Annotated in this window: 100 protein-coding genes, 1 tRNA gene, 1 rRNA gene and 4 pseudogenes (1 of these 106 running past the window's edge); 84 read left to right on the forward strand and 22 right to left on the reverse strand. The window is 50.4% G+C overall.

Going from position 1 to position 115,343, the window contains the following annotated elements; all coding sequences use genetic code 11:
* The 3 genes from ACTHPM_RS15875 to gyrA all read right to left on the reverse strand — a co-directional run.
* Nucleotides 1–75 (reverse strand): 16S ribosomal RNA (locus ACTHPM_RS15875); the annotation flags it as partial.
* A gap of 420 nt (nucleotides 76–495) precedes the next feature.
* Nucleotides 496–1,599 (reverse strand): HD-GYP domain-containing protein, encoded by a 1,104-nt coding sequence (locus tag ACTHPM_RS15880; RefSeq protein WP_440396800.1) that lies wholly within the window; start codon nucleotides 1,597–1,599, stop codon nucleotides 496–498.
* A gap of 177 nt (nucleotides 1,600–1,776) precedes the next feature.
* Nucleotides 1,777–4,341 (reverse strand): DNA gyrase subunit A, encoded by a 2,565-nt coding sequence (gene gyrA, locus ACTHPM_RS15885; RefSeq protein ID WP_440396799.1) that lies wholly within the window; start codon nucleotides 4,339–4,341, stop codon nucleotides 1,777–1,779.
* 474 nt (nucleotides 4,342–4,815) lie between these two features.
* Between gyrA and ACTHPM_RS15890 the strand changes: the two genes are divergently transcribed.
* On the forward strand, nucleotides 4,816–5,655 hold the full coding sequence (locus ACTHPM_RS15890; protein WP_440396798.1) for a YheC/YheD family protein: 840 nt from the start codon (nucleotides 4,816–4,818) through the stop codon (nucleotides 5,653–5,655).
* Between the two features lie 59 nt (nucleotides 5,656–5,714).
* On the opposite strand, the gene gyrB is transcribed toward ACTHPM_RS15890, so the two are convergent.
* The 6 genes from gyrB to dnaA form a co-directional block, all read right to left on the reverse strand.
* Nucleotides 5,715–7,628: a DNA topoisomerase (ATP-hydrolyzing) subunit B gene (gene gyrB / locus ACTHPM_RS15895; protein ID WP_440396797.1), complete on the reverse strand. Its 1,914-nt coding sequence runs from the start codon at nucleotides 7,626–7,628 to the stop codon at nucleotides 5,715–5,717.
* A gap of 66 nt (nucleotides 7,629–7,694) precedes the next feature.
* Nucleotides 7,695–7,946: an extracellular matrix regulator RemB gene (remB, locus tag ACTHPM_RS15900; RefSeq protein WP_440396796.1), complete on the reverse strand. Its 252-nt coding sequence runs from the start codon at nucleotides 7,944–7,946 to the stop codon at nucleotides 7,695–7,697.
* Nucleotides 7,947–7,959: 13 nt separating this feature from the next.
* Nucleotides 7,960–9,072, reverse strand: a complete 1,113-nt coding sequence (recF, locus tag ACTHPM_RS15905) for a DNA replication/repair protein RecF (RefSeq protein WP_440396795.1) — start codon at nucleotides 9,070–9,072, stop codon at nucleotides 7,960–7,962.
* A 63-nt stretch (nucleotides 9,073–9,135) separates the two neighbouring features.
* A complete protein-coding gene (yaaA, locus tag ACTHPM_RS15910) occupies nucleotides 9,136–9,354 on the reverse strand; it encodes a S4 domain-containing protein YaaA (protein WP_440396794.1) in 219 nt (72 codons plus the stop codon).
* Between the two features lie 39 nt (nucleotides 9,355–9,393).
* Nucleotides 9,394–10,536, reverse strand: a complete 1,143-nt coding sequence (gene dnaN, locus ACTHPM_RS15915) for a DNA polymerase III subunit beta (protein ID WP_440396793.1) — start codon at nucleotides 10,534–10,536, stop codon at nucleotides 9,394–9,396.
* Nucleotides 10,537–10,738: 202 nt separating this feature from the next.
* Nucleotides 10,739–12,085 carry a chromosomal replication initiator protein DnaA gene (dnaA, locus tag ACTHPM_RS15920; protein ID WP_440396792.1) on the reverse strand — a complete coding sequence of 449 codons (1,347 nt, stop codon included), beginning with the start codon at nucleotides 12,083–12,085 and terminating at the stop codon, nucleotides 10,739–10,741.
* A gap of 755 nt (nucleotides 12,086–12,840) precedes the next feature.
* Here dnaA and rpmH point away from each other — a divergent pair.
* From rpmH to ACTHPM_RS15980, 12 genes are all read left to right on the forward strand, one after another.
* Nucleotides 12,841–12,975 carry a 50S ribosomal protein L34 gene (rpmH, locus tag ACTHPM_RS15925; RefSeq protein ID WP_039295761.1) on the forward strand — a complete coding sequence of 45 codons (135 nt, stop codon included), beginning with the start codon at nucleotides 12,841–12,843 and terminating at the stop codon, nucleotides 12,973–12,975.
* Between the two features lie 306 nt (nucleotides 12,976–13,281).
* Complete coding sequence (gene rnpA / locus ACTHPM_RS15930; RefSeq protein WP_440396791.1) at nucleotides 13,282–13,632, forward strand: ribonuclease P protein component; 351 nt, start codon at nucleotides 13,282–13,284, stop codon at nucleotides 13,630–13,632.
* Between the two features lie 73 nt (nucleotides 13,633–13,705).
* A complete protein-coding gene (locus tag ACTHPM_RS15935; RefSeq protein WP_440396790.1) occupies nucleotides 13,706–14,620 on the forward strand; it encodes a YidC/Oxa1 family membrane protein insertase in 915 nt (304 codons plus the stop codon).
* Complete coding sequence (gene jag / locus ACTHPM_RS15940; RefSeq protein WP_440396789.1) at nucleotides 14,617–15,327, forward strand: RNA-binding cell elongation regulator Jag/EloR; 711 nt, start codon at nucleotides 14,617–14,619, stop codon at nucleotides 15,325–15,327. Before ACTHPM_RS15935 ends, jag begins: the two co-directional genes overlap by 4 nt.
* 197 nt (nucleotides 15,328–15,524) lie before the next feature.
* The gene (gene mnmE / locus ACTHPM_RS15945; RefSeq protein WP_440396788.1) at nucleotides 15,525–16,901 is read left to right on the forward strand and encodes a tRNA uridine-5-carboxymethylaminomethyl(34) synthesis GTPase MnmE; all 1,377 of its coding nucleotides are present in this window, start codon (nucleotides 15,525–15,527) and stop codon (nucleotides 16,899–16,901) included.
* A 51-nt stretch (nucleotides 16,902–16,952) separates the two neighbouring features.
* Entirely contained in the window at nucleotides 16,953–18,839 is a 1,887-nt protein-coding gene (mnmG, locus tag ACTHPM_RS15950; RefSeq protein ID WP_440396787.1) for a tRNA uridine-5-carboxymethylaminomethyl(34) synthesis enzyme MnmG, read from the forward strand.
* Nucleotides 18,840–18,842: 3 nt separating this feature from the next.
* Nucleotides 18,843–19,562: a 16S rRNA (guanine(527)-N(7))-methyltransferase RsmG gene (gene rsmG / locus ACTHPM_RS15955; protein WP_440396786.1), complete on the forward strand. Its 720-nt coding sequence runs from the start codon at nucleotides 18,843–18,845 to the stop codon at nucleotides 19,560–19,562.
* A 625-nt stretch (nucleotides 19,563–20,187) separates the two neighbouring features.
* Nucleotides 20,188–21,003, forward strand: a complete 816-nt coding sequence (gene noc, locus ACTHPM_RS15960) for a nucleoid occlusion protein (protein WP_440396785.1) — start codon at nucleotides 20,188–20,190, stop codon at nucleotides 21,001–21,003.
* 364 nt (nucleotides 21,004–21,367) lie between these two features.
* Nucleotides 21,368–22,129, forward strand: coding sequence for a ParA family protein (locus ACTHPM_RS15965; RefSeq protein WP_440396784.1), 762 nt, complete (start codon nucleotides 21,368–21,370; stop codon nucleotides 22,127–22,129).
* Complete coding sequence (locus ACTHPM_RS15970) at nucleotides 22,122–22,961, forward strand: ParB/RepB/Spo0J family partition protein (RefSeq protein WP_440396783.1); 840 nt, start codon at nucleotides 22,122–22,124, stop codon at nucleotides 22,959–22,961. The genes ACTHPM_RS15965 and ACTHPM_RS15970 overlap by 8 nt, the downstream gene beginning before the upstream one ends.
* A 261-nt stretch (nucleotides 22,962–23,222) precedes the next feature.
* Nucleotides 23,223–24,395 carry an aminotransferase class V-fold PLP-dependent enzyme gene (locus tag ACTHPM_RS15975; RefSeq protein WP_440396782.1) on the forward strand — a complete coding sequence of 391 codons (1,173 nt, stop codon included), beginning with the start codon at nucleotides 23,223–23,225 and terminating at the stop codon, nucleotides 24,393–24,395.
* An 87-nt stretch (nucleotides 24,396–24,482) separates the two neighbouring features.
* Nucleotides 24,483–24,983 (forward strand): DUF4446 family protein, encoded by a 501-nt coding sequence (locus ACTHPM_RS15980; RefSeq protein WP_440396781.1) that lies wholly within the window; start codon nucleotides 24,483–24,485, stop codon nucleotides 24,981–24,983.
* On the opposite strand, the gene yyaC is transcribed toward ACTHPM_RS15980, so the two are convergent.
* The gene (yyaC, locus tag ACTHPM_RS15985; RefSeq protein WP_440396780.1) at nucleotides 24,958–25,566 is read right to left on the reverse strand and encodes a spore protease YyaC; all 609 of its coding nucleotides are present in this window, start codon (nucleotides 25,564–25,566) and stop codon (nucleotides 24,958–24,960) included. The genes ACTHPM_RS15980 and yyaC overlap by 26 nt on opposite strands.
* Nucleotides 25,567–25,676: 110 nt before the next feature.
* Here yyaC and ACTHPM_RS15990 point away from each other — a divergent pair, with 110 nt between their 5' ends.
* The 4 genes from ACTHPM_RS15990 (at nucleotide 25,677) to ACTHPM_RS16005 (ending at nucleotide 27,227) form a co-directional block, all read left to right on the forward strand.
* Entirely contained in the window at nucleotides 25,677–25,931 is a 255-nt protein-coding gene (locus ACTHPM_RS15990; RefSeq protein WP_440396779.1) for a DUF3343 domain-containing protein, read from the forward strand.
* Nucleotides 25,932–25,946: 15 nt separating this feature from the next.
* Entirely contained in the window at nucleotides 25,947–26,858 is a 912-nt protein-coding gene (locus tag ACTHPM_RS15995) for a mechanosensitive ion channel family protein (protein ID WP_440396825.1), read from the forward strand.
* 2 nt (nucleotides 26,859–26,860) lie between these two features.
* Nucleotides 26,861–27,079 (forward strand): DUF951 domain-containing protein, encoded by a 219-nt coding sequence (locus tag ACTHPM_RS16000; RefSeq protein ID WP_440396778.1) that lies wholly within the window; start codon nucleotides 26,861–26,863, stop codon nucleotides 27,077–27,079.
* A gap of 57 nt (nucleotides 27,080–27,136) precedes the next feature.
* Nucleotides 27,137–27,227 (forward strand) — tRNA-Ser (locus ACTHPM_RS16005).
* Nucleotides 27,228–27,635: 408 nt separating this feature from the next.
* Here the strand turns inward: ACTHPM_RS16005 and ACTHPM_RS16010 are convergent.
* The gene (locus tag ACTHPM_RS16010) at nucleotides 27,636–27,830 is read right to left on the reverse strand and encodes a YjzC family protein (RefSeq protein WP_440396777.1); all 195 of its coding nucleotides are present in this window, start codon (nucleotides 27,828–27,830) and stop codon (nucleotides 27,636–27,638) included.
* A gap of 274 nt (nucleotides 27,831–28,104) precedes the next feature.
* On the opposite strand from ACTHPM_RS16010, the gene rpsF reads away from it, so the two are divergent.
* The 34 genes from rpsF (at nucleotide 28,105) to ACTHPM_RS16180 (ending at nucleotide 76,286) form a co-directional block, all read left to right on the forward strand.
* Nucleotides 28,105–28,389: a 30S ribosomal protein S6 gene (gene rpsF, locus ACTHPM_RS16015; protein WP_127607269.1), complete on the forward strand. Its 285-nt coding sequence runs from the start codon at nucleotides 28,105–28,107 to the stop codon at nucleotides 28,387–28,389.
* A gap of 51 nt (nucleotides 28,390–28,440) precedes the next feature.
* A complete protein-coding gene (ssb, locus tag ACTHPM_RS16020; protein ID WP_440396776.1) occupies nucleotides 28,441–28,923 on the forward strand; it encodes a single-stranded DNA-binding protein in 483 nt (160 codons plus the stop codon).
* Nucleotides 28,924–28,944: 21 nt separating this feature from the next.
* On the forward strand, nucleotides 28,945–29,217 hold the full coding sequence (gene rpsR, locus ACTHPM_RS16025) for a 30S ribosomal protein S18 (RefSeq protein ID WP_076172485.1): 273 nt from the start codon (nucleotides 28,945–28,947) through the stop codon (nucleotides 29,215–29,217).
* 312 nt (nucleotides 29,218–29,529) lie between these two features.
* Nucleotides 29,530–31,365 (forward strand): sensor histidine kinase, encoded by a 1,836-nt coding sequence (locus ACTHPM_RS16030; RefSeq protein ID WP_440396775.1) that lies wholly within the window; start codon nucleotides 29,530–29,532, stop codon nucleotides 31,363–31,365.
* Nucleotides 31,358–32,878, forward strand: a complete 1,521-nt coding sequence (locus ACTHPM_RS16035; protein ID WP_440396774.1) for a response regulator — start codon at nucleotides 31,358–31,360, stop codon at nucleotides 32,876–32,878. Before ACTHPM_RS16030 ends, ACTHPM_RS16035 begins: the two co-directional genes overlap by 8 nt.
* A 339-nt stretch (nucleotides 32,879–33,217) precedes the next feature.
* Nucleotides 33,218–34,708 carry an ABC transporter substrate-binding protein gene (locus ACTHPM_RS16040; RefSeq protein ID WP_440396773.1) on the forward strand — a complete coding sequence of 497 codons (1,491 nt, stop codon included), beginning with the start codon at nucleotides 33,218–33,220 and terminating at the stop codon, nucleotides 34,706–34,708.
* 92 nt (nucleotides 34,709–34,800) lie between these two features.
* The gene (locus tag ACTHPM_RS16045; protein ID WP_440396772.1) at nucleotides 34,801–35,730 is read left to right on the forward strand and encodes an ABC transporter permease; all 930 of its coding nucleotides are present in this window, start codon (nucleotides 34,801–34,803) and stop codon (nucleotides 35,728–35,730) included.
* Nucleotides 35,731–35,755: 25 nt separating this feature from the next.
* On the forward strand, nucleotides 35,756–36,676 hold the full coding sequence (locus ACTHPM_RS16050; protein ID WP_440396771.1) for a carbohydrate ABC transporter permease: 921 nt from the start codon (nucleotides 35,756–35,758) through the stop codon (nucleotides 36,674–36,676).
* Nucleotides 36,677–36,716: 40 nt separating this feature from the next.
* Complete coding sequence (locus ACTHPM_RS16055; RefSeq protein WP_440396770.1) at nucleotides 36,717–39,020, forward strand: glycoside hydrolase family 3 N-terminal domain-containing protein; 2,304 nt, start codon at nucleotides 36,717–36,719, stop codon at nucleotides 39,018–39,020.
* The gene (locus ACTHPM_RS16060; RefSeq protein ID WP_440396769.1) at nucleotides 39,020–42,145 is read left to right on the forward strand and encodes an alpha-mannosidase; all 3,126 of its coding nucleotides are present in this window, start codon (nucleotides 39,020–39,022) and stop codon (nucleotides 42,143–42,145) included. The genes ACTHPM_RS16055 and ACTHPM_RS16060 overlap by 1 nt, the downstream gene beginning before the upstream one ends.
* Before the next feature lie 175 nt (nucleotides 42,146–42,320).
* Nucleotides 42,321–43,640: a glycoside hydrolase family 125 protein gene (locus ACTHPM_RS16065; RefSeq protein WP_440396768.1), complete on the forward strand. Its 1,320-nt coding sequence runs from the start codon at nucleotides 42,321–42,323 to the stop codon at nucleotides 43,638–43,640.
* Nucleotides 43,637–46,765: a beta-galactosidase gene (locus ACTHPM_RS16070; protein ID WP_440396767.1), complete on the forward strand. Its 3,129-nt coding sequence runs from the start codon at nucleotides 43,637–43,639 to the stop codon at nucleotides 46,763–46,765. Before ACTHPM_RS16065 ends, ACTHPM_RS16070 begins: the two co-directional genes overlap by 4 nt.
* A gap of 622 nt (nucleotides 46,766–47,387) precedes the next feature.
* Complete coding sequence (locus ACTHPM_RS16075; protein WP_440396766.1) at nucleotides 47,388–50,129, forward strand: alpha-mannosidase; 2,742 nt, start codon at nucleotides 47,388–47,390, stop codon at nucleotides 50,127–50,129.
* Between the two features lie 857 nt (nucleotides 50,130–50,986).
* The gene (locus ACTHPM_RS16080) at nucleotides 50,987–52,717 is read left to right on the forward strand and encodes a peptide-binding protein (RefSeq protein ID WP_440396765.1); all 1,731 of its coding nucleotides are present in this window, start codon (nucleotides 50,987–50,989) and stop codon (nucleotides 52,715–52,717) included.
* A 114-nt stretch (nucleotides 52,718–52,831) separates the two neighbouring features.
* Nucleotides 52,832–53,803 carry an ABC transporter permease gene (locus tag ACTHPM_RS16085; RefSeq protein ID WP_440396764.1) on the forward strand — a complete coding sequence of 324 codons (972 nt, stop codon included), beginning with the start codon at nucleotides 52,832–52,834 and terminating at the stop codon, nucleotides 53,801–53,803.
* A 14-nt stretch (nucleotides 53,804–53,817) separates the two neighbouring features.
* The gene (locus tag ACTHPM_RS16090; RefSeq protein WP_440396824.1) at nucleotides 53,818–54,789 is read left to right on the forward strand and encodes an ABC transporter permease; all 972 of its coding nucleotides are present in this window, start codon (nucleotides 53,818–53,820) and stop codon (nucleotides 54,787–54,789) included.
* Nucleotides 54,756–55,772, forward strand: coding sequence for an ABC transporter ATP-binding protein (locus ACTHPM_RS16095; protein ID WP_440396763.1), 1,017 nt, complete (start codon nucleotides 54,756–54,758; stop codon nucleotides 55,770–55,772). Before ACTHPM_RS16090 ends, ACTHPM_RS16095 begins: the two co-directional genes overlap by 34 nt.
* Nucleotides 55,765–56,775, forward strand: a complete 1,011-nt coding sequence (locus ACTHPM_RS16100; protein ID WP_440396762.1) for an ABC transporter ATP-binding protein — start codon at nucleotides 55,765–55,767, stop codon at nucleotides 56,773–56,775. Before ACTHPM_RS16095 ends, ACTHPM_RS16100 begins: the two co-directional genes overlap by 8 nt.
* A gap of 341 nt (nucleotides 56,776–57,116) precedes the next feature.
* A complete protein-coding gene (locus ACTHPM_RS16105) occupies nucleotides 57,117–58,703 on the forward strand; it encodes an MFS transporter (RefSeq protein ID WP_440396761.1) in 1,587 nt (528 codons plus the stop codon).
* A 310-nt stretch (nucleotides 58,704–59,013) separates the two neighbouring features.
* Nucleotides 59,014–60,051, forward strand: a complete 1,038-nt coding sequence (locus ACTHPM_RS16110) for an LCP family protein (RefSeq protein ID WP_440396760.1) — start codon at nucleotides 59,014–59,016, stop codon at nucleotides 60,049–60,051.
* 161 nt (nucleotides 60,052–60,212) lie between these two features.
* Nucleotides 60,213–60,647, forward strand: a complete 435-nt coding sequence (locus tag ACTHPM_RS16115) for a CBS domain-containing protein (protein ID WP_440396759.1) — start codon at nucleotides 60,213–60,215, stop codon at nucleotides 60,645–60,647.
* Nucleotides 60,648–60,899: 252 nt separating this feature from the next.
* Nucleotides 60,900–61,202: a MazG-like family protein gene (locus tag ACTHPM_RS16120; RefSeq protein WP_440396758.1), complete on the forward strand. Its 303-nt coding sequence runs from the start codon at nucleotides 60,900–60,902 to the stop codon at nucleotides 61,200–61,202.
* Nucleotides 61,203–61,213: 11 nt separating this feature from the next.
* The gene (locus ACTHPM_RS16125) at nucleotides 61,214–62,125 is read left to right on the forward strand and encodes a DUF2232 domain-containing protein (protein ID WP_440396823.1); all 912 of its coding nucleotides are present in this window, start codon (nucleotides 61,214–61,216) and stop codon (nucleotides 62,123–62,125) included.
* Between the two features lie 10 nt (nucleotides 62,126–62,135).
* Nucleotides 62,136–64,151 carry a DHH family phosphoesterase gene (locus tag ACTHPM_RS16130; protein ID WP_440396757.1) on the forward strand — a complete coding sequence of 672 codons (2,016 nt, stop codon included), beginning with the start codon at nucleotides 62,136–62,138 and terminating at the stop codon, nucleotides 64,149–64,151.
* The gene (gene rplI, locus ACTHPM_RS16135; protein ID WP_440396756.1) at nucleotides 64,148–64,591 is read left to right on the forward strand and encodes a 50S ribosomal protein L9; all 444 of its coding nucleotides are present in this window, start codon (nucleotides 64,148–64,150) and stop codon (nucleotides 64,589–64,591) included. Before ACTHPM_RS16130 ends, rplI begins: the two co-directional genes overlap by 4 nt.
* Nucleotide 64,592: 1 nt before the next feature.
* Nucleotides 64,593–65,954, forward strand: a complete 1,362-nt coding sequence (gene dnaB / locus ACTHPM_RS16140) for a replicative DNA helicase (protein WP_440396755.1) — start codon at nucleotides 64,593–64,595, stop codon at nucleotides 65,952–65,954.
* 272 nt (nucleotides 65,955–66,226) lie between these two features.
* Nucleotides 66,227–67,510 (forward strand): adenylosuccinate synthase, encoded by a 1,284-nt coding sequence (locus ACTHPM_RS16145; protein WP_440396754.1) that lies wholly within the window; start codon nucleotides 66,227–66,229, stop codon nucleotides 67,508–67,510.
* A gap of 390 nt (nucleotides 67,511–67,900) precedes the next feature.
* Nucleotides 67,901–68,659, forward strand: coding sequence for a hypothetical protein (locus ACTHPM_RS16150; protein ID WP_440396753.1), 759 nt, complete (start codon nucleotides 67,901–67,903; stop codon nucleotides 68,657–68,659).
* A gap of 294 nt (nucleotides 68,660–68,953) precedes the next feature.
* Nucleotides 68,954–70,501, forward strand: coding sequence for a peptidoglycan DD-metalloendopeptidase family protein (locus ACTHPM_RS16155; RefSeq protein ID WP_440396752.1), 1,548 nt, complete (start codon nucleotides 68,954–68,956; stop codon nucleotides 70,499–70,501).
* A 207-nt stretch (nucleotides 70,502–70,708) separates the two neighbouring features.
* Nucleotides 70,709–71,440, forward strand: coding sequence for a response regulator YycF (gene yycF, locus ACTHPM_RS16160; RefSeq protein ID WP_440396751.1), 732 nt, complete (start codon nucleotides 70,709–70,711; stop codon nucleotides 71,438–71,440).
* Nucleotides 71,441–71,515: 75 nt separating this feature from the next.
* Nucleotides 71,516–73,267, forward strand: coding sequence for a cell wall metabolism sensor histidine kinase WalK (gene walK / locus ACTHPM_RS16165; protein WP_440421626.1), 1,752 nt, complete (start codon nucleotides 71,516–71,518; stop codon nucleotides 73,265–73,267).
* Nucleotides 73,264–74,544, forward strand: coding sequence for a YycH family regulatory protein (locus ACTHPM_RS16170; protein ID WP_440396749.1), 1,281 nt, complete (start codon nucleotides 73,264–73,266; stop codon nucleotides 74,542–74,544). The genes walK and ACTHPM_RS16170 overlap by 4 nt, the downstream gene beginning before the upstream one ends.
* A gap of 132 nt (nucleotides 74,545–74,676) precedes the next feature.
* Entirely contained in the window at nucleotides 74,677–75,474 is a 798-nt protein-coding gene (gene yycI / locus ACTHPM_RS16175; protein WP_440396748.1) for a two-component system regulatory protein YycI, read from the forward strand.
* Between the two features lie 5 nt (nucleotides 75,475–75,479).
* Entirely contained in the window at nucleotides 75,480–76,286 is an 807-nt protein-coding gene (locus ACTHPM_RS16180; RefSeq protein WP_440396747.1) for an MBL fold metallo-hydrolase, read from the forward strand.
* Here ACTHPM_RS16180 and ACTHPM_RS16185 read toward each other — a convergent pair.
* Nucleotides 76,255–76,461 (reverse strand): hypothetical protein, encoded by a 207-nt coding sequence (locus tag ACTHPM_RS16185; RefSeq protein WP_440396746.1) that lies wholly within the window; start codon nucleotides 76,459–76,461, stop codon nucleotides 76,255–76,257. The genes ACTHPM_RS16180 and ACTHPM_RS16185 overlap by 32 nt on opposite strands.
* Nucleotides 76,462–77,119: 658 nt before the next feature.
* Between ACTHPM_RS16185 and ACTHPM_RS16190 the strand changes: the two genes are divergently transcribed.
* The 3 genes from ACTHPM_RS16190 (at nucleotide 77,120) to rlmH (ending at nucleotide 79,466) form a co-directional block, all read left to right on the forward strand.
* Entirely contained in the window at nucleotides 77,120–78,367 is a 1,248-nt protein-coding gene (locus ACTHPM_RS16190) for a S1C family serine protease (RefSeq protein ID WP_440396745.1), read from the forward strand.
* A gap of 119 nt (nucleotides 78,368–78,486) precedes the next feature.
* Entirely contained in the window at nucleotides 78,487–78,654 is a 168-nt protein-coding gene (locus ACTHPM_RS16195; RefSeq protein ID WP_160499818.1) for a CxxH/CxxC protein, read from the forward strand.
* A 332-nt stretch (nucleotides 78,655–78,986) separates the two neighbouring features.
* The gene (rlmH, locus tag ACTHPM_RS16200) at nucleotides 78,987–79,466 is read left to right on the forward strand and encodes a 23S rRNA (pseudouridine(1915)-N(3))-methyltransferase RlmH (RefSeq protein WP_440396744.1); all 480 of its coding nucleotides are present in this window, start codon (nucleotides 78,987–78,989) and stop codon (nucleotides 79,464–79,466) included.
* Here rlmH and ACTHPM_RS16205 read toward each other — a convergent pair.
* Both ACTHPM_RS16205 and ACTHPM_RS16210 read right to left on the reverse strand, forming a co-directional pair.
* Nucleotides 79,457–79,924 (reverse strand): GNAT family N-acetyltransferase, encoded by a 468-nt coding sequence (locus ACTHPM_RS16205; protein ID WP_440396743.1) that lies wholly within the window; start codon nucleotides 79,922–79,924, stop codon nucleotides 79,457–79,459. The two genes, rlmH and ACTHPM_RS16205, sit on opposite strands and share 10 nt — an antisense overlap.
* A complete protein-coding gene (locus ACTHPM_RS16210) occupies nucleotides 79,905–80,666 on the reverse strand; it encodes an MBL fold metallo-hydrolase (protein WP_440396742.1) in 762 nt (253 codons plus the stop codon). The genes ACTHPM_RS16205 and ACTHPM_RS16210 overlap by 20 nt, the downstream gene beginning before the upstream one ends.
* A gap of 119 nt (nucleotides 80,667–80,785) precedes the next feature.
* Here ACTHPM_RS16210 and ACTHPM_RS16215 point away from each other — a divergent pair, with 119 nt between their 5' ends.
* On the forward strand, nucleotides 80,786–81,214 hold the full coding sequence (locus ACTHPM_RS16215) for an Lrp/AsnC family transcriptional regulator (RefSeq protein WP_440396741.1): 429 nt from the start codon (nucleotides 80,786–80,788) through the stop codon (nucleotides 81,212–81,214).
* A gap of 588 nt (nucleotides 81,215–81,802) precedes the next feature.
* Nucleotides 81,803–82,172 (forward strand): annotated as a pseudogene (locus ACTHPM_RS16220) (helix-turn-helix transcriptional regulator); the annotation flags it as partial.
* Nucleotides 82,173–82,747: 575 nt separating this feature from the next.
* Here ACTHPM_RS16220 and ACTHPM_RS16225 read toward each other — a convergent pair.
* Nucleotides 82,748–85,315 carry a helix-turn-helix domain-containing protein gene (locus tag ACTHPM_RS16225; RefSeq protein ID WP_440396740.1) on the reverse strand — a complete coding sequence of 856 codons (2,568 nt, stop codon included), beginning with the start codon at nucleotides 85,313–85,315 and terminating at the stop codon, nucleotides 82,748–82,750.
* Nucleotides 85,316–85,540: 225 nt separating this feature from the next.
* Here ACTHPM_RS16225 and nadB point away from each other — a divergent pair, with 225 nt between their 5' ends.
* Together nadB and ACTHPM_RS16235 are read left to right on the forward strand one after the other, a co-directional pair.
* On the forward strand, nucleotides 85,541–87,151 hold the full coding sequence (gene nadB / locus ACTHPM_RS16230) for an L-aspartate oxidase (RefSeq protein ID WP_440396822.1): 1,611 nt from the start codon (nucleotides 85,541–85,543) through the stop codon (nucleotides 87,149–87,151).
* Between the two features lie 201 nt (nucleotides 87,152–87,352).
* Nucleotides 87,353–87,670 carry an NIPSNAP family protein gene (locus ACTHPM_RS16235; RefSeq protein WP_440421605.1) on the forward strand — a complete coding sequence of 106 codons (318 nt, stop codon included), beginning with the start codon at nucleotides 87,353–87,355 and terminating at the stop codon, nucleotides 87,668–87,670.
* Nucleotides 87,671–87,708: 38 nt separating this feature from the next.
* Here the strand turns inward: ACTHPM_RS16235 and ACTHPM_RS16240 are convergent.
* Nucleotides 87,709–88,151: pseudogene (locus tag ACTHPM_RS16240) on the reverse strand (helix-turn-helix transcriptional regulator); the annotation flags it as partial.
* Nucleotides 88,152–88,232: 81 nt separating this feature from the next.
* Here ACTHPM_RS16240 and ACTHPM_RS16245 point away from each other — a divergent pair.
* From ACTHPM_RS16245 to ACTHPM_RS16295, 11 genes and pseudogenes are all read left to right on the forward strand, one after another.
* A pseudogene (locus ACTHPM_RS16245) lies at nucleotides 88,233–88,338 on the forward strand (transcriptional regulator); the annotation flags it as partial.
* A gap of 111 nt (nucleotides 88,339–88,449) precedes the next feature.
* A pseudogene (locus ACTHPM_RS16250) lies at nucleotides 88,450–88,645 on the forward strand (hypothetical protein).
* Nucleotides 88,646–88,671: 26 nt separating this feature from the next.
* The gene (locus ACTHPM_RS16255; RefSeq protein WP_440396738.1) at nucleotides 88,672–89,139 is read left to right on the forward strand and encodes a phage tail protein; all 468 of its coding nucleotides are present in this window, start codon (nucleotides 88,672–88,674) and stop codon (nucleotides 89,137–89,139) included.
* 169 nt (nucleotides 89,140–89,308) lie between these two features.
* On the forward strand, nucleotides 89,309–89,725 hold the full coding sequence (locus tag ACTHPM_RS16260) for a DoxX family protein (protein WP_440396821.1): 417 nt from the start codon (nucleotides 89,309–89,311) through the stop codon (nucleotides 89,723–89,725).
* A 266-nt stretch (nucleotides 89,726–89,991) separates the two neighbouring features.
* Nucleotides 89,992–90,471 (forward strand): hypothetical protein, encoded by a 480-nt coding sequence (locus ACTHPM_RS16265; RefSeq protein ID WP_440396737.1) that lies wholly within the window; start codon nucleotides 89,992–89,994, stop codon nucleotides 90,469–90,471.
* Nucleotides 90,472–90,900: 429 nt separating this feature from the next.
* Nucleotides 90,901–91,182 (forward strand): ArsR/SmtB family transcription factor, encoded by a 282-nt coding sequence (locus ACTHPM_RS16270; RefSeq protein WP_113057782.1) that lies wholly within the window; start codon nucleotides 90,901–90,903, stop codon nucleotides 91,180–91,182.
* A 91-nt stretch (nucleotides 91,183–91,273) separates the two neighbouring features.
* Nucleotides 91,274–92,341 (forward strand): LLM class flavin-dependent oxidoreductase, encoded by a 1,068-nt coding sequence (locus ACTHPM_RS16275; protein ID WP_440396736.1) that lies wholly within the window; start codon nucleotides 91,274–91,276, stop codon nucleotides 92,339–92,341.
* Between the two features lie 127 nt (nucleotides 92,342–92,468).
* Complete coding sequence (locus ACTHPM_RS16280) at nucleotides 92,469–93,665, forward strand: MFS transporter (protein ID WP_440396735.1); 1,197 nt, start codon at nucleotides 92,469–92,471, stop codon at nucleotides 93,663–93,665.
* Nucleotides 93,666–94,158: 493 nt separating this feature from the next.
* Nucleotides 94,159–95,907 carry an ABC-F family ATP-binding cassette domain-containing protein gene (locus ACTHPM_RS16285; RefSeq protein WP_440396734.1) on the forward strand — a complete coding sequence of 583 codons (1,749 nt, stop codon included), beginning with the start codon at nucleotides 94,159–94,161 and terminating at the stop codon, nucleotides 95,905–95,907.
* A 246-nt stretch (nucleotides 95,908–96,153) separates the two neighbouring features.
* Entirely contained in the window at nucleotides 96,154–97,119 is a 966-nt protein-coding gene (locus ACTHPM_RS16290) for a helix-turn-helix transcriptional regulator (RefSeq protein ID WP_440396820.1), read from the forward strand.
* 106 nt (nucleotides 97,120–97,225) lie between these two features.
* Nucleotides 97,226–97,855, forward strand: a complete 630-nt coding sequence (locus tag ACTHPM_RS16295; RefSeq protein WP_440396733.1) for a type 1 glutamine amidotransferase family protein — start codon at nucleotides 97,226–97,228, stop codon at nucleotides 97,853–97,855.
* A gap of 212 nt (nucleotides 97,856–98,067) precedes the next feature.
* Here ACTHPM_RS16295 and ACTHPM_RS16300 read toward each other — a convergent pair whose 3' ends face one another.
* On the reverse strand, nucleotides 98,068–98,937 hold the full coding sequence (locus ACTHPM_RS16300) for a helix-turn-helix transcriptional regulator (protein WP_440396732.1): 870 nt from the start codon (nucleotides 98,935–98,937) through the stop codon (nucleotides 98,068–98,070).
* A gap of 76 nt (nucleotides 98,938–99,013) precedes the next feature.
* Between ACTHPM_RS16300 and ACTHPM_RS16305 the strand changes: the two genes are divergently transcribed.
* On the forward strand, nucleotides 99,014–99,715 hold the full coding sequence (locus ACTHPM_RS16305; RefSeq protein WP_440396731.1) for a DUF4386 domain-containing protein: 702 nt from the start codon (nucleotides 99,014–99,016) through the stop codon (nucleotides 99,713–99,715).
* 114 nt (nucleotides 99,716–99,829) lie between these two features.
* On the opposite strand, the gene ACTHPM_RS16310 is transcribed toward ACTHPM_RS16305, so the two are convergent.
* Nucleotides 99,830–100,498: a hypothetical protein gene (locus ACTHPM_RS16310; RefSeq protein ID WP_440396730.1), complete on the reverse strand. Its 669-nt coding sequence runs from the start codon at nucleotides 100,496–100,498 to the stop codon at nucleotides 99,830–99,832.
* 263 nt (nucleotides 100,499–100,761) lie between these two features.
* Between ACTHPM_RS16310 and ACTHPM_RS16315 the strand changes: the two genes are divergently transcribed.
* The 3 genes from ACTHPM_RS16315 to ACTHPM_RS16325 all read left to right on the forward strand — a co-directional run bounded on the left by ACTHPM_RS16315 (nucleotide 100,762) and on the right by ACTHPM_RS16325 (nucleotide 103,554).
* A complete protein-coding gene (locus ACTHPM_RS16315) occupies nucleotides 100,762–101,166 on the forward strand; it encodes a VOC family protein (RefSeq protein WP_440396729.1) in 405 nt (134 codons plus the stop codon).
* Nucleotides 101,167–101,610: 444 nt separating this feature from the next.
* Nucleotides 101,611–102,564: a DMT family transporter gene (locus tag ACTHPM_RS16320; protein ID WP_440396728.1), complete on the forward strand. Its 954-nt coding sequence runs from the start codon at nucleotides 101,611–101,613 to the stop codon at nucleotides 102,562–102,564.
* Nucleotides 102,565–102,657: 93 nt separating this feature from the next.
* The gene (locus ACTHPM_RS16325) at nucleotides 102,658–103,554 is read left to right on the forward strand and encodes a LysR family transcriptional regulator (RefSeq protein WP_440396727.1); all 897 of its coding nucleotides are present in this window, start codon (nucleotides 102,658–102,660) and stop codon (nucleotides 103,552–103,554) included.
* Nucleotides 103,555–103,703: 149 nt separating this feature from the next.
* Here ACTHPM_RS16325 and ACTHPM_RS16330 read toward each other — a convergent pair whose 3' ends face one another.
* Nucleotides 103,704–104,168 (reverse strand): MarR family winged helix-turn-helix transcriptional regulator, encoded by a 465-nt coding sequence (locus ACTHPM_RS16330; RefSeq protein ID WP_440396726.1) that lies wholly within the window; start codon nucleotides 104,166–104,168, stop codon nucleotides 103,704–103,706.
* Nucleotides 104,169–104,320: 152 nt separating this feature from the next.
* On the opposite strand from ACTHPM_RS16330, the gene ACTHPM_RS16335 reads away from it, so the two are divergent.
* Both ACTHPM_RS16335 and ACTHPM_RS16340 read left to right on the forward strand, forming a co-directional pair.
* Entirely contained in the window at nucleotides 104,321–105,373 is a 1,053-nt protein-coding gene (locus ACTHPM_RS16335) for a WD40/YVTN/BNR-like repeat-containing protein (protein WP_440396725.1), read from the forward strand.
* Nucleotides 105,374–105,375: 2 nt separating this feature from the next.
* Nucleotides 105,376–106,140, forward strand: coding sequence for an SDR family oxidoreductase (locus tag ACTHPM_RS16340; RefSeq protein WP_440396724.1), 765 nt, complete (start codon nucleotides 105,376–105,378; stop codon nucleotides 106,138–106,140).
* A 139-nt stretch (nucleotides 106,141–106,279) separates the two neighbouring features.
* Here the strand turns inward: ACTHPM_RS16340 and ACTHPM_RS16345 are convergent, their stop codons facing one another.
* A complete protein-coding gene (locus ACTHPM_RS16345) occupies nucleotides 106,280–106,756 on the reverse strand; it encodes a GyrI-like domain-containing protein (RefSeq protein WP_440396723.1) in 477 nt (158 codons plus the stop codon).
* A 26-nt stretch (nucleotides 106,757–106,782) separates the two neighbouring features.
* On the reverse strand, nucleotides 106,783–107,262 hold the full coding sequence (locus tag ACTHPM_RS16350) for a hypothetical protein (protein WP_440396722.1): 480 nt from the start codon (nucleotides 107,260–107,262) through the stop codon (nucleotides 106,783–106,785).
* Between the two features lie 115 nt (nucleotides 107,263–107,377).
* Here ACTHPM_RS16350 and ACTHPM_RS16355 point away from each other — a divergent pair, with 115 nt between their 5' ends.
* The 4 genes from ACTHPM_RS16355 (at nucleotide 107,378) to ACTHPM_RS16370 (ending at nucleotide 110,966) form a co-directional block, all read left to right on the forward strand.
* Nucleotides 107,378–108,346 carry a helix-turn-helix transcriptional regulator gene (locus ACTHPM_RS16355; protein ID WP_440396721.1) on the forward strand — a complete coding sequence of 323 codons (969 nt, stop codon included), beginning with the start codon at nucleotides 107,378–107,380 and terminating at the stop codon, nucleotides 108,344–108,346.
* Nucleotides 108,347–108,523: 177 nt separating this feature from the next.
* The gene (locus tag ACTHPM_RS16360) at nucleotides 108,524–108,928 is read left to right on the forward strand and encodes a VOC family protein (RefSeq protein ID WP_440396720.1); all 405 of its coding nucleotides are present in this window, start codon (nucleotides 108,524–108,526) and stop codon (nucleotides 108,926–108,928) included.
* Between the two features lie 231 nt (nucleotides 108,929–109,159).
* Complete coding sequence (locus tag ACTHPM_RS16365; protein WP_440396719.1) at nucleotides 109,160–110,326, forward strand: sensor histidine kinase; 1,167 nt, start codon at nucleotides 109,160–109,162, stop codon at nucleotides 110,324–110,326.
* The gene (locus ACTHPM_RS16370; RefSeq protein ID WP_440396718.1) at nucleotides 110,313–110,966 is read left to right on the forward strand and encodes a response regulator; all 654 of its coding nucleotides are present in this window, start codon (nucleotides 110,313–110,315) and stop codon (nucleotides 110,964–110,966) included. The genes ACTHPM_RS16365 and ACTHPM_RS16370 overlap by 14 nt, the downstream gene beginning before the upstream one ends.
* Nucleotides 110,967–111,103: 137 nt before the next feature.
* Here the strand turns inward: ACTHPM_RS16370 and ACTHPM_RS16375 are convergent, their stop codons facing one another.
* Nucleotides 111,104–111,475 (reverse strand): winged helix-turn-helix transcriptional regulator, encoded by a 372-nt coding sequence (locus ACTHPM_RS16375; RefSeq protein WP_440396717.1) that lies wholly within the window; start codon nucleotides 111,473–111,475, stop codon nucleotides 111,104–111,106.
* A 209-nt stretch (nucleotides 111,476–111,684) separates the two neighbouring features.
* Here ACTHPM_RS16375 and ACTHPM_RS16380 point away from each other — a divergent pair, with 209 nt between their 5' ends.
* From ACTHPM_RS16380 to ACTHPM_RS16400, 5 genes are all read left to right on the forward strand, one after another.
* Nucleotides 111,685–112,269, forward strand: coding sequence for an NAD(P)H oxidoreductase (locus ACTHPM_RS16380; RefSeq protein ID WP_440396716.1), 585 nt, complete (start codon nucleotides 111,685–111,687; stop codon nucleotides 112,267–112,269).
* A 142-nt stretch (nucleotides 112,270–112,411) separates the two neighbouring features.
* Nucleotides 112,412–112,987 carry a TetR/AcrR family transcriptional regulator gene (locus tag ACTHPM_RS16385; RefSeq protein ID WP_440396715.1) on the forward strand — a complete coding sequence of 192 codons (576 nt, stop codon included), beginning with the start codon at nucleotides 112,412–112,414 and terminating at the stop codon, nucleotides 112,985–112,987.
* A gap of 343 nt (nucleotides 112,988–113,330) precedes the next feature.
* Entirely contained in the window at nucleotides 113,331–114,182 is an 852-nt protein-coding gene (locus tag ACTHPM_RS16390; protein WP_440396714.1) for an SDR family NAD(P)-dependent oxidoreductase, read from the forward strand.
* A 13-nt stretch (nucleotides 114,183–114,195) separates the two neighbouring features.
* A complete protein-coding gene (locus tag ACTHPM_RS16395; RefSeq protein WP_440396713.1) occupies nucleotides 114,196–115,287 on the forward strand; it encodes an FAD-dependent monooxygenase in 1,092 nt (363 codons plus the stop codon).
* 45 nt (nucleotides 115,288–115,332) lie between these two features.
* On the forward strand, nucleotides 115,333–115,343 hold the beginning of the coding sequence (locus ACTHPM_RS16400; RefSeq protein ID WP_440396712.1) for a putative quinol monooxygenase. The gene runs 313 nt beyond the window's last position; the window shows 11 of its 324 coding nt (coding positions 1–11); it begins with the start codon at nucleotides 115,333–115,335; the stop codon falls past the right edge of the window.

The following is a 115,343-nucleotide window of genomic DNA, read 5'->3' on the forward strand; positions in this document are numbered from 1 at the left end:
TCAAGTCCGCTCGACTTGCATGTATTAGGCACGCCGCCAGCGTTCGTCCTGAGCCAGGATCAAACTCTCCAAGAAAGTTTGTAGCTCATTTTGAAACTGACGAGATGTTACATCTCATTGTTTTGCTCAATAATCCATTCAGACAGTTGTCATGAACCGGATTATCTCGCGGTCGGTTTCGTTACCGAAACCTGTATCTCACTCGTTGTTCAGTTTTCAAAGATCAAATTCTTTCGTTTTCGAAGCCGCTCAGTTAGCTCAGCAGCAACTTTCATAGTATATCATGTGTTTCGTTTTAATGCAAGCTTTTTTTTGAAGAAACATTTCAAAGCTGCATCTTATTAATTCATGCCCTCAAGGGGACAAGAAATAATATAACACAGCTTTGCTAACTAAGTCAACTATAAGTTTGAACTAAGTAGAAGCTACTTAGTTCGTCTGCACGTTTATGAATTCACTGAGACATAAGATATAGATACAGTTGATTTTTCATCATTATTTTGAAGATATCACTTCATCAATATATAGATGCCTTTTTTGAATCAGATTAACGATTTCCCCTCCCACCGAAACCATGGGACGCGTGGGGTTATTGCTGTCCGTAAAGACAATTTCACCAATCTGGTCATTGCTCAAGCGTACGACGGTTCCTTGATGGAACTCGGTCGACTTTTTGATAAAGATCTGAACCAACGCAGGATCGAGCTTCCCGAAAGCCTCTGTATGAATCTGCTCCAACACCAAATAGGGCGACTGCGACTTTCTATACAGCCTGTTGAGCGTCATGGCATGGAATATATCCGTGATACCGACGATTTTGGCATAAATATGAATTTTGCTGCCATCCAGCCGGAGCGGATAGCCGGATCCGTCCACCTTTTCATGGTGCTGCAGTGCGGCAAGCCTTACACCCTCATTGATGGCAGTTACGTTCTTAAGGATCTGGTAGCCATACGTCGTATGCCTGCGCATTTCTTCAAACTCCGCCGCTGTCAGCGGCTGCGGCTTGTACAAAATAGACGGGTCTACCTTGGCGTTACCGATATCGTGAAACAGTCCGGCAAAGGCTGCCTGCATCCAATCCTTTTGCTGAAGCCCGCTCCATTTGGAAAGAAGAAAGGAAGAAAGGGCAGTAAGTACGGCATTATGGTATACATAGTCGTACTCATTCATAGACCTTGGCACGAACGTCAAAGGATTGTAGTCCTTAATATGCGCTATCACAGCTTCCAACTGGTTGCGCAGCTCATATATGGGCAGCTCAGCTGCAATGACAGACTGATGCGCGCTCTTGACGAGCAAAATCAATTTGTCGTATTCCTCGTGAAGCGAAGAGACTTTGCCGGGTGGGGGCTGCTCTATGGAGGCTTGCTCCCTCAGCTGACTTTGGGGTAGGGATTTCTTAGGCTGTAGACCTTGTTTCGATTCTGCTTCTCCGGTATCTACTTCTACGTACTGCACCATAAAGGCTCGCAGAATATCCAGATCACGCGGGAGCAATACCGTTCCTTTGTGTAGAAGCAGTCCTCCCAGTGGAGTATGTACATCTTTGGATAGCTTTATTCCCGGTTTTAATTCCAAAATTGATATGCTGGCCATCACGATTACCTCGCTAACTTCCACCTATGAATAAATGGCAATATACACCATTATATTACGTATAGTAAGGCTGTACAATCCATAATCAAGCGCATATTGCTTATGTATTCAATCCTGTGTGAATAAAAAAGAGCCTGGCTCTGATTGTCTCAAAAGCCAAGCTCTATTCTTGTTGATCTATTCTTCGTTCGGAGCTTCTCCGTCACCATCTTCAGCCTCGCCAGTGCTCTCGGAAGCCTCTACAGGCTCTCCATCTACAGCAGAAGGGTTCATACCATTCTCTTCGAACTCGTCCCCTTCTTCACCTTCCTCAGGCTCCTCGCTCTTATCCGCACGGCATACCGTTGCAACGAAGTCGTCTTCACGGATATTAATAAGCTTCACACCCTGCGTATAGCGGCCCATTTGGGAGATGCCTTCGATGCTCGTACGGATCAAGGTTCCGCTGGAGGTAATGATCATCAGATCCTCATCCGGTTTAACAACCTTCAGACCGACAACCGTACCGTTCTTATCGGTAACGTTCATCGTTTTGATCCCTTTACCACCTCGGGTCTGGGAACGGTAATCGCTTAGAGGCGTACGCTTGCCATAACCTTTAGATGTTACGATCAGCGCATCGAGATCCTTCTCAACGACGTCCATGCCAATGACCTGATCGTTCGCGTCCAGCGAGATTCCTTTGACACCGGTCGCACTGCGGCCCATGGAGCGTACATCGTTCTCGGAGAATCGGATCGACATGCCCTGCGCCGTACCCATGATCATTTCCCGCTGTCCGTCGGTCAGTTTGACTTCGATCAGCGCATCGTCTTCGCGAAGGTTGATCGCAATCAGACCACCCTTGCGGATATTCACGTAATCCTCAAGTGGTGTCTTCTTCACGATCCCGCTCTGCGTAACGAAGAACAGGTACTTGTCGCTTTCAAACTCTTCCACCGGAATCACGGCATTAATCGTTTCTCCCTGCTCGATCTGAATCAGGTTAATGATGGCCGTACCTCTCGCGGTGCGGCTCAGCTCCGGAATTTCATAAGCCTTGAGCCGGTACACCTTGCCTCGGTCCGTAAAGAACATGAGGTAGTGGTGAGAGTTTGTAACGAAGAGATGCTCGACAAAGTCCTGATCCTTCGTGTCCATGCCTACAACACCGCGTCCGCCGCGTTTTTGGCTGCGGTACGTATTGGCAGGGAGTCGTTTGATGTAACCCGTATGCGTAATGGTGATGACCACTTCCTCGCGCGGAATGAGGTCTTCATCCAGGATGCTTTCTTCACCCACCGTAATTTCGGTACGGCGTTCATCGGCAAAGCGCTCTTTAATTTCGAGCAGCTCGTTGCTGATGATTTCGAGTACCAGATGCTCGTTGGCCAAAATTTCTTTGTATTCCGCTATTTTGACCATCAATTCCTGGTATTCGCTCTCGATCTTCTCGCGTTCCAGACCTGTCAGGCGCTGCAACCGCATTTCAAGAATCGCCTGGGTCTGCTCGTTGCTGAGCCCGAAGCGTTCAATCAAGCGCTCACGTGCAATATCGGTCGTCTGGGAGCCACGGATAATCGAAATGACTTCGTCCAAATGATCCAGGGCTACGCGCAATCCTTCGAGGATGTGTGCGCGTGCTTCCGCTTTTTTCAGATCGTATTCCGTACGCCGGCGAATGACTTCTACCTGATGCTCCAAATAATAGCGAAGCACGTCGCGCAGGCTCAGAACCTTAGGCTCATTTTTTACGATTGCCAGCATGTTGATGCCGAAAGTGGACTGCATTGCCGTATGCTTGTACAAATTGTTCAGCATGACGCTTGGATTCACGTCGCGGCGCAGCTCAATCACGATCCGCATGCCGTTGCGGTCCGATTCATCCCGCAAGTCGGTTATGCCGTCAATTCTTTTCTCGCGTACCAGCTCGGCAATCTTTTCAACCAAACGGGCTTTATTCACCTGATACGGAAGCTCGGTCACAATAATACGTGCCTTGCTGTTGTGCTCCTCTATTTCGGCCTTGGCCCGCATCGTCACGGAGCCGCGTCCGGTTTCATAGGCTTGACGGATTCCGGAACGGCCCAGAATATAGCCGCTCGTCGGGAAATCCGGTCCCTTAATGTAATCCATCAAATCCAGCGACGTCAGATCAGGATCTTTGATGAGAGCCAAGGCCCCATCAATGACCTCGCCCAAGTTATGCGGCGGTATATTCGTTGCCATCCCGACGGCAATACCCGATACGCCGTTCACCAACAGATTCGGGTAACGTGCAGGCAGCACAACCGGTTCCAATTCTTCGCCGTCATAGTTTTCGGTAAAATCAATCGTTTCTTTGTTAATGTCGCGCAGCATCTCCTGCGCAATCTTCGAAAGGCGCGCCTCGGTATAACGCATCGCAGCCGGAGCATCGCCGTCAACGGAACCAAAGTTTCCGTGGCCTTCGACCAGCATGTAACGCATCGAAAAATCCTGAGCCATCCGGACCATCGTCTCATAAGCAGGCACGTCACCATGCGGATGGTACTTACCGATGACCTCGCCGACGATTCTTGCCGATTTCTTAAACGGTTTATCCGGGGACAAGCCAAGCTCGGACATGGCATACAGCACACGACGGTGTACCGGCTTCAGACCATCCCGCACATCCGGCAACGCCCGGCTTACAATGATGCTCATCGCATAATCCATAAAGGATTCGCGCATCTCGGTGCCAATGTCCCGTTCCTTAATCTGGGGATTATTTTCTTCCGCCATGATGGACCTCCTCCATTTCACTTACCAACGCATCTATATTCAATCCAAACTGAGACTCTCAGAGCTGAAGACCCTTTAAGATCAGGCTGTTCAGTGCTTCATGCCATAAAAGTCTCAGTTCCATACAAGCATAAAACGGCATGCCGCAAACCACCGGTTGCCGGAGGAGAGCAGTACCGTTTGATGATACAAAATACGATAAATCCACTAATCTTTATTATATTACTTTCACAAAAAGAGCACAATTAAACGTTTGGCAGTTTTCCAGCCCATAACCGCCCAACTTCATCACCTATGGGGATTCGCCCTACCTTCTTCCATCTCTGCACATATACTAATAGGCAAAGGGAGCTGTTTTGAGGGCTCATCTTTTAAAATCACCGCATCTTTATATTATACCACTCATTTGCTCCCTTGTCCTATGTTTTACGCATTCCCCGGTTGACTCTACTTTCGCGGAAAGGATGAAATATATTGGCCATTCAGCGTGTTTCAAGCAAATGGGCTAAAACGAAGGTTTTGCTTCGTGACAGCCACATCACACGTTATGTTCCACTCACTCTAAAGTACTCCCGGAATGCCCTCGGCGAAATGTTGAATCAACACTCGCTTGTATATATTAAGCCCGATACCGGTACTTACGGCAATGGGGTCATGTGTGTCGAACGACTGCATGAACCGGAAAATATCCATTCCAACCATGACCAGGATGAATCCGCAGGGAACGTGGCGGAGCATTACCGGCTGAACTTTGTGACCAGCAGCGAGGAATTCTCCTCTCTCGATGATCTTCACAAAGCCATTCGCGCGCGCACGCATCAGAAGCTTTACCTGCTGCAGCAGGGGATCCCCAAGCTTAAATTTAGGGACCGCTCGTTTGATTTAAGGGTTCTGACGCAAAAGACCCCTTATGGCAGCTGGGAAACCACGGGCATCATCGGCCGCGTCGCCGCCAAAAACAAAATCATCACGAATTATCATAGCGGGGGCACGATCGGGATGCTGGATGATCTGCTTAAAGAGCATGCTTCCCCAGGCCAAATCAATGCTCTCGAAAGGGAGCTTTATGCCCTTGGCGTGGACACGGCGAAGCAGCTGCAGAAGGATTACCCGCGGCTGAAAGAAATCGGCCTGGACGTCGCGCTGGGCAGTGACCTGTATCCGTGGATTCTTGAAGTGAACACGCTGCCGGCCATCTTTCCATTCAAGAAATTTTTCAAGGACAAAAGTGTGTATCGCCGGATTGAGCGCTATGCCGTGGCTTATGGTCGCCTGTCAGCTCCCGCAAAAGGACGAAGCAAAACAAAGACCTGACCTTTCTTCCGAGAAAAAGAAAAAGGTGCCGTTAAAGGCACCTTCTTTGGTGTGGATCGCTAGATATCCAGGTTCTTTACATGCTTGGCATGCTCGTGGATGAAATCGCGTCGCGGTTCGACATTGTCACCCATGAGCGTGTCAAAAATCAAATCCGCCTGCATCGCATCCTCGATGGTCACCTGCAGCATGGTCCGGCTTTCCGGATCCATCGTGGTTTCCCACAGCTGTTCAGGGTTCATCTCGCCCAGACCTTTATAGCGCTGAATGTTATATTTCGCATTCTCCCCGAATTCGGCGATAATTTCATCACGTTCCTTCTCGGTTCCCGCGTAACGTATCGTTTTGTTACGTTCGATTTTGTACAGTGGCGGCTGGGCGATGTAGACATATCCCGCTTCAACCAACTGCCGCATATACCGGTAAAAGAACGTCAGCAGCAGGGTACGGATATGCGCCCCGTCGACGTCGGCGTCCGTCATGATAATAAGCTTATGGTAGCGAGCTTTGCTGATATCGAAGTCCTCGTCGCCAATTCCGGTACCCATCGCGGTTACCATGGCCCGGATCTCCAGGTTGGAAAGAATCCGATCCAGACGGGCCTTTTCCACGTTCAGGATTTTACCGCGGATCGGCAGAATCGCCTGGAAGTGACGATCGCGGCCTTGCTTGGCCGAGCCACCCGCCGAGTCCCCTTCGACGATGTACAGCTCACTGATCGATGCGTCCTTGGAAGAGCAGTCTGCCAGCTTACCCGGCAGGGCACTGATTTCAAGGGCGCTCTTGCGCCGGGTAAGCTCACGCGCTTTGCGCGCCGCTTCACGGGCACGGGATGCCTGCAGGGCCTTCTCCAGCACGCGTTTGGACACGGCCGGGTTCTCGCCCATGAATTCCTGCAGCTTCTCGGAAAAGAGGGATTCCACGATACCGCGCACTTCGCTGTTGCCGAGCTTGGTCTTCGTTTGTCCCTCGAACTGGGGCTCAGGGATTTTGACGGAGATGATCGCCGTCAGGCCCTCACGGACATCGTCCCCGGACAGGTTGGAATTGCTGTCTTTGATCATGCCGCTCTTGCGGGCATAATCGTTGATGATCCGGGTCAGCGCGCTCTTGAAGCCGGATTCGTGCGTACCGCCTTCATGCGTGTTGATGTTGTTCGCAAAGGAATAAATGTTCTCCGTATAGCTGTCGTTGTACTGCAGCGCGATTTCGACCTGAATCATGTCGCGCGAGCCTTCAACGTAAATCGGCTGCTCGTGGAGCGGTTCCTTTTTCTCGTTCAGGAACTTGACGTACTCAATGATGCCGCCCTCGTATTTGAAATAGTTGGAGGCTCCTGTCCGTTCGTCGGTGAGCGTCAGGGCGATGCCTTTGTTCAGGAACGCCAGCTCTCTGATCCGCGTCAGCAGCGTGTTGTAATCGTACACCGTTGTTTCGGTAAAGATTTCAGGGTCCGGCAGGAACGTTACGGTCGTGCCGTGGTCATCGGTATCACCGATGATTTTGATGTCATATTGAGGAACGCCGCGATGGTATTCCTGCTGATAGATATGCCCGTCACGTTTAACCTGAACAACCACTTTCGTAGACAAGGCGTTCACGACAGAGACACCCACGCCGTGCAGACCGCCGGATACCTTGTATCCGCCGCCGCCGAATTTACCGCCTGCATGCAGCACGGTCATAACGACTTCGAGCGTGGATTTCTTCAGCTTCGCATTTTCACCGACCGGAATCCCGCGTCCGTTATCGACAACCGTAATGCTGTTGTCCTTGTGGACGATGATCTCGATATGATCGCAAATGCCGGCCATCGCCTCGTCGATACTGTTGTCCACCACTTCCCATACCAAATGGTGAAGGCCTTTGGCGCTGGTGGATCCGATATACATACCAGGACGTTTCCGGACGGCTTCCAGACCCTCCAGAACCTGAATCTGACTCTCATCATATTGCGGTTGATTCATAGACATGCCTGTCACCTACTTCTATAAATTCGATATATGCTGTTACGTTGGTTTGAAAAACGTTTATATATGTCAAGCGTTAGCCACGAATACCTTTGCCCGTTTCTTGAGCGTGGAGGATGAAATCGGGGAATAGTAAACGGTGCTTTTCGTCACGACGATGGACTTGGCTTCCTCTTCGCCGATAAATTCCACGTTCTTTTGCTGACATGCGTGGCTGGCAAACTGTTTGGATATTTTCGAGGATTTCTCGATCGATATATCAAAAATAGCGACCAGTTCGGCGGAACGGATAATTTTCTCACCGCCCAGATGAATGTACATAATCCTAAACCTCCTAAGAGCCAACGTGCCCGTCATGGACCTGATAAATGTTGGCGTTCTTCAGCTTATCCACGCTCAGGCTCTCGATCCCTGTCGCTGTTATAAAAGTTTGCACTTTGCTCTGAAAGGTCTCGATCAGCTGCGTTTGGCGGTAAGGATCCAGCTCCGACAGAACATCGTCCAGCAGCAATACGGGATATTCCCCGATCTCTTCCCGGATCAACTCGATTTCCGCCAGCTTGAGAGACAGCGCTGTCGTGCGCTGCTGCCCCTGCGATCCGTACGTATGCACTTCCCTGCCGTTGATATAGAAGGCCAGATCATCACGATGAGGCCCGGCAAGTGTCATACCGCGCCGAAGCTCCTGATCTTTCAGTTGTGATAATTTTAACATAAATTGCTCAAAAAGATAAGCTTCATCTTCCCCGGCCTCTTCGCCAAACGACGGAAGATAGACAAGCTTCAGGTCCTCGCTGCCGTTCGTGATGCCGTGGTGGATGGTTTCCGCCCATTTTTGCAGCTTCACTATGAATTGTTTCCTCTTTTTGATGATTTTAACACCATGCTCCGCCAGCTGCTGGTCCCAGACCTCGAGCAGCCCCTGCTGCGGCTTGTCCTTGCCCCACTGCTGCTTGAGCAAATTGTTGCGCTGGTTGAGCACTTTCTGATACTGCTGAAGGTGGTAGAGATAGCCAGGCTGCACTTGGCCAATCTCCATGTCAAGAAAACGCCGGCGTATGCCAGGCGTTCCCTTCACAATCTCCAGATCCTCCGGCGCGAACATCACCACATTCAGCGACCCGATAAAATCACTCAATTTCCGCTGCTCTAAACCGTTGAGCTTGGCCTTCTTCCCCTGTGGAGACAAGCTTAGATCGAGTGTAAGCGGCCCATACTTCTTCTCGATCACCGCAGACAGATGCGCGCTTTTATCCTGAAAGGAAATCAGCTCACGGTCTCTTGAAGTCCGATGGCTTTTGGTTAGAGCCAGAACAAAGATGGCCTCCACCAGATTGGTTTTCCCCTGGGCGTTTTGTCCGATAATCAGATTAACATCTCCGAAGGAATCCAGCTGCAGCGACTCGTAGTTGCGGTAATGCTGCAGGCTGATGCTTTTTACAAACACTTTTCGTTTCCTCCTCATTTCCCGCCTATTGCCACATGTAGCCGCGGCTTCGTGAGGGGTGTATCAAGACTTTTGGGTAACGGTAAATTCGCCGATCGTCTCGACCTTCACCTGATCCCCGGCATAGAGCTTGCGTCCGCGGCGCTCCTCCGGCTCTCCGTTCACAAGCACCTGGCCTTCCTGCAGCAGCGCCTTCGCCATTCCGCCTGTGGATACGCAGTCCGCCAGTTTTAAAAATTGATCCAGCTTAATATATTCACTGTGGATAACTATTTCTTTCATCGGTAACACCCTTCCTGTGCATAAGTTCCGGAAGCTATATTAGTTCGTGGTCCGGTAAGGAAGAATGATGTACGAGCTTTGGCTGTCATCCATCGGTTTGAGGATAATCGGGCTCATCATGCCGGTAAAGGCGATCATCAGCTGCTCGCTTTCCACGATCTTCAGCACATCCAGCATATATTTGGAGTTAAAGGAGATGCGCAGCGGCTCCCCTTTGAAATCGATGACTTCGAGTTCTTCGCGTACCTTGCCGAGCTCGGACGAACTGGAGGAAATTTCGATACCGCCATTTTCCATCGTCTGCAGGCGCACGATATTCGTTTTTTCCTCACGGGACAGCAAATAAGCGCGATCAATCGATTCGCTTAATTTTTTTGTGTCCAAAATGAGTTCTGTTTTGTAGCTTGTCGGAATAATTCTAGAAGTATCCGGATAAATGCCGTCCAGAATGCGGGAATAGAACAAGACGCGGTCCAGTTTGAACAGCACTTGATTGTCTGCAACGACGATATCCACGAGCGCATTTTGGTCCGGTACGATTTTGCTCAGCTCGTTCAGCGTTTTGCCGGCAATGACGACATTGCTGAATTTAACCTCTTCCGAACCGTCCAAATGAGCGGAGCGGGTCGCCAGGCGATGACGGTCCGTGGCTGTGAACTTCAGATCATTATTATCGAGGTTCCAGAGCACTCCTGTCAAAATCGGTGTCGTTTCCTGGGTGGAAATGGCGAATACCGTTTGGCGAATCATGTTTTTCAGCAGCACGCCTGGAACGGAAATGGTCTGATTGTCTTCAATGTCGGGAAGAACCGGAAATTCCTCCGGATCAAGGCCAACCATTTGAATTTCGGTGGCGCCGGAAGAGATAAAGGTTTGAAACTGTTCTTTAACCTCCATCTGCACTTCCTGGGAAGGAAGCTTCTTGATGATTTCCACGAAAAATTTGGCCGGAAGCACGACGCTGCCAATTTGCTCCACCTGCACGATCGTTCGGTTGTCATCCTCAATCGGAATAAACGATTGAATGGAGATATCCGTATCGCTGGCTGTTAAAGTGACGCCCTGATGAGTCACATCCAGTTTAATACCTCCGAGGATCGGAATCGTGGTACGGCTGGATATCGCTTTGGATACATGCTGAATGGATTCGTTAAGGACATTTTTAAGAATGCTGATCTTCATCTTTTCACTCCTAGCAGGAATTTCGGGCTGATGGGCGAGTAGGCTTTGGAACTCGCTGCGTGCAGCTCTTATGTTATATATTTTTATATTTTAAATAATAGTAATAGCAGTAGGGGCACTGAATATGTGGATAAGCCCGTCAAGCGTAATAAAATGAAGCCTATCCACATGTGTATAGATTGTGCATAGGCTTTGAACTTGTTCAGGTCGGATTTTTGATTTTTTCTGTAATGTTATTGATCACCTTAAACAGATCCTGGTCGTTTTTCAGCGACTGGGATATTTTCTCGTGGGCATGGATCACGGTGGTGTGGTCCCGGCCTCCGAAGGCTTCCCCGATTTTGGGCAGGGAAAAGTCCGTCAGCTCGCGCGAAAGATACATGGCAATCTGCCGCGGGAAGGCGACGGCTTTCGTTCGTTTGCGTGCCTTAAAGTCCTCCAGCTTCAGATTGTAGTATTCCCCAACCTTCTGCTGAATGTCCGCAATGGTGATCATTTTCGGCCGGCTCGAAGGTATGATGTCCTTCAGGGCCTCGGCAGCCAAATGCGTGGTGACGTCCTGATTGGTCAGCGACGAATAGGCGACGACCCGGATCAGGGCCCCCTCGAGCTCACGGATGTTCGTATCGATCTGATTGGCGATATACATCATGGCTTCGTTCGGGATGTCTAGATTCTCGGCCTTCGCTTTTTTGCGTAAAATGGCGATCCGCGTTTCCAAATCCGGCGGCTGAATATCGGTGATAAGCCCCCATTCAAAGCGGGACCTCAGCCGGTCTTCAAGCGTCGGAATTTCCTTTGGCGGTCTATCACTGGAGATGATAATCTGCTTTTGTTCCTCGTGCAGCGCGTTAAATGTATGGAAAAATTCCTCCTGAGTCGATTCTTTCCCAGCAAGGAATTGAATGTCGTCAATCAGCAGTATATCCACGTTGCGATACTTGTTTCGGAAGCTTTCCGCCCGGTTGTCCCGGATGGAGTTAATGAATTCATTCGTGAATTTCTCGGAGGAAATGTACACGACGCGGCTTGCAGGATTGTGCTCCAGGATGTAGTGGCCAATGGCATGCATCAAGTGCGTCTTTCCCAGCCCAACCCCACCGTACAGGAACAAAGGGTTGTACGCTTTTGCCGGCGCCTCGGCGACGGCGAGCGATGCCGCATGGGCAAAGCGGTTCCCGGATCCAATAACGAACGTATCAAAGGTGTATTTGGGATTCAGCATATGGGTGAATGCTTCTTCTTGGGTCACCTGAGGCATTGGAGCGGGCTGCTGGGGAACGACTTCTGCAGGCTTGTTCTCTTCGATGACGAATTTCACGTCGACTTGTTTGCCAAGCACTTCAAAGATCGTCGAGCTGACGAGTTTGGTGTAGCGGCTTTCCAACCATTCAACAGCAAAAGTGGTAGGCGCGGAAATGATAATGGAGTGGTCACTCATTTGGATCGCTTTCGTTGCTTTAAACCAGGTGTCGAAGCTTGGCTTGCTGAGCTTGGTATGAATAATTGATAGGATTTGCTGCCATAGTTCGGAAGTATGGCTGTCCACAGACTGTCACTCCTTTAAATCTTCCAAATGCGGGCTTGCCTTCCGCCACTTGAGTGGAATTGTCGAAAAAAAATGAATGCTGCTGAATTTTATCCCCATTATCACGGGAGGAGAAAATAAAAAAAAGTGGACAAATTAAAATTGTTCACAAGTTTATCCACAGCTTGTTGATAATATTATAGGTGTAAACAGATATTCACAACCAAAAGTAATATAATCATAGCAAAAGAATCCCTTTTTATCAATGTGTGCGTCCATTTTATCCACAAATTCAATAAGTTGTGTATAAATGATATTCACAATACTATATATTGTTTATAAATTGTTTAAGTTTCGACAGCATTCCTAAAATTAGCAAATCAGTTGTGCACAGCTTGTGCCGGAAAATAGAAGCTTGCGACGGTTCTTGTGAACAAGTGGATAAGTGGGGTCTGTGGATTCGTGCGCTTCACATCCGCTGAAGCCTGTGGAAAACTTCCAACCTAACCCGGAAGGCAATCGCACGGCTGTGATATGTGGGATGTGGATGATTTTGAGGAAGCATCCGCTGTGAATTTTTATATATAGAAGAAGTGCGGGAACGGATAAAATGAGGGAGGGTATTCTTTTTATTTGCGATTTTGCCGTAAAAAGAGGAAAGGGATCAGTTGACTTTTGGGCGGTGGCATGGTTAAATGTAAAAAGGCATTTTCTGTGTAAATGAAAATGAAGTTAACCATAAAGGTTATGAGATCCTGTAAGGGGGTGTGCAATACATGAGACCGACATTTAGACCGAATGTGAGCAAACGCAAAAAGGTTCATGGTTTCCGGAAAAGAATGAGCACGAAAAACGGCCGTAAAGTGCTGGCAGCTCGTCGCCTGAAAGGCAGAAAAGTATTGAGTGCGTAAATTTCGTGCATGAAGACCACTGCGGTGGTCTTTTTTTCTTCAATTTTGCAGGAATGCGGCTCTTTTTTGATGATGAAGTTATAGATATGCCGGAAAATGACTAAAAAGAGGGAAGAGCGTACACGGACGCCAGGCGGTTTATGAAGACTGCGAGATGACGATACTGTTAACGTTCTTTCCTTATATTATATGAAGCAAAAAATTAACGCGTATTTTTATTGAGAATTGCTTGGAAATGAAGCATGTTGTTTTGTAATTAAATGACCGCTGGGATCCATTGGGCGGATGAGCAGGCAGGGGATACGGTTGCACAAAAGTTTACGTTTACGAAACCGAGCGGACTTCAGCCGCGTATATCGTCATGGGAAGTCTTTTGCGAACCATCAGTTTGTCGTGTACTGGTTCCGCAAAAAAGAGGTAGAGAAATTTCGCGTCGGGATATCCGTCAGCAAAAAGGTGGGCAACGCTGTAGTCCGCAATCGGATGCGACGGCTCGTCAAGGAAATTGTCCGTCATCATGAGGGTAAGCTGATCGAGCATGTGGATATGGTATTTATTGTGCGAAAAGGGGCGCTCGATATGCCGTATAAGGACCTGGAAAAGAGCGTGCTGCATGTGCTCCGCAAAGCGTCGCTGCTGCGGCCTCCGGGACGCTGATAGCTGGTTTCTTTGTCCAATTAATTATGTTATGATTTACGTTGAACGGAAGTGTTCAGAGAGGGGTTATGAAGTGTCGCTATTCAAGACGAGACGAGGCAGGAAAGGGATCCTGCTCATTGCTGTAATGCTGCTTGCGGTGATGGTATTATCGGCGTGCGGTTCAAATACAGTGCAATATACGACCGAAGATATGAGAACCAGCGGAAGCTTCTGGCAGAAAAATGTAGTTTATTATTTCTCACTTGCGCTGGATACCTTTGCTGATTGGTTTAATGGCGCTTACGGGTTCGCGGTTCTTCTGCTTGTGGTCATCGTGCGGACGATTATTTTACCGCTGTCCATCAAACAGGTACGCAGCTCCAGGGCGATGCAGGCGATTCAGCCTGAGCTTGCCAAAATCAAAGAAAAATACAAAGACAATCCGGAGAAGCAGCAGCAGGAAACGATGCGCTTATTCCAGGAGAATAAGGTTAATCCGATGGCGGGCTGTTTGCCGCTGATCGTTCAAATGCCTATCTTTATCGCTCTCTATAACTCGATAATTCACAATAAATATTTGTATGAACATTCATTCCTGTGGCTTCAGCTCGGTAAGCCGGACCACACTTTCATACTCCCGCTGCTGGCCGCAGCGACGACATTCCTGCAGTCCAGAATGATGATGAAAATGAACCCAAGCCCGCAGCAAGGGGCGATGCAGTTCATGATGCTGGTGTATCCGGTACTGATTTTCTTCATGTCGTACCAGTTCCCGTCCGCTTTGCCTCTGTATTGGTTCTTCAGTAACCTGTACACGATCATTCAGAACTATTTCTTGTACCGCAACCACAAGCCAGCTGCCAATGTAGCAGCCGTTTCTTCCGCCGGTGGAAACACTAAAGGCGGCAAAAACAACAGCCAAGGCGCGAAGAACAACAGCCAAGGAAACAAAGGCAATAAAGGCAATGCGGGAAAAGGCAAAAAGGAGGCCAAAAAATCTAAATGAGCAAAGTCGTCGCAACAGGAAAAACCGTTGAAGAAGCTGTAAGACAAGGGCTGGCCCAGCTCGGGGTAAGTCAGGACCGTGTCACGGTCAATATCGTATCACAGCCGTCAAAAGGATTCCTGGGACTGATCGGCGTCAAGGATGCGAAGGTGGAGCTAACGCTGCTGCCTGAGCCCGCGCCAAAGCCAGTCAAGACGGCATCAACATTGCCATTAGATCCACCGGCGGTGCAGCCGGAGGCCGACGAAGTGAAGATGGGTCAAGACCCTTACGAAGAGGCCGTGAGCTTCATTCGGGATGTGGGCAGAAGCATGGGACTGGAAGTTACGGTGGACGTGCAGCATGCCAAGGATGTAACGACGCTTCATATTTTTGGACCTGATTTGGGACTCGTGATCGGCAGAAGGGGACAAACCCTGGATGCCCTGCAATATTTGGCCAATATCGTGGCCAACCGTTACTCGGACAGCTATATTCGCATCGTGCTGGATGCCGAGAACTTCCGGGAACGGCGCAAGAAGACGCTGGAGGATTTAGCGGATCGCCTCGCGGGACGCGTCATCCGGTCGCATAAGGAAGTCGTCCTTGAGCCGATGTCTCCACAGGAGCGGAAGGTCATCCACTCCAAACTGCAGGATCACCCGCAGGTGAAGACGTACAGCAAAGGGGAAGAGCCGAACCGGCGTATCGTCATTACATTAAAGTAGATGAGATCGCTTGATCTCCTAGATAAGAAATGGTGTGCAATGACTTTACTCAGCTTTTGCAGCTGATGGAGTCATTGCTTTTTTCGTAATAAAGGGAGCTGTTTATTCAGCGTAAAGGTCTTTGGTTTACTGGAATCGGATAGGATGAAGGTAAGCGCCTTTCGTTGAAGGACAGTTAAAAAAAGAGGTGGAAGACATTGCTTAGCGATACGATTACAGCCATTTCGACGGCCGTGGGAGAGGCGGGCATCGCGGTTATCCGTGTAAGCGGCCCTGACTCCATCGCCGAAGTGGAGAACATATTCCGCAGCAAAACCAAGCTCACGGAGGCAGCAACGCATACCGTTCATTATGGGCATATTGTAGATCCGAACGGAGGAGAGAAGGTAGAAGAGGTTCTTGTTACCGTTATGCGCGCCCCACGCTCGTTCACGACGGAAGACGTCGTCGAGATCAGTACCCATGGCGGCGTGATTTCGGTGAAACGGGTGATGGATTTGCTGCTGCAGCAGGATATCCGTCTGGCGGAACCGGGGGAGTTCACCAAGCGTGCCTTTTTGAACGGACGGATTGACCTGTCTCAAGCGGAAGCGGTGATTGACTTGATCCGGTCCAAATCGGATCGTGCCTTCTCCGTGGCCTTGAAACAAGTGGAAGGAGCCTTGTCCGACCAAATCATGCAGCTGCGTCATATTTTGGTGGAGACGATGGCTCATATCGAGGTCAATATCGATTATCCCGAACATGACGTCGAGTCGCTCACTGCCGAGTTTATCAAGGAGAAGAGTACCGAAGTGATGGAGGGCATTGCAAAGCTGCTGAAAACGGCGGAGCAGGGAAAGATTTTGCGTGAAGGGATTACGACGGCCATCATTGGACGACCGAATGTCGGCAAATCGTCGCTGCTGAATGCCCTGGCCCATACGAACCGCGCCATTGTCACCGATATCCCGGGGACGACGAGGGATGTGATTGAGGAGTTCGTTACGATCAATAATATTCCGCTGAAGCTGCTGGATACCGCTGGCATACGCGAAACGATGGACGTTGTTGAGAAAATTGGCGTAGAGCGCTCCAAGCATGCCGTGACGGAGGCGGATCTCATCTTGCTCGTCTTGAACGCCAGCGAGCCGCTGCATGAAGACGAACTGGAATTAATGGAACAAATCCGCGGTAGACAATCGATTGTCATTATGAATAAAATGGACTTACCTCCGCAGCTCGATAGGGACATTTTATCGCGTTATTATGGGGACGACTTGATCGTGCCGATGTCCGTGAAGACTCAAGAGGGGGTCGATGCGCTTGAAACGGCCATTTCCCAGCTCTTTTTCAGCGGCAGCATTGAATCGGGGGATTTGACGTATGTCAGCAATGTGCGTCATATTGCTCTCCTGAAAAAGGCGAACAAATCGCTTCAGGATGCTTATGACGCTGCTGAGCAGTTCATTCCGATTGACATGATCCAGATTGATGTGCGCCTTGCTTGGGAACAGTTGGGAGAGATTATCGGAGATACGGCGTCGGATACGCTGCTGGATCAGATTTTCTCGCAGTTCTGTTTAGGTAAATAAGTTAGTGATGATATAGATGGATTGTTCAGAAATAATAAGGAGGTTTTATTCATGAGTTATGATGGCGGCAGCTATGATGTCATTGTCATCGGCGCGGGTCATGCCGGCTGTGAAGCTGCCTTGGCGGCAGCCCGCATGGGAAGCAGCACGCTGATGATCACGATTAATCTGGATATGGTTGCTTTTATGCCCTGCAATCCTTCGATCGGCGGACCGGCGAAAGGACATGTGGTTCGTGAAATTGATGCGCTTGGCGGGGAAATGGGACGGAACATTGATAAGACGTATATTCAAATGCGTATGCTGAACACAGGGAAGGGACCCGCCGTGCACGCACTGCGTGCGCAAGCGGACAAATTTTCGTATCAGCATACAATGAAGGAAACGATGGAGAAGGAATCGAATCTGACGATGCGTCAGGGGATGGTAGAAGAGCTGATCGTTGAGGATGGCGTCTGCGTTGGCGTGATTACGAAGACTGGTACGGCTTACCGTGCCAAGTCCATCGTCTTGACGACAGGGACTTACCTGCGCGGCAAGGTCATTATGGGCGAGATGACGTATGAGAGCGGACCGAACAATCAACAGCCTTCCATTAAGCTGGCTGAGAACCTGCGTGAGCTTGGCTTCGATTTGGTCCGGTTCAAAACAGGAACGCCTCCGCGCGTGCATAAATCAACGATTGATTTTTCGAAAACAGAAATCCAGCCGGGAGATGACAAGCCGAAGTTCTTTTCCTATGAAACGGAAGGCTCGGATAACGAGCAGCTTCCTTGCTGGTTGACGTACACATCGCTGGAGACCCATCAAATCATCAATGCCAACCTGCACCGGGCGCCGATGTTCTCGGGGATTATCGAAGGAACCGGACCACGCTATTGCCCTTCGATTGAAGATAAAATCGTCCGCTTTAGCGATAAGCCGAAGCATCAGATTTTCCTTGAACCCGAAGGCAAAAACACATCCGAATATTATGTGCAAGGTTTGTCCACCAGCATGCCGGAGGATGTTCAGCTGGCGATGCTGCGCTCCATTCCCGGCCTCGAAAAGGTAGAGATGATGCGGAATGGCTATGCGATTGAATATGATGCGGTCGTGCCGACGCAATTATGGCCATCCCTCGAAACGAAGATGATTCCGGGACTGTTCACAGCCGGACAAATCAATGGAACATCCGGTTATGAAGAGGCAGCAGGGCAAGGCATTATGGCCGGCATTAACGCAGCTCGCCGGGTGCAAGGCAAAGAACCTGTCGTACTGGACCGCTCGCAAGGCTACATCGGCGTCCTGATCGACGACCTCGTAACGAAAGGCACCAACGAGCCTTACCGTCTGCTGACGTCGCGTGCCGAGTATCGTCTGCTGCTTCGCCATGATAATGCCGATTTGCGCCTGACGTCGCTTGGCCATGAAATTGGACTGATATCTGAAGAACGGTATGCCAAATTCCTTGAGAAAAAGGCAAAGGTTGAGCAGGAGATTGAACGTCTGCAGGCTGCCAAGGTCGGACCCTCTCACGTGAATGAGATGCTGGAGCGCCTAGGCTCCGCGCCGATCCAGGATGGCAGCAATCTGCTGACCATTTTGCGCAGACCCGAAGTAAGCCATGACAATATTGAAGAGATCTCCCCGTCTCCTTTTGAACTGACCGAGGAAATGAAGGAGCAGGTTGAGATTCAAATTAAGTACGCAGGTTATATCGAGAAGCAGCTTATCCATGTAGAACGTTTGAAAAAGATGGATAAGAAGAAGATTCCGGAATCAATTGATTACAATGAAATTGAAGGAATCGCGATTGAGGCGCGGCAGAAGCTGTCCAGCATCCGTCCGATTTCCATCGGGCAGGCTTCCCGTATTTCCGGCGTTACGCCGGCTGACATTTCTATTCTGCTGGTTTATCTGGAGCATTATAACCGGGTAACCGCCGCAAGAGGTTAATGCATGGATCAAATACAAGAAGCTTTTGCGCAGCGTTTGCAAGAAAAAGGGATAGAAGTAAGCACATCCCAGTTAGAACAGTTTGAGACGTATTATCGCGAACTCGTGTCTTGGAATGAAAAGATGAATCTTACCGGCATTACGGATCGCGAGCAGGTATACACGAAGCATTTTTATGATTCCATTTCACTCGCTTTTTATGTGGATATGAACAAGATGCAGTCTATGGCTGATATTGGATCGGGAGCAGGTTTCCCTGGAATTCCACTCAAAATATGCTTTCCTCATCTTCAGCTGACGATCATTGATTCGCTCAACAAGCGGATTAACTTCCTTCAGCATATCGTGCAGGAAACCGGTCTGGATCGGGTTCAACTGCTGCACGGAAGAGCGGAAGATTGGGCGCGTAAGCAGGAACACCGGGATCATTACGACTTGGTAACGGCCAGGGCGGTAGCCAAGCTCGCCGTGCTGAATGAGTTCTGTCTGCCCTATGTGAAGGTAGGCGGGGTATTCGCGGCTATGAAGGGAAGCAGTCCGGAGGAAGAAGTGAAGGAAGCCTCACGCAGCTTGAAAGAGCTGAGAGGGAAGCTGGACCGGGTTGAGGAGTTTAAACTACCGGTTGAAGAATCCGCCCGGCATATTATTGTGATTCACAAATCGGCCCCAACACCAGCGAAGTACCCGCGTAAGGTGGGTACAGCCATTAAGATGCCGCTATAACACTTCTGGGTTGGAGAAGGGAAGGATTAACTTCCTGGTTTTATAGAAAGAGGAATGTTTCACGTGAAACATTCCTTTTTTATGTTTGAGTTTCTTTTTAAACGAAAGGAAACTTTATTTACAGCCTACTGCCTATCACCTCAATTTCAAAAAATCTTCACAATTAAATCAATATTTTCACGTAACCATTGGCTTGAAAACCGCATTGAATTGTTGTTATTCAGAACAGGACATATCGTCAAAAAATAAGTGCACGGCAGGAAAAAAAGGGGACTTTGGAGAATAGGATTATATGAAAAAAAGTGGTAGAATAGAGAGAGTTGCTATGACCCTATAAATGGACTGTAGATTCATACTATATCTCTTTGCTTTTATAGATATACTGTCCGTTCTATAGCTCGATTCATATCGTTTGTCGGTTCGGATTTACGTAACGGTTGACCGAAGCTCAGGGTGCTTGAAGTGACTGTCCCTGGGGATGATCACGGGGTAGACTCACAGCTTGAAAGCGGTCTATAGGCATAGGCTCAATTTACGGATTACGAAAGCTAGTTGATTGCTGTGTATGATGCTGACCAAGCGCTTAGCCAAAGTGCTATTACGAAATTAGGTGGTAATATACGGAATGAAAGAACAATTTTCTAAATTGTTTGGATTGACGGAGAAGAACAGCGGCGATGAAGTGAAACAAATTCCGGTGGGGGAGATCGTAAGCAGTCCTTATCAACCCCGCACGATTTTTGATGATGAGAAGATTGATGAGTTGTGTCAAACGATCAAAACTCATGGCGTCATTCAGCCGATTGTTGTACGTGTCCGCAATTCCAGATATGAGATCATTGCCGGTGAACGGCGTTGGCGTGCTGTAACGAAATTGGGGATGGATACCATCCCGGCCATTGTTCGCGAGTTCAATGACTCGCAGGCGGCTTCGATTGCATTGATTGAGAATCTGCAGCGGGAAGGGTTAACATCGATTGAGGAAGCGGTCGCTTACCAGAAGCTCATCGATCTTCACCAGTTGACCCAAGAAAGCCTTGCTCAGCGTCTTGGGAAGAGCCAATCGACGATCGCCAACAAAATCCGTCTGCTTCATCTTCCTGAAGATGTGAAAACAGCACTCATGGAGCGCAAAATCACAGAACGGCATGCTCGTGCATTGCTGTCGCTCGATACGGAAGAACTGCAGCTCAAGCTGCTGTCCGAGATCATCTCCAAAGAGCTCAACGTGAAGCAGACGGAAGCCCGGGTTGCTTACTATAAAGAAGCTTCAAAAATCAAAAAGTCCAAACGCATCTCTTTTACCAAGGATGTACGGTTGGCATTAAATACGATTCGTCAATCCATCGATATGGTATCGGATTCGGGACTGGCCATTAAAACGACAGAAAATGATCATGATGACCATTATGAAATCGTTATTCAAATCCCCAAGCGTTAATCATGAGTTGCGTTTGTTAGCGGCTGGACAGGCCGCTTTTTTTGGGCTGATGGATGTGGCAAAGGCTGCACTGCTTCCTCGAATCGTTATTGAGGGGGATAATCTGCATTTGTGGCATTATTGAGCCGTATATAAAGATGAGAAAATAGATGCTTGTGGTTCCAGGCTCAGGATTTCCTTTTGAAAGGAATAACACCCATGCAGGGCGAAGCCGTTTCAGCTTGTACCTGAAAAAGCGGATCCTTTAAGTTTCATGAATGGGATCGACAGGCCTTTTCAGGAGATATGCAGCCGAGTGTTTTGCTGTGTAACACAATCCCGTGACCTACAAGAAGAGTTTTCATACACAATGAGGTGAAATTGAGTGTCCAAAATCATTGCCATAGCAAATCAAAAAGGCGGGGTAGGCAAGACGACAACCTCCGTCAATCTCGGTGCAGGTTTGGCTTCGCTCGGTAAAAGAGTGCTGCTTGTTGATATTGACCCTCAAGGCAATACCACGAGTGGCGTGGGTGTGAATAAAGCCGATGTAGCCAACTGCATCTATGATGTCATCATTAATGAAGTTCATCCCAAGGAAGCCATTCTTGAAACTCAGGTCGAAGGACTGCATATTATTCCGGCTACGATTCAGCTGGCTGGTGCGGAAATTGAATTGGTTCCAACCATTTCACGGGAGCTTCGTTTAAAAAAATCTCTTCATCTCGTGAAGGCCAACTATGATTATATTCTGATCGATTGCCCGCCATCCTTGGGTATACTGACAATTAATTCTCTGACGGCCGCAGACTCTGTCATTATTCCAATTCAGTGCGAGTATTACGCGTTGGAAGGGCTCAGTCAGCTGTTGAACTCGGTTCGTCTAGTCCAGAAACATCTGAATACATCGCTTCAAATTGAGGGCGTACTGCTCACAATGTTGGATGCAAGAACCAATCTCGGAATCCAAGTCATCGAAGAAGTCAAAAAATACTTCCAGGAAAAAGTGTATCGTACGATCATTCCACGGAATGTTCGGTTAAGCGAAGCACCGTCCCATGGACAGTCCATCATGACCTATGATCCCCGTTCCAAAGGTGCGGAAGTGTATTTAGAGTTGGCAAAGGAAGTGATTTCTTATGAGTAAAAGACTGGGCAAAGGACTCGATGCTCTGATTCCTTCCCTTTCCATCAACGATGATGACAAAATTGTAGAGATTCCACTCAGCCAACTGCGTGCGAATCCATACCAGCCGCGGAAGGATTTTAACGAAGAATCGATTCAGGAATTGGCGGAATCCATTCGTCAGCATGGCGTCATTCAGCCCATCATTGTACGGAGCGTTCTGAAAGGGTTTGAAATTATTGCCGGCGAACGCCGCTACCGGGCTTCACAGTTCTGCGGCAAGGCGACGATCCCTGCCGTTGTTCGCAGCTTCAGCGACCAGCAGGTTATGGAGATTGCCTTGATCGAAAACCTGCAGCGTGAAAATTTGAATGCGATGGAGGTTGCCGTTGCGTATCAAGGTTTGATGGACCAGTACTCGTTGACCCAAGAAGAGCTGTCTATGAAGGTGGGGAAATCCAGATCTCATATCGCTAACTTCTTGAGACTGCTGTCGCTGCCGGAGGAAGTGAAGGATTATGTTTCACGTGGAACATTGTCCATGGGGCATGCGAGAGCTATTGTTGGTTTAAAGGATCCGGCACTCATCAAGCAGCTTGCTAAGCAGTGCGTGGCGAATGAGTGGAGCGTGCGGGACCTGGAGGAAGCCGTAAAGGGCTTAGACCGAAAGGCTGCGGATAAGAATAAAGTGAAAGTCAAAAAACGGGATCCTTATATCGATAATCTGGAGGAGTCCCTGCGGGAGCGTTTCAGAACAACGGTGAAAATCAAACAAACCAAAGATAAAGGCAAAATTGAATTAAACTATTACAGCAAACAGGATCTGGAGAGACTGTTGGAGCTTTTGCAGTAAGAGTGATCTTATGGTAATGCCATGGTGACATGTCCGGCTGTACCCCTGGATGGGGAATGGATATGTCATTCTCTTTTTCTGAGTACATTGTAATGAGGTGTAGGGAAGTACTTCGTGTGCATCCTGATGTAATCAAAGAGAAGTATGGTTGGACTTTAAACTGCTGTATCTGAGTTGTATACTGCGTTGGGTTAGTGGAAAGGATTATGTGCTTAATGCATGCGAATTTAAAGACAGCAACTTGAGAGGGAGGGCGAGGGAATGATAGAGGGACGACAGAGCCATCCGCTAATCTATATGGACCATGCAGCCACTTCCTGGCCCAAGCCCCCTGAAGTGATGCAGGCAATGCAGGATGCGTTGATGCATGCAGCTGCGAATCCGGGTCGCGGGAGCCATCGGATGGCGGTTGAAGCCAGCCGAGTGCTTTTTCAAACACGCAGGGCAATATCCCGGTTGTTTCAGGTTCATAATCCGAATGACGTGGTATTTACTCATAACACAACGAGCGCCCTGAATTTGGCAATTAAGGGTTTGCTGCGTGAAGGCGATCATGTCGTGGCAACCATGGTGGAACATAACTCCGTAAGAAGGCCGCTTGAGTATTTGAAAAGAACGCTAGGCATTCAAGTAGAGTACATTCCGGTGAATAGCCATGGAGAGCTGGATATGATGAAACTCGAAGCTGCAGTTGCAAGACGACCTAAACTTGTTGTGTGCAGCCACAGCTCGAACCTGCTTGGCAGCATTTTGCCTGTAGCTGAGATCGGGTATATGGCTCACAAGCATGGAGCCGTGTTTCTGGTAGATGCTGCACAAAGCGCGGGATGCATGGATATGGACGTTGCCGCTATGCAGGTCGATCTTCTCGCTTTTCCTGGACATAAAGGACTGCTTGGTCCTCAGGGCACCGGCGGATTATACATATCACCTTCCATTGAGCTGGAGCCTCTTGTTCATGGTGGGACAGGGAGCCAGTCGGAGGAGCTTGAGCAGCCTATGGTAAGACCCGACCGTTACGAGGCAGGGACGCCGAATACGATCGGGATTGCCGGGTTAAGGGCCGGAGTGGAGAAGGTTATGGAATGGTCAGTGCAGCAGATATACCAGCATGAATGGGGCCTTACACAGCATATAATGGAAGGTCTATCGGATGTGAGAGGTGTTCGCATTTTGGGTCCGGAAAAGGGAGCTCCGAGAACGGGCATCGTATCTTTCGTTTCCTCGGAGATGGATTCGAGTGAGATTGCTTTTCGGCTCGACAGGGAATACGGGATCGCGGTGCGAGCGGGCATGCACTGTACCCCGCTGGCACATGAAGCCGCCGATACGCTGGCAACGGGAGCAGTCCGGGCTAGTGTGGGAAGCAGCACGACGGTTGATGAGGCGGATCAATTGATTGAAGCCCTGCATGCCATCTGCGGCAGGGTGTAACGAACACATGAGTTTGAATAGTTGTCGTTGGTCAGCAGAATTGAGATAACCGGTTAGATCAAGAATGAGGAAAAGGAATGAACAGCAATGTCGGACTTGAATAGTTTAATCATGGAACAGCTGCAGTGGTTTATCGGCGGGGTAGTACTCCTCATATTGATCTTGCTCGTTATGGTGCTTACGCAGGGTGCGAAGCTCAGGAAAATACGTAAAAAATATGATTTGATGATGGCTGGAAGCGGCGTGGAAAATCTGGAGACGCTGCTGATCGATTTAAAAGTGCAAATGGACAGCATCGAGGATGAACAAGAAGTGCAGCGCAAAACGCTCGACGTACTTCTCTCCAAGCTGCAGCAGGTGAAGGGACAGGTGGGCATTAAACGCTATAATGCCTTTAGTGACCAAGGGAGCGATCTGAGCTTTTCTCTGGCCATTGTGGATGAAAAGAAAAATGGAGTTGTCATATCGGCTCTATACAGCCGTGACAGCTCCTATGTATATGCCAAGCCGCTGACGGCCGGCGAATCGACGTATGCATTGTCTCCGGAAGAAGTGGAGGCAATCAGTCTAGCCGTGCAACAAGGGTAGCGCGGGACTTCCATTCCTGAATGGCGGAATGGAGGCTGGACGCTATAATTTCAGATAAACGGACAACCAGACTTAACCGTGTGTTTTGTAATACAAAATATTCCATGAAGCCGCCGACATTAACGATACCTGTCAAATGGATATCGCCAACCGGCGGCAATTCTTTATGCACGCCTGCACCGGGCTTGAGAGGGCCGCTGGCCACCTGAATGCATCCCACGCTGGCTGACTGCCCCAGACACGCATCAATGCCGATGACGAACGGATTATCATATAGAGAATAGATGGAGGCGAGAGTCTCCTGCAGGTTGACGGCATGGACAGGCTCCTCCAGGGTCCCGAACAGGTGGAACCACGGGCTCTTATAGCGTGCCAATGCCGTACCTACCAACGGGCCCAGGCAGTCCCCAGTGGAACGGTCGGTGCCAATACATACGACAATAACCTGCTGCTTGTCTTCGGCCTGAGACAAATAAAACAATAAACGGTGAATGATGGCAGAATGGATTTCAGGGTCCGTATGTGGTATTTTTAAGCATGAAAGCTGCTGTTGCTGAGAAGGTTTTGGCAGCTGAGGAGTCATAGAATCTTCCTTTCAAATGCAATTGGTAGTATCTAGTATATGGACGGTTGCACCATTTTATACTTCCTTTGGACAAGCAATTTATTAGAGCGGAAGGCGGGCATGAAGTTATGGAAGCGTGGATGGTTATGGCCTTTGACTCGACGCAGCAGGCGCTTCGGGCGGAAATGCTGCTGGAGTATGCTGATATCGAAATTGATTTGTTTCCGACGCCCAAGACGATTACGGCCGGTTGTGCACTGTCGATCCAGTTTCCGGAGGAGAAGCTAGCATCCGTTCAACAAATCATCATTCAGGAACAGGTGGAAATCAGAGGGATCTTCTACAAAGACAATCATGATAGATATATAAGCATCGAGGGATAGGAGGCCGATAAGATGATGCATCCATACTTACTGGATGATCAGGGGAGCGTTGATGAGGCTGTGAAAGAAGCCGTGAAGTTCAGCGACAAGCTATGGGATTGGTTTACGGATGTGGATATGTGGACAAACGTTTTATTCTCGGGGATTCGAATTATTATCCTCTTTCTGGTTACCAGGGTCATCATCCGCATCGTATCCAAATTGATCGACCGTTCGCTGGTGCGCCAGGAGCAGAGCCGCATCAATCCACGCAGGTTTGCAACGGTTGCGGAGCTACTGAAGAACATAACCGCAGTAACCTGTAATTTTGTGATGGTGCTGCTGATCTTGTCCGAATTCAACTTCCACTTAGGCCCGCTGTTGGCAGGTGCGGGTGTGCTGGGACTTGCGATCGGGTTTGGCGCACAGAGTCTGGTTAAGGACGTCATCACCGGATTCTTCATTATTTTGGAGGATCAGTTTGCGGTAGGGGATGTCATTCAGACGGGGACCTATAAAGGAACGGTTGAGCTTATCGGACTCCGTTCCACGCGCATCGTCAATATGAATGGGGAAACTTATATTCTTCCGAACGGTATGATTACCAGCGTTACCAACTATTCGTTTTCGAATGCACTAGCCATGGTGGATCTGCCTGTTAAGAACGAAATGCCGCTGGAAGATACAGTCGGATTGATCAAACAGGCGCTGGCGGGTCTGCAGGAGCGAGATGGGAATGTAATTTCCGTACCGGATGTGCTCGGCATTCAGTCAATGAGTACAAGCGAGTATGTCATTCGCATTGTGGCCCAGTGCGTACCGAATAGAAGGTCTGATGTCGAACGGACCATTTTGGAGAACATCAAGCAGGCGATGGAATTTCAGGATATGCAGAAACAAGCGCTTGCCGAATTATCGGCAGCCGACGAGGATAAAGGGGGAGCGTAGTGATGGAGCGTAAAGTGTTTCAGCTAGGCGATGTCGTTCAAATGAAAAAAAATCACCCGTGCGGCAGCAATGAAATGGAAATTATCCGCATGGGGATGGATATCCGGATCAAGTGCGTCGGCTGCCAGCATAGTGTGCTGATCCCGCGCGCCAAGTTTGAAAAAAACATGAAAAAAGTACTTCGTTCCACATTGCCGGCCGATGAAGCGGGAGAAAAATAAATAGTTAGGCTTAGGCTTGTATATTTTGTAAAGTTGTGATATAATCAATTTTGCTGCGGAAAGGTACCCAAGAGGTCCAAGGGGGCTGACTCGAAATCAGTTAGGCGTCGCAAGGCGTGCGAGGGTTCGAATCCCTCTCTTTCCGCCACATTCCCTTTTTCATCAAATATACTTCATAGAATAACGTAACCAGACAAAACCTTTGGCCCGTCATCGCCAGAGGTTTTTTGCTGTTTGCAGCAGGTTATTGCCATGTACACAAACCAAAGAAGGACCCGAAGGTCCTTCTGTTTGGCAGACGGTACTTAAATGGATTTTGGAATTCGTTCTACAACTAACACGTCAATTGAAACATTGGATAAGCCGAGGAGCAATCCGGGATTGCTCCAGACAAAGTGTCTTTGGCACGTCCCTCCGCTTCTTTAATGTTATGCTGTTTCAGACTTCCAGTGATTTGTTACGCAGCTCAGGCCCAACGGAACCACACCTCTCTCGTAACCGTCTGATTGTATTATCTGCAGGCTGCGTCTTTTTATGCAAGGGTTACAGGAAAAAATTAATGGACGATCGCTTTGCTCTTCTTTTTCCACTTCCGGTTTTTATTCGTGGTCTTCGGAAAGGTCTCGCCCCGCTCCAGTGTGATCATCTGGGGATCCTGGATTTCGGTGTGAAAGCTTTTCTCGCCGACCTCCATATATACCCCCTGATTCGGCGCCTTGTCGCCCGGTTCGAATTCGGTTCTTTCACCCATCGTTCATCGGCCTCCTGTACAAAGTAGAATGGACTGCCCTTGTAGTGTTTACACATGACCTCGGATCGTATAAGGCAATCCTCTACCAATTAAAGGTCGGAGCTTCCTGAGGTAAACAGAACCGCGGGAGTAATCTGCCTGCATGGTTCTTCCTGCATATAATTACATCCTTGCATCTCCTATGACAATTTGTTATATTAATATGGTGCGAGTTTAGGCTCGCTCCTTGTTCCTGACTTGATCAGGGGCCGAAGTCCATAAGGAGGTGAAAGTTATGCGCAAATATGAAGTGATGTACATTATTCGTCCGGACATTGAACAAGAAGCTGTTCAAGCTGCAGTCGAAAAATTCCAAGGCATCATCTCCAACGGTGGAGAAATCACGAAGCATGAAGTGATGGGTAAACGCCGTCTTGCGTATGAGATCAAAAAATTCCGTGATGGCACTTTTGTTCTGGTAAACTTCAGTGCAACACCTGAAGTCGTTGCCGAGCTTGAGCGTATCATGAAAATTTCTGACGAAGTCATTCGTTATCTCATTACTCTTGACGTTGCTTAAGACCCAAGCTTTTGGCGTAAGTGATGAATTCGTTCGAAGGAGGGGATTAGATTGTTGAACCGTGTAATTCTGATTGGCCGTTTAACCAAGGATCCTGAGCTTCGCTATACTCCTGCCGGAGTTGCGGTAACGCAGTTCACGCTGGCTGTAGACAGACCGTTTACGTCGCAAGGCGGAGAGCGGGAAGCGGATTTCATTCCAGTGGTGACTTGGAGACAGCTTGCTGAGACCTGTGCAAATTACTTGCGCAAAGGCCGTTTAACGGCAGTTGAAGGTCGCATTCAGGTGCGAAATTACGAGAATAACGAAGGTAAACGTGTATACGTCACCGAAGTCATTGCCGATAATGTACGTTTCCTGGAGTCGAACCGCGATGGCGGCGGCAGCAGCGGTGGTCAAGCTCCGCGTGAAGAGTCCTCTTTCGGAGGCGGAAACCGCGGGAATAATAATTACTCCCGGAACAATTCCAATCAAGATCCTTTTTCCGATGACGGAAAACCGATAGATATTTCGGATGATGATTTGCCATTTTAATGAAGGAAAGGACTGAACAGCATGGCTTTTAAACAAAGAGAAGGCGGAGACAACGATAAAAGACCGGCTCGCCGCGGCGGCCGTAACAAACGTCGTAAAGTGTGCTTCTTCACTGTGAACAAAATTACTCACATTGACTATAAAGACACGGACCTGCTGAAGAAATTCATCAGCGAACGCGGTAAAATTTTGCCACGTCGTGTGACTGGCACGAGTGCAAAATACCAACGCATGCTGACGATTGCGATCAAACGCTCCCGTCAAATCGCGTTGCTGCCTTACACAACGGAATAGTCCGTTACGCGTACAAAACCAGCATTCTGGGTAACACCAGGATGCTGGTTTTTTGCTGTCTACTAGGTTTATCGTTCATAATACTGCCATTTGTATTGGGTGAAATGAAAGGGTTATCATTAATATTGTCTTCTTTTTACCGTTGGCAGGTTGGCGCAGACGATTGACTTACTTTTGCATGCAGCCTCGCTACCGTATGTACATTTCCCGGGCAATTCCGGCGGAAGCATAGGGAGGTGCAATGGAAGGGCATTTCATGACATGAGGCGGGGGTATGCTATAATGGGATTCGGTGAAAAGGAGGGGAGGATCATGGGACTGGGCAGAATATACCGGAATTATTTTAAAACCAACATGTTTATGCGCATTCTGCTGATCTTTATGATCATCGCCATTTTAACGATTGTGATACTCTCGTATCTCATGTTCTCATCCTTGTCTCGTTCCATTGTCACCAGAGAGCTGGATAACCAGAAAGATGCGATGGAAAGTGTCAGCCGTTATCTCGATCAGCGCTATCAGGCGGTAGAGAACATGGCAAGGGATATGTACCGGAATGAAATGCTGTTCTCGAATATATCTTTTCTGATGGAGCATCCTTATGATCAATATGTGCAGTACCGAATGGACCAGTTCTATAATGAATCGAATAATAACTCGACGGACCCGCTGCAGTATTTTCAGCATGTGATGGACGGGAACGCCGATATCCGCAATATTATGCTGTACAGCTCGGAACGCGAGTATCTGTCGGTGTTCAAGGCCGACAAGCAGTATAAACAACTGCTCACCGACCTCACCCATTCATATATACCGGATGTCATGGCGATGGATTATAAAGGCATATCCGCTCCGAATATCTGGATACGAAAGGCTATTGGCCAATGGGAGCCGGAGTTGTATGCCATTCGTGTTCCGATCAATAACCGTCAGCTCAAGAATGCAGGGCATTTTCTTGTCTACCTGGATTCCGATGCGATATCGGGTGCTTTGGCAAGCTACAAGAGCAGCTTCAAGGGGGATATTGCCGTGCTTTCAGCCGACGGTAAAGTATTGTATGACTCAGAAGGTAAGTATTACGGTAAAACGTATCCCTATATGGACGTGACCGATTCCTTGTATGAGGGCGGCACCGACCGCCCGGCACAAGTCGGCAGCCGTATGTACATTAACAAGCTGACGTCAGCGGACAATGGTTACGTCGTTATAGGCGCCGTACCCAAGAGCGACGTGGAGGCAAGCTACTCGGGCATCCGCAAAGCCATCATTTTGATCAGCGGGATTTGTATATTGTTCGCGATCTTCTTCCCCGTCATTTTCGTGATCAACTTTGCCAACCGGACCAATCGGATTATCAAGTTTACGCGCAGGGTGAAAAATGGGGATTTGGCGGCGCGGATCGATAATCCGGGTGAAGATGAGCTTGGTCAGATTTCCAAAAGCTTCAACGATATGCTGGATGATTTGAACTTATATATTGAACGGGTGTACAAAGCCGAGATCAAGCAGAAGCAGACGGAGCTTGTCGCCCTGCAGGCACGGATCAATCCCCATTTTCTGTACAATACGCTTGAGGTCATCCGGATGCGGGCCATTTCCCAAGGAGCGAGGGATGTGGGGGAGATGATTTACAGCTTGTCCGTGCTTTTCAAGAGCCTGGTTCAGAAAAAGAAATTGTATACGCTCAAAGACGAGCTGGAAGCCTGCCGTTTATACCTGGAGCTGTTTCGAATCCGCTATAAAGAGAAGTTCAACTATACGATTGATTCGGACCCGTCGCTCGGAAGCAAAACAGTCATGAGGCTGTCGCTTCAGCCCCTTATCGAAAATTATATCGTGCATGGCATTCAGACCAATCGCGATGATAATCATTTGGAGATCCGGATACAGGAAGAGGAGGATATGCTCATAGCCGTTATTACGGACAATGGGCGGGGAATCACGCCTGAGCGGCTGACCGAGATTCGGGAGGAGCTCGATAAGCCGGAGGAATCTGGAGAGATGTTTGGCTTGCGCAGTGTGCACAGCCGGTTGCAGTTTTTGTACGGTCTGGATTACGGGGTGAACATTGAAAGCCGGATCGGCGAAGGTACGGTAGTAACCGTACGTTATCCTAACCGGGAAGGAATGGATGCGGAAGATGTATAAAGTATTTATTGTGGATGATGAGCCATTCATTATTGAAGGGCTATACGATATTATGGATTGGACCGCACTGGGGCTAGAAATCGTCGGACATGCGGAGAACGGCCTTCAGGCGCTGGAAGCCATGGCGTTTACACCTGTGGACGTGCTGATTACGGATATCTCCATGCCGGTCATGGACGGACTCAGCCTGATCGGCGAAGCGCGTAAAAGGCAGCGCGACCTAAAGGTCATTATTTTAAGTGGATACAACGAATTCGACTATTTGAAGCAGGGCATGCGGCTGGGCATTGAGAATTATTTGCTGAAGCCTATCAACGTGGACGAGCTGGAGTCGACTCTTCGGAATACCGTGGACAAGCTGGATAGCACGAAGTCGAGCCGATTGTACAGCGCCTTCGATGTGCAGATTCTAAAAGATAATACGCTGTACCGCTGGATGAACAGACAAATCGCCCCTGCGGAATTCATGGAACGGGCAGATCTGCTCGGCGTGAGGCTGGACAGGCCGTATATGGTAGCAGCTGTTCTGCGGGCCACATCGGACGGGTCGGTGTTCGAGCTGGCGGATCACTTGCTGGAGGGCTACCCGGGCATGACCCGATTCCGTGATGTGGACGGGGATGCCGTACTGATTACCAGTATGGAAGACGGGCAATCGGAGAAAACCCGCCTGATGGAGGCGCTGGACAAGCTGGGACTGGCGTTGGAGGAACAAGGCACCGCGGTGCATATCGGCGTTGGAACGGTGGTCGGCAAGCCCGAGGAGGTTCCGGAAAGCTACAGGGAAGCCAAGCAGTCCCTGGAATATTTCATGGTGCTTCCGAATCGCCGATTAATCGATTATGCCGGTCTCGAGGAGATCGGGGGCGGGCCGAAGCGGCATGTCGCGATTGCGTGGGATGAATACGCGAAGCTGATTTTGGCCAAGGATGAAAAGGGGCTGATCGGCAGAATCCGCGGCGACTTTGAGCATATGCAGCAGTCGGAGCATATTCGGCCGGAAGATCTGCACAGTGCGGCATTCGAGCTGGTAATCCGGTTCAAGATGGAACTGGAACAGATCAAGCACTCGGACGAGTCGGGCATTTTCATGAACGGTCTGGACAAGGTCCGCGAAAGCGCTTCACTGGAAAGCTTGATCCGGGCGCTGCAAGAGGTGGCCAAAGCAACGGTTCAGTCGCTGCTGCAGGATATGAAAAATCCCGTCGTGAGCCAGGTGCTGGTTCATATTCATAACCACTACGCTGACGAGCTGTCACTGAAAACGCTGGGGGCGCAGTATCACATCCATCCGGTATACCTGGGACAGCTGTTCCATAAGGAAACCGGGGAGACCTTTGCCGAGTACATTAACAAGTTCCGTATTGAAAAGGCGAAGCAGCAGTTGAAAAACACGAATCTGAAGGTGCAGGAAATCGCCCGTAACGTCGGGTATTGGGAAACAGGATATTTTTATAAGCAATTCCGGAAGTATGTCGGGATCTCTCCGACGGACTACAAGGGGTTGGGATAGTCGATAAGAAGCCTCAGACGGGATAGGCCATAGTATGCAGAATGGCGCCCGTTTGAGGCTTTTTTGTGTCCATTTATAGGTAATAAGCACTTATGAAAATGAAAGAAAAACAAATAAAGTAAGCGCTGCCGAACCTAAATTACAGATATATCCATGAGGAAAACCTTTTCTTTAATTTGTACATGGATTTATTAAGTTTATCTTCTATTTGAAACGGCTTACATCCGTTAAGGTTAAGTTAGTTAAAGAAATGAGCCGGGAAGCATAGAGATAGATCTTCCGGTTTTGACACCAGGGTAGGAGACATCAATAACTGTACATCAAAAGGGAGGAATACACATGAGCAAGGGTAAGAAAAGAGTCTCGTTCGCACTGACCATGTTGACAGCCTTTGCGCTGGTTCTCAGCGCGTGCGGAGGAGGCAACAAGGATGCGGAAAGCAGCGGTTCCGGGTCTTCAGCAGGCTCCGAAAAACCGGTCAATCTGATTTGGTACACCATCGGCACACCGCAGAAAGACGTAGACAAGGTAATGGCCGAGGTCAGCAAATATACGACTGAAAAAATTAATGCAACCGTCTCGATGAAAATAATCGATTGGGGCGACTATACGCAGAAGATGCAGGTCAACGTAGCGTCAGGTGAACCGATGGATATCATGTTCACTTCCGCTGGCGGATTTGATTACGTACAGAATGCAAGAAAAGGCGCATTCATGGAATTGGACGACCTGCTTGATAAATACGGCAAGGGCATTAAAGATACGATCGATCCTGCCTTCTTGGAAGGTTCTAAGGTCGATGGACATAACTATGGCATTCCAGCCAACAAAGAGCTTCCACAGCAAGAGGTGTGGCGCTTCAACAAAAACCTGTTGGACAAGTATAAGCTGGACATCACCAAGGTGCGGTCCCTGGAGAGCCTTGAGCCGATCCTGAAAACGATTAAAGAGAAAGAACCGAACGTAACGGCATTCGCTTTGGATAAGAACTCTGTGCCTTATGTTCCTTACGACTACGTCATCCAGAACCTGCCGATGGCGGTGAAGCTGGACACAACCGATTACAAAATCGTCGATGTACTCGAAACGCCTGAAATGAAACAGGCTTTGACGACGATGCACAAATACTATAAAGCCGGTTATGTGGCACCTGAAGCCGCAACGACAGGCTCGACGAGTGACCTCATGACTTCGGGCAACTGGTTCATGGACCGCGCCCAAACGCAGCCGCTGGCCGACAACGCTTGGTCTGCAAGCTACGGATATCCGGTCGTATCAACGCCTGCAAGTGATGCCACCATCACGAACACTTCGGTTCAAGGCTCGATCATGGCGATCTCCGCTAACTCCGAGCATCCGGAAAAAGCTATGGAGTTCCTGAACCTGCTGAACACCGATCCGGTTCTTCGCAACATGATAGACGCCGGCATCGAGGGTGTGCATTACAAGAAGATTGACGATAAGCACATTGAGAACCTTCCGGATTCCAAGAACTACGATATGCCGTCTTACTCGCTCGGAAACAACATGCTGCTTTACCTGAACCCGAATGACCAAGACGACAAATGGGATCAATTCAAGAAGTTCAACGCAGCAGGCAAGAATTCTCCAATCTTGAGCTTCAACTTCGACAGCACGAAGGTAGCCACTGAAATGGCAGCCGTACAAAACGTGAAGGAACAATTCTGGGCATCCCTGATGACCGGTACTGTGGATCCAGAAGCGTATCTGCCAAAAGCAATTTCGGCATTCAAACAAGCGGGTCTCGACAAAGTCATCGCCGAAGCCCAAACACAGCTCGACGCCTGGAAAGCTGAAAACGTCAAGTAATTGAGAAAAAAATCGGGAAGGATCGGGCGGGTGGTTTAGCGTCCGGTCCTTTTTCACTGTATGACCAAATTCATATGTAGGAGGGAAACAGAATGGCCGCATTTTTCAAAAACCTCATCAAAAACAAAGTCATGCTGTTCATGGTACTGCCCGGTGCCATTTGGTTTTTCTTCTTTTCGTACCTGCCTCTGGTCGGTACCATCGTGGCGTTTAAGCAGTACCGGTTTAACCGGGGAGGCTTCTGGGCCAGTATCAGCAAGAGCGAATGGGTAGGCTGGGACAATTTCAAGTTCCTGTTCAGCACAAACGATGCGTTTACCATTACGCGCAACACGCTTCTATACAATCTGGCATTTATCTTTATCGGACTCATCCTGTCCGTCGCCTTGGCGATTTTGCTCTCTGAGCTTGTCGGCAAAGTGATGGCGAAGGTGTATCAAACCGGGATGTTCCTGCCTTACTTCTTGTCCTGGGTTATCGTCGGATACTTCGCATTCAGCTTCCTGAGCATGGACCGCGGGATGTTTAACCAAATCCTTGGATGGTTCGGCATGGAGCCGATTCAGTGGTATTCCGATCCAAAATACTGGCCGTATATCCTGATCTTCGTCAGTCTATGGAAATCGATCGGCTACAACAGCGTCGTGTATCTCGCTTCCATCATGGGTATCGACAAATCTCTGTATGAAGCGGCCATGATCGACGGCGCCAGCAAGTGGCAGCAAATCAAGAACATTACGATTCCGATGCTCTCGCCGATCATTATCATTATGACGCTGCTTGCGGTGGGCCGGATCTTCTATGCCGACTTTGGTCTGTTCTATCAGGTTCCGCGGGATTCGGGTACGCTGTACTCCGTTACAAACGTTATCGATACGTATGTATATCGCGGCTTGAAAACAACCGGGGAGATCGGCATGAGTACCGCTGCCGGCTTGTATCAATCGGTTGTCGGTTTTGTCCTCGTGATCATTTCCAACTTCGTCGTTCGCAAAATCGACAAGGACAGCGCATTATTCTAATTAAACTCGAAGGGAGTGTCAGGTTATGGCGGAGGTCATTCAAAGAAAAAAACGGGATTTTCATCATGTATCGCGCGGCTGGAATGCGGTTCTCCACGTGATTGCAGCGGCTTTTTCCTTCTTATGCGTATTTCCTTTTCTGTTCGTCGTCATTATTTCGTTAACCGACGAAAAAACGCTGGCGACGGACGGCTATCGTCTGATCCCGGCCAAGTGGAGCTTCGAAGCCTATAAATTCGTATTCCAGAGCGGTGACACACTGCTTCGTTCCTATGGCGTGACGATTCTTGTTACGATCGTAGGCACGCTCATCAGCTTGATTCTGATCTCGCTGTACTCCTATGCCATTTCGCGGAAAAGCTTCCGTTATCGTAGATTCTTCTCGGTGTTCGCGATTTTGACCATGCTGTTCAACGGCGGAATGATTCCGACGTACATGGTCGTGTCGCAGCTGCTCGGCTTGAAGGATTCCCTCTGGGCTCTCATTCTGCCGCTCGCAATGAATGCATTCTATATTATGATCTTACGTACGTTCTACAGTACCAGCGTGCCGGAGGCGATCATCGAATCGGGCCGGATCGACGGAGCGGGAGATTTCTATATTTTCCTCCGCATCGTGCTGCCGCTGTCGCTGCCAGGACTCGCAACCATCGGACTGTTCAGTACGCTCGGATACTGGAACGACTGGTTCAATGCACTGCTCTATATTGATAATCCGAATCTCGTACCGCTGCAATCGATGCTGATGCGAATCGAATCCAGCATTCAGTTCATTCAGCAAAACTCGGCGAACAGCTCGCTCAGCATGGCTGCGCTGCAGTCCATCCCGCAGGATACGTCTCGTATGGCGATGGTCGTGCTCGCTACGCTGCCCATTATTTTTGCTTATCCGTTCTTCCAACGCTATTTCGTACAAGGACTTACCGTAGGTGCTGTCAAAGAATAATAAACAACATCATTTTAAGATAGACGGGAGAGAGCTGTAGATGTTGGTTTACAAAGACAAAACGAGACCTGCTGCAGAGAGGGCCAAGCACTTACTGGATCTGATGACTTTGGAAGAAAAGGTAGGCCAGCTCGTGCAGCCGTTCGGCTGGCAAACCTATGAGCATAGAGATGGAAGGATTGCGTTAAAGGAATCTTTTATGGAGCAAGTCCAAAAAGGCGGCGTCGGATCCCTGTACGGGGTGCTGCGCGCCGACCCTTGGACCGGCGTGTCGCTGGAGAACGGCTTGTCCGCCAAGCAAGGGGCGGAGGCCGTCAACGAGATTCAGCGCTATGCCATCGAGAACTCCCGGCTCGGCATTCCGATCCTGATCGGAGAAGAATGCTCGCATGGGCACATGGCGATCGACGGCACGGTATTTCCGGTGCCGCTGCTCCTCGGCAGCACATGGAACGTCGACCTATACCGCGAGATGTGCCAGGCCGTTGCTGCGGAAACCAGGGCGCAGGGCGGGGCGGTCACGTACTCGCCGGTGCTCGACGTTGTGCGCGATCCCCGCTGGGGACGCACGGAGGAGTGCTTCGCAGAGGATCCATACTTGATCGGAGAGTTTGCAGCTGCTTCAGTCCAGGGTTTGCAGGGTGAAGCACTGGACGGCGAAGCCAGCGTAGCCGCGACATTGAAGCATTTTGTCGGGTATGGCAGCTCCGAAGGCGGACGAAATGCCGGCCCCGTGCATATGGGCTGGCGCGAGCTGCTGGAGGTGGATCTGTATCCATTCCGTAAAGCGGTGGAAGCCGGGGCTGCTTCGATCATGCCGGCTTATAACGAAATCGACGGGGTACCATGCACAGTGAACACCGAGCTGTTGGAGGACGTCCTCCGCGGGCAGTGGGGCTTCGACGGCATGGTCATTACCGACTGCGGTGCCATCGATATGCTGGCCGCCGGTCATGACGTGGCCGAAGACGGCATGGATGCAGCCGTTCAGGCCATCAAAGCGGGCATCGATATGGAGATGTCCGGCGAAATGTTCGGACGGTATTTACTGGAAGCCATCAATCAGGGTAAGCTGGGAATCGGAGTGCTCGACCAAGCGGTGCTGCGTGTGCTGACGCTGAAGTTCCGGCTGGGTCTGTTTGAACGGCTGTATGTCGACTCCGACCAAGCAGAGCGGGTCATCGGCAGCGCCGAGCATGTAAGGCTGGCCCGGAAGCTGGCCGAGGAAGGCATCGTACTGCTGAAGAATGAGCAGGGTGCGCTGCCGCTGGACATGCAAAAGGGCAGCATTGCGGTGATCGGACCGAATGCCGACCATGGGTATAACCAGCTGGGCGATTATACGTCGCCGCAGCCGGCGGATAAGGTAGCCACGGTGCTGAAGGGTATGGAGGCGAAGCTCGGAACTGACAGCGGACGCGTCCTGTATGCACCGGGATGCCGGATTAAAGGCGATTCCGTTGAAGGATTCGAAACGGCGCTGTCCTGTGCTGAGCAGGCAGATACCGTAGTAATGGTTATGGGGGGCTCAAGCGCCCGCGATTTCGGCGAGGGCACCATTGATCTGAAAACCGGAGCATCGAAGGTATCGGAGAGCTCCTGGAACGATATGGAGTGCGGCGAGGGCATCGACCGCATGACCCTTGGACTGGCCGGCGTGCAGCTGAAGCTGATCCAGGAGATTCACAAGCTGGGCAAAAAGCTCATCGTGGTGTACATCAACGGCCGTCCGATTGCCGAGCCATGGGTGGACGAGCACGCAGACGCCATCTTGGAGGCTTGGTATCCGGGCCAGGAAGGCGGACATGCGGTGGCCGACATCCTGTTCGGCGATGTGAACCCTTCGGGACGCCTGACCGTTTCCATTCCGAAGCATGTCGGTCAGCTGCCGGTATATTATAACGGCAAACGCTCTCGCGGCAAGCGTTATATGGAAGAAGACTCGAAGCCGCGTTATCCGTTCGGATACGGGCTCAGCTACACGACCTTCAGCTATAGTGAGTTTCAAATCAGCAAGGACTGCATAACGGCGGACGAGAAGGCCGTGGCTTCGGTGAATGTGACCAATACCGGCAACCGCGATGGTGCTGAAGTGGTACAGCTGTATATTTCAGATGCCGTCAGTTCCTTCAGCAGACCGTTGATGGAGCTTAAAGGATTTGTTAAGGTGGAGCTGAAAGCAGGCGAGACCCGGACGGTGCAGTTTGAGATCGGTCGCGAACAGTTGCAGTATATTGGCCGGGATTTGAAGACCGTCGTCGAACCGGGATTGTTCCGAATTCATATCGGCAGACACGTGAACGATACGCTGAGCAAGGATTTCATCGTACAGGAGGCTCAATGATGGAACGAATCAGACGTTTTATCAGAGAATTGTCGGACAACAGCTGGCTGGAGCAGACAGAGCTCCGCAGCTGGGATATTACCCGCTCTTATTACAAGCTCCCAGGCGAATATGAGAATACGGCTCCTTACCCGGAAGGGAAGGGGCTCGATTCTTTTCCAAGCACGCAAGGGACGACGTACTTTTTCAGAACGCGGTTGCAGATTCCGGAGGGCTGGCCCAAAGAGCCGTTCGGACTCATTTTCGAATCGGGCGGAGAAGGCCTGCTGCGTGTGAACGGAGCTTCCTATCAGGGCCTCGACCGCAATCATACCTATGTCACTATAGATCCTGCCATCGTGGGAGAGACGCCTGAACTGGAGATTGAACTGTTCGATCCCGTACCGGAGCCGGTCGATCCCCTCAACCGTCAGGCTGTCATCAACCCGCCGATTACTGCCGTGACGAGCCTTCTCGTACGGCCAAACCATGCGGTGCTGAGTCTGATGTATACGGCGACGGTCGTTCGCGACTCGATGGTGCTGCTGCCGCAGGAGGATTTTCGCAGAGTGCGCCTGATGGAGGCGCTTTACGCAGCGATGGACAAATTCGTGAACTTGAGTACCACGGAAATCCGCGACGGAGAGGCTGTAGCCGGTATTGAGGCTGAGCTGCATGCAGACGTAAGAAATGTCGGAGGCAACGCCGAAGGCATAGAGCATATGGTCGGGCAGTCGCATATCGACATCGCCTGGCTGTGGCCTGTCCGCGAGACGGTGCGCAAGGCAAGCCGCACATTCTCGACCGTAGACCGTCTGATGGAGGAATATCCGGAGTACCGGTATACGCAGAGTCAGCCGCAGCTATTCGCCTTTTTGAAGGAGAACGATCCAGAGCTGTTTGAACGGGTCAAAGCCCGGATTGCGGAAGGACGCTGGGAGCTGGTCGGCGGGATGTGGGTCGAACCGGATCTCAACCTGCCGAGCGGAGAGTCGCTGATTCGGCAGATGCTGTACGGACAGCGTTTCTACCAGGAGGAATTCGGCAAGACGTCGAATATTGAATGGCTGCCGGATACGTTCGGATACTGCGCATCACTGCCGCAGATTTTGAAGCACGGCAAAGTGGACTACTTCATGACGACCAAGCTCGGTTGGAACGACACCAACCTCTTCCCGCACGATCTGTTTCACTGGGTCGGAATCGACGGGACGCCAATCCTATCGTATCTGAATCACGGGGTAAACGAGCACACGTTGCCTAAAGATGTTCACGAGCACTGGCAGTCCTACCGGGAAAAGGCTCTGCATCCCGAGCAGATGCTCCTATATGGTCATGGTGATGGTGGCGGGGGTGTTACCCGCGAGATGCTGGAATACATCAATCGTTCACAGCTGATGGTCGGCCAGCCGGCCAGCCGCTATAGCACGGCCGCACAATTCTTTGAAGGCATTGAGCAGACGGCTTCCGCGCTTCCGACATGGCGCGGCGATCTCTATCTGGAGCTGCACCGCGGCACGTACACGACGCATGCCCGCAACAAACGCAGCAACCGCAAGGCGGAAGTGCTGTACCGGGAAGCGGAGCTGTGGAATACGCTGGCCCGGCAGGACATGGACGATGCACGGCGCATCGAAGTGACGAAGCAGCTGCATGACGGCTGGAAGCTGATTCTGCTGAATCAGTTCCATGACATCATTCCAGGATCGGCGATTACCGAAACGTATCAAACGTCGGAAAAGGAATACGAAGACATTTTTGCTCATGGGGAACACACGCTGGATGAGGCACTGCATACGATGGTGTCCGGGATTCATACTTCCGGTGCAGAGGGCATGCCTTACGTGGCCTTTAACAGTCTGGGCTGGAATCGGAGCGCGGTGGTTCATATTGACGTCGAACACGGCGAGGGTCATTCCATAGCCGCTTATGACGAGAACGGCACGCGGCTGGATACCGATCCCGAGGAGGGCGGCGTGTCCGTGCGGATCCCGGACGTTCCTGCGCTGGGGTACAAGACCGTATGGCTTAAGCCGGATTCCGCGGAAACAGCCGTAAGAGACGCATCTGGCTCTGCTGAAGCGCTTGGCGACACATGGGAGACAGCGCTTTATCTCATTCGGTTTAACGAGCGGGGCGAAATCACCAGCCTGCTGGATAAAGCGGCAGGACGCGAAATAGTGAAGCAAGGAGAACGGGCAAACCGTTTCCACTTCTTCCACGACCGTCCGACGCTCTGGGACGCTTGGGATATTGACACCCGTTACGAACAGCAGCCGGCAGGAGAGGCCGAGCTGATAGAGAAACGTCTGGTGCTGGCCGGGCGCACGAAGGACGTGCTCCGATTCCGCTGGAAAATCGGCCAATCGGAAATCGCGCAGGATATGATCCTGTATCACAACGACCCGCGCATCGACTTTAAAACGCATGTCAGCTGGAATGAAGCGCACAAGCTTCTGAAGGTAGGCTTCCCGGTGGATGTGGTGACGGAAAAGGCGACCTACGAAATTCCGTTCGGTTCCCTGGAGCGGGCCACTCACCGCAACACGAGCTGGGAGCAGGCGCAATACGAGGTCTGCGGACACCGCTTCGTGGACGTATCCGAGCATGGTTACGGCGTCAGCCTGCTGAATGATTGCAAATACGGTTACGACGTGCAGGGCAGCACGATCCGCTTGTCCCTGCTGCGTGCGCCGAAGTGGCCGGACGTAACGGCTGACCTCGGCGAGCATGACTTCACGTATTCTCTGCTGCCTCATCAAGGCAGCTGGAGAGATGCCCATACCGTGCGCCAAGCGGCGGAGCTGAACGTGGACATGCCTGTACGCCAGGCTGAGGGCGGGATGGAAGGCTCCCGGCCGGCTGCCGGGTCGCTGATCTCGCTGCAAAGCGGACATGTCGTGCTGGATACGGTGAAGCCGGCCGAGGACGGCAGCGGCGTTGTCCTGCGGCTCTATGAATCCTCCGGCGGACGGGAGCGGGTCCAGCTGACATGGCCGGCTGCGGTGGAAGCGGCTTACCTGTCCAACGCGCTCGAGGAACCGGTGGAGCAGCTGGAGACCGAGGAAGGACGGATGGAGCTGGCCTTCGCGCCTTACGAGATCCGTACGGTTCTGCTTAAGCTGGCCGAGTCCAGCTGCGAATAGAAACAGCGATCACAGCGTTCTTTTATGTACATGCCATAATATTAAATTAATCGTTGAATCTTAATTGCAACGCAAAAACGGTGAAATCCGCAGCCTAGTCGCTGCTTAGCCATATCAACGGAATATGCATGATTCCACCACCCTAACTACAAGTCATGTAAAGGAGCGTTTACTCTTGGAACAATTCAGACTTCCCAAAATACCGATGCCGACACTGGAGCTGCCTCAGGCGATCCAGGACGTGATGAAAGAAGCCGAGCAAAAGCTGGCCCATCGGCCAAAGCTGCTGCAGCTGTTCAAGAACTGCTTTCCGAATACGCTGGAAACGACGACAAAGCTGATGGATGACGGTACAACTTTCATTATTACGGGTGATATTCCGGCCTCCTGGCTGCGGGACTCCGTAGAACAAGTCGTTCATTACATTCCTTTTGCCAAAGAGGATAAGGATCTGCAGCGGATTATCGGCGGATTGATTAAGCGTCATGTCCACTACGTTCTGATTGATCCGTATGCGAATGCGTTCAATGAGTCGTCCAACGATTGGCATTGGAGCACGGCCGACGAAACGGATATGTCTCCTTGGGTATGGGAGCGCAAATTCGAGATCGATTCGCTTTGCTTCGTGATTCGTCTTGCGTACCTGTACTGGAAGGAAACCGAGCTGACGAACATTTTTGATGCCAATTTCAAAAAGGCCATGCGGTCCATTATCGATGTATTCAAAACGGAGCAGCGCCATTTCGAGCAGTCTCCGTACCGTTTTACGCGCAACAACGGCATTTTGACCGACTCCCTGCGCAATAACGGACTCGGCATGCCGGTCAACTACACGGGGATGATCTGGTCGGGATTCCGTTCAAGCGACGATGCATGCGATTTCCATTACAACATTCCGGGGAATATGTTCGCTGTCGTAACGCTCCGTCAAATGCAGGAGTTCGCTGAGTGGGTTTTCCGTGATACGGAGATGCTGGCCGAGCTCAAAGAGCTGGAGATCGAGGTTAACCACGGCATTCAGCTGTACGGCATTTACCGCCATCCGCAGTTCGGGCCGATTTATGCATACGAAACCGACGGCTTCGGGAATTACTGCCTGATGGACGACGCAGGCACGCCGGGTCTCATGTCAATTCCGTACCTCGGATATACGACCGCGGACGATCCGATTTACCAGAACACGAGACGCTTTGCGCTCAGCAAGGAGAATCCGTTCTACTTCGAGGGCAAGGCAGCCAAGGGCATCGGCAGCCCGCATACGCCGGAAGATTATATCTGGCACATGGCCTTGTCCATGCAGGGATTGACCGCCCAATCGGATGAAGAAAAGCTGGAGATGATCGCAATGCTTGAGGCCACCGATGCGGACACCGGCTTCATGCATGAAGGATTCCATGCCGACGATCCGGCGGTCTTCACGCGTAAATGGTTCGCCTGGTCGAACAGCCTGTTCTCCCAGCTCGTGTATAAGGCGATGAAGGGTGGATTGCTATGAGTCCAAATATCATCGTATTATGCGATCCGGCATTCCCGGCAGCGGGTTCGCTCCCGCAAGCAGGGGACTTTCAGGACGCCGAACTGTCGGTGGTTCGCGCCGAAGAGCTGGCCGAGGCGCTGCATGGCTTGAATAGCGGATGCTTCGTCAACCTGCACGCCCCTTATTTCCCGAAGTCTGCCTGGACCGACATATCAGCCTTTCTGCGCCGGGGAGGCAGTCTAATCAGCGCAGGTGGGGCACCGTTTAAAATTCCCGTCGTTCGCGAAGGGGAAGGATGGAGAGCGGAGACCGAGCAAACCGCATACCATCAGGAAATGTATATTCATGAGGCGCTGCGCGTGGATACCTCGAAGGTTGCCCGTCTGGCAGTTTCAGACCGTATTCCGCTCCTGGAGGGGCAGGAAGGGTTATTTGAGCAGGCCGATGCCTGGAACCTGGTGCCGCATACGACCAAAAGCAGCGATTTGCCGCAGCAGATGGGCTCTGCCGGCCCCATGAGCACGCAGATATATCCGCTGCTGAAAGGCATCACATCCGAGGGCCGGGAGATCGCGGCGCCCGTCGTGTTATGGGAGAATTCCCGCGTAACCTTCGCGGGCTCGCGCTGGATGTTCTTGTTCTATCCACTGACTGAACGGTTCTGGAACGGCGGTGGAGTGAAGCATCTGGTATCATGGGCGGGCTTCTGTGCCCGCGGCGTGACCGAGCTGTCGGTGAAGCCGAATTATGCCTCTTACGAGCTGGGAGAGCACGCGGTGCTGACACTGCAGACGCAGATTTTGCTGCGCGGGGAGCAACGCAGCGCGGCGCCTGAGCTGTGGAGCTTCGAGCTGGAAGTAAGCCATGAGGGCGGAAACGGCGAAACCTGGAACCACCGGTTCCAAGCCCAAGTGACGAAGGAACAGAATTTTGTCCGCATTCCGGTGCCGCTGGCCGTTCAGAGCGGCCTGTATCGCATCGTTTGCCGTGCGGAGGGGCCGGACGGAGAGGTCCGCATCCTGCGTCAGGGCTTCTGGGGCCGCGACGACCGCTTTTTGGCGGAAGGCACGCCGATTACGCGCAGCCGCGACTATTTCATCAAGGACGGACGTCCGCTGCCCGTCGTGGGCATGACGTACATGACCTCCGACGTGGCGCGCAAATTCCTATTCCTCCCGAACGTGGACGTATGGGAACGGGACATGGCGCAGATGGCGAAGGCGGGCATCAACTGGATCCGCACTGGCGTCTGGACCGCTTACCGGAATATCATGCAGATCGACGGTCATGCCTCGGAGGAAGTCCTGCGGGCGATCGATGCCTTCTTCCTGACGGCGAAACGCCATGGGCTGCAGGTGACCTTCACGTTCTTCTCCTTCACGCCGGAGACTTGGGAGGGTGTGAACCCTTACCTGGATCCGCAAAGCGTGGAGGCCCAGAAACGGTTTATCCGCAGCATCGTCAGCCGCCATACGGCAACAACGCATGTGGACTGGGATTTGATCAACGAACCGTCGATGTTCGATCCGCCGCGGATTTTCTCGGAAGGACCGCGTTCAGCCAGGGACCCGTTCGAGCACCAAGCATTCGTGCAGTGGCTGGAGCGCCGCCACGGTGATATCCGCAGCCTGCAGGAGGCGTGGAACATGACGCCGGACCAGCTGCCTGATTTCGCGTCGGCATCCATTCCGGAAGCGGAAGAGATCAACTTCGACGTGCAGGATATGCATAAAGCGAAAAAGGGAACAAGATGGCTTGATTACTGCCTGTTCTCCATGGATATGCACAACCGCTGGGCGGAACAGCTCGTCGGCACGATTAAGGAGCTGTGCCCGGATCATCTGGTCACGGTCGGGCAGGATGAGGCGCTTGGCGCGCAGCGTCCATCCCCGTTCTTCTATGAGCAGGCGGTGGACTATACTACCGTTCACTCGTGGTGGCTCAACGACTATCTGGTCTGGGACGGCATTTTTGCCAAAACGCCGGACAAGCCCAACCTGATCCAGGAGACCGGCATCATGTACGTAGAGACGCCGGACGGCCGCGCCAAGCGGTCGGAAGCCGAGCTGCGCAACATTCTGGAGCGGAAATACGCGTATGCCTTCTCCACCGGAGGAGCCGGCGCGGTCCACTGGATCTGGAATACGAACTTCTATATGGACAACGCGAACGAATCGCATATCGGTGCGCTTCGCGCCGACGGTACGGAGAAGCCGGAAGCGGACGTGTCCTATGACTTCGGACGCTTCATCGCCGCCACAAGAGACTTGTTCACGGATCGGGAACTTGAGGATATCGTCGCCGTCTTCCCGTATTCCAACGACTTCTCGAACCGCGCCCTGGCCTTCCAGTCGACGACGCGGCTGACGCGGCTGCTGGCGTACGACCTCAAGTTGCCGTTCCGCGCGGCATCGGAATACCATCTGGACGCCCTGCGCAAGCAGGCGCCGAAGCTGATCCTGCTGCCGAGCCCGCATAACATGGACAGCGGGGCGCTGGACGAGCTGCTGGAGTTCGTGAAGGACACGGGAACGACGCTGCTCGCCACCGGACCGCTCGGGCTTGACGCTTACTGGCGCAAGACGACGCGGCTGGATGCTATTCTCGGTGAACGCCGCCTCGGCAACGTGCGCCGGGAAGAAGTGCTCGGCGTAAACGGCCGCGCGCTGCCGGTATCCTTCAGCCATCGGCGTATTGCCGAAGTGGCCAAGGAGACCCCTGTAGCAGACACAGGAACGAGCGGTACGATGGACAAGATCCTAGATGTGCAATTGGGCAAAGGCCGGCTTATCTGGAGTCCGCTGCCGCTTGAGCTGAACGGCAGAGACGAGCCGATCCTGGAGCTGTATCGGTATGCAGCAGCCGAAGCTGGCATAGAGCAAGAGCTTCAGTGGCTTACCGGCGGGGAACTGCCTGGTGTATACGGCCGGAAGCTGAGCTTTAAGGACGGCAGCCTGTTCGTATTCGTTTCCGAATTCGGTCGGGACGCCGCTGTGAAGGTTCAGGACCCGCAGACCGGGAAGGCCTACAGCTTTACCCTGGAGAGCGATCGCAGTGTGCTGTTTGCGACGAACCGGGAAGGACATATCACAGCCGTCTATCGTCCGGAAGAGGTTGAAATTACGGCCGAACCGATCGAGTAAATCAGCTTTTCCTGCGGCAAGAAAACGGATGCCGGAGGGGCGCCATACGGCATCCTTCGCAGGATGAAGAGGTAATATGAGGAAGGTCCTATTGAGGCAACCCGATGGTCCTACGCTTATGCGATAAGATAATCATTGTCCTTCTACAGTGGACAAATGTTTTTGTGATTTACATGGCATGTGAGCGAGGAAGCGACGGGTCGCGGCAGGCATGATGCCCTGAGCGGTCTGCTTGCAAATCAAGCGATTGTCTTCGATTGACATTATTTTGGCAAAAACAGCTCCCGTGAGCCGCTTTTATCAGATCGCATCTCCACTATTTGGACTTGCCGGCGATTCTGGTGGCTATGACAGGGGGACGTGCGTTGAAAAAAAGACTTCCTATTATATATACGTTTTCTGCAGGCATTACCTTGCATGTAAAATTGTACGCGATGGATGGACATCAAAGGAAGGGTCACCGAATCGGTTTCCGATTCTTTGCATGACCGGTAACCGCATCGGGCAAAGAAAATAAACCCAGGATCCCGCCGGCCGTCCAGGCTCGGCCCGCCCTGGGTTTTATTCCACGAAAGACGACAGCATCATAACGAACGGCCCTAAGGAAAGGAGACTGGATTCCATGTCTACGCAACCGAAAAGAACCGCACATATCATTTCGCACACACATTGGGACAGAGAGTGGTATCTGCCATATGAAAAGCATCACATGCGTCTCATCCGCCTGATGGATGTGCTTATGGATACACTTGAAAACGATACGGAGTACAAAAGCTTTTATCTGGATGGACAGACCATTATTCTCGAGGACTATCTGCAGGTCCGTCCGCAGCAGAAGGAACGTTTGGAGAAATACATCCGTGAAGGGCGCATTTTCATCGGCCCATGGTACATCCTGCAGGATGCCTTCCTGACCAGCGGCGAGGCGAACATCCGCAATATGCAGATCGGGCACAAGGATGCCCGCCGTTATGGCCAGATTTCCAAAATCGGTTACTTCCCCGACACTTTCGGGCTGGTAGGCCAGACGCCGCAGCTCATGCGCCAATCCGGAATCGATAACGCCGTGTTCGGACGTGGGGTGAAGCCGACCGGCTTTAATAACACGGTAGCCGATTCCGATTATGAATCCTCGTTCTCCGAGCTGATCTGGGAAGGACCGGACGGCTCCCAGGTGCTGGGCATCCTGTTTGCCAACTGGTACAGCAACGGCAACGAGGTTCCGGTTGATCCCGAAGAAGCCAAGATATTCTGGGACAAGAAGCTCGCCGATGCCGAGAAGTATGCCTCCACGCCGGAGCTTCTGTACATGAACGGCTGCGACCACCAGCCGATTCAGACAGATCTGGCGCAGGCAATGGAGACGGCACGTTCCCTGTATCCGGATACGGAATTCGTGCATTCGAATTTCCCTAAGTACCTGGAAGCGGTAAGGGAAGCCAAGGAAGGCGAGCTGTCCGTTGTACGCGGCGAGCTGCGCAGCCAGCGTACCGACGGCTGGGGTACGCTCGTGAATACGGCTTCGGCTCGCGTATACCTGAAGCAGATGAACCAGCATGGCCAAGCGCTGCTTGAGAAAGTCGCTGAGCCGCTGGCTTCGTATGCCCGTCTCGCCGGTCAGGAATATCCGCATGACATGCTTACCTATGCCTGGAAAACCCTGATGCAGAATCATCCGCATGACAGCATTTGCGGCTGCAGCGTGGACGAAGTCCATCAGGAAATGGTTACGCGCTTTGCGAAAAGCCAGAATGTCGCCGAGTCTATCATCGAAGAGAGCAAGCAGGCGGTTGCAGACGCGGTGGATACATCCGTGTTCGCGCGTTATGGCGAGAATGCAGTACCATTCGTGGCGTTTAACACGACCGGATGGAAACGCAGCGGAACCGTGTCGGTTGATCTCGACATCGAGCGCGCCTATTTCCGTGACGGAGGAACGCTGGAAGAGATGAGCTCCCGGATGAAAGAGCTTGATCTCGGTCCGCGCGCCGTCGTGGATGCGGAGGGCCAGCCGGTGGCATTCACGCTGAAGGACCTGGGTCTGCGCTTCGGCTATGATCTGCCGGACGACAAGTTCCGTCAGCCGTTTATGGCTCGCGCGGTTCGCATTACGTTCGAAGCCAGCCGGATTCCTGCGCTTGGCCTTAAAGCTTATGCGCTCGTGGGAGGAGTGGCTGCTGAAGGCCTGTCCGTCCAGCAGGGCACGCTCGTCAAAGAAGGGCGCGTCATGGAAAATGACAACCTTCGGGTGGAGGCTGCTGCGAACGGCAGCATTTCGATCACTGACAAACGCACGGGCCGCGTATACAGCGACCTTTTGATCTACGAAGATACCGGGGATATCGGCAATGAGTACATGTACAAGCAGCCGGAGGGAGAAGAGGCGCTGACAACAAAGGATCTGACGGCCTCCATCCGCGTTGCAGAAGACACGGCTTTCCGTGCTGTCTTGGAAATTACCCATGACTGGGCCATCCCGGCCTCCGCGGACAAGCTGCTGGATCAGGAGCAGGTAGAGCTGATCTATTTCCCTGAGCGCAAGGCGCAGCGGGTCAAAGAGACCGTTCCGATGCAAATCCGCACACGGGTTACATTGGAGCGGGAAGGTCAGGGCGTCAAGATCGAATCCAGCTTCAACAATCAGGCGAAGGATCATCGCGTGCGCTTGCTCATGCCTACGGATCTCGATGCGTCCAATCACCATGTGGATTCCATGTTCGAAATTGCGACTCGTGACAACAATCCTGCCAAAGAATGGCAAAATCCTAGCAACGCGCAGCATCAACAGGCATTCGTGGATGTCAGCGGCGAAGGAGCCGGTTTGACCGTGGCGAACCTCGGCTTGAACGAATACGAAGTGCTTCAAGACGGGCGCAACACCATTGCCGTGACGCTGCTTCGCTCGGTGGGCGAGCTGGGCGACTGGGGACATTTCCTGACACCGGAGGCCCAGTGCATCGGAGAGCATACCGTCCACCTGGAGATCATCCCTCACAGCGGTGACGGCGTCGATGCAGGAGCCTACCAGGAGGCCTACCAGTTCCAGATTCCTTGGACGGTAACCCAGACGGGGCTGCATGCCGGAAACATTCCTGCAGAGCATACGGCGGTTGCCTGGGAAGCGAAGAATTTGGCTTTCTCTTCCTGGAAGGTGAGCGAGGAGTCCGGCGACGACATGCTGCGCTGGTACAACATGAAGCCGGAGTCCGGCGTGCTCAGTCTATCCGTGGATAACGGCTCTGTGTACAAAACGTCAATTCTCGAGGAACCGACGAAGGATCTGATCGTTCTGCACGATGGACGAGCCGAGCTTGCCGTAGGACCATGCGAGATCATAACGACGGGTATCAAGCAGCTTTCTTAATCAGCAATGGCTTTTTCGGAGGAGGGACGAGCAGCGTTCCTTCTCCGAATATTTTTCCTTAGAGGAGTTTCACCGAACTTGAGCGAATAAGAAATACAGATAGCGTAATTTTTTTCATTGACAGATGATTTTGTTTCCAGTAAATTTGAACGTATTATATTAAACCGTCATTTGTGTCAGATAACCTGACACAGAAAATAATAGTTTTACGATGTAAGCGGTTTACATTCTTGTGATCACTCCCGACTCACCATTTCTAGTTCAGGCATCCTCTGCTTTTAACATTAAAATTCGACATGAAATGGGCAGCCTTTTCTAAACAAACCCTTTGATGGCGCTAGTTTTGGATCATTAAAAAAATTTAATTCCAAGTGCCCAAAAAAAATATTGACGTGATATAAATTTACACGTATTATTTACATTAAATTTATGTAGGAAGTTTTAACCAGTCGGTTTATAGGAACTCTTGCTGAGTTCAATTGACCGATGGTCATTTAAAGCATTAATGCTTTATTGCGTTATTAGGTATATGTAAATTTGTCCGGTGTGTTCACAATTTCAGTCGTTTCTGATCAGGTCGATACCGGAAAATGCTTCTCCTAACATTTGGATATATTAATTTTTAATATATTGTTTCACCTGTTGCCGTCACCCTTGTTTTTGCATTTGCGGAATACAAGAGGGGGAATTGCTTCAAACGTAATTCGGGGGTCAGTAGAACGAATTCAACACAGGTGTAAGTCCCTAATAGCCAAGCGGTCCTGTACCGTTTGAACTATTAGCAAGGTCTTGGGATGCTCCATGCAGCTACTGCAGGTATCCATCATTTTTATTCTCAAAGGGGAGGAATATGGTAAATGGCAAGTAAGAAAAAATGGTTGTCGTTAATGGTATCATTGTCTGTTGTCAGTGCACTGTTTGTAGGCTGCGGCGATTCCAAAACTGCAGATGCTCCGAAAGACGAGCCTAAGAAAGAAGAACCAGCTGCGAGCGAGAAGCCGGCTGAAAACACTGGGGAGCCTAAACAAGGCGGAACTTTGACCGTTGGTACGTTCTCCGACATCGTAAACGTGAACCCGATCTTTGTACAAGATACGGCTTCCGGCGATGCTGAGCAATTCCTGTATGCCAAACTGTTCGATTATGACAAAGAGGGAAATGTCGTAGCTGAGCCATGGTCCTTGGCCGCTGAGCCTATGAAAATTTCCGAAGATGGTTTGACGTATGAAATCAAGCTGAAGGACAACCTGAAATGGAGCGACGGACAGCCAATTACAGCTGACGACGTGAAATTCACGCTTGAAACCATCATGAATCCGGAAACGGGTTCGCCAGCAATCTCCAACTTTGACAAGGTATCCAAAATCGAAGTTGTAGATCCTCAAAACCTGAAAATTACGATGAAGCAAGTATATGCTCCATTCAAATACAGCCTTGCTGCTGAAATTGCACCGCAGCATGTGCTCAAAGACATTAAAGTTACAGAAATGCAAAAAAATCCATACGGTACAGATCCAGCCAAAACCGTTACAAGCGGACCATGGAAATGGACAGAATGGAAACAAAAAGAATATTTGAAATTCGAAGCAAACGCGGATTACTGGGGTCCTAAACCAAACATTGCAACGGTTGTCTACAAAATCTATGCTGACCAAAACACTGAGGTTCAAGCACTGATCAAAGGCGACATCGACCTGGTAAGCGGCGTTCCTGTAACTCAGCTGGACGCAGTTAAGAAAAACGATTCCATCAATGTTGCATCCCTGCCAGGACCGCAATATGAATTCGTAGGTCTGAACCGCAAACCAGAAAACTTCAAGGACAAATTCGTTCCTTGGGAAGGCCAAAAAACAAGACAAGCGATGGCTCATGCCGTTAACCGTCAAGGTATGGTCGACAACGTTCTGAAGGGCGTTGGACAGCTGATGAACGCTCCGTTTATGCCTAACTCTTGGGCAGATCCTGGTGACGCGGCTGTAAACTACCAGTTCGATCCTGAAAAAGCGAAGCAACTGCTTGCTGAAGACGGATGGAAAGCCGGCAGCGACGGCATTCTGGTTAAAGACGGACACCGTTTCTCCTTCGAATTGCAATACAACTCCGGCAACAGCCGTCGTGAGCAAGTATCGCTCGTTATGCAGCAAAACTTCAAGGATGTTGGTATCGAAATGATTCCTAAAGCGATCGACTTCGCTGCATGGAACGAGCAGAACCTGACTCCTGGTAAATTTAACGCAATCCTGCTTGGCTGGTCCCTGAACAGCCCGGATCCGGACGGCGAATCTACATTCAGTTCCAAGTTCTATGCTCCTACGGGACAAAACATGGTCTTCTACAAAAACGATAAGCTCGACAAGTTGTGGGAAGAAGGAACGAAAGTCGTAGACCAAGAAAAACGTAAAGAAATTTACAAAGAAATCGCAACTGAAATTTCTACCGATCTTCCATACATCTTCTTGTACCAATACGGTACACCGCAAGCGCACAGCAAGAAAATCAAGTTCAAGGAAGAGGATGCACCAATCTCTAACTTGGCTTACGGAGAGTTCTTCCATGTAATCAACTGGTGGATGGACGACGCAAAATAATTCGTAAAAATAGGGCACAAACGGGTGCTGGAGGGGAAAGTTCTTCCCCTCCCCCTTTTTTGCGTTTTATCTAAATCGCGGTTTTGGTGTGTAAATTTGTTAGGAGGATCAATTATGACTGAATATCTCATCCGCCGCATACTGCAATCCATACTAGTGCTTTTTTTGATCTCGCTGGTAACTTTCGGATTGATTCATGCAGCTCCCGGCGGACCTACCCAAATGATGATATCACCCGGCATGTCTCCAGAGGCAGCTAAAATTCAGGCACACAATTTGGGTCTTGATAAGTCGATACCAGAGCAGTACTGGGTATGGATTAAAAACCTGATGACAGGCGATCTCGGCAAGACATTCAAAAACAATATACCTGTCGGGGATATTCTGTGGCCGACGATGAAAAACACCTTTGTCCTTATGGCCTTTTCCTGGGTACTCTCCATGGTAATAGCAATCCCTTGGGGGATTTATAACAGTACAAAGCCTTACGGTATTTCTGATCAAACGGCAAACTTTGTATCCTATATCGGATTTGCGATGCCGGCGTTTTGGTTTGGTATTATTTTGCAGCAGATATTTTCGTTACAGCTCAACTGGCTTCCGTTATCGGATATGTATGCCATGGATAAGCAAGGCAACTTTATCGATTTGTTGTACCATTTGATTCTGCCATGTTCCGTTCTCATATTGGCCAATCTGGCGGCTTATTCTAAGTATTCGCGTTCCAGCATGCTCGAAGTATTGGAACAGGATTATATTCGTACCGCGCGCGCGAAAGGTGTCCCTGAGCGCAAAGTAATTTTCCGACATGCACTGCGTAATGCCCTAATTCCGATAATTACAGTGTTGGGTATGGAATTGCCTGCTCTCGTCGTTGGTGCCGCATTAACTGAAAGTGTATTTAACTGGCCTGGCATGGGCCGTCTATTTGTTGACATGGCTAGAGCGAGAGAGTACTCCGTGTTGATGGCAATCGCCCTTGTAACCGCCGTCGTGGTGGTCCTGGGCAACCTGATCGCTGATATACTTTATAAACTGGTCGATCCACGTGTTCAGCTTGGACGTAAGGGAGGAAAATCCGCATGAGTGACATGAACGCAATGTCCGCGCCGAATGTGCAGCAGTCCGTTGAACCACAGGTGCCGGAGAACACTCCGCTTCCTCCGAGCGACAAACCACCGGGTCCATGGAAAACGGTGTGGACCAAATTCAGAAAAAACGGCTTTGCGATGACAGGCCTTGTCGTATTGTTTCTATTTATTCTGGTCGCTATTTTCGCGCCTTGGATAGCTCCATACAAGCCAGACAGGATTGATCTTATGATCGCCAACCTGGCTCCAGGAACGGATAACCATCTGTTGGGTACGGATGAAGTCGGGCGGGATATTTTCTCTCGCTTGGTTTACAGCAGTCGTATTTCCATGTTCATCGGTTTCTCCGTCGCAGCAATTACGGTCATCATCGGCTCCATTATCGGGGCGGTTTCCGGCTACTTCGGCGGATGGGTTGACGCCATTTTCATGCGCGTTGTCGATGTCATGAACTCCATTCCAACGCTATTCCTGAACATTCTCGTTATGGCTATTTTCGGTACAAAGATATCATATATGATCATGATCTTGGCATTTACCAGCTGGACCGGCGTCGCCCGCCTCGTACGGGGTAACTTCCTGCAGCTGCGCGAAATGCAGTATGTCGAAGCTGCCAAAGCGATTGGCGTTTCCAACGGGGGCATCATTTTCAGACATTTGATGAGAAATGCAAGCTTTCCGATCATCGTTAACGCTACCTTGATGGTAGGCGGCGCTATTTTGTCCGAGTCCGGCCTTTCCTACCTGGGTCTGGGCATTCAAGCTCCGGCAACAAGCTGGGGACTCATGCTGAGCAACTCGCAGGAGTTTATGCTGATCAATCCTATGCAGGCGGTTTATCCGGGTCTTTGTATCCTGATTGTCGTGCTTGCTGTTAACTTCATTGGCGACGGTATCCGTGATGCCCTCGATCCAAGACAGAAAAACCCGCGGAGGAGGTTAGCTAAATGGCGGAAAAACTTCTCGAAGTCCGAAATCTGACCACAGGCTTTTTAACGGAAAAGGGTTTTGTGAAAGCGACGGACCGTATCTCCATTAATATTGAAAAGGGGAAAACGCTATGCCTCGTCGGCGAGTCCGGCAGCGGTAAAAGCGTCACCTCTTTGTCCATTATGCGTTTGATCGATTATGCCGGCGGCGTCATCCTTGAAGGCAACATTAACTTTAAAGGACAGGACCTAGCGGCTAAGAAGCAAGAGGAACTGAAGGATATCCGCGGGAATAAAATCTCGATGATTTTCCAGGATCCGATGTCGGCTTTGAACCCGGTCTTCACGGTCGGGGAACAAATTGCCGAAAGCTTGCGTCTCCACCAAAACAAAAATAGTGACGAAGCCTGGAAGGAAGCCATCGATCTGCTTCGCATGGTCGGCATTCCTTCTCCAGAAATTCGTGCAAAACAGTACCCGAACCAATTGTCCGGCGGTATGTGTCAGCGCGTCGTCATCGCCATCGCCCTGGCTGCGAAGCCGGAGCTGCTGATTGCCGACGAGCCGACAACGGCGCTTGACGTAACGGTACAGGCACAAATCCTGGAACTGCTTCAGGACCTGAAAGAGCAACTCGGCACTTCCATTCTGCTGATTACCCATGATATGGGCGTCGCAGCAGAAATGGCGGACCATATTGCCGTTATGTATGCGGGAGCGATCGTGGAGCAAGGAACGGTGGAAGAAATATTCACGAATCCATCCCACCCGTATACGGTAGGACTTTTGCAATCCATCCCTGGCTTTGAAGGGGAGCGCGGCGGGGAATTGTACACCATAAAAGGCACGATTCCGGCGCTGGGCAATCTGCCGCAGGGCTGCCGCTTTAACCCGCGCTGCCCGCACGTGATGGACAAATGCCGCCAAGTGGAGCCGGGAGACATTCAAATCGGCAGTGAGCATTTTACGAAATGCTGGCTGTATGAGGATAAAGACAAAGCAGCAGCCGGGAAAGGGGAACGCATCCATGGCTAAGAATTTGGTTGAAGTCAATAACGTTAAGAAGTATTTCCCTATCCATAAAGGCCTCTTGAACCGTGTTGTCGGCAACGTTAAAGCCGTCGATGATGTATCCCTCTCCATTCGTGAAGGGGAAACCTTTGGCTTGGTAGGAGAATCCGGCTGCGGCAAATCGACGCTCGGACGCGTCATTTTGCGTTTGCAAAGCGCGACGGATGGTTCGGTTGTCATTAACGGACGTGACGTTCACAGCCTGAGCAATCGAGAGCTGAACAAAATGCGCGAGGAAATGCAGATCATTTTCCAGGATCCGTTCGGATCGCTTAACCCGCGTTTTCTCGTTAAGGACGTCATCGGAGAGCCGCTGAAGATTCATACGAAAATGTCCGGCAAAGAAATCGATGACCGCGTCGTGGAATTGATGAAGCTTGTGGGTCTCGACCCGACACGCCGCAATCGTTACCCGCATGAATTCTCCGGCGGTCAGCGCCAACGGATCGGGATAGCACGCGCCATCGCTTTGAAGCCGAAATTCATCGTAGCGGACGAAGCCGTATCGGCCCTTGACGTGTCGGTACAGTCGCAGGTTATCAATCTGCTCATGAAGCTTCAGAAGGAAATGGGACTTACCTTCCTGTTCATCGCCCACGGTCTGAATGTGGTACGTCACATTTCCGACCGCGTCGGCGTCATGTACCTCGGTAAAATGGTCGAAGTTGGTGAAACGGAAGCCCTGTACGCCAGCCCACTTCATCCGTACACGGCGGCGCTGCTTTCGGCTATTCCGAAGCCGTCTCCAACCAAAAAGCGGAACCGCATTGTTCTGCAGGGGGATGTGCCGTCACCGGCGAATCCGCCGTCAGGCTGTCGCTTCCATACCCGTTGTCCTTTTGCTCAAGCAAAATGCAGCCAAGTGGAACCGAAGCTGGAAGAAATTCTGCCAGGGCGCCAGGTTGCCTGCCACTTCCCGATCGGCGTGGAAGGCGGCTCGGATCTGAGCAAGCTGCAGACGACATAATGAACACAGGCCGGATTGGGGTCCGCCTGAGCGTAGTTTAAATACGAATTGCCATCAACAGCCTTGTGCCAGAGTTTCTGGTCACAGGGCTGTTTTTGTTAAGCGTCGGATTTTTCTTTTATAAATAGTCAGGCGTGAATAATCATGTGATTGACTGTGGGTCAGAACAGGTATATATTCTAACTGAAAAAAGAGTTCAAAGGCGATATTATAGGCCCCTCCGTTTAGACAACGGGCTGAAACGAACATAATGAACGGAGCAGCTCATATGGCTGAAGAGAACAGGATAAGGTTACGAAGTTCATTCATACTCTTTATTTACATAAGGGAGGGACGATTCCATGCAAAAAAAGCTGCAGGTTTCGCTGATTATTTTTGCGATCGGCGTGTTCATGGCCGCACTGGATAACGGCATCATTACTTCGTCGCTGACGACGCTGATCTATTCCTTTGGCGTCAGTCCGACATGGGGCGCTTGGACGATTACGCTGTATACCCTCGGACTTGCGGTCAGTGTCCCGATCGCCGGCAAGATGTCAGACCGGTATGGGCGGAAGCGGCTGTTTATTATTGAAGTCAGCTTATTCGGTATCGGCTCGCTGCTGGTCGCATTAAGCCCGAACTTCACCTTTTTTCTGATCGCACGGCTGATTCAAGCGCTTGGGGGCGGCGGCATTTTCATTATTGCTAGTTCTTATGTTCTGGCAACATTCCCGCGAGAGCGTCATGGACGCTCGCTGGGAATGCTGGGCGGCATGAATGGCATTGCCTCGGTGCTGGGCCCGAATATTGGTTCTTTTATTCTAGGGGCCACAGGGAATTGGCACTGGCTGTTTCTCATCAATGTGCCGATAGCCATTTTGTTGTTAATCTTCGGCATTCGTTTCATCAATGAAGAGCAGGAGCATAACCGCGCGAAAATGGACTGGAGCGGTATTTCCGTTCTGATTCTGGGCGTGCTCGGCTTGATGTACAGTTTCACCAATTTGGACGGAGTCAACATAGCCGACAGCTTGCTGTCCTGGAAGTTCTACGTATTCTTCTTGGCGGCGATCCTGCTTCTGGTCATCTTTTATTTTATGGAGAGACGGCTGGAGCATTCCGATACCGAGCCTGTCGTGCCTGTTCATCTGCTGCATCAATCGACGTTTCGCTGGGCGCTGCTGATCGCGTTCTTCTCCGGAGCCATCCTGGCATCCGTGATCTTCCTGCCGGGCTTCGTGGAGCAGTATCTGAACGTCAGCAGCACGGTGGCCGGCTACTGGTTCACACCAGTGGCGCTGGCTGCAGGAATCGGGGCGGCCGGGGGCGGGTTCCTGGTCGATAAGAAGGGGCCGACGTGGACGATCGCTCTCGCGAGCAGCCTGGGGATCATCGGCTTTCTGTTATTTGCGGTCTGGGTGCAAAGCATCTGGCAGATGATCATCGCTGGCGTATTCGTGGGCATCGGCTTCGGCTCCATGCTCGGCGCGCCCGTCAATGTCCTTGTGACAGAGGAGGCCGGCGAGAAGAATAAAGGGATTGCGGTTGCGACCAGCTCGCTTGCCAGGCAGATGGCGATGGCGATCGCGCCAACGATTTTTGCAGGCTTCCTCGCCCGTTCCTTCATGAACATCGGCAGCCATATCCAGCAGGGATTCGCGGCCAGCGGTATTCAGGTGCCAGCGGATGCCATGCAGAAATTCGTCCCGCAAGGAGGGGCGGCAGAAGGCAGTGATTTCCACAGTATATTGGAAGCTTTCCGCGGCATTCCGGATGAAGGAGTGCGCGGCATACTGCTCCATGCCCTGCATGTAACGGTCAAACAGGGTTATAACGGTCTCTTCTGGTCTGCACTTGCATTCAGCGCGCTCTCGCTCATATCGGCGCTAATCCTGGGCGCTATCCGCAGAAAAAAGGCTGCGCATCACGAAGTAAGCGAGGCCTGAGGAAATAAGGTACTGTTCCGAGGCTCTGCCACTGAGGCAGGGCCTCTTTTGCGTCTTGTAACCGATACGGTAAAAATGCAATTATTTAACGGCAAAGGAACCATTTTTTCATGGTTCGACACCGAAATACGGTTTCTTTTTGTAAAATTAGCGTTTACAATGTTAATGTCGTTTGTCTATGACGAAACTGGTCTTAATCTAGCTTGCGTCAATCATTCCATGATCCGTTTATATAAAGAAGGGAGGCCAGATAACTCCGTTTTTTCTAGATTTTAGGACTTTTATTCTAAATAAAAGAAGGAATCATTAAATGAAAAAGAGAACAAAAATATATATATCCTTAGCCGTAATTCTGCTGCTGGTTGCAGGGAGCGCCTTTGCCTTCCGCAAGCAGCTGGCGGTGATGGCGTTCGATCTGTTTCTTTCCAAGCGGGTGGAGAGCTCGCTGCAAAAATCCTACCAGCCGCTGGAGTCCCAGGACAACACGCCGAGCAAGCCCGCCGAACCGGTGGTCTATGAAAACAAGCCTTTTTCGGTCATGCTGCTGGGCTCCGATCAACGCAAGGACGAACCTGCGCGTTCGGATACGCTCATTTATGCGGTTGTACGCCCCAAAGATTCCAAAGTACTGCTCATTTCTATTCCCCGCGATACGTATACTGAGATTATAGGCAAGGGAAAAAAGGATAAAATTACGCATGCCTATGCTTTCGGCGGTCAGCAGATGTCCAAGGATACGATCGAGGCTTTCCTGGACCACAAGGTGGATTACTACGCAACCATCAACTTTCAGGGCCTGAAGGATGCGGTTAACGCGCTTGGCGGCGTCGAGCTGCCGATCGGGAAGGATATCGTGAACAAGGGTTACGATCATGAGAAATTCACGATCAAGGCTAATAAGCCGATCTATACGGGCGAGGAAGCGCTGAACTACGTGCGTTACCGCGAGGACAGCGATTTCAACCGGACCAAGCGGCAGCAGGTATTCCTGGATGCCGTCGCGAACCGGATGCTGCATCTGAATCAGATCTCGAAAATTCCCGAGCTGCTCGATATCATGGGCGACAACTTCCAGACCGACATGCAGCCGAAGTTCATCATCGATTTGGCCAAACAGGTATTAACGGGATCCGAAGCGCAAATCTCCAGTTATACGATTATGGGGGAAGGCATGAAAATCGACGGCATTTACTATGATGACCCGAATGAGAAAGATGTCGAGAAGGCCAAAAAGCTTATTGATAGCTGGAAAAATCCCAACACTTCACCGGAGCAGCTGATGGAGCCGGATGACACGGATGACACAGATAACAAAGATGACAAAGCAGAGGTAAGTACAGTAAAATAATGTATGGGTACGTTCTGCAATAAGAATGTGAACATCAGCAGCCACAGGTGCGGCTGCTGATTTTGTGTCCGCCTGAAACAGTGCCGGGATAGAAATGTAAGAAGTTATAACCATTTTATATAGGAGAAGCTTGAAGAAGGGCAGAGGAGGATTAACCCCACATGAATATAGCGTTTTTTCTGCTACCTAAACAGGAGGTCGTTACCGTAACGATGGACTCCACGCTGCGGCAGACGCTGGAACGGATGGAGTATCACAGGTACACAGCGGTTCCGATACTCAGCAAAGACGGCACGTACGCCGGTACGGTAACCGAAGGTGATCTGTTATGGCATATGAAAAACTCAAACGGCCGAGTGAACTTTGAGAATGCATCCAAGTTTTTGCTTAAGGATGTGCCTCTTAAGGTAGATAACAAGCCGGTGTCCATTGATGCCAATATGGAAGATTTGATTAACCTGGCCAAGGTCCAGAACTTTGTACCGGTTGTGGATGACATGAACCGTTTTATCGGCATCGTCCGCAGAAGCCAGATTATCGAATACTGCGAACGGTTCGTATCCAAAGAGTCGAAGGAATCCATGAATTCCCGCTAAGACGAACTTCGGTTTTGGCGAGGTCATGAACTTATCTCTTACCGATATTTGATGATGGCAATTCAATCGTTTGCGATTAATGGAGCGCCTATAGGCATAAAATGATAAAAAGACCTGCTTTTGATTCAAAGATCCGCAGGTCTTTTTGCCGCAGGCTGAAAAAGCCCGGCCTGACGGGAGATTTTCGTGAGCCGCAGTTTTTTATGATATAATGGAGAATAAAGCTTTTTTCAGGGAGTGTGACCTTCAGACATGCCAAAGGATTTGGATGTAGCCAAACGGGCGAAAGTCATCGAATGGCTAAAAACCGAAGTGGTTGACAACGTATCGAGGCTGTTCAAGGCATTATGGGAAGGCAGCACGACCCGGGTGGGTGACAGTCTAGCCAGTTTGATCATGAGTTCTTACATATTGGCTCGCAGGCTTGGGATGTCTTACCGGGATCTGGATGATCTTTTGCTCGAGAAATTAAAGAAACATAAACAGGAAGGCCACCAGCTTGAGGACTGGTATCAGGATATTTCCGCGCTGGAAGAACATATGCGTAAGAGGTGAAGACATTGAAAATGCGCTGGACAACGGTAGTATGGAGCGCCGTTTATCTGCTATTGCTGCTCTCCTTACTATCTCCTTTCTCGATCGTGACGGTATTTTTTCTGATACTGCCCGCCACGGTTCTTTTTGCAACACTGAGTACGAGAGCTTTTCTGCTGCATGTCATACCGGTATGGCTGATTGCGATGATCGTCCATCCGGTGAATCTGCTGCTGGCCGTGTATTTCGTGATTCCCGCGATCGTCATGGGCCGGGCATACAAGAAAAAAGCCCCCGCCCTGCGCACATTGATGATGGGAGCGGGCACGATTTTGGCCGAAATGCTGGTACTGCTGCTGATCGGTACGGTCTTTCTGAATTTCGATCTGTCCAGCTATGTGGATGACATTGTGAAAATGACGATGTCGCCGCTGAAGGATGTCGGCGGAAACAATCCGCTCATGAACGACATGAGCTGGACATCCGAAGACATGCAGATGGTAAGCAACGCGACGATGCAGATGATACCTTTTGCGATGATTATCAGCGCTTTTATGATGGCGGTCATCACGCATGCGCTGGCGCGTCCGATCATTGCGAGCACCGGCTTCCATGTACCTAAACTGAAACCCGCACGCGAATGGATGCTGCCGAGATCGCTGATTTGGTACTATCTGATCGGTGTCGTGATCGAGGTATTCGCGCGCAGCTCCAGCAATTCGTTTCTGATCATGATTGCCGCGAATCTGGTGCCGCTGCTGCATATTTGCTTCATGATCCAAGCTATCGGATTTTTCTATTATCTGGCTTATACGAGAAAATGGCACCCGGTTGTGCCTTTGCTGATTGCGATACCGATCCTGCTGTTTCCGCCGATGCGGATTATCGGGATTCTGGATCTTGCATTTCCGCTGCGTCAATTTATGACTAAATCAAAACGTTAGGGTGGGAGTCATGCCTAAATTTCTACAACAGCGCTGGCACGGCTATTATACCGTCTGGGCGTTTCTGCTCATGCTGCTTCTGGTCATTATCGTGACACGGTACAACTGGCCGCTCGGCATCATCAGCCTCATTCTTGTGGCGGCGCTCTGCTACCTGTTGCTGAAGGCGGAAATGCGGTATCGGAATAACCTGCTGGAATACATCAACGGCTTGTCTTTCCGTGTCAAAAGGGTCGAAGGCGAAGCGATCAGCACCCTGCCGTTCGGAATCGTGCTTTACGGCGAGGACAAGACGGTGGAATGGAATAACCGGTATGTATGCAAAATTTTCGGTCAAAAATCGCTTGTCGGCGACTCGCTTCAAGAGCTCTTCCCGTCGCTGGCCTCTACGATGGGCGACAAAAAGGACGGCCATAAAGAGGGCCATAAGGATGCACACAAGGATGGAAATAAGATTTTCCATACCGAGATTAAGATCGGCGAATCCTATTACCACTTGATGCTGAATACCGAAGAACGCCTGGTTTATTTGTATGATGTGACCGAAATGGCCGTGCTACGCGAAAAGTATGAAGCCGAGAAGCTGGCGATCGGTATTATCATGATGGACAATCTCGACGAGGCGGCACAAGGAATGGACGATCAGCAGCGCACCTCCCTGATTGCCAAGGTGACAACGGAGATCACGGAGTGGGCTAAGCATTATGAAGTATATTTGCGCCGATTGTCGTCGGACCGGTATCTGATGATGCTGAATTATAAATCGCTTCAGGAGCTTGAAAAAAGCAGGTTCGTCATTCTCGATGAAGTGCGCGAGATGACGGCTGAGCTGAAAGTGCCGATGACGCTGAGCATTGGGCTCGGCTTCGGCCCGGAAAGCATCAGCGAGCTGGGCGAGCTGGCCCAGTCTTCCCTCGATATGGCGCTCGGGCGGGGCGGGGACCAAGCCGCGGTCAAGGCCGGACAGCGTCTGTCCTTCTACGGCGGCAAATCGAATGCAGTCGAGAAGCGCACGCGGGTACGGGCCAGAGTCATTGCCCATGCGCTGCGCGACCTGATCCAGGAGAGCGACAAGGTGTTCATTATGGGACACCGTCTGCCGGACATGGATGTGATCGGAGCTTCCATTGGGGTGCTGAAGGCGGCCCAGATCTACAATGTCGAGGCCTATATCGTTCTGCCGGGCACGAATCCGTCCATTGAACGGATGATGGCGCAGGTGCAGAAGGATGAGAAGCTGGTCGAACGGTTCATTTCGCCCGAGCAGGCACTTGGGATGCTGAATCCGCATAGTCTGCTGGTCGTCGTTGATACGCATAAGGCCTCCATGACGATGGAGCCGAAGCTGGTGCAGAACGCCAGCCGGATCGTGGTCGTGGACCATCACCGCCGCGGCGAGGAATTCATCAACGATGCCGTGCTGGTCTACATGGAACCTTATGCCTCTTCGGCCTGCGAGCTGGTGACCGAGCTATTGCAATATATCCATGAAAAAGTCCAGCTTACGCCGATGGAAGCCACCATGCTGCTGGCCGGCATTGCCGTGGATACCAAGCATTTCGCGCTCCATACAGGGTCGCGGACATTCGAAGCAGCTGGGTTCCTGCGCCGCAGTGGTGCGGACACGATTCAAATCCAGCGAATGCTAAAAGAAGACCTGCAGGAATATCTGGCAAAGTCAGATATCATTAAGCATGCTAAAATGGTATATGATCATGTCGCTCTTGCAGTAACCGAGCCGGGAACCGTCATCCCGCAGCTGCTGATCGCCCAGGCGGCGGATACGCTGCTGAATATGACCGATGTCGTGGCATCATTCGTCATTAGCGAGCGGCCGGATGGCCTGATCGGCATCAGCGCGCGTTCGCTGGGCCGGATGAATGTTCAGGTCGTCATGGAACGGCTGGGCGGCGGCGGACATTTAACGAATGCGGCCGTCCAGCTGAAGGGCAGCGTAGAAGAAGCCGAGGAGAAGCTGCTTGAGGTTCTTGGGCAAATTGAGGAGAAAGAGGGGTTGTTCGAATGAAAGTGATTTTTTTGAAAGACGTTAAGGGTCAAGGTAAAAAGGGACAAGTGAAAGAGGTCTCTGAAGGATATGCTGGCAATTTTCTGCTGCCGCGCGGGCTTGCTCGCCTGGCGACGGATGGAAATATGAAAACGCTGGAGAATCAGAGTGCAGCGGAGCAAAGACGCAAGGAGCAGGAAAAGGAAGAAGCGCAGCAGCTCGGCAAAAAGCTGGAGGATATGATGGTTCAGCTGAAAGCGAAGGCGGGCGAAGGCGGGCGGCTGTTCGGAGCCATCACCAGCAAGCAGATCGCCGAGGCGCTTGCGGAGCTTGGCGTGAAGGTCGACAAGCGTAAAATCGAATTGGAAGAACCAATCCGGCACCTGGGCGTAACCCAGATGACGGTTAAGCTGCATCCTGAAGTGAAAGCAACGCTTAAGGTTCAGGTTACGGAGGAATAAGATGGGCGGAGAGCTCTTTTTCGACCGGATTCCCCCGCAAAACCTGGAGGCAGAGCAGGCGGTTCTAGGCGCGATTCTCCTCCAGAGTGAAGCGATGATCACCGCGATGGAGCGGGTGCAGCCGGAGGACTTCTACGACGCGCCGCATCAGCTGATCTATGAAGCGATGATCCAGCTCGGAGAAGAGAATCAGCCTGTTGACCTGATTACCCTGACTTCACGGCTCCAAGACAAAGGGCAGCTGGAGGATGTCGGCGGTGTCAGCTACCTTGCGAAGCTGGCCCATGCCGTACCGACCGCCGCCAACGTAGAATATTATGCCCAAATCATCGAAGAGAAATCGATGTTGCGGCGTTTGATCCGGACCGCAACGCAAATTGTCAGTGAAGGCTATACTGGCGGCGAGGATGTCTCCGGCATGCTCAGCGACGCCGAACGGAAAATCCTTGAGATTTCCAATCGGCGGACAGGCAGCGGCTTTGTTGCCATTCGCGACGTATTGATGGACGTCTTCGACCGCGTTGAAGTTCTCCATCAGCAAAGCGGGAGCACGACCGGGATCCCGACGGGTTTCGTCGATTTGGACAAGATGACCAACGGCTTTCAGCGTTCCGACCTGATTATCGTGGCTGCGCGTCCTTCTGTAGGTAAGACGGCGTTTGCCTTGAATATCGCTCAGAACGTCGCCGTAAGGGCCAACGAGACCGTAGCCATCTTCAGTCTGGAGATGTCCGCGCCTCAGCTGGTCAACCGGATGATCTGCGCGGAAGCCAACCTCGATGCGAACATTATGCGGACGGGCGATTTCAAGACCGATGACGATTGGGCCAAGCTGACTATGGGCATCGCGTCGCTTGCCGAGTCCGAGATCTATATTGATGATACGCCAGGCATTACGGTTGCGGATATCCGCGCCAAATGCCGCCGGCTCAAGAAGGAGAAGGGCCTTGGCATGATCGTGATCGATTACCTGCAGCTCATTCAGGGGCGCGGCAAGGCCGGCGAGAACCGCCAGCAGGAAGTATCCGAAATTTCGCGTACGCTGAAGCAGATTGCGCGTGAGCTGAGCGTGCCGGTCATTGCGCTGTCCCAGCTCAGCCGGGGTGTCGAGCAGCGCCAGGATAAGCGTCCAATGATGTCCGACCTTCGGGAATCGGGTTCCATCGAGCAGGATGCCGATATCGTAGCCTTCCTCTACCGCGACGATTACTACAATCAGGAGACGGAGAAGAAGAACATCATCGAAATCATCATCGCCAAGCAGCGTAACGGTCCGGTAGGCACCGTGGAGCTGGTGTTCCTCAAGAACTTCAACAAGTTTGTCAATTATGAAAGGGCGCATGCCGAACCATTTGCCATGTGACCGGTGCATTTATATATCCCTATGCGTTTGCCGAGAAGGAAAATGCGAATATGTAGTTCTATTTCCGAACAATCGTACATACCCATGTGCGATTGTTCGTTTTTAATTTGACTTTAAAAATGGGGACTGGTACACTGGTAATGCTGCTTTGCGAATCATGAGAATTGTTTATGTTCCGTGCAGCGATATGCATAGAGTTTCGGGTTTTCGTGCAAAATCCATAGAAATTATTAAAATGAGGTGCGAAAGCAGCACCAAGCGGAGGAATGAACATGTCAACAGTAGTCGTTGTGGGAACACAATGGGGAGACGAAGGCAAAGGCAAAATCACGGACTTTCTCGCGGAGAGCGCCGATGTGGTGGCCCGTTACCAGGGCGGCAACAATGCCGGACATACCATTCTGATTGACGGTAAAAAATATAAGCTCACGCTAATTCCATCCGGCGTGTTTTATTCGGATAAGGCTTGCGTGATCAGTAACGGCACGGTCATTAATCCGGCTGCACTCATTGATGAAATTAATTACATTCATGATAATGGTTTCACAACGGAAAATCTGGTTATCAGCGATCGCGCGCATGTGATCATGCCTTACCACCTGGTCCTGGACGCGCTTGAAGAGGACCGTAAAGGCGATAACAAAATCGGAACGACACGCAAAGGCATCGGCCCTTGCTATATGGATAAAGCAGCCCGTAACGGCATCCGGATTGTCGATCTGATGGACGCCGAGGAATTCGAACAGAAGCTGCGCCCTCTCATGGCAGATAAGAATCATTTGATCCAGCAGGTCTATGGCGGCGAACCGCTTGACGTTGAAGAAGTGCTGAAGCAGTACCTGGAGTACGCGGAAGTGCTGCGTAAGTATGTGAAAGATACTTCGGTCGTGCTGAACGATGCCATTGATGCGGGCAAAAAAGTGCTGTTCGAAGGCGCTCAAGGCGTCATGCTGGACATCGACCAGGGCACATATCCATACGTGACTTCTTCGAACCCGTCTGCGGGCGGCGTATGCAACGGCTCCGGCGTGGGCCCATCGCGCATCGAGCAGGTCATCGGGGTTGCGAAGTCTTACACGACTCGCGTAGGTGACGGACCGTTCCCGACCGAGCTGGACAACGAAATCGGCCATTATATTCGCGAAAAAGGCCATGAGTACGGTACAGTAACCGGACGTCCTCGCCGCGTCGGCTGGTTCGACAGCGTCGTGGTACGCCATACCCGCCGCGTCAGCGGCTTGACCGGCTTGTCGCTGAACTCGCTTGACGTGCTGACCGGCCTTGATACGGTTAAGATTTGCACCGGCTACAAATACCGCGGCGAAATCATCACGCATTATCCGGCGAGCCTGAAGATGCTGTCCGAATGCGAAGCGGTGTATGAAGAAATGCCAGGCTGGCATGAGGACATTACCGGCGCGAAGACGCTGGAGGATCTGCCTGAGTCGACCCGCAATTACGTGAAGCGCGTGTCCGAGCTGACCGGCATTCCGATCGCGATCTTCTCCGTCGGCCGCAACCGCAGCCAGACGAATCAGATTCTGCCAATCTACTAATTTTAAAAGGATATGCAGTAGCCGCTACGGTGAACGGATCGTTTCTCCGATCGCTGTTGCCCCCAGATTTTTTTGATTATATTTTCATGGAATAAATATGGGGACAAAGGCGAGCGCTGCGCTTCTTCAAAACGATTTCGTCCCTCTTCGCTATCGCATATCTCATTTAAAGATTAGAAGAAATAAACCCTTAAAGCCCATTCACCGGAGATTTCCGCCGGTGAATGGGCTTTTTTTCTATTAAGAGATTTAAAGCCGCCCGAATCCGTCAATACTTCTAATAACCGAACGAAAGCATAGATTTGCCTTGAACGGACGCATCGCGATGATAGGCTGATATCTTTGGTTCAATATATCCAAGCATGGTGTGGCATAAAGGAGGCAGGCGGCATGAAAGTAACACGTTGGCTGGTCAAAACCGTCCTGACGGTGGTCCTGATCAGCGGGCTGACCGTACTTACGACCGGAGCGATTGTAAACAGCTATGTGCAATCGCTGCTAGCGAGCTTTAATATCACGCTGGAGGGGCAGTCTCTCAGCCTCGGAGGCATGATGAAGGGCATGCTCGGTTTCAAGAGCGGCAGCAGTGCAGACAAAACGAGCGGAGCAGGCGATACGAAGGAATCCCCGGAAACGCCGGATGATAAGGAAACGAGCCGTTCGCCTGAAACGGGCGCAGCGGGATCCCTTACGGGTGATAGCATAGACAGCACTTCAGGCAGCAGCACTTCAAATAGCAGCGGCTCCGGCAGCGCAAATACGGAGACGGACGAATCCGGCGCAAGTGAAAAGGCAGGAACCGGCGGAACCAAACCGGGAAACGGGGAAGCGCCGATTGATGCCTTGCCGGTAATGGGGCAGGGACTGCTTGGGGAATCGGCGGCAGGGAGCCAGTCCGCCCAGGATCAACAGGTCGTGATCAGTCCGGACGATGTGGCCAAAAAGAAGCAGGAGCTGACCAATAGTGAGAAGGAGCAGATTTTTACTATTCTCATGACAAAGCTCCCTCAGCCTGAAATGCAGAAGATTTCAACCGCTATGGAGGATGGGCTGACCGAACAGGAACTGCAGGCGATCGAGGACTCCATAGCCCAATATTTAAGCACGGAGGAATTCAACGTCCTGAAGCAAATGCTTGAGCAGGAATAAGGGCCTTTCCAAGTTATGGCACCGAGGTATTCACACCGGATTTACAATTGAACGCAGGGGAAATATCAGTAAATGTTATTTTTTTGTCACCATTTGGCATTGCCGCGTTTGGAGACAATATGTACCAAACCCGCTCTGGGAGCGGGTTTATTTGCTAATTGTGAAGAGTTGAATTGTGAACGGACCTTGTGGTAAAGTAGACGAGGGTGTAAAAAGGTATCAAAATTTTAACCTTTTTGTCTATGGATTTGTAAAATCCGTGGCCCCGATACGCAAAGCACAAGGGAGAGTACTATGAAAGGTTTGAATGGTTTTCGCCAAACGGAAGAGAAGCGGACAGAAGCAAATTCGGCGGCTTCCGGGCACGAAGAACATGACGGCATGAACACTTCTACCCTGGATGGGCTGAAGCGGGGACGATGGAATGCTGCCCGGAAATGGATTGCAGGCACCGTAGGCGCTGCCGTGGTCATTACCGGCCTCGTATTTGCAGGCAATCAATATGTCGACGCCAAGACGGTCCCTTATTATCATGTGTACATACACGGGGAAGAAATCGGAACCATCGATGATCCGGCGCGGATTGAACAATTATATAGCCGGAAACGGCAGGAATATCAGGAGAAATACCCGGATGTGGCGATGGGTCTCCATACCGAAGGGATCACCACGAAGTTGGAAAAGGGCTTTAATGCGGAGCCCGAAACCCAGAAGACGATCGATAAGCTCGGTTCGATGCTGAAGGGCTACGCGGAAGGCGTGGAACTGAAGGTGAACGGCAAGGTCGTGGGCATCGTGAAGGATCAGGCCACGGTGAACGCCGCGCTGGAGAAAGTGAAGCAGAGGTACGCTCCGCAAACGACGGCGTCTGCCGGTGCAAATGGCGGAGTGATGAAGAAGCTCTCGGCCAGCACCACGGCCAAGCCGCAGAAGACGGCAGCCAGCCCGGTCAAATCGGTGAAGATCGAAGAGAAGGTTACGTCCGCACCGGTGGAGACGGATCCGAACAAAGTGCTGACTGCGGAAGAGGCAGCCAAGCTGCTGATTACAGGCAAGGATGCTCCGCTGCTCTATACCGTGGAGGAGGGCGATACAATCAGCTCGATTTCAAGCCAGTTCCGGCTCAGCCAAAAGGAGATCTTCGCGAACAATCCGCAGATTAAAGAAAAGTATTTGCAAATCGGTGACGAGCTGAAGCTGACCGTACCGAAGCCTCCGCTGACGGTCACGACGGTGGAAAAGGTATCCGAGCAGGTGGCGACGGCGCCCGACATTGAAATCCGCAAGTCCAAGGACCTTCCGGCGGGCAAGAGCAAAGTCGTTCGTCCGGGTCAGGAAGGCTTGAAGGTCATGAACTATGTCGTTACGAAGAAGAACGGCAAAGTCGTGGACGAGCAGTGGGTGGGCCAAAGCGTCGTGAAGGCCTCCCTCACCGAAGTCGTGCTTCAAGGGACGAAGGTTCCGGGCAAAGGCTCGGGACGATTCGCTTGGCCGGTCAGCGGCCCCCGCATCTCCAGCTCCTACGGTTCGCGGTGGGGCAAGATGCATAAGGGCCTCGACATCGTATCGGGCAACCGGGCGATTAAAGCTGCCGATGACGGTACCGTTACGTTTACAGGTCAGATCAGCGGTTACGGCAACGCGATTATTATCAGCCATGGCAATGGTTACGAAACGCTTTACGGGCATTTGAAGAGCATCTCGACCCATAGAGGAGCCCGCGTGAACCAGGGCGACAAAATCGGCATTATGGGCAGCACCGGCCGTTCCACCGGTACCCATCTCCATTTTGAAATCCATAAGTCAGGCTCCATTCAAAACCCGATGAAATATTTGAATTAAACACGAGCAAGTGCACTACACGTTCAGCACTCATACACGAATATGATCGATAAGCACTGCCTCTTTCCTTGGGGGCGGTGCTTTTGTTTTCAAGAAATAAGAAGATATATCCATAGGGAAAGCGCCTTGGCAGGATGTGACGTGAAGCCAGGTATGGTAAAATGAAAGAAGGACTGGACAAGTTCGGATGAACGAGGTGAAGAGCGGATGCAGGGAACCATTCTGGTGGTGGATGACGAACAGCCCATTGCCGATATTTTAAAATTTAATTTGGAAAAAGAGGGTTACGAGGTCATCTGCACCTTCGACGGCGTCAGCGCGGTCGAGATGGCATGTTCCATTCAGCCGGACCTGATGCTGCTTGATTTGATGCTGCCGGGCAAGGATGGGATGGACGTGTGCCGCGAGGTGCGCGCACAGGGATTACACATGCCGATTATCATGCTGACCGCCAAGGATGGCGAGATCGACAAGGTGCTGGGTCTGGAACTCGGGGCCGATGACTACGTCACGAAGCCCTTCAGCACGCGTGAGCTGCTCGCGCGGGTGAAAGCTCATATGCGGCGCCAGACGAAGCCGTCTGGCCCTGAGACCACAGCCGTGGCGGAGCCGGAAGCGAAGCAGGGCATTCAGCTCTTTGACCTTTTTATAGATACGGATATGTATTTGGTGTACAAGGACGGCGACGCGCTGGACCTGACGCACCGGGAGTATGAATTGGTATATTATCTGGTGAAGAACGCCGGAAAAGTCATGACGCGGGAGCATCTGCTCCAGGCGGTCTGGGGCTTCGAGTATTTCGGTGACGTCCGCACGGTGGACGTGACGATCCGCAGGCTGCGGGAGAAGATCGAGGAGAATCCGAGCAAGCCGGAGTACATTCTGACGCGCCGTGGACTCGGGTACGTCATGCGCAGTCCCAAAAACGGAGGCCTGTAAATGAAGTGGACCTCCTTTTTCCGCACCATTCAGGCGAAGCTGATCATCATTTACGTTCTGCTGATATTGATCGCCATGCAGCTGATTGGTGTTTATTTCGTGAGCGCCATGAAAAACTCGCTGACCCGAAATTTCACGCAGGACCTGCAGGAAAGAGCTGAGCTTCTGTCCGTACTGGCCGCGGAAAAACTGGAGAGCACCGCCGATACGGGAGAAAACAATTCCGTCGAAAGCCTGGGCGCGATCGTAACGAATCTGTTCAACATGGACGGTGCGGAGATTCAGGTGCTGGATGCCAGCGGCAAGGTGCTGATCACGTCCAACCAGTCGCACGGGGACTATGTCGGGCGCAAGAATACGCAGACCGTGGTCAGCCGTGCGCTGCAGGGCAGCAAGGACAACGAGGAATACGTCATCGACGAGGACAACGTCCGCAAGAAGGTCGTGGCCAAGCCGGTGATGAACAAGGGCAAAATCGTCGGGGCGGTATACATCGTGGCCTCCATGAAAGATTTGTATACGACGATGGGGCGGGTCAACAACATTTTTATTTCGGGCATCCTGCTTGCGCTCGGATTGACCGCCGTTCTGGGCGTGATTCTTGCCCATACGATTACCCATCCGATCAAAGAGATGACAAGGCATGCGACGGCCGTGGCCGAGGGCGATTTCGACCAGAAAATGCCCATATTCGGCAATGACGAGATCGGCCAGCTGAGCGAAGCTTTTAACTATATGACGACAAGGCTGCGCGAAGCGCTGCTTGTGAATGAGGAAGAGAAGGAGAAGCTAGCATCCATTCTCACCAACATGAGCGACGGCGTGATTGCGACGGATGAGGCCGGAAGGATCATCCTCATGAACCGCCGCGCCGGCGCGATGCTCGGCGTGGATGAAGAGGAGCTGTCCGGCAGCGGCATCGCCGAGGTGCTGGGCCTAAGCGCCGAACAGACGCAGACGTTCACCGAGGGCACCTATGTGACGATGCTGCTGCAGATGAACCCGGAAGCGGAGCATGCCTACATGGTCCGGGTTACCTTCACTCCGATCCACCGCCGGGAATTCGGGATTACGGGCACGATCGCCGTGCTTCAGGACGTGACCGAGCAGGAGAAGCTCGAGGCGTCGCGGCGGGAATTCGTGGCGAACGTCTCGCATGAGCTGCGGACGCCGCTGACGACGATCAAGAGCTACACCGAGGCGCTGGATGACGGCGCCCTCGACGACCCGCCGCTGGCGTCGCGGTTTGTGGGCGTCATCCAGAACGAGACCGGACGGATGATCCGGCTCGTAACGGACCTGCTGCATTTGTCCCGCCTCGACAACAAGGAAGCCTTGCTCCGCAAGCAGCCGACGGATGTGCTGGAAATGCTGGAGGACGTGGCGGACCGGTTCTCGTTCCAAATGCAGCAGAAGGATATCGGGTCCGAGGTCAAAGTCGGGGCCGGGCTGGGCAGAGCGCTCTGCGACCGTGACCAGATCGACCAGGTGCTGGACAACTTGGTGTCCAATGCGATGAAATATACGCAGCCGGGCGGAAGCATTGCCATGGGGGCATCGGAAACATCCGGCAATATGCTCGCCATCTCCGTTCAGGATACGGGCATTGGCATTCCGAAGAAGGATCTGGACCGGATTTTCGAGCGCTTCTACCGCGTTGACAAGGCGCGCTCCCGCAGCATGGGCGGTACCGGGCTCGGGCTGTCCATTGCCCGGGAGATCGTGCTGGCCCATGGCGGCACGATCTCCATCCAATCCGAGCTTGGGCAGGGCACGAAAGTGACGTTTACTCTGCCGCTCGCAGAGGATGAGGAGGTGGCGACATGAAGGAACGGATGAAGTCGCTTCTCCTGCTGCTGCTGGTGCTGGGCAGCCTGGTGCAAAGCTATTACCTGATTTATCGCCTTCCGGGCAGCGACACCGCCGCCAAAGCGATGAACAACTATATCAAGACAGACAATATGGGACCGCAGGACAAAGTGGAAAACCTGCTATACCCCGATAAAATGCTGATTCATATGGGTGAGGGCAAGCATACCATCTTCTACCCGAATTCGACGTTCTATAAATTGATTTACACGCGCCTGAAGGGACGCAGCTTCGAAAGCTTTCAGCGGCGTTCCGTCGAGAATATGGACTGGAACAAAATCCGCAGCGAAAATCCGGGCATTGAGATGACCTTCGGCTCCGGCATCCCGGTATCGCTTCTGCAGCGCGTGATGCAGATTCAGCCCGACTCGCTGTTCGAGGTGGAGCGTATTAACCGGATCTGGATCTGCAGCGCGCCGAGCGATTCGAAGGCGCATGCGCTGTTCTTCAGCACCGAGGGCGATGTGGTGTATGAGGCTGGCAAGGTTGACCTGACCGTGCAGGACATTCAGCAGCATGTCGACTTCGGCAAGAACTGGATCCCGTATGCCGTGCAGGGAGGCGGCTCGTATTACGTGCCAGAGAAGCCCATGGACATGGTGGAGGCGAATGTGGAGATCGGCTGGTATACGATCGCGCAGATGCAGCAGAGCCTGTTCTTCGATCCGGGGATTACCCGGTACATTCAGGAGAAGGATGGATCGGAGATCTACACGGATTCGAAGCGCAGCCTCCAGGTGCGGCAGGAACAGAAATGGATGAGCTATACCGATCCGGCGGCTCCACCGGCCGGGGAGAGCAGCGACAGCAAGGATATATTGGCGGCCGTGGACTTCGTCAATGAGCATGGCGGCTGGAATGGCGTGTACCGCCTGAACTTGTCCGGCACCGCGACGGAGCAGAGCCAGATCATGTTCCAGCAGTATTACGGTTCTTACCCGGTGCTGGATACGATGAATTTCCATTACGGCACGATGAAGCTGGATTTGCAGCAGGGCAACGTTTCGACGTATGAACGCTCCCTGATCTATATGAAGAACGGGCAGCAGCAGAAACAGATGAAGAAGCTGCCTGCCGGCGATGACTTGAAGGCGCTGCTGACGGCCTTCGGCAAGGAATCGCCGATCGTGGATCTCTACCCGGCCTATCTGCCGGAGCTTGTGACCAAGGGACTGAAGCTGACGCCGGTCTGGGCCGTAAAGCTGGCGAATGGACAGATCCGCACGATTCGGTAAGGATCAAGGATTATATCAGGGCTGGAAGAGGGTACCGAAATTGTACTGAAGGAGCGGCAGTGATCGGCGATCGGAAGTGCGTTCCGTGACCGCCCGGTCACACGCGAATAACAGACCGAAGGAGGCAAAGCAATGGATTGGGGACGGGCCAAAAATGTGCTGATTTACGCTTTTTTGCTGCTGAACCTTGTGCTGGGCTACCAGCTGTGGGCGGATGTGCGCGAGCAGGCGGATACCAATCTGGACTTTGCCTCCTTGTCCGAGAGCACGCAGAAGGTGATGAAGGAAAGGTCGATCCAGCTGCTGTGCCAGATTCCAAGCATGACGCCGCAGCTGCCCAAGATTACGTATCAGTACGCGAACGGGGAGAGCATCGGCGGGCAGGTAAACGTGAACGATAAAATCATGAGCCAGCTCATCTTCAGGGATAAGGAACTCGTGAGCGCCCTGAAGGAGGCCATCCCGGAAATCGGCAGCTACCGCTATGATCCGCTGGCCAGCGAGTATATGAGCAAAAGCGAAATGGAGCGGGTGCAGCAGGCAGGCGCGGCGGGACGATTCGTGATGCATGCGCTGGTCGATCAGAAATGGCCGCTGTTCAATGATCAGCTGGAGCTGTACTACAGTGATCAGCGGATTATTTCCTACCGCCAGTCGCCGATCCTCATTACCGCCTCAGGCGACGAGGAGGAGCAGAAAATGATGCCGGCCAGCAATGCGCTAAAGACGCTGGTGGAGCGACATTTGCCGCAAGGCTCGAACATTAAGGACATTCAGCTCGGATATTACGGGCAGGTATATAACTCGGAAAGCCAGGTCGCCGCCCCTTCGTGGCGGTTCACGCTGGAGAGCGGGGAGATGTATTACGTACAGGGCATCAGCGGCGACGTGACCGTGAGCAGCCCGAAGAATGAGAAAGAAAGGGAGTAATGGCAATGGGGATATCTTTTACCGTACTGTCCAGCGGATCGACAGGCAATGCCACCGTGGTCAGAAACGAAGAAACGACGCTGATGATCGACGCGGGGTTAAGCGCCAAACGGATTGATGAGCTGCTGAAGGAGCGGGACGTGACGGGGGAGGAGATCGACGGCATCCTGGTTACCCATGAGCATTCCGACCACATCAAGGGTCTCGGGGCCGTGGCCCGCAAATACGATCTGCCGATCTACGCGAATGAAAAGACATGGGAGGCCATGGAGAAGTCCATCGGCAAAATCGCAGAGGAGAAGCGGGTCGTGATGGACAGCGGCGAGGTCCGCGACTTTGGGTCGCTGCGCGTCGAATCCTTCGGCATTTCGCATGACGCGGCTGAGCCAGTGGGCTACTGCTTCTATGACGGCAATGAAAAGCTCAGCGTCGCGACGGACCTCGGCTATATGAGCGATAAGGTGAAGCAGGCGATCAGCGATTCGAACGTCATGGTGCTTGAAGCGAACCACGATATCGAGCTGCTGCGCATGGGCAGATATCCATGGAACATCAAGCGACGCATTCTGGGCGATATGGGACATTTATCGAACGTGGATGCCGGTGAAGCCATGAGCGAGCTGCTGACCGGCGATCTCAAGCGTACTTATTTGGCGCATCTCAGCCGCGACCATAATATGATGGATCTGGCGAAAATGACGGTGCGAGACAGCATGGAGGAACGCGGCTGCTTTTACAAAGACAGTGAATTCAAGCTTTGCGATACGTATTATGACCGCCCTACACCGTGGGATAAGGTGAGTGAACCATAAACTGGTCGAGCTCGGCCGCCTTCCTCTCCACTTCATCGCGGGTGAGGATGCCCTTGTCCACCAGCAGCTCGATGATCGTGCTGAGGGCAAGGGTATTGCGGTAATGCTCGTCCTTCAAATCTCCCAGCTTGGCCATCATCTGCACAACGTCCATACCGGACGGAAATCTCTCCATAATAAACTACCTCCTCTACTTTTTTAGGGTAAGCGCTCTTCTATCATTATTTCCAAAAATAACAAGTGCATTCCACAACTCACCAGCATTCCTTTTTCAAATTCATTAGGTACGCAGACCTCCATATGATACAATGGTCTGTACCGGCCGAATACCTGAAATGCCTTACAGCCATTGGGCTAAAGAGGTATTGACGATACTCCATATTTTAGGTGAATCAAGGTGTTGTCCGGACTTTCACCCAGGGCTGTTCTGCTGCTGCCTGCTATTATTCTAGTAGCCGGAGGCCGGAAATATGCCTGTTTTCTGAGAGAGTGTGTCGCAAGTAGGGATATGGAGCATCAAAATGCTTTTATTTGATATAAAAAATGGATTTCTTGCTTAAGAGGGGCTTTTTTGTGGTGATTAAAAATAAAGGGATCATTCAACGCAACCTTTGGGGTCGCCATGCAGTTTATATAAATGGAGACTTTTGCACTACAGAAAAAACAGCGCCAAAAAGGTAATCTTTAGGTATTCATAACAAACTGAAGCTTGGCTCCGAGTTCAGGCATTGATACAAGAAGAGGAACGGTCAGGATTACATACCTAATGGGGTATTTGAAGTTCGTGACGGCAGTTGGATTTGGGTGCGTTACAACAAAGGGGAGAGGATCACATGGGGCTGTTTCAAGATGATTTTTATTCGACCAAAGTGACGAAGCGCAAGCGCGGATTCCGCAAAGCCCGCAAGACGCAGGAAGTGTGGCCGAGATACAGGCGCAGCCGGGGGCTGTCGACGCTTCAGATCGCCACGATCAGCTCGGTCATCAGCGCATTCGTGGCTGTGCTGCTGTTCAGCATGATCACGGGTCTGCCTTCCTCCGGGAAAGAGGCAGCTGCGGTCAGCGCCTTGAACTCGAAACAGCTGGACAGCACCGTCGATCCATATGACAGATTGGTTACGGCTGCAGCGAAAGTACGCCCTACCGTCGTGAGCATCGTGAATTACAAGGACGCCAAGAAGGATAAGAACAACCTGGAGGATTCGGCTTTGGGTTCCGGCGTGATTTTCAAGAAGGATAAAGGCCAGGCTTTTGTGATCACCAACAACCATGTCATCGAAGGCTCGCAGGAGCTTGAGGTGGTGACGGTCAGCGGTGAAATGAAAAAGGCGAAGCTCGTCGGCGCGGATAAGGTGAACGACATCGCCGTACTGGCCGTCAATGACAAGAACATTGATGAGGTCGCAGAGATGGGGGATTCCGGCAAGCTGCGTCTTGGTGAGACGGTGTTTGCCATTGGCAACCCGCTCGGGCTCGGCGATACGCTGACTTCCGGCATTGTAAGCTATACGAAGCGCGTTGTGCCGGTGTCGCTTAACCAGGACGGTGTATACGACTGGGAGCAGGAGGTCATTCAGACCGATGCGGCAATCAATGAAGGCAACAGCGGTGGTGCGCTCGTAGACTTAAGCGGTAAAGTCATCGGGATCAATACGATGAAAATCGCGGATGCCGGCGTAGAGGGACTTGGCTTTGCCATCCCGGTGGAACAGGTGATGAAGACCGTCGACGAGCTGATGGCTCACGGCAAAATCGCCCGTCCGTATATCGGCGTCTATTCCATGGACCTCGGCAATTCGTATGCCCCGATGGATGAGGAACAGCTCAAAGAGCTGAAGCTGCCAAGCGACGTAACCGAAGGCGTGGTCGTACTCGATGCCATCGGTCCGGCGCAGGAGGGCGGCTTGAAGCTCAATGACGTGATCGTGAAATTCAACGATGAACCGATTACGACGACGCTGGAAATGAAGAAATTCCTGTACGATAAAGTAAAAATCGGGGACACCATAAAGGTCACCTTCTACCGCGGCGGCAAGGAACAGACGACGAACGTGAAGCTGGCGGAGAAGCCGGATCAATAAGGAAAAAACAAGTGTGCGAAATGCCGGAAAAAGGGCTATAATTTGAGTAAGACATAAGCATTTTGCAAAGAATGGACTTATGACAACCGTGTACAGCACTAGAAGGGATGCTTTCATTTATGTATGTAGTATGCAAAGAACATTTGGAGCTTGCCATTGAAACGTTTGTGGACGAATACGAGGACGCTCCGGACGTGGTGGACCTGAAGGATACCGAATTCTCTGATTGGGACCCGCCCGTGCAGTGCGCGCACTGCGAGCAGGCCGGCAAATTTCTGGTCGTCTAAGAACGAAGTGCATGGGTAAGGAAGGAGCGTGCTGGCACGCTCCTTTTTTGTATCAATTGAACTAAAGGAAACGGAAGGCACTTCATCGGGATCGGATCAAGGAGAGGTGCAAAGGTAATCTTTAGTTCATTTTATATCGTTGTCATGATAAATGCTGTCTCTTCACTATCCGTGATTTATGCGCGTAAGGAGGCAGAGTCAGGTCATGTCAATACGAGGAAGCAGAATAGTCCTACTATCCAAACGGCCCCGGGTCGAGGGGGATGGAAGGCAAGGGAGCTTCCCATAATAGAGTACATATTCAGGTTTCATGAACGGAGGACATACGAACTATGTTGATTCAATTGATTGGCGTCGGCAAGCTGAAGGAGAAATATTTGGTGCAGGGCATTCAGGAATACGCCAAGCGTCTGACCCCATACATCAAATTCCAGATGATTGAGGTTGCGGACGAGAAGGCCCCGGACACCTTGAGCGAAGCGGAGGTGTCGATCGTGAAGGAGCGCGAGGGCGAACGCATCCTCGCGCATGTGAAGGAGAGCGCGCATGTGATCGCGCTCGCCATCGGCGGCCAGCTCTGGAGCTCGGAAGAGCTGGCCGCCGAACTCGACAAGCTCGGCACGTACGGGACGAGCCATGTCGTGTTCGTGATCGGAGGGAGCCACGGGCTCTCCGATGCCGTGCTGCGCCGCGCCCAGCAGAAGCTTAGCTTCGGGCGCATGACGCTGCCGCATCAGCTGATGCGGCTGGTGCTGACAGAGCAGATTTATCGAGCGGTGAAGATTAATCGGGGAGAACCGTATCACAAATAAAGGCAAGTTTTTTTGAAGATGTATTGAATCGAAAAGACGTAGCAAGTGTTCCCGCTAGGCTCGAAGCCGAATTTGGCGTATAGCCTCTGGGCGTCCTCCGTCACGAGTAGGAAGCGTCTTAGTCCTTGCAGCTCGGAATGATGGACGATCAATTCCATCATCCTCTTGGACAGACCCCGACCACGATATTCGGACACTACGAAGACGTCGGTCAAATAGGCAAAGGTTTCGAGGTCCGAAACGACCCGAGAGAATTCGGCCAGTTGCCCATTCATCGAAGAATCGTACGCACCGACCACAACAGCTGAAAGGGCTACGGCCCGTTGGAAGGCATCAAACGTAAGCGACTTCGCCCAGTACATATGGTCATGCAGATAGCGGTAGACAAAGGGGAGGTCAAGCAAGCTCCGATCTGTCGAAAGCACTATGCCATCCGCCTCAAAATGTCTTAAGTTCATACCAATCACCGTCCTCTGGAATGACGACTTTATCGAGCAAATTGTTCGTGGTGAGACTTGTCTGTAAGGCTTCCCGAGTGACGCGGCAATGGTTGATCGCATCCATATGGACAGCAACGATCTGTGTATATGGCGCGTAGGCGATAAGCTTTTTCACGTCATCTTCGTCCATCGTAATGGCATCGCCAAAAATAAATCTAGCCCCGCCCGCATTGACGATCGTAAGATCGGGCTTATAGCTATCGAGTGCTTTCTTCATATCATCACCCCAGATCGTATCACCAGAGATGTACAATGTGGGCTCTCCTTGTGTCTGAAGAATAAAGCCGGACACTTTCCCCATTTTTCGCCCGATCTCGCCTGTCCCGTGTTGGCCGTCTGTACGGTGAATCGTTACCCCTTGGAAGCACGTAGAAGTTTGGATCTCCGTAATTTGCGTAAATCCTGACGAAATGAACGAGTCTTCGTCCCCTTCTTGGCAAAATAGGGGCAAATCTTTTGGCAGGGCCCGAATTGCTGCTTCATCCCAATGATCGCGATGTAAATGTGTCACAAGTACAGCATTTGGTGCGAGCCACGTGTTCATATTACCAGGCAATGGGACGAGTGGGTTACGCCGTTCGTCGCCGGAATTGGCGATCGGTGGATTGATTGCCTTGTCACTAAACATCGGGTCAATCAGAAAGGTAGCTCCCCCATATTCCAACCATAAGCTCGCATGGCGAATAAGTTGAATTTTCATATGAATTCCTCCTTGGATGTTCATCTGATATGATGATAGCACCAGCCTATGTGTTCGATACATAACTTGATGAACGCATTCAGATGGATTTACTTTCACGTTGAAAGGATCGGTGCCGAGTGGTTGGCCAAGCGATTGACGAAATTGATTTGGGAATTTTGCAAGCGTTGTTGAAAAATGCTCTCCTCACCAATAAAGAAATTGGGGAGATTGTTCATATGACCGGGCAGGCGGTCGGTGCGCGGGTGCGTAAACTGCAAGACTTTGGGGTTATTGAAGGCTATACGCTTCGTTGGAATCCAGAGAAGATTGGATTGAATGTTCATGCGTTCCTTATTGTATTTATGAAATCAAATGATGCACATAAAGCGTTCCGGGACTTCGTCAGTTCGAGCGACTACGTGATGGAGGTGCATCGCGTAGGCGGAGAAGGCTGCTATTGGTTGCGCATAAGGATCGGCACGATATCGGATCTGAACAAGCTGTTGGAAGAAGTGCTGAAGTATGGCAATTATAAATTAAGTCTCTCGATTGAAAAGGTAAAGTAGTTTAATATATCGATACATGATTAGAGACTTTGTTGGATACTCGAATAAACAGACAAAGAACATCCCACAATGGATGGTTTTAAAAAACTTGCCGTTACAGACAGCGCGGAGAACCTTATCATAAGTGACGGCGAAAAATTGAAAACAACTAATTTATAACACGATAAATAGCAGTTGCAAGATTGTGAAGGAAGTCAATTGTGCTATTTAGTAGAGTAGCGTCTATAGGCCAGCGTTGATCAGGGTATGATGGATCCATGTCAGCTTCGTGTGCATTGTGACAGCTCCCTTATTAATATTCGTATTATGATTTCATTAACCGGCTTGTGGGAAGTTGTTTAGAACTGGTTATTAATTATCTTTGTTATTTAGGCGGCGTTCATCTTCCACCCATTTCTTACCCCATCCAGCTTCTCCACAGGTTGTACAAACATAGTCGCCAGTCTTACCATGACGACTGGTTTCACTGATTACATGTGGGTGACTACAAGGTTTGTTGCCCCATTTTTTGCGTAGTTCAGCAGTGCTGGGAACCCTGGTCTTCATCGCCCAGTCGGAGCGAGCGGAACTTCATGAAGCGGAGCAAGCCAGATCCTTCTTGAAGACTGCTACTTAGTGGTTTCCGTCGAAGAAGGAAGAGAAATCAAGCCTTATCCCATCTATCTCATGTGCCTATTTCGTGAGAAAAGCTCTTGGCAAATTGAATGCTTCGACCTAAAGGAGGGGAAGAGGCGGATTATTCCTGTCGACAATCTCACCGATGTCAAACCATACCCTGAGAAAAAAAGAATAAGCACGAAGAAGAGTGTAGAACTTCCATATTCATCATCCGGATGAGTTGACCGAGATAACAAACTGGCTGCTTTTCTTAGGTGGAGATATCAAGGTCAGGGAAATACCGAAGGAAGTTGTAGAAGGATTGCAGGAGAGAGCGGATGTATTGGGAAGAAGTAATTGACCCTAGCGCGCATCCCGGCGTGCGGTGTCTACCGACTGTAAAGCTCATTGAAGATACAGCGTTCGCATAGTTTCGATTTTCAAAGATGACATTTCCGCCCTCCACGAGGTTAAGGACGATTATTTTAGCCCTACTTGTGATACGGTTCAGCTTAACAGGTCTATCGGCGAAAACAAATGGCGGCCCTATGGCCGCCAAGCTTCACCTTCGCTAATGATCGCCGTGACTTTATCGGCTGCCGCTTTCCCCCACGTTTTAAGCTTCTGCTCAATCACACCTACGCCAATAAACCACTTTAAAATTCTCTACTTTAGAGGGCTTGGTCATGTCAGCCTTTTTACAGGGGGAGGCGAAACAGATGGTGGCCCTGTGTGGCAGACATTTTGGGACGGATAAGGTAGGGGTTTTTGACCGTTTCAAAAAGCATGCTTTTCGAAAGTTGAGAAGAACATCTTTATAAAAACCAGCGGTGTTGGAAGTTCGGAGTCGCTGAATTAAAATCGGACAGCGACTCGCTGCCGCCGAAGAAGAAAATACCAAGCATTGCTCGACAAACGGCGCAACAAGGAATGCCCCTACACCTCTAACGCAAAAGAAACGGCCTGCTCTCTCGTCATTCCTCTTCCAATCGCAATGGCCTCGTTAAACGGCGTATCGCCGCATTCTAGCCTGCAGGTTCGTTTCGCCTGCTCGTAAATCCATTGAAACTGGGGCTGGGCCGCGGAGCCAAGATTGGCTCGTAATTTCTCGGAGACTCCGATCAGCGTAGCGGCTGCCTGGTATTCTCCCAGCCCGCACAACGCGCTTGCAAGCCCCTCGACTCCTCGCGCGAGGAACCACGTTCCCGGATACGTTTGGCAGATGGCGATGCCTCTCTTGAAAAGTGCCAACGCTTCTCTGGGTTTCTGCCGGTTTAACGCAATATATCCCAAGGCCCGAAAAGGTCCCGACAACTCCAAGTCGTCTTTTGCTTTCTCGAATAGCGCGGCACTTTCGACGAGCAAGGGTTCCGCCCGTTCCCACTGCTGCTGCGCCACCAGGATGTAACCCAGAGAACCTAAGGATGACGCAAGGCTCCAATCGTCGCCTGAATTCCTGGCATGCAGCACGCTCTCTTCTGCTAGCCGAATCGCTTCGTCCGTCAAGCCCGAATGCGATGCCAGCTGAGTAAGCATGCGAAGCTGAGATGCTAGGAGCGCCGGATGACCGAGCTTGCGAGCTTCATCCGCGCTTTGTCTGGCCAGGTCTTCGGCTTCCTGGACTTCTCCCATGACCCACAGCAACACGCTAAGACCATGCTTCGCTTTTACCGCGTGTTCTTGAACGGAAGTTTGACTGTGCGTCGCCAGAGCCGCACGCAGCTGCGCGGATCCTTCCTGCAAGGTCCCTTCGTGCAGCCAGTAATAATAGAGGCAGGACGCCATTCGTATTGCAGCTTCCGCCCGCGGATGATCGCAGGCTAATTTCAGCGCGGAGCGAATGTTGGCGTATTCCCGCCGAATCGCCACGAATGCGGCATCCCGCTCTCGACTGCGGAACCCCCGTTCCGCTTTTTCTACAAATCGACAGTAGTACTCGACGAAGCGGCGGATCATCCGTTCGCGTTCCTCGCCGGTGCAGTGCCTCTCCCATTGTTCGCTTCCAAATTGTTTAATCGTCTCGAGCATCGCATATCTGCGCCTAGGTCCGCTACTCGCCAAATCAACAGTTAGGAACGATTTATTGAATAGGCTAGCAACCAAGCTTAAGCCCTCCTGACGATCGAACCGTCCGAGCGAGGGGTTCGATTCCTCATCCACGCAGATCTGTTCGACCGCTTCCAGCTCGAATCCCCCGGTAAAAGCACTCAGCTTCCGCAGCAACTGCCGCTCTTGCTCCGTGAGCAGGGCGAAGCTCCATTCCAGGGTGGCTCGAAGCGATTGATGACGGGGTGCGGCCGTTCGCTTCCCGGCTGTAAGGACGACGAACATATCGGACAGCCGTTCGTCGAGTTGCTCGATGCTGAGCACGTTCGTCCGGGCCGCTGCCAGCTCGATGGACAGCGGGATGCCCTCCAGACGTTTGCAGATTCGCCCGACGATCTTCACGTCCGCTTCCGATACGCGGAAGGAGGGAGATACGGCGGCAGCGCGCTCGATAAACAGCTGAACGGACTCACGGGACAGAATGGCTTCATCTGACGCATGATCCCGCAGCTCATTCTCCGTGGGGAACGTGAGCGGCGGAATCCTCCATACTCGCTCCATGCCGATGTTCAACGGCTCCTGGCTGGTGGCCAAAATGGCGACCCTAGGGGAGGCCGACAACAACCGCTCGATGAGAGAAGAGCAGAAATCGATCAAGTGCTCGCAGTTGTCGAACACGAGAAGCATGCATTTGTTCCGGATATGGTTGAGCAAGGACTCGATAAGCGGCCTTTCCTTCTGTTCCTTGACGCCCAATACCGACGTGATGATTCTCAGCGCCGAGAGCGTATCCATCGCCGAAGCGAGCTCGAACAGCCACACGCCGTCGGGATAAGAAAGGCAGGCGTCCGATGCGACCTTATACGCCAGGCGCGTCTTGCCACTTCCCCCGGCACCCGCGAGCGTGACGAGGGGGGAATCGGCAAGATGTTGCCGAATCTCCCCGACCTGTTCGAGGCGGCCGATAAATGAGGACATTCTGCTCGGTAGATTCGTTGCTCCATATGGTGCGATAGCACTTCGCGGCGATTCATCGGTCCTGTGTGCCGGCGAACCTGCCGATCGGATTCCGGGGCGAACGTAAGCCTCTCTACCGTCAGAAGAAGCTGCGAGAATCGCCTCGAACCATTGTTCGTCAAAAAGGGGATACCTCCGGTTGTTTCCTGACCTGTCGTCATGGAATCGACGGACCGTCTCCCAAAGCAACTGAGCCTCTTCGCGCTCGGATCCGCGAAGAAACTTTTGTTCAACGACAAAAAGTTGAATCAGCAATTGTAGATTATGAGCGCTCGGCAGCCGTTCGCCATTTTCCCACTGCTGAATCGTCCTTATCTCCACCCCGATCCGCTTGGACAGATCGATCTGCCGCAGCTTCGCCCTTCCGGCCGGGCCCGGTCTCTGCCGCAGTTTGCGAATCATCTCTTCCGGCCATATCCGTTCCGTTTGATTACCTGCCATTTATTCTCCCCCTGGTAACACGAACTTACACGAACTTATACGAACTCTTCGTACGAACTCGCCTGTATTCATAGCATAGACGTCATCGTGCTAAGATTCAATCATACCGAACACGCCGAGTAAGCGTGAGGAAAAGACTAAAGGAAACCAAGACGGAGGAATGTGGCATGCCATTGGTACGCATCGGATTGATGAAGGGCAAATCGGCGGAGTATCAATAGAATGATGTTCCCACGATATTTGGTTGATTTTGATGTGCAGAAGCTCCCTCGCGTCCGGACGGATGTGATCGTCATTGGGGCGGGGATTGCCGGCTTGTTTACGGCGATTAAAGCGAGCGAGACGAAGTCGGTGGTAATGATTACGAAAAAATCGCTGCTCGATAGCAATACCCGATACTCCCAAGGCGGCATCGCGGCGGTCATCTCCGATGAAGACTCGCCGGAGTTTCATAGACAAGACACTTTGGTTGCCGGGGCGGGTTTGTGCGACGAAGCAGCGGTTAGCGTGCTTGTGCACGAAGGGCCGGACGGCGTCCGCGACCTGATTCGGATGGGGACCGTATTTGACGAGGAGAACGGCGAATTGGCCTTGACGAAAGAAGGGGCACACAGCCATCGGCGTATCCTGCATGCCCATGGGGATGCGACGGGGGCGGAAATCGTGCGCTCGCTGTCGGAACGGACGAAGCAGGACCCGAACATCGAGCTGTGGGATGACCATTATGTGATCGATCTGTTAACCGAGAACGGCGAATGCCGCGGCGCGCTTGTGCAGAAGCCGGATGGGACACGAGTCGTGGTGGAGGCGGACGCCACGATTCTCTGCTCCGGAGGGGCAGGACAACTGTTCCGCTATACGACGAATCCGGACATTGCTACGGGCGACGGCATTGCGATCGCGCTCAGAGCCGGTGCGGAAATTCGCGACGTCGAATTTGTCCAGTTCCACCCGACCGCCTTGTGCTATCCGGGTGCGCCGCGGTTTCTGATATCCGAGGCGGTGCGCGGCGAGGGTGCGATCCTGCGCAACATGAAGGGCGAGCGGTTCATGGCCCGATATCACGAGCAGCTTGAACTGGCTCCGCGCGATGTTGTAGCGAGAGCTATTCTCGATGAGATGGACGCAACGAAGTCGACGTTTGTATACATTGATATTACGCATGAATCGGAAGAATTCGTCAAGCGCCGCTTTCCAACCATCTACGACTTCTGTCTGAAATATGGGCTCGATCTGTCCACGGACTGGATCCCGGTTGCACCGGCGGCGCACTACATGATGGGCGGCGTCAAGACGGATCTGCATGGGGAGACAGCGGTGAAACGGTTGTTCGCCTGCGGCGAAGTGTCGTCGACTGGCGTGCACGGGGGGAATCGGCTGGGCAGCAATTCGCTGTCGGAGGCGATTGTGTTCGGCCGCCGCATTATCGAGCGGATCGCAGAGCTGCCGCTGCTGGGCCACGGGGTGCGGCAGCTCTGCGCGGCGACGCACCGGCAAGAGCCGCCGTGGCAATCGATTGTGGAAAAGCGGCTGAAGCTGCAGAAAATCATGCTGCGCGAAGCCGGTATAAGGCGCGATGCGAAGGGGCTTCGACGCGGATTGGACGAGCTAAAGCGGCAAGTCGCGTTCTTTGACGGGGTATTAACGAAGCAGGAAGAATATGAATTTGCCAATTTGCTTACTTGCGCGTTGCTAACTACGCAAGCCGCTCTGCGACGCGAAGAGAGCCGCGGCGGACATTATCGGATCGATTACCCGCAGCGTGACGACGACCGCTGGATACGCCACATCGTCTTTCGGTTAACGCACGAGGGACAGTTGGAGGAGAGCATTTAAGCGGCTGGAGCTGAACCGTAAAACGGATACGCCGCAGGTTTGAGCCGCGGCGGCCCTAATGTCATAAAAGGAAAGTTTGAAGTTGTAGACGGGAATGGAGCATCTTTCGCTACAGGCGAAATGTAGAATATCTTTTAGCTTGCGGAAAAGACGGTTTCAGCGATCAAACCATACGATTATTACGGAAGCGAGGGAATGTACATGTTATACGAGCTGCGCATTTATACGATTCATGAAGGGAGAATGGATGCGATTCAGCAGCGATTCGAGCGGCACACGCTCGGTATTTTCGAGCGGCTGGATATAAAAGTAGCCGATTTCTGGATCGATCAGACTGGGCAACCGAAGCTGTATTACGTGGTGGAATACAAGAATATGGAAGATCGGCAGCTGAAGTGGGGCACGTTTGTGCAAGATCCGGAATGGGTCGAGGTGCAGCGCAAGTCCGAGGAAAGCGGTCCGATCATAGCGAAGATAGAGGAAATATTTATGAAACGGGCCGAATTTTTTATGCGTTAACGTCGCTTGCCCTAGCAGTGGATATATTTGAGATGAGTTTGTTCTAACATAGGATGGGGCAGATCTGATAGATCAAGCAGGTCAGGATTGTGGGGGTTGGTACCTTCGAAGAGCAAGATTTGATTTAACAGAACAGGATCATCTTGCTGGTTTTTAGAGATGAGGCCGAGCAATTTTTCGCTAAAGAGGGGCGGCTCTTGAGATAAGTGAGCTGCAGATTACGCGTGACCAAGAAGGCGATATAAAGAGCTTTAATCTCATTGTCGGTAAAGCGGATAGTGGGCAGGACGGAGTTTTTCATCACAAAGTAATCCCCGTCCCTGCCGACTTCGGCGACTAGTGGCATTCCCATCGCTTCAATTTCCCTGATGTCTCGAATCGCCGTCGAACGGGAGATGTTAAACTCATTCATGATTTTTCCGAAATGGTAAATGGTGTTAATCCGTTCTATTTTTTCATCGGGCCCTCTAAACAGTATCATATTTTGACATGATTTATTGTTATTATAAACCTATCAAGTAAAAAACAAATGATTTGATCAATCAAAAAAAGGAGCTGGATGATGGCAGCACATACCCTTGAGGAGAAAGACGGCTTCATCGTTGTAGGCGTTGGAATGGAACTGAAGAGCGATTACACGGACTATGCCGGCATGAACAAGGAAATGAAGTAGAAATAACGCCAGCCTATTCGTGACTTCAGTATACTTTTTCTCCCAAATATGCTATCATTAGGGGTTAAAGTGAATGAACAATTCATTCAAAAAAAGAGCGGGAATCATGGCAACGTATACCTTTGAGGAAAAAGAAGGCTTTATCGTTCTTGGTATTGGAACGGAGCTGAAGAGCGATTACACGGATTATGCAGGCATGAATAAGAAACGCCTATGTTGGCGGGCCCAATGCAACGGTTGAGATGGGGCAGCGGGACAGCCTTGTATATGGAAAAATGTGGATTCCGGTTGTGATGAAGTAAACGAGATCAGTAGGAGGAATGAGGGAATGTCAACTATCGTTGATTTTAAAAATGTGTCTGCGGTGGGTCTGGAATCTTCACCGGTAGCAGAAGCGCTAGCTGGTTTGCGTGCGAATGAAGCCCGTTACTTCATGAACAAATACAAGCACGAATTTACGATCGTACCAGCCGCTGAAAGCCAGGAAACGCTTGATTATGTGAAACGAGTTTTGAAAGAAGAACGTGGTATTGAGTTTGCGGCCCAACCGCTGGAAACATCGCGTTTTCAAGTAGAAAATATCAAATGGGCCTTCGTCTTTTATGAGGACGGTCTAGCGGTCAACGTCCTGTATACGGTGGATGATCCTAAGAAGCGGGCCGTAGGGTTTAAGCTATCCGAGGGGATGGAAGTACCCAAAGAGCTGGATGAGAAGAAATTCAAATTCGCGAGACAGAAGTCCAAACTGGCGGGGACCATTCGAGGTTCGTTCTTCGTCATTAAAGGGGAATATTGAAGCAGTCAAGCCAATGAGACAATTACCTTGCGGCAAGCAAAATTAAATAATAAAACTTGCGGCCCACATGAACGATAAGAAGCATTCGAAATACGAAATGATTGCAAGAAAACTGTTGACAAGAGAGTATATGGTGTCTAATTAGACTTTGAGGAGGAAACAAGTGAGCATGATAGTCGATGCGGTAACAAACTCAAAAGAAGAAACCTATCCCCGGGGAAAAGTTGTCGCCTATTGGATAACAACTGCGCTGCTTGCATTCGTTGAGGGAAGCGGTGGAATTGGGGAACTAACCCATCAATGGGGAACGCTCGATACAGTGGAGATCGTAGAGTACCCAGTGTACTTTCTGACCATTCTCGGGATTTGGAAAGTACTTGGGACGATTGCCATCCTCGTGCCGCGCTTTCCGCGGCTTAAGGAATGGGCGTATGCAGGAATATTCTTTGGAATGACGGGCGCAGCTGCATCACATGCATTCGTGGGGGACTACGGGGCTTATGGGTACCATATTTGGAGTACTCTTGGTCTTGCAATCCTAGCTGTCGTCTCGTGGTCGCTACGTCCGAAGGGCCGCAAACTTTAAAGAGGGAATGAAATGATTAATTGTCTATCTTGTAAAATAGGCTACTTTAAACCAACCATACAAGCGGGGAGAAGGTGATGAAGTAGCCCACCAAATCCAAAGAGCACGACCCGACCACAAGGGCGAGTTGTGAGATTAAAGAGTTTCCTCTATAGATGTATTGAAAAGTCTGGCGATTTTAAAGGCAATAAATAGTATCATTTTTTGATACATTCAGCATTATAGAATCAATCTTGTACAAAATAAAACCACAAGGAGAGAATAAAATGTCTAACTACTCAATCAAAACCATCTCGGAAAACTACAAAATGACTGCATTCGGTGTTTCTTTTGAAGACTTCAACGACTGGGCAGGTAATGCAGCAAAAACGGCAGCGAAAAAAGCTGAAATCACCGAAAACGGCAAGCTTGCTGAGCTACTCGCGCTCGCTGACGGGCAAGAATATCAAATCAACTACATCATAGACAGCAAGGCTTGGCGCGGCTTCGGCGTGATGGGCGAGTTCGACGTGGAAGGCGCTGTCGTCCTCGATTTCCTCGCTGGCGACTACCTTGCTGTGCCAGGCACAGGCGCTGACAAGGACCGCCTTGCTGACGAAATCACAGGTAAAGTTTTCGGCGGCATGATGCAAGAAATCACAGACTACAAATACGTTGGTCCAGGTAACTCAACATTCGTCAAAGCAGCCGAAAACGGTGAATTCTACGGCGAAATGTGGCTTCGTGTAAAAAAAGTCGAAGGCTAATACAGCTTTTGGTGGCAAAGAAGGCTTCTCATTTGATTGATTTGGGGATCGCTGGAATTATTCAAGAATAAATTAAAGGGCGCCAGAACAGGCGTCCTTTAATTTGCGTAATAAGTGATACGGAGAACCATACCACAAGTGACGGCGAAAAATTGAGGTGTTGCCGAAGCCACTCCTTGTACTCTTGCCGTTGCAAGCGAGAAAGCTGGTAGAGCAACCATTTAGGGGGACATTCCAGGCAATGGATACGTATTATCATCCGTTTATGTACTTTTTTATGCAGGCTGGGCTGGTTCCATTCCAACGGCATCATGGCCGACATTCTTGATCGGGGCGCAAAATCTTTACCCTTTACTTTTGAACGGGGTGGTGCTAATATTGACTTCGATAGTTATAGAACTGCGGAAGAGGTTCGGGGAGGTGATCATAATGGGAGAAAACCAAGAAGATATCGGGCAAGCGGTTAAAGTATATAAAGCTTTGGGGGAACCAACCCGGCTGAAAATCGCTTTACTACTCGCGAAAGAGAGCAATTTATGCTTCACCGCTGTCGGTGAAAGGCTTGAATCGGTTGCAGGCTCGACGCTATCGCATCATTTGAAGCAATTGACGGACTCTGGCTTGATTGATTCTCGCAAGAATGGATCGTTTATTCACTATAACGTTAATCGAGAAATAGCAGAAAAATTTGCGCCCTTTTTGTTGGCGTAATTTTTTTGAAAGTCACTTCTATATATCTAGAACAATAGAAGTGATAAGGCTTATACTTAAATGTAGTTTTATTGAGAAGGAGAGAATGACTATGAGCAGTCAAACGAATACGATGGAGATTGGAATGAGCACCTTTCTCCATGCAAATCCCGGAAATGGCGGTGTTTCGCATGCTGAGAGGCTGCGCCAGGCGATCGAAGAGATGCAATTAGCAGATCAAGTCGGTCTTGACGTCTATGCCATCGGCGAGCATCATCGCAACGAATATACAAGCTCTTCGCCAGCCGTCATCCTGGCTGCCGCTGCTGCTGCAACGAAGAGGATCCGGCTCTCGAGCGCAGTGACGGTGCTATCTTCGGACGATCCGGTGCGGGTATATCAGGACTTTGCAACGCTGGACGGTCTGTCGAACGGGCGAGCGGAGATCATGGCCGGACGGGGTTCTTTTATCGAATCGTTCCCGCTATTCGGCTATGATCTGAAACATTACGAGGAATTGTATGAAGAGAAACTGGAACTGCTGTTAAAGATTCGTGCATCCGAAAAAGTGACCTGGCGCGGCGGTCATCGCCCGGCGATTGATAATATGGGAATCTATCCTCGTGCACAGCAGGAGCCTTTGCCTGTCTGGATCGGTACGGGCGGCAACCCGGAATCGGCTGTTCGGGCCGGTTTGCTGGGACTTCCGATTGTCTTCTCTATCCTGGGCGGAGAGCCGCAGAGATTCGCACCCTTGGTGGAGCTTTATAAAGAAGCCGCCGCGAAAGCCGGCCACGATCCGAACAAGCTGCAAATTGCTACGCATTCGCACGGCTTTATTTCGGATACGAGACAAGAGGCGTCCGAACGGTATTATGCTGTCATGGCCGACCAAATGAACCGGATTGGCCGGGAAAGAGGTTGGCCTCGTTATACGCGTGACTCGTACGATTCAGCCCGCAGCCTTCACGGCGCACTTTATGTCGGAGATCCCGAATATGTCGCAGAGAAGATCGTGCTGCTGCACAAGAACCTTGGCTTGACTCGTTTCATGCTGTACATCGATTTCAGTTCGTTGCCGCATCGTGATTTGCTGCGGACGATTGAGCTCCTCGGCACCAAGGTAGCGCCGCTGGTCCGTAAGGAGCTCGCCCGTCAGACGTCTGCCCATAATGTATAAATCAGAGTACGAACGCTTGGAACGAAGAGGCTTGATTGAGCCGAGAAGTGAAGTCGGCGAATGGAGCATTTTTTTAAATATAACTTCTATAGATTTAGATCTGTTGAAATGAAAAGAGGAGAAATAGATGGGGAATTCGTGGAAAATTTATATTCTGGCTATTGTCAGCTTTTTAGTCGGAACTTCGGAGTTTGTGATTACTGGCATTTTGGATATGCTCGCAAGTGATATTGGAGTGTCGGTAGTAGCGGCCGGGCAGTTGATTACGGTCTACTCGCTTGCTTATGCCATTGGTACCCCGATTCTTATTGCACTCACGGCAAAAATGGATCGAAGAAAGCTTATGCTATCGTCTTTGGGATTATTTTTCGTTGGGAATTTGATCACGGTCACAACTACAGGCTACGGCATGCTGCTCGGAGCAAGAATTATTTTGGCGATCAGCACGGGGGTATTTATGGTCGTCGCCATGACGGTTGCCGCCAAAATGTCTCATCCTGGAAAACAGGGCAGCGCTATCGCCACGGTTTTAGTGGGCTTTAACCTCGCACTTATTCTAGGGGTCCCGCTTGGGAGGATCATTGCGGGCTCACATGATTGGAAAATCATCTTTACGGGAGTCGGGGCCCTAAGCTTGGTCGCGATGGTGGTCCTTTTGCTTACGATTCCGAAATCGGAAGGAGAGGCTCCCGTTCCTATTCGGGAACAGCTCGCCTTATTAAAAAGCCCCCGAATCGCTGTCGCGCTTTCCATCAGTTTTTTCTGGATATTGGGCTATACGATGCTGTACACCTATATAACGCCGTTTCTTCTGGACATTACGGGGATGAGCGAAGGGATGATAAACGTCGGGTTGTTTGCGTTTGGGCTGGCCAGTCTCATAGGCTCCCAAGTTGGCGGCTACGGTGCAGATAAATGGGGTATCCCCCGTACGATGGTTGGGAGCCTGCTCCTTCACTCCGGAATATTATTGTTACTGACTGCGTTCTCCCACTCGTCCATGTTCGTGTTGCCTTTGCTTATGTTATGGTCCTTTTTCGCTTGGTCGATGGGGCCGGTTCAACAGGTTTATTTAATCGGCATGGCTCCTCAGGCTTCGGGGATCGTCCTGAGTTTGAACAATTCTATCGTGCAGTTGGGAATGGCCGTAGGGGCTGTAATTGGGGGTATCATTGTAGAAAACATCTCTCTTGCAGCAGTTGGTTGGTTTGGCGGAGTTGGCGTCGCCATTGGACTCATCCCGGCTATCATTTCTTTATCCATGCGTCGCCGATCTGCAGGCGGTGGAACGAAACAGAGCGTAACCGACAAAGCGAAAGTTTGAAAACCAAGCTTCTATGAAGTTGAACAAATGATATCAGCAGAAGGAGGTAGTGGTGAAGGTGCTTTCGCTTCGGAAGCATGAGTTTGCTTCTCCCGCATCCCATCACTCGCTTCCCTTTGAATCATAGACAGATCTGGCCGCCGATTTCTTCGGTGGCCTTCTGTGCATGTTGTGCATGATTGATTACATCCGCGCCCCGTTGAGCTTTTCATCCAACTTTGCCAACTGCACTCCGGCTTTAAAGCCGAATGCAGTTTTTTACTTTTAATATCAATAACCAATACATTTCCCCCGCTAATCCTACGGCAACTGCTTATATGGAATACCGAACTTTTGGAGCGCAAGCGCTGAGCGAATATCCCCGTAAACGGGTCTTGGTCTAAGCATTGAATTTGGCAGTAAACAGTGTTAATCTGAGGTGCAGCAGACTCCGTATTCATATTCTGCAGTACCTCTAATAAACCCCATTTCAGCTACCAAGAAAGGTAACACGATGATCAAAGTTGAACACCTATCCTTCTCGTTCCCGCAAAAAGAACTGTATACCGACATTTCGTTCACACTCGAAGAAGGGCAGCACTGCGCCTTTATCGGAACAAGCGGCAGCGGGAAAAGCACCCTGATCGAGATCCTGATGGACCCGGAAAAGCATTTGTTCGACGGCAAGCTTGCGATCGATCCGAACTGCCGAATTGGGTACGTCAGTCAGTTCTCGCAGGTGGACCCGGCGAAAGAAAAGACCGTTTTTGAATATATTAGTGAGGAATTTACCAAGATCCAAGAGAAGCTGGGCGTGATTTATGCCGAAATGGCGACGACATCGGATATGGATTCGCTGATGGAGGAATATCAACTCGCTCTGGACGCGTTGGAATCGATGGGCGGGGACGATTTCGAGAGCCGCATCCATAAGAAGCTGAATCTGGCCAATCTCGCGAAGTTAAAAGACGTTAGCGTAACCTCCTTAAGCGGCGGGGAATTCAAACTCATTCAAGTCATGAAGGAAATGCTGACGAATCCGGACCTCATGATCATGGACGAACCAGATGTATTTTTAGACTTCGAAAACCTGAACGCGCTCAAAAAATTGATCAACTCCCACAAAGGCATGCTGCTGGTCGTTACGCACAACCGCTATCTTCTAAATCATTGCTTCGATAAAATCATTCACCTGGAAAATACGGAAATTCAAGAGTTTGACGGAAGCTATATCGAATATCATTTCTCGCTGCTTCAGACCAAAATTGAGCTGCAGGAGATCGCCGTCGCTGAAGCAGAAGAGATCGAGCGATACGATCACATCATCGACAACCTCAGAGCGATCGCGACTTATAATTCTGAAGCATCCAGAGGCCGAGCGTTAAAAGCCAGAGTGAAATTCCAAGAAAGACTGGAAGCGCGCAGAATCAAAGCACCGTTCGTCGAGATCAAGCAGCCGGATATCAGCTTTGGGATCGAGCATGAAATGGAAGATGCTGTAGTTGTAAAAGTCGATCATTATAGCGCGGCCTTCGACGAGCTGCTGCTCCAAAACGTAAACTTCGAGATCAAATCCACGGATAAAGTCGCTATCATCGGTCCGAACGGTACTGGGAAAACGACTTTGCTGCGGGACATCTTCCTAAACAATCAGGAGTCGATTGAAGTCCATAGGGATGCGAAAGTAGCTTACTTATCTCAGCTTCAAGGCGAAACGCTGCAAGATTCAAATACGATCCTGCATGAATTCATCGACGCCGGATTCAAGACTTATGACGAGGTCAGAGCGTATCTGGTGAACTATGGCTTCGAAGGAGAGATCCTTGAGCAGAAGATAGAATCGTTGTCCGGCGGAGAAAAAAACATGCTCCAATTGGCTAAAGTCGCGGCCAGTCAAGCCAACCTGCTGCTGCTTGACGAACCGACGAGCCATTTGGATATCTATACACAGATTGCGCTGGAAAAAGCCATCATCGACTATAAAGGTGCGATCGTTATGGTTTCGCACGATTTCTATTCCGTCGTTAACGGGATGGATTATGTGCTGATCGTTGATCATAAGACCATTCGAAAAATGAGTATGCGAAAATTCAGACAGATGATCTACGCCAGTCATTTCGATAAAGACTACTTAGAGACTGAGCAAAAGAAAAAGTCGGTCGAAATGCAAATCGAATCGGCTTTGAAGGATACGGATTTTGAAACTGCAAAAGGATTGCTCGACGAGCTGGAAGGATTGATCAAGCAGCTGTCTGCGCTCTAGCATGCGCCACAGGCTTAGACGTTTCGGAAACAGTCGAATATTCGAAGAGAGGAACTCCGCTTCAAGCGAAGCTCCTCTCTTTTTCTTACGATCGCTTGCTCGGATTGTTACTTGTTCCATCGCCCAGCTTCGTTTTTTTATCGACATTACGGCTAAGGCTCGCCAAATTCTTATATAATGTAATAAGCGTGCAAGGTGGATTTGCCGCAAGCCGTGCATAAAATAGAGTTGAAAGTTGAGAAGGTTATGCCCAAAAACGATAATATGTTGGCGATTCTATGGTTGCTCAATTCTGGTGCTAAAATGACTGCACAACAGATTTCCGAAAAGTTGGAGATCAATATTAGGACGGTATACCGGTATATTGATGCACTATGTGCCAGTGGAGTGCCAATCATATCTGAATCAGGTCATCATGGCGGGTACAGCTTGTTGAATCAGTTTATCAGAGCACCTCTGCTATTTGATATGGAAGAGAAAAAGGCACTCCTTCATGCGGCGGTTTTTGCAAAAGAAGCGGGGTACCCTTTGAGCGAAGCATTAGGCAGTGCAACAGCAAAGTTAAAAATGTACTCAAATCAGGCGCAAGAAAGTATACTTAATCGCCATTTAGAAGGATTTGAAGTTATAAATCAGAAACGATCCTCTTCTATTCAGCCCGTATTGGTGGAACTGGAACAAGCTATAGATATTGAATTCTCTGTCGAAATTCATTATCGCACAAACCGTGACGAACAACCCAAGAAAAGGATGATAGATCCCTATGGGTTGGTTTACTGGAACAATAGATGGTATGTGGTTGCATTTTGTCACTTAAGGAATGAGGTCCGTTCCTTTCGAGCAGAGCGAATTTTGGAAATCAAGCATACGATAAACAAATTTCAGCGTCCCGAGGATTTTTCACCCCGAGCATTTTTTATGCGAAACCTGTTGCCTGATGTAGATGGCAAGGACAGTATCATTTCTTTCAAGATCGAAGGCAGGCCAGATGCATTGGATGATCTATGTCAGCATTGGTTTTTGGGTCATTATCTGAAAGAGCGGACATTACATCGAGCCATTTTTTGGCTTGAGGAAGAATTTATTCATCACTATGTTCCGAATTTCCTTCTACCTTACGGGAAATCGATTCAAGTCATCGAACCGCAGAGCTTGAAGGAAAGGCTTGTTGCTACTGCGTCGGAGTTAACGGAATATTATAAACAACAATAGCTTCACTGACTGCAGATGTCAGGGAAGCTGTTTTATGATGAGGATAATCACGGATTACCGCTGGTTGGTATCACTTGATAAATTGTAAAACGAGGGGAAATTAGAAATGAAAAATACAGTATATCTCTATGTATTTGACACCATGGCGGACTGGGAAATTGGTTACTTAACTGCGGAACTGAACTCGGGGAGATATTTTAAAAAAGGGCTGGCTCCATTAAAAATAGTTACGGTGGGCAATGATATGACTCCCGTAACGACAATGGGTGGATTGAGAATACTCCCTGACATTACGCTGGAAGAGTGCAGCTTCGAAAACACGGATACATTGATTTTACCAGGTGGAGATACATGGTCAGAAACTCTTCACCGACCAATCATTAGAGTTGTTGAAAAGTGTTTAGAAGAAGGTGTATTGGTTGCGGCGATTTGTGGTGCTACGATACGACTTGCCCAGACAGGATTGCTGAATTTACGCCCGCATACAAGCAATGATCTGGAATATCTCAAAATGATCTGTCCCACGTATACAGGTGAAAAGTATTTTAGAACGGAGCCTGTAGTAACGGATGGAAATTTGATCACCGCATCGGGTATAGCTCCATTAGAATTTTCTGTACATATTTTGAGGGCATTGGATGTATTTTCTCCTGAAGCTTTAGATGCATGGTATAGTCTGTATAAAACCCATGAATCCAAGTATTTCTATGAACTCATGAATGCAACGCAATCATAGGTCATATGTTTAACAACTCAGTATCATTTTTGGGTACCAACGGGAAGGACCTATCATAAATAGGCTGAACAGTTAGATTATGCATCTCGAGAGAGGTGCATTTTTTTGTCCCTAAATTACAGCAAGATGTGGAAAGTAGATCTTAAACCCGGTATGTTATCTTCTTTTCAAGAAAAGAAAGGAGTAGAGAAAATGATATTGGAGCCACTGCACTAAAGATGAGAATCCGCAGGGAGTTTTTTGACAGGTGCATAGATATGATAGGCCGAATCCGAATTGTGGACGTCCTCAAAAACTTGAATGAGTTCAATATCGGTTTCTGCCGTTTCCTGCCTGGAGATCTTTAAAAAACGAGCATAGTCGCTTTTCAGTACATCCCCAATGTCAAGGAGATCGCCACAATAGTTGAACCTTGCACAAAAAATTTGCGGCACATCGACCGTAAAATAATAAGGCTCATCGATCTCAATACGGCTTGGGACCCCGAATAGAACCTTAAATTTGGTTGAATCAGGTTGACAGTTTGAATAAATGACGTAGCAGGGGCCATTTATGGTTTCATCCATTTGGCTTAGCAGCATTTCGGAATGTGCGCGAATCTTCTTCTTATAATCATCATTGGCTAAATCCACTTCAAAAGCGATTCCGCTGATTCGGGTCTCCTCGAATTCAGTCAGGGTGAAATCCGCGACGATATCGCCGTTAATGTTCTTAATGGGCCTATTCACTACTGTAGGTATGGGGACCGGGGAGATGGTTGTGATTCCTGATTTTACAGAACTTGGAGCTGCACCGTATTGCCGTTTGAAAGCGCGAGTGAAAGAGGCTTGCGTACCGAAGTTCAGCTGATAGGCAATGTCGGTCAGAGACTTGTTGTTATCACGAATCAAGGTTAAGGATGCATTCAATCTTCTGGAGAGGATGTATTGGCTTAACGTACAGCCCATCATAGCAGAGAACAGCCGATGAAAATAATATTTAGACATATTGAAGGCATTGGCTACCGATTCCACGGTTAAGGAATGTTGTAAATGGTCCTCGATATGGATCAAAGCACGTTCGATGACTTCGTTATGGTTCATAATAACTCCTTCGATATACATTTGTACCAAGTATACCATACGGGCATCGGCAAAAAATGATTTCTCAGGAGGAAAAATGCGAGACAAAACGAATGCCAGAATACTGGGGATTTTTTATATTATAGCTGCATTGTCGTCCATCATAGCGGTGGTTTTGTATGGACCTGTCTTGTCAGAGCAATGGCAGATGGCCGTGGCAAATGGATCGGAGACAAAGGTCTTAATCGGTGTATTCAATGATCTTCTGCTTGTGGTTACGGCTGTGGGTACTTCAGTCATGCTATTTCCTTACGTTCGGCTCTGGAATGAGCACCTTGCATTGGGATACTTATGTTTGCGGTTTATGGAGGCTGTTTTTATTGCCATCGGAATCCTAAGTATATTAGGCTTGTTACGGCTTAGTACGTATCATAGTACGGCCAGCTTAGCCAATGCAGCGAGTCTTGAGCCTATAGGGTTATTGCTGCAGGATATTTATCGCTGGACGGCGATGTTGGGTCCCAATTTCATGTTAGGCATCAATACAAGTCTGTATAGTTATTTGCTCTATCGAACAGGCTATGTGCCTAAACCGTTAGCGATTTTCGGAATGCTCACAGCAGTTATGGTTTTGGTGGCTGGTTTATTACAAATGTTCGGAGTGATTGGACCTTATTCGGCAGTAAAAGGACTGGTCGCACTGCCTGTAGGCGTATACGAGATGACCCTGGCAGTCTGGTTAATTGTGAAGGGATTTCATCGGGATAACCTGCAAAAAATGAGAGCACCTGCTGCTTGATTCTCGCGAGCGCCCTCGTATTGTGAGGGCGCTCCCTATTCGTTTAGAATCATTAAAGCTGCAACCGTTATTAAGCAGCGATCCCTTAGATACGCTAGCCGGAATCCTTTCATTTTATAGTGGTAGTGAAATGTTGCGCTCGATCATAAAAGGGATTAATTTACGAAATGCTATTGTGCTTGCAGCCTGTCCATCCCGTTGATATGCATTATAATCGTTCTCGAAGGTTTTCTGCATTTCCTCCGATAAGTGGAGGATGTATAGATGCGCGCATTCACGTATTTGTTCAGGTGAGCCGAAATCAACTACCAGGTCTAGAACGTCAAGAATATAGAATTCCCTTGTTGGATTCGCCTCCGGCAAAAACCATCCAGTCTGGATGACTTCCTCAAGGATCTCGTCAAGATTAGTCTCATACTTGTCCATCAAAGGAACGACCTTATTTTGAATCAATGTGATGATTTCTGCCAGTTCCCGCTCCCGGGTGGCTTCCTTGGCCAAATTCCATACCTTGCCTTTGTGCCGGAAGCTGCTCAAGCTGATTTCCCAGTATACTTTTTCGCTGTGCGTATTTAGGATTCGGCAATTGGTATTAAACTCCAAATAAAGGCCGGCTATATTGGAAGAGTGACTTAAAAAATGTATCTCCGCTGTAAAGGGACCGAGTGGTTTAATCATCTTTCTTCTGGATTTATTGTATTTGAAACCGTATGGCGCGCAGGCCGCGGCAATCCTGGAACAACATTCCCGAAAAATATCCTTGCCAGTTGGATCATCTTTCATATCGTTTCATCTCCATCATTCTTATTTCGTTTAATCTAAAAAGGTATAGCTACGCAGCAATGTTCATTTGTCTCCAATCCTTCAGTTCCCACATATATCCTATTATAATCTTACAGGTATAACAAAAAAACGCCTGAAGCCTTTCGTTATGAAATAACTCAATGGAATACATGTAAGGAACGGGATAGATATATAACTTCTAGTGGCAATTCCTCCCAGGCATTATATAATTCTATTAATTAACATAGAAGGGAAGTTGGGGCGTGAGAGTAAAATTAGAAGGAATCACTGTATTAGCGCTGGATGTTTCGAGATTAACTAGCTTTTATCGTGATGTCCTGGGGTTTAAGGTTATGATTGAAGAAGATAATTACACGGAATTTGAGAATAATGGGGTTCGTCTGGCTATATTCTCGGCACCATTAATGGCGGATAATACAAACGGCCACCATTCTTTTGGAGAAGAGCGTAAAGGGCAAGCCTTTGAGCTTAACTTCGAATGTGATTCTCCTGAGATTGTGTACGCAATGTATGCTGATTTTGTTTCCAAAGGGGCTATAGGAATAGCAGAGCCTAAGGTGATGTCCTGGGGACACACTACAGGCTTCTTTGCAGATCCAGAAGGCAACATTCATTCCCTCTTTGCAGTTAATCCCAGTCACAACTGATTTAATTAATGGATTGTATTTGGGGCACCCGAATCGGGTGCCCCTAGCTTTCGTTCTATAGATGAAACGGTGAACCGTATCAATCAGATTTACATGCTGCAGAGCGACGTCGACGAATTCATTTGTTTTTAGAATCATACGGAATTCCCGTCCCTAATGAATTGTGTAAGTGGATTATTCAACGATTGGCTACAATGTGCGATACGTTGAGAAATGGTGCTGCTGAAGTGACACTTGGCGCACTATCAGAGCGAGATTCGATTTGTAACAGATCATTTCAATGAGTGGGTATAGAATTGAGTTGCGATAGTTGCGAGAGCTATTCATACCATTTTTGATATCACCTATATTACTTTCATTCATTTTATTTATGTTAAGGATTGATGTACCATTACTTTAGGAACGAGAGAAAGACCTAGAGTAGAGTGGAAGAGGTGTTAGGTTATGAAAGCTAAAGCATGGCTTTTTCTGGTATTGGCTAATCTGTTCTGGGCAGGGAATTTAATCTTCGGCAAATCGGTTACGGCCGATTTTCCTCCGGTCTGGGCTTCCTTCCTGCGTTGGGCGATTGCAGCTGTAGTATTAATTCCGATGGCTCAGCTGGTGGAGAAGCCGAATTGGCTTAAAGTGTGGAGAAATAACTGGGGCCTTTTATTATTCATTTCACTCGTAGGAGTGGTGTTCTACACGCTGCTTACCTATACTGCGCTCCAGCATACCTCATCTACCAACGGCAGTCTGATTAACAGCTTGACACCGGCGGTGATGACCCTGTTGTCTCTGCTGTTCCTGAAGGACAAGGTTTCGGTGCGGCAGGGAGTGGGGCTGCTATTATCTCTTCTGGGAGTACTAACGGTATTAACAAAGGGACATCTTCTGGATGTGCTCAGCACGCAATATAACCAAGGAGATGGCCTTATGCTCATAGCTGTAGTCTTATGGGCCATCTACTCCATTATCAATAAAAGAGCGCAGCATCTTCCACCGATTACATTTGTAGCATTTACAGCCTTGATCGGCGTCATTTGTTTGATTCCACTGTTATTTATTCAACCCTTGCAAACCGGGCATATCACTGCAATCGGTATTACTGGAGTCATTTATTTGGGTCTGTTTCCCTCTATCGGTTCATTCCTGTTCTGGAACCAGGGGGTTAAGGTGCTTGGACCGAGCAAAGCCAGTATCACGATGAATCTGATGCCAATTTTCACAGCTATCCTGTCTGTCATTACAGGTCAGGCATTACAGGCCTCCCAGATTGTTGGCGGTGTGATCGTTATTGCGGGTATGCTGCTGTCAGCTAACTTGAGGGTTCGACCGCGAAAAGCCGGAACGAAGCAGTTAGGCAGTCAGCAAGCCGCATGCTTTAAAAATGAAACAAGGAAAACGATAGCCTAAAGCGGGAACGGTTCTTTGGATATAGCCCTGACTCATGATACAATAATCTCAATTTTCAGATATGATGATGTTAAGGAGCATAGCATACCTGGTATGAATAGAACGCTAATCGAATTGATCTTAAAAATATCGGATACCAAAAGCTTTACTCGCGCGGGACAAGAACTCAATATGACACAACCGGCTGTCAGCCGGGCGGTGGCAACTCTTGAAGCCGAACTCGGCGTAAAGCTGCTGACGAGGAACCGCCGCCAGGGGGTCCTCTTAACGGATGTCGGGGAACGTACCGTACGCATATTCAGAGAGATTTTGCAGGGCTACGAAAAGATTGACCAAGAGATCGCCCGGGAAAAGGGCCTGGAAGTCGGGACCGTCCGAATTGGTGCCATTCCTGTTGCGGCGGCATCTTTTCTGCCCAAAATCATTGCCCATATCGCTAAAATCCATCCGAACATTCAATTTTCGATCATGGAAGGGACTAACGCGCAAATCAAAGATGGGCTGGACTCTCGGCAGATTGATGTAGGGCTTATCATTGCTGGTGACCCTAAGTACACGGTCTTTCCGTTATACCGCGAGCCGATGTATGCTGTGTTCAGGGACGATAACCCATTAGCTTCCAAAAAAGAGATTCGAGCAACAGATTTACTCGATCGACCGATGATTATTTGTAAGGCCGGCTATGAACCGCCTGTTTTCGAATGGTTTGAACAAACAGGCAATAAACCTTCGATTAAATATGTAATTAATCATTACAAAACAGCGCTGAATATGATCCAGGAAGGATTAGGTACCGCGATCATGTCAGAACTCTCATTAACGGATCTACCGGATGGTGTAGTAACACGGGCACTTCATCCGCCAGGATACCGCGATATTCATATCGCTGTTCCGTATTATGAGGATTCTTCCAAAGCCGTACGTTTATTTATGGAGACTGCGCAAGCATTATTTGGAACAACAGTTACAAAGGAATCAAACGACGATTGAACGAACGGATCCGATAGATAAAATAAACCGCCCTACACCCGGGCGGTTTATTTATGTTCAAATATCAAAAAGCAGCTTTCCGCAGCCTCATGTTGCGGGAGTGGCGCACAATGATGAACGTGTGAAGTAAGGAATTACAGAGCCTCACATTATTGCCTGTTTTGAGTAAGCTGATGAAGATGTTGGATCAGCTGCTGACGTGAGTCCATCGGAATTCCTTCAAATATTTGTTCTGCAGCTTGTTCCATGATAAGTCGTGCTTCGTCGATGATTGGAGAGGCTTTATCCGTCAATTTCACCAGTGTTGCCCGGCGGTCATTGGGATCCGTCATCCGCACAAGCAGATTTTGTCCTTCCAACGTATCTACATACTGGGTCATGACCCGAGCTTCCACGCCCAGGTTTTTGGCCAAATCACTCATCCGAATGCTCCCAAATTGAGAAACATCCAGAAGGACGCGCAAACGTGGTCCCGTTAAGTAGGAGGGTAATCCCAAGGTCGATAACAGTCTTTCGAAATCACGATGCACTTGGTGTGTGGTCTTAATCAGGGTCTGCAGCACAAAGGCAGCGGAGGCCGAATTTGCCGGAAAAGGGAAATTTGAACTGCTCATACATAATCTCCTTGACTATTTATAATTTACTGATCATAATCAATATCTAAATAGAGATACTGACCATAATCAATATAACGAAGATCTGTATCTGTAGTTTATCCTAACCAGAAAACGATGACAACAAAACCTCTCGGAAAGGAGAGAACGAGATGAGGCGATTTTTTGTATGCATGTCAGAGGAATTCATCGTTGTGGATGAGTTAACAACGAAGTATGAGGCAAAGACGCACCCACTGGTTTTAAATCCTGTATGTATCGCAGTGGATCCTTTTATGGCAAACCGCCTTTACTGTGGAACCGATGGTTATGGTCTATGGATGAGCGATGACGGGGGGGACCATTGGAGAAGGATTGGAGAAGACATCCCGGAAACGATCTTCACTTCGGTCTTCGTTAGCCCGATCAGACAAGATGGAAGTCATGGAAGGGTCTATGTGGGAACGGATCGAAGCGCCATATTTTATTCCACTGATGGCGGCCAAACCTGGACGGAATGGGAAGAAATCAAAGCATTACCTTCTTATTCGAACTGGTCGTTTCCTCCAAACCCCCAAACCCATAGTGTTCGCATGATTGCGGAGGACCCGTCCAATGGACATCTATACGCTTCTATCGAAGCAGGAGCAACAATTAAAAATGGGGGTGAGCACTGGCTGGATACAAAAGAGGGAAATCCTTTGGACGCTCATACCCTATTGACGCATCCCAAAGCACCCAATCGTATCTACGCTGCGTGCAGCGACGGTGTAGATCAGCCAGGAAGGAGTGTGTTAATGAGTTACGATGGAGGTGAGACCTGGCTGCCCTTTAGCGATGGATTAGAACATCGATATATGTTTAGCATGGTTGTTAGTAAAGATGACCCGGATATGATGCTTGTTTCCGCCTCTGCTGCTGCAAGAAATGCTCTGGACCCTTCCGCTGCCGAATCTTATATTTATCGTAAAGAAAAGGACCAGCCGTGGAAAAGGGTTGAGCAGGGCTTGCCCGTGGCGAAAGGGACCATGATTTCAAATATAGCAGAGGACCCGTGTGATCCCGGCACTTTTTATGCACTCAATAATCGGGGGTTGTTTAGGTCTTCGGATTGCGGAAAGACCTGGACCGCATTACCTGTGGATTGGAACGAGGGGCATTTGCAACATTCGCCTCAAAGGAGACATCGCAGCGCATTGTTGGTTATCGATTGGAGGGGAGAATGAACATGAATCGACTAAAGGGAAAAGTGGCGCTGGTGACAGGGGGAAGCAGGGGGATCGGTCGAGAAATCTCATTACGGCTAGCAAGAGAAGGTGCAATGGTTGCCGTTCATTATGGAAGCAAGCAGGCTGCCGCAAGGGAAGTAGTGGAGGCCATAATCGCGAATGGAGGCGAGGCATTCCCCATCGGTGCCAACCTGGGCTCGGTTTCCGGGGTTCATCAACTCCTTCAATTGCTTGATGAGGAACTCAAGGATCGAACCGGTGATATTCACTATGACATACTTGTCAACAATGCGGGTATCGGTATACCGGAATCGTTTGAAGAAACGACAGAAGCAGCCTTCGATGAAATCTTTGCCGTTAACATCAAGGCGCCATTCTTTTTGGTTCAACAGTCGATGTCTCGATTGCGCGATGAAGGGCGTATAATCAATATTTCTTCGGGTGTTACAAGGGTTGCCTACCCTTCTATGATGGCCTATAACTTAACAAAAGGAGCAATCAATACCTTCACTCTTCATCTGGCAAAACTGCTGGGTTCCCGAGGGATCACGGTAAATGCAGTTTTACCCGGCTTGGTTAGAACCGACATGAATGCGGACTTTCTTGATTCTTCAGAAGCGCCACAGCTGCCTGCCGACATGGTTGCTCTTGGACGAATGGGAGAACCCTCCGATATTGCCGATGTTGTCGCGTTTCTTGCATCCCGGGATGGCCGTTTCGTCACCGCCCAATTGCTGGATGCGACAGGGGGATCTCATTTATAGTCATTAAATCATCAGATAACATAAATGGCTTCTACACGACCCAAAGGAGCTGCCGTGGCAAGCTCCTTTCGTATTTTCGCCGTTATGCAGTTAAGCTGAATCGTACCGTAAGTCATGGCAAACCTGTTGTCGTTGCCCCTTATCTTTTAACCACAGGCATCCAAAATTCGCCGTAGAAAGTGCCGTCGCCGTTATCATTGCGATAAGTCGCATTCGGACCGCCGATGTAAGCATAGTCGGTGACTTTGGCCAAGACTTCGTAAAAAGCATGGTAAGTCAGTTGATCAAACAACGTTTCCTTGTCGCCATTTCCTGCGACTACGATATAGTCGCTCTCCGGAAACTCGATGATTCGCGTTGCATCAGCCACGGATTTGCCGGCCTCTACCGCAAAATAATTCCACGGTTTGCCTTGATAAACCTCATTGACTGACCATTCCCGGCCGTCCTTTGCGGCGTCTTTGAGCTTATTAAAACGCCCGTCAGCCTTGAGTCTGCCCCAAAACTCGGCTTTTTCCTTTTGCAAAGCCGTCATGTCTTGGAAGTTCGACTGGAGTGAAACACCGTAAGCGGTCAATGTGAATGATTGTTTGTGTTCAAGCGTGTAATCTGCCATGGGAGTGCTCCTTTGATCCGGGGGGATTAGCCCTCGACTTTTTGTGCACGAAGCCACATTTCGCCGTAGAAGCCACCGTTTTCAGCTGCTTTAACGAATGTTGAGTTTCCCGGCCCGACGTATTTGTAGTCCGTGATTTGTTGCAGCATGCCGCCGAAAACTTTGCCCGTGATTTCATCGGCAAGGTGGTCTTTGTCAGCGCCCGTGCCGGAAACGACGATGTAGTCGCCAGCGAGGAAATCGAGAACGACCGCACCTTCCACATCGAACTCGCCCTTCACGCCGAAGCCGCGCCAGGCCTTACCGTCGAAGACATAGTTGATTTGATATTCTTGCCCGTCAGCGAGCGCGAGTAGTTCAGCAAGCTTGCCGTTGTCAGTGATTTCGGTTTTTTTCGCTGCCGTCTTTGCGGCGTTACCCGCCCAATCGTTGAAGTCTTCAAAAAAAACACCGAAAGCCGTCATTTTGTAGTTGTCTGAGATGGTTTGGATGGAATAGTTAGACATTTTGAATCTCTCCTTTGTGGATGTACTCTTTACAGTTTTGATTCTATTTGCTGAATGTATCAAAAAATGATACTCTTTTTTGCCGCATCTGCTGTATTTTTGATACAATACAGTCATGAAAAAAACGGAACGAGTAAACCTGATCATGCGTTACATGAATAACCGTGCGCATTTTACGATTGCCGAGATTCAGCGGGAGTTCAAGATTTCCCGTGCGACGGCGATCCGCGATATTAACGAGATTCAGGCGATGGGTTTTCCTCTAACAACGGAAATTGGTCGCGGAGGTGGCTACCATGTCCTGCAAAATCAGTATCTGCCCGCCACCCGCTTCACGCCGGATGAGCTGAAAGCGATCTTTATCAGCTTTATCGCCTCGAAAAATTCGCAGCTGCCTTATCTGCAGAACCGCCGCTCAATTACGGAAAAGCTCATCGGTATTGCGTCGCAGACCCAGCAGGATGAGCTGATTGAGCTGAACAACATCCTGCTGTTCGAAAACACCAATCCTGGGAACCCGAATCTTTTGGAGCTCGACGATGCAGCTCCTGCGGAGCTGAATCAGCTGATTTCGCTTGCTGTGCGGGATAAGCATTTGCGCATGACTTATGAGCAGAGTCCTGGCTGGCCGCAATTGTTGGACGTTTTTTTGCTGCATATTTTTAACTCGAACGCGCAGTGGTTGGTCGAGGTGTATGATTTTGATACGGATGAGTTTCGCTATTTGCCCGTTGATATGCTCCGTGATTCGGCAATTTCGGAGCGGGAGATGAAATGGACCGAGCAAGAAATATTGAATAAGAAACGAAGTCGTGCACGTGAGGCCAATCTTGTTGTGAAGCTTGATACGACCGGAATACAGCGCTTTAAGCGTATGCACCCGCCGGGGATCATTTTGTATCTTACCGGGATGTTTCAGTCGAGCGGGATGTTCAATGTTCAGCTGGATGTGACGGATGCTGAGGCGCTTTCGTATTATGCGGATTGGCTTTTGTTCCTGGGAAAGGGGACCGAGTTTGAACGGATTCCCGAAGAACTGCGCGCCATTCTGGAGGAGCGTTTAGCATTATGGAAAAAGAGGTAAGGACCCTAAATCATGAGGCACTACGCCGAAAAAGCCGCTCATTCGAGCGGCATCTTTTTTGATATGGAAACAGGGATGCCCCAAAAATGTTACAGCGCTACTGACATAACGCTGTCAGCAACGTTGTTTTATTATCGGGTATGTGAACTTAAAGGATTATGGGAAGGATGATATCTTGTGAATTTCGCTTCTGTACGCATTATTACTAACGACGTAGGTCGTCTCGTCGAGTTCTACGAAAAAGTCTTGTGTGTTTCGGCGGAGCGCCCCGCGCCTGTTTTTGCCGAACTCGTTGTGCCATCATGTACCCTGGCAATCGGCCACTCCCAGACGGCGCAGCTATTCGGCGCTGGTTCCGTAATGGCAGCCAATAATCATACTGTCATTATTGAGTTCCGTGTAGACGATGTCGAAGCCGAATACGCGCGCTTGAAATCATTTGTCGATGATTGGGTAAAAGAACCGACCACGATGCCGTGGGGGAACCGTTCTATGCTGTTCCGTGATCCCGACGGCAACCTTGTCAACCTCTTCGAGCCGGTGACTGAGGAAGCAATTAAACGGTTCAATGGCAGGCATTGAATAGCTGATATTACGCACCAATACGAATTGGGACCGAGCTGTCAAGCGGTTACATCGCATTGCGTACCTCCATGGATGATACCGCATCGATCTTGAATTAATTGAATTTCATTTATCGCAAAAACTGATTTGGAACAGCCGGCGGTGAACCCCCCCGGTTAGAGACATCAAATATTTGCGTAATTCGGTTATTTCTCCCCCAGAATTCCTAATTTCCTGTAGGATGAAGATATGAAAAAGATATTGTCCTTTATGGATTGGGGCATATTTGCCCTTCGTTTTTGGCATTATATTTTGCTGGCCTCCCGTCTATTTGTAGAAACTGAATTTTCGATCCTAACGGTAGTGAACATCATCTGGCTGATCCTGGCGATTGTAGTCCCTCAGCTGTTCTGGTTCCCCGGGCGGAGAAATAACAAGACCTGGTTCTGCATCATGGAGCTTCTGGTGGGTGGTTCTTATTATGTGAATTCGGTCATCCATCCGGACTTAAGTTCAAGAGCAGATTATTTGCTGCTGAGTCTTATCATGGGATACTTATTGACGAAGCAGACGCTTTGGGTCATACCGGTTCTGGCTGTTATTCCTTTTTTAACGCAGTCTTACACGTGGGAGCAGGCCTTTAGTTTCGCAACAGACAATTTGTTGTTCTGCTTTATCGGCATATGGGCGAGCTCCGTAGCCAAAGCGTATAAGGAAAAAAATGAACTGGCACTTCAAGTGGAACAGCAAAATAAGCTGTTGACGCTCTACACTGCGGAGATCGAGAAAATGACGCTGCATGAAGAACGGAACCGCATGTCCAAGGAGCTTCATGATACATTGGGGCACTCTTTTATCTCACTCATTATGAGCCTTGATGCTTCGATTGCTCTTCTGGATCGCAAGCCTGAAGAGGTCAGAGACCGGTTAATCCGCTTAAGGGCACTAGCTGAACAAAATCTGGACGACATGCGGAACATTGTCCATGAGATGGGGGAAGAAGAGGAGTCGAGTCTGACGGAACAGGTAAGGTCGATTGTAACCCGTTTTCAGGAGCACACTGGCACGGCACTGACCGTCAATCTGCTCGGGACAGAGCCTAAGATGCGGTTTGAAGTGCGGCAAACGATCCTTCGGGTCATACAGGAATCCTTTACGAACGCATTAAAGCATGGAAAAGCCACTCAATTGCATTTGGAGCTTGAGTTTGGCGAGAGCACGCTACAAGTGATTGTCCAAAATAACGGCCAACTCATTAAAAAGCTGGATTACGGGTTTGGCCTCACAACGATGAAGCATCGAATTGAGCAATTGGGAGGCAGCTTGTCCGTGCATTCTAAAGAGGAATCTGAGGCGATCACCGAAGTCAGATGTGAAATTCCGCTGAAAGGAGTGCTGCTGCATGGCGAACATTAAAGTGCTGATTGCCGATGATCAGGAGTTAATACTGGAGAGTTTAAATATCGTGCTGTCCATGCAAGAGGATATTGAGATTGTCGGGCTGGCCAAAAATGGGGAGGAAGCTATTCAAGGCTGTGAGCAGGTTCAGCCGGACCTTGTGCTGATGGATATTAATATGCCCGTCATGGACGGCGTGGCTGCAACGGCCCAGATTAAGAAGCGTATGCCGGGTATCAAAATTATAATATTAACCTCGTATCAGGAAGTAGAATATGTGCTTGCAGCATTAAGCCATGGAGCGGAAGGGTATCTGCTTAAGGCTATTCATCCCACGGATCTTGCTGCAGGCATACGGGTGGTTCATGCAGGAGGAACCTTAATCACGCAGGAGATGGCGAACAAAATGATCAAACGCATCAACCTGAACAGTTCTTCCGCTGCGAAAAGTAATGAATACGGGCTCAGCGCTCGTGAGATTGAAGTACTGCATAAGCTGGCTGGCGGCCTGCGTAATCAAGACATCGCTGAGGCGCTGTTTCTTAGCGAAGGGACCGTTAAGAATTACATATCAACGATTTATTCGAAGCTTCAAGTGAACGGACGGCGGGAGGCTGCCCGTAAAGCCCGGGAATCGGGAATACTGGATCAGAATTAGCCCAATCATGACTAAACCGCATTCTTTCTTTATGACTTTCTCAAGCTACCAAACCATATAGGAGCCTTAGCCTGCGTTCCATATGGGCTAGGGCTTGCTACTTGGAACAGGTATTCTGTGAATTTCAATTTGGAGCATCAAAACTCTTCCAAAACCTTGGATTTGTCGCCATAGACCTTTTCCAGGTGATCTTCTCCCCAATAGCATAAATGGTCTAGCGCGGGCTTTAACCCCCAGCCGTAGGAAGTTAACGTATACTCCACTTTAGGCGGGATCTCGTTATAAACCTTTCGTGCAACAATTTCATCCTTCTCCAGGCCTCTGAGCTGAGTGGTCAGCATTTTCTGCGTAATGTCGGGCATTAACCGGCGAAGCTCAGAAGTCCGTTTCGGTCCTGACATTAAATGATAGATGATTAAAGGCTTCCATTTTCCGCCCATGACTTCGAGTGCCGCCTCTACTCCAACCTTATACTTCTTTGGAACGCTATTCTCCCTCTGTTCCGTCATCTTCTGTTCCTCCATTACAAGGATGTGATCTTCCTAAGAACATAACTTTTAGGGCAACGAATCCAGGGCACTTCCATGTTCCTATGGCACCTGTATCTTCCTATAGAACTTGAAAGTGCGTACTTCCAGGTTATTCTAGTCCTGTTTATAATAGCATCAGCCATGAATCATGGCTACAAGTCAGCTCTTGGGAAAGGTAGTGATGAAGCATGAGAGTGTTATGCGTGGTATCGCATCCGAGAAAAGATTCCTTTACCTTTAAGGTGGTCGATCGTTTCGTACAAGGTCTGGCCGAGGCGGGTCACGACTATGAGATATTGGATTTACACGAGATCAACTTTGACCCTGTTTTAAAGGGAGTAGATGAACCGGATTGGTCAGCTGGGGAGCAGCCTTTTTCCCCTCAGGTGGAAATGGAAATCCGGCGAATGAAGGAGCATGATGCCTTGGCATTTATTTTTCCGATATGGTGGTGGCATTTGCCAGCCATGCTCAAAGGTTATATTGACCGGGTATGGAACAATGGGTTTGCGTACGGCTCGAACCAGCTTCATCATCAGCAGGTCTTGTGGATTGGTTTGGCGGGCGTATCCCAAGAACAGATGAAAAAGCGCAGCTATGATGACATGATGACTCATATGCTCAATGTAGGGATTGCTGATTATTGCGGTATTTCGAATTCCAGGGTTGAATTCCTGTATGAGACACTGGATTCCGATTCCAGTCATTATGAGCTGCTGCTTAACCAAGCCTATCAATTAGGACTCCATTATGCCGAGGAACAGCAGCATTAAGCGAAGTCTGAGCTTTATGGGCATACTTGGCAGATGGACAGGCGGCGCACGTAACAAGCGGCTGCCTGCGGCAGCACCTTTGGGGGATATGCGTACAACCTTCGCCATGGACATACGCGTATAGCACTGCTATAATGGGCGTATGAACACATATGACAAGATATTGGCAGCTGCTCTTAAGGTACTCGAAGAGGAGGGCGGAGCCCAATTCTCGACGCGAGCCGTAACGGCGATCGCACAGGTTACGGCTCCCACGCTCTACCACCATTTCGGCAATGCCGATGGACTCCTGAGTGCAGCCATAGTGGAAGCATTCAAACAGTTATTTCAAAGCAAGATTGCCGCTGTGGAGTCGGCCATTCCAGAGATGGCTCTTCGTCAAGGATGGGATGACTATGTCCGCTTCGCGGCAGCCCGTCCTCGGATTTATGCGGCGATGATGGGGCGGTTGCTCGAGGGCGCCCATATCGAGGCGGCAGATCAGTCGTACCAGGCACTGGTGCAAAATATTCAGAGAGCCGATGCCGAAGGCAAACTGGCTGTGTCAACCGAGACTGCGGCGGATCTGGTCTGGGCTTCCGCCAATACGGCCTCCTGGCTGTATGTGACGGCCCAGATTCGTAAGGCACCCCCGCCTCAACCCGACGTCGTGGATCTCATTCGGGAAAGCGTAATGCAGATCATTTTGATCCAAAGGCCGGACCCCGATTCTAAATAGAGGGATTCGGGTGACAGAGCCTGGCGACCCCAGGCATAGCCCCAATGTAGAAAGACGCATAAGAAAGATCGCCTATCCAACCTGGATCTCCAGGAGGATGGCGGTCTTTTTTACGTTTGGAGGATGAGGGCATTAGTTCCCTTGGATTCCTGTTGTGTGACAGGTGAAATGTGGCTCGCCGAGTGCCTCACGCAGCGCCCGTCAAACGATGTTCGGACCGCAGGACAACTTTTCCAGAAAATATATAGCACCGCTATAGACAGTCTTGTATAGCGGTGCTATAATACCCGTATAGCAGTGCTATATCGTGATCAAAATCTTATCCAAACTTAGGAGGGTTATTATGTCATTCAAAACTCAAGAGCTGGTCGTCGTCACAGGTACGTCCAGCGGCATCGGCAGGGCTACCGCGGAGCAGCTCGCCGCTGAAGGGTTTCACGTTTTGGCGGGAGTACGTCGTCAGGAAGACGCCGACAAATTCAACAGCAAAAATATCGAGCCGGTGATCGTCGACGTTACCAAAGTCGAGACACTAAAGGCGCTGGCAGAACGGGTGGAGCAGGATCCGCTTGGTCGCCCTTTGCGGGCCGTGGTCAACAATGCCGGCATTGCCGTTAATGCACCTCTCGAGATGGTGCCGCTCGATGAATTTCGCCGCCAGATCGAAGTCAGCGTGATCGGACAGGTCGCGGTTATTCAGGCGCTTACCCCGGCCTTGCTGAACAGCGGCGGGCGCGTGGTCAATATCGGTTCGCTTGGGGGCAAGGTCTCCATGCCCGGTTTCGGAATTTATTCGGCCGCCAAGTATGCTATGGAAGCGATCAATGACAGTCTTCGCAGAGAGATGTCCTCGTTTGGATTCAAGGTTATCATGATCACTCCGGGCGGGGTCAGCACGGGCTTGTCGGAACAAGGGATTACGACAGCGGAGCGGCTGGCCAAGTTAATGACACCCGACCAGCACAGGCGCCATGATCGTCTCTTTGATGCCGTGAAGGCTCAGGCTGAAACGTGGGCAACGGACGGGATCCGCCCCGAGAAAGTGGCGGCAGTGGTTTCAAGAGCAATCCACGTCAGTAAGCCGCGCACCCGCTATACGGTCGGCCGCGATTCGGCACTGCTGACCCGACTGGTCCGTATTCTCCCGGACAGACTCCTTGATCGGATGCTCCGCAGCCAGATGAAATTGCAGTAACGGGAGAATGACGATGCCACAAAAACAGTTTGAACATGCCATTATTGTAGGTGGATCTTTAGGTGGTCTAATGATGGGGCTTGCGTTATCTCGTTCTGGTTATACCGTTACCATTCTTGAACGTGCAGATTCATCGTTAAGAAATGGTGCTTTTATTCGTTTACACACAAAGCCTTATCGTAATAGTGAAATTGAACGGGAATTAAGACACTTGGCATCCAATGGTAACAACCATGTTGAAGCCTGGTCAGCCATTCAAGAACGTTTGCGTTGTGCGGTGGCTAAAGAACCTGACATCATCCTTCAGCACAATACACGAATTGTTCGTGTTGGGCAAAATGAATCATCTGCTTGGGCTACCAGTGAAGAGGGGCAGACGTTTAAAGGAGACTTTTTGATTGGCGCAGATGGATATCGCAGTATTGTCCGCCGCTATGTAAACCCCGACAAACCATTCGCAGATTATGCTGGCTACCTGGTTTGGGTAGGGAAGGTGGACGAAGAACTGCTGCCAAAGAAGGACTGGACAAAACGGCAACTTTCGAGCGCATATTTCAACAATAGTGCTGCCGGTACATTAACAACTGCGGTGATGCCAGGCAGAGAGGGGGGGACCAATCCTGGGCAGCGATGGATAGGTTTTTGCTGGTTTGATCATTCGCATAATCCATTGCTGTCTGAATTAGGCGTGTTAAAGGACGGGGTTGCCCAGCATTCCTTATACGGTGAAGCTATTCCGGATGCGCTTCTGGAAGAACTATCACAAACCAGCCGAGCAAATTGGAATAAAGAAGATGATGCCATTTTGCAAATCGCGATTAAGGACCGCAGTTTAATCGGGGCACCTGTTAATGAATACATCCCTAATATATTGTCAAAAGGAAGAATAGCCATAATCGGCGATGCAGCCCATACCATGTCACCCATGACGGGCGCGGGCTTTAATGACTCCCTTGATGATACGGTTGCCATTATGGACTCCATTAAACGGTATCCGAATTCGATAACCCAAGCGTTGGGTGAATACCAAACACGCCGTTTGGATGTGGTTCGTCAAGACGTTCTTGCGGGCCAAGGCTTTAATCACTCTTTTGGACGATCATAACAGCATTAAAAAATACGAAGTATATCTAAATTAGGAGGAATTCGCATGAACGATAC

This window comes from Paenibacillus sp. SAFN-054 (assembly GCF_051966755.1).
GTDB lineage: Bacteria > Bacillota > Bacilli > Paenibacillales > Paenibacillaceae > Paenibacillus_AQ.

What these genes read in the sequence shown, in the direction of transcription:
- ACTHPM_RS15880 (WP_440396800.1), bottom strand. Translation starts at nt 1,599, where the DNA reads ATGGCCAGCATATCAATTTTGGAATTAAAACCGGGAATAAAGCTATCC.
- gyrA (WP_440396799.1), bottom strand. Translation starts at nt 4,341, where the DNA reads ATGGCGGAAGAAAATAATCCCCAGATTAAGGAACGGGACATTGGCACC.
- gyrB (WP_440396797.1), bottom strand. Translation starts at nt 7,628, where the DNA reads ATGTCTATGAATCAACCGCAATATGATGAGAGTCAGATTCAGGTTCTG.
- remB (WP_440396796.1), bottom strand. Translation starts at nt 7,946, where the DNA reads ATGTACATTCATCTGGGCGGTGAGAAAATTATCCGTTCCGCCGAACTG.
- yaaA (WP_440396794.1), bottom strand. Translation starts at nt 9,354, where the DNA reads ATGAAAGAAATAGTTATCCACAGTGAATATATTAAGCTGGATCAATTT.
- dnaN (WP_440396793.1), bottom strand. Translation starts at nt 10,536, where the DNA reads ATGAAGATCAGCATTCTTAAAAATGTCCTTAACGAATCCATTCAGCAT.
- rpmH (WP_039295761.1), top strand. Translation starts at nt 12,841, where the DNA reads ATGAGACCGACATTTAGACCGAATGTGAGCAAACGCAAAAAGGTTCAT.
- jag (WP_440396789.1), top strand. Translation starts at nt 14,617, where the DNA reads ATGAGCAAAGTCGTCGCAACAGGAAAAACCGTTGAAGAAGCTGTAAGA.
- mnmG (WP_440396787.1), top strand. Translation starts at nt 16,953, where the DNA reads ATGAGTTATGATGGCGGCAGCTATGATGTCATTGTCATCGGCGCGGGT.
- rsmG (WP_440396786.1), top strand. Translation starts at nt 18,843, where the DNA reads ATGGATCAAATACAAGAAGCTTTTGCGCAGCGTTTGCAAGAAAAAGGG.
- noc (WP_440396785.1), top strand. Translation starts at nt 20,188, where the DNA reads ATGAAAGAACAATTTTCTAAATTGTTTGGATTGACGGAGAAGAACAGC.
- ACTHPM_RS15970 (WP_440396783.1), top strand. Translation starts at nt 22,122, where the DNA reads ATGAGTAAAAGACTGGGCAAAGGACTCGATGCTCTGATTCCTTCCCTT.
- ACTHPM_RS15975 (WP_440396782.1), top strand. Translation starts at nt 23,223, where the DNA reads ATGATAGAGGGACGACAGAGCCATCCGCTAATCTATATGGACCATGCA.
- ACTHPM_RS15980 (WP_440396781.1), top strand. Translation starts at nt 24,483, where the DNA reads ATGTCGGACTTGAATAGTTTAATCATGGAACAGCTGCAGTGGTTTATC.
- yyaC (WP_440396780.1), bottom strand. Translation starts at nt 25,566, where the DNA reads ATGACTCCTCAGCTGCCAAAACCTTCTCAGCAACAGCAGCTTTCATGC.
- ACTHPM_RS15990 (WP_440396779.1), top strand. Translation starts at nt 25,677, where the DNA reads ATGGAAGCGTGGATGGTTATGGCCTTTGACTCGACGCAGCAGGCGCTT.
- ACTHPM_RS15995 (WP_440396825.1), top strand. Translation starts at nt 25,947, where the DNA reads ATGCATCCATACTTACTGGATGATCAGGGGAGCGTTGATGAGGCTGTG.
- ACTHPM_RS16000 (WP_440396778.1), top strand. Translation starts at nt 26,861, where the DNA reads ATGGAGCGTAAAGTGTTTCAGCTAGGCGATGTCGTTCAAATGAAAAAA.
- ACTHPM_RS16010 (WP_440396777.1), bottom strand. Translation starts at nt 27,830, where the DNA reads ATGGGTGAAAGAACCGAATTCGAACCGGGCGACAAGGCGCCGAATCAG.
- rpsF (WP_127607269.1), top strand. Translation starts at nt 28,105, where the DNA reads ATGCGCAAATATGAAGTGATGTACATTATTCGTCCGGACATTGAACAA.
- rpsR (WP_076172485.1), top strand. Translation starts at nt 28,945, where the DNA reads ATGGCTTTTAAACAAAGAGAAGGCGGAGACAACGATAAAAGACCGGCT.
- ACTHPM_RS16030 (WP_440396775.1), top strand. Translation starts at nt 29,530, where the DNA reads ATGGGACTGGGCAGAATATACCGGAATTATTTTAAAACCAACATGTTT.
- ACTHPM_RS16035 (WP_440396774.1), top strand. Translation starts at nt 31,358, where the DNA reads ATGTATAAAGTATTTATTGTGGATGATGAGCCATTCATTATTGAAGGG.
- ACTHPM_RS16040 (WP_440396773.1), top strand. Translation starts at nt 33,218, where the DNA reads ATGAGCAAGGGTAAGAAAAGAGTCTCGTTCGCACTGACCATGTTGACA.
- ACTHPM_RS16045 (WP_440396772.1), top strand. Translation starts at nt 34,801, where the DNA reads ATGGCCGCATTTTTCAAAAACCTCATCAAAAACAAAGTCATGCTGTTC.
- ACTHPM_RS16050 (WP_440396771.1), top strand. Translation starts at nt 35,756, where the DNA reads ATGGCGGAGGTCATTCAAAGAAAAAAACGGGATTTTCATCATGTATCG.
- ACTHPM_RS16055 (WP_440396770.1), top strand. Translation starts at nt 36,717, where the DNA reads ATGTTGGTTTACAAAGACAAAACGAGACCTGCTGCAGAGAGGGCCAAG.
- ACTHPM_RS16060 (WP_440396769.1), top strand. Translation starts at nt 39,020, where the DNA reads ATGGAACGAATCAGACGTTTTATCAGAGAATTGTCGGACAACAGCTGG.
- ACTHPM_RS16070 (WP_440396767.1), top strand. Translation starts at nt 43,637, where the DNA reads ATGAGTCCAAATATCATCGTATTATGCGATCCGGCATTCCCGGCAGCG.
- ACTHPM_RS16075 (WP_440396766.1), top strand. Translation starts at nt 47,388, where the DNA reads ATGTCTACGCAACCGAAAAGAACCGCACATATCATTTCGCACACACAT.
- ACTHPM_RS16080 (WP_440396765.1), top strand. Translation starts at nt 50,987, where the DNA reads ATGGCAAGTAAGAAAAAATGGTTGTCGTTAATGGTATCATTGTCTGTT.
- ACTHPM_RS16085 (WP_440396764.1), top strand. Translation starts at nt 52,832, where the DNA reads ATGACTGAATATCTCATCCGCCGCATACTGCAATCCATACTAGTGCTT.
- ACTHPM_RS16090 (WP_440396824.1), top strand. Translation starts at nt 53,818, where the DNA reads ATGTCCGCGCCGAATGTGCAGCAGTCCGTTGAACCACAGGTGCCGGAG.
- ACTHPM_RS16095 (WP_440396763.1), top strand. Translation starts at nt 54,756, where the DNA reads ATGGCGGAAAAACTTCTCGAAGTCCGAAATCTGACCACAGGCTTTTTA.
- ACTHPM_RS16100 (WP_440396762.1), top strand. Translation starts at nt 55,765, where the DNA reads ATGGCTAAGAATTTGGTTGAAGTCAATAACGTTAAGAAGTATTTCCCT.
- ACTHPM_RS16105 (WP_440396761.1), top strand. Translation starts at nt 57,117, where the DNA reads ATGCAAAAAAAGCTGCAGGTTTCGCTGATTATTTTTGCGATCGGCGTG.
- ACTHPM_RS16110 (WP_440396760.1), top strand. Translation starts at nt 59,014, where the DNA reads ATGAAAAAGAGAACAAAAATATATATATCCTTAGCCGTAATTCTGCTG.
- ACTHPM_RS16115 (WP_440396759.1), top strand. Translation starts at nt 60,213, where the DNA reads ATGAATATAGCGTTTTTTCTGCTACCTAAACAGGAGGTCGTTACCGTA.
- ACTHPM_RS16120 (WP_440396758.1), top strand. Translation starts at nt 60,900, where the DNA reads ATGCCAAAGGATTTGGATGTAGCCAAACGGGCGAAAGTCATCGAATGG.
- ACTHPM_RS16125 (WP_440396823.1), top strand. Translation starts at nt 61,214, where the DNA reads ATGCGCTGGACAACGGTAGTATGGAGCGCCGTTTATCTGCTATTGCTG.
- ACTHPM_RS16130 (WP_440396757.1), top strand. Translation starts at nt 62,136, where the DNA reads ATGCCTAAATTTCTACAACAGCGCTGGCACGGCTATTATACCGTCTGG.
- rplI (WP_440396756.1), top strand. Translation starts at nt 64,148, where the DNA reads ATGAAAGTGATTTTTTTGAAAGACGTTAAGGGTCAAGGTAAAAAGGGA.
- dnaB (WP_440396755.1), top strand. Translation starts at nt 64,593, where the DNA reads ATGGGCGGAGAGCTCTTTTTCGACCGGATTCCCCCGCAAAACCTGGAG.
- ACTHPM_RS16145 (WP_440396754.1), top strand. Translation starts at nt 66,227, where the DNA reads ATGTCAACAGTAGTCGTTGTGGGAACACAATGGGGAGACGAAGGCAAA.
- ACTHPM_RS16150 (WP_440396753.1), top strand. Translation starts at nt 67,901, where the DNA reads ATGAAAGTAACACGTTGGCTGGTCAAAACCGTCCTGACGGTGGTCCTG.
- ACTHPM_RS16155 (WP_440396752.1), top strand. Translation starts at nt 68,954, where the DNA reads ATGAAAGGTTTGAATGGTTTTCGCCAAACGGAAGAGAAGCGGACAGAA.
- yycF (WP_440396751.1), top strand. Translation starts at nt 70,709, where the DNA reads ATGCAGGGAACCATTCTGGTGGTGGATGACGAACAGCCCATTGCCGAT.
- walK (WP_440421626.1), top strand. Translation starts at nt 71,516, where the DNA reads ATGCAGCTGATTGGTGTTTATTTCGTGAGCGCCATGAAAAACTCGCTG.
- ACTHPM_RS16170 (WP_440396749.1), top strand. Translation starts at nt 73,264, where the DNA reads ATGAAGGAACGGATGAAGTCGCTTCTCCTGCTGCTGCTGGTGCTGGGC.
- yycI (WP_440396748.1), top strand. Translation starts at nt 74,677, where the DNA reads ATGGATTGGGGACGGGCCAAAAATGTGCTGATTTACGCTTTTTTGCTG.
- ACTHPM_RS16180 (WP_440396747.1), top strand. Translation starts at nt 75,480, where the DNA reads ATGGGGATATCTTTTACCGTACTGTCCAGCGGATCGACAGGCAATGCC.
- ACTHPM_RS16185 (WP_440396746.1), bottom strand. Translation starts at nt 76,461, where the DNA reads ATGGAGAGATTTCCGTCCGGTATGGACGTTGTGCAGATGATGGCCAAG.
- ACTHPM_RS16190 (WP_440396745.1), top strand. Translation starts at nt 77,120, where the DNA reads ATGGGGCTGTTTCAAGATGATTTTTATTCGACCAAAGTGACGAAGCGC.
- ACTHPM_RS16195 (WP_160499818.1), top strand. Translation starts at nt 78,487, where the DNA reads ATGTATGTAGTATGCAAAGAACATTTGGAGCTTGCCATTGAAACGTTT.
- rlmH (WP_440396744.1), top strand. Translation starts at nt 78,987, where the DNA reads ATGTTGATTCAATTGATTGGCGTCGGCAAGCTGAAGGAGAAATATTTG.
- ACTHPM_RS16205 (WP_440396743.1), bottom strand. Translation starts at nt 79,924, where the DNA reads ATGAACTTAAGACATTTTGAGGCGGATGGCATAGTGCTTTCGACAGAT.
- ACTHPM_RS16210 (WP_440396742.1), bottom strand. Translation starts at nt 80,666, where the DNA reads ATGAAAATTCAACTTATTCGCCATGCGAGCTTATGGTTGGAATATGGG.
- ACTHPM_RS16225 (WP_440396740.1), bottom strand. Translation starts at nt 85,315, where the DNA reads ATGGCAGGTAATCAAACGGAACGGATATGGCCGGAAGAGATGATTCGC.
- nadB (WP_440396822.1), top strand. Translation starts at nt 85,541, where the DNA reads ATGTTCCCACGATATTTGGTTGATTTTGATGTGCAGAAGCTCCCTCGC.
- ACTHPM_RS16235 (WP_440421605.1), top strand. Translation starts at nt 87,353, where the DNA reads ATGTTATACGAGCTGCGCATTTATACGATTCATGAAGGGAGAATGGAT.
- ACTHPM_RS16255 (WP_440396738.1), top strand. Translation starts at nt 88,672, where the DNA reads ATGTCAACTATCGTTGATTTTAAAAATGTGTCTGCGGTGGGTCTGGAA.
- ACTHPM_RS16260 (WP_440396821.1), top strand. Translation starts at nt 89,309, where the DNA reads ATGATAGTCGATGCGGTAACAAACTCAAAAGAAGAAACCTATCCCCGG.
- ACTHPM_RS16265 (WP_440396737.1), top strand. Translation starts at nt 89,992, where the DNA reads ATGTCTAACTACTCAATCAAAACCATCTCGGAAAACTACAAAATGACT.
- ACTHPM_RS16270 (WP_113057782.1), top strand. Translation starts at nt 90,901, where the DNA reads ATGGGAGAAAACCAAGAAGATATCGGGCAAGCGGTTAAAGTATATAAA.
- ACTHPM_RS16275 (WP_440396736.1), top strand. Translation starts at nt 91,274, where the DNA reads ATGAGCAGTCAAACGAATACGATGGAGATTGGAATGAGCACCTTTCTC.
- ACTHPM_RS16280 (WP_440396735.1), top strand. Translation starts at nt 92,469, where the DNA reads ATGGGGAATTCGTGGAAAATTTATATTCTGGCTATTGTCAGCTTTTTA.
- ACTHPM_RS16285 (WP_440396734.1), top strand. Translation starts at nt 94,159, where the DNA reads ATGATCAAAGTTGAACACCTATCCTTCTCGTTCCCGCAAAAAGAACTG.
- ACTHPM_RS16290 (WP_440396820.1), top strand. Translation starts at nt 96,154, where the DNA reads ATGCCCAAAAACGATAATATGTTGGCGATTCTATGGTTGCTCAATTCT.
- ACTHPM_RS16295 (WP_440396733.1), top strand. Translation starts at nt 97,226, where the DNA reads ATGAAAAATACAGTATATCTCTATGTATTTGACACCATGGCGGACTGG.
- ACTHPM_RS16300 (WP_440396732.1), bottom strand. Translation starts at nt 98,937, where the DNA reads ATGAACCATAACGAAGTCATCGAACGTGCTTTGATCCATATCGAGGAC.
- ACTHPM_RS16305 (WP_440396731.1), top strand. Translation starts at nt 99,014, where the DNA reads ATGCGAGACAAAACGAATGCCAGAATACTGGGGATTTTTTATATTATA.
- ACTHPM_RS16310 (WP_440396730.1), bottom strand. Translation starts at nt 100,498, where the DNA reads ATGAAAGATGATCCAACTGGCAAGGATATTTTTCGGGAATGTTGTTCC.
- ACTHPM_RS16320 (WP_440396728.1), top strand. Translation starts at nt 101,611, where the DNA reads ATGAAAGCTAAAGCATGGCTTTTTCTGGTATTGGCTAATCTGTTCTGG.
- ACTHPM_RS16325 (WP_440396727.1), top strand. Translation starts at nt 102,658, where the DNA reads ATGAATAGAACGCTAATCGAATTGATCTTAAAAATATCGGATACCAAA.
- ACTHPM_RS16330 (WP_440396726.1), bottom strand. Translation starts at nt 104,168, where the DNA reads ATGAGCAGTTCAAATTTCCCTTTTCCGGCAAATTCGGCCTCCGCTGCC.
- ACTHPM_RS16335 (WP_440396725.1), top strand. Translation starts at nt 104,321, where the DNA reads ATGAGGCGATTTTTTGTATGCATGTCAGAGGAATTCATCGTTGTGGAT.
- ACTHPM_RS16340 (WP_440396724.1), top strand. Translation starts at nt 105,376, where the DNA reads ATGAATCGACTAAAGGGAAAAGTGGCGCTGGTGACAGGGGGAAGCAGG.
- ACTHPM_RS16345 (WP_440396723.1), bottom strand. Translation starts at nt 106,756, where the DNA reads ATGGCAGATTACACGCTTGAACACAAACAATCATTCACATTGACCGCT.
- ACTHPM_RS16350 (WP_440396722.1), bottom strand. Translation starts at nt 107,262, where the DNA reads ATGTCTAACTATTCCATCCAAACCATCTCAGACAACTACAAAATGACG.
- ACTHPM_RS16355 (WP_440396721.1), top strand. Translation starts at nt 107,378, where the DNA reads ATGAAAAAAACGGAACGAGTAAACCTGATCATGCGTTACATGAATAAC.
- ACTHPM_RS16365 (WP_440396719.1), top strand. Translation starts at nt 109,160, where the DNA reads ATGAAAAAGATATTGTCCTTTATGGATTGGGGCATATTTGCCCTTCGT.
- ACTHPM_RS16370 (WP_440396718.1), top strand. Translation starts at nt 110,313, where the DNA reads ATGGCGAACATTAAAGTGCTGATTGCCGATGATCAGGAGTTAATACTG.
- ACTHPM_RS16375 (WP_440396717.1), bottom strand. Translation starts at nt 111,475, where the DNA reads ATGACGGAACAGAGGGAGAATAGCGTTCCAAAGAAGTATAAGGTTGGA.
- ACTHPM_RS16380 (WP_440396716.1), top strand. Translation starts at nt 111,685, where the DNA reads ATGAGAGTGTTATGCGTGGTATCGCATCCGAGAAAAGATTCCTTTACC.
- ACTHPM_RS16385 (WP_440396715.1), top strand. Translation starts at nt 112,412, where the DNA reads ATGAACACATATGACAAGATATTGGCAGCTGCTCTTAAGGTACTCGAA.
- ACTHPM_RS16390 (WP_440396714.1), top strand. Translation starts at nt 113,331, where the DNA reads ATGTCATTCAAAACTCAAGAGCTGGTCGTCGTCACAGGTACGTCCAGC.
- ACTHPM_RS16395 (WP_440396713.1), top strand. Translation starts at nt 114,196, where the DNA reads ATGCCACAAAAACAGTTTGAACATGCCATTATTGTAGGTGGATCTTTA.